Here is a 113,886-nt window from a genome sequence, read left to right as displayed (position 1 = left end):
GGTGTTGGCCACGGTGCCCGCGGTCAGCACGTCGTCGCCGGAGGGCTTCACGCCGTCGCGCTCCCACTTGATCATGGCGTCGAAGGCGGCCTCCTGCTCGGCGACCGTGAAGTCGCAGTGCGTGATGCCGCGGATCGCCCGCTGCACCAGCCAGTTGCCGTTGCCCTTGGCCACCACGCGCTGGCGGTAGATCTGCTCCATGCTGAAGGGCACGAACAGGTCGCCCAGCGTGTGCAGCGTGACCACCGGGATCTTGATGTCGCCGTTGTTGCGCGGGATCCAGCGCAGGCCGTCGCGGCGCAGGCGGTTGGCGTCGGTGTCGGCGGTGAGCTTCTGCACCGACGCATTCAGTGCCGCCGAGGCGGTCGCATCGCCGTCGATGGTGTAAGTGAAGCGGTTGGTGTCCGTCACGTTCTTGTTCAGGATGCCCGCGACCGTGCCATCGCTGCCGAACAGGCCCAGCGGTGCCTGGAAGGAGCCGCCCTGCGTCAAACCGATGCTGAACAGTGGCCGCTCGCCGCCCGTCAGGTTCTTGATGACCGAGGCGTACTGCAGGCCCAGCGGTGAGGTGGGCGTGAGCGTGGTCGCCGTGACGGTGGAGAACAGCTGGCCGAGCACCAGGTTCTGGATGTCGCTCCAGTTCGTCAGGGGGTACTTGGGCACGCCGGCCAGAGCCTGGGCCGTGAGCTGGGCGGCCGAGAAGTAGTCGAAGAGTTCGGTGTCGCCCAGCACGCCGCACATGGGCACCGCGCCGGCGTAGCTCACCTTGTGCACGGCGGTGGCCTGCGTCTCGGCCTCGATGGCCGACGCCGTGATGTGGCCGCCCATCGAATGGCCGGTGATGTAGACCCGCGAAGGCGTGGCCAGTGCGCGGCCGCGTGCCTTGGCGATGTCGGTGAAGGCCAGGGCCAGGGCGTTGGTGTCTTCCACGCCGGCGCGCACGTCGTAGTAGTTCTTGGTGTAGCTGGAGGCTGCCCACGCATAGCCGTTCTGGATCAGGTAGCGGCGGATGGACGGGTTGGTCACCGCGAGCGTGTTGCCGGTGCCGGCGTAGCCATGGGCATACATGACCAGCTTGCCGTTCCAGTTGGCGGGCACCTCGACGCGGTAGGCGGCGCCGCCCATCACGCCCGCCCAGCGGCTGGTGGTGCTGACATCGACCGCGTCGCCCGGGGCGGCGGCCAGTGCCGTGAAGGTGGTGGCCGTGGGCTCGGCGGGCACGAAGCTGTTGCGGCCGTCCTGCAGGCGGGTTTCTTCGGGGACGGGGGCCGGGGCCGGCGTGGGGGCCGGCGACGGCGCAGGGCTCGGTGCCGGGGCCGGCAGGGGCGCAAAGGCGACGTTCGAGCCGCCCCCGCCGCCGCAGGCGCTCAGGGCAAGGACGGCCGCAGCCGTGATCAGCCGCAGGGGCTGGCGCTGAAATGCATCCATGGGAAATGTCTCCAAGACTTGTGATTCGTTCCGCCCTCGAGCGGCGCGCCAGCCTAGCGCGGCGTCGCGCCGGGGGGCTCGGGATTTGCCCCCGCCGGTGTCATGTCGGGGACGGGTCCTACAGGCCGGCGCGATTTCGGAACGAGGCCGCTCAGTCGCGGCGCTTGGTGACCTTCACGACCACCTCCATGCCCGCATAAGCCTCGGGTTCGCCGAACCAGCTGCCGGCGATGGGCGGTGCCTGGGCCGGGTCGCGTGCCACGCCCACGCGGATCAGGCGGCCGCTGCCCATGATGTTGTTGGTGGGGTCGAAGGCCACCCAGCCCGCGCCGGGCAGGTAGGCCTGCAGCCAGGCATGCGTGCTGCCGGCACCGACGACGCGCTCGGCGGGGCCGTCCTGGTCCTCCTGCGCGTCGTTGCCGTCGTCGAGCATGGGGTCGTAGAGGTAGCCTGAGACGAAGCGGGTGGCGATGCCCAGCCGCCGCGCGGCTTCCATCATGAGCAGGGCGTAGTCGCGACAGCTGCCGCCACCGATGGCCAGCGTCTCCAGCGGTGTCTGGGTGCCTTCCTCCTCGCGGGCCTGGTAGCTCAGGCTCTGGCTGATGTGGGCGTTCATGCGCGTGAGCGTCTCGCGCGTGCTGTTGGGCGCATCGGTGTGCAGGAACTGATGCGCCCAGCGGATCAGCGTGCCGTCCGGGTCGTCGTGGTGGGGGCGCAGGTAGTGCTCCAGATCCAGCCGTTCCTGCAGCGAATAGGCGAAGGGCAGGAACTCCGCACTGGGCTCCAGCTGCAGCTCGTCCTCGGGCGCCGGCACATGCTCGATGGTGAAGGCGCAGGCGATGGTCAGCTCGGCCGCCGGCTCCTTGGGCTGGACCAGCGCGACCGAGTTGGAATGCGGGTCCTGGATCAACCGCACATGCGCCTCGGGGCTGACCTGCAGGTCGGTGGCCAGCACGCGCAGGTCGTGGCTGTCGCGCGGGCGGAACATCACCCGGTGCAGGCCGAAGTTCACCGCCTCGTTGTAGCGATAGGTGGTGGTGTGGAGGATGTCGTAGCGGGTGGCCATGGGGCGATGGTAGGCAGGCGCGATGAAACAAGGGCGATGGACAGGCCGGCGCAAGGGGCGCGCCGCAGCTGCCGTTCAGCGCCAGAGGCGACGTGTGTCGAGCGCCCGGGCCTGGGCCGCTGGCACGGGCAAGGGCTCGCCGTGCCAGCGCGCGGCCAGCAGCTCGGCGCACAGGGCGGCAAAGCTCAGTCCGCGCGAGCCCAGCGCGGTGCAGGCCCAGGGACCGGACGGTTCGGCGGGGTCGATCGGGCCGACCAGCGGCCGGCGGTCGGCCGAGGCGCAGCGCACGCCGGCCCAGTCGTGCAGGACGGTCTGCGGATCCTGCGCGAAAGGGGCCAGCACCGGATGCAGCCGGGCCAGACGCGCGAGGTTGTGCGCGCGGTCCGCCGGCCTGGTGGCGGTGTCGGTGTCGCCGGGGTCGTAGGTGGAGCCGGTCATCCACTGCAGCGGGTGGCCGGCGCCGGCTGGCACGCCGACGCCTGCGATCAGGTGCCCGTCCCCATTGACCGGGATGCGATGGCTCCGTGCGGCCATGGCCGGCGGCATCTCGCCCCAGACGATCTGGCCGCGCACCGGCTGCAGCGGCAGGCTCGGCGCCAGCCGGCGCGTGGCCGGGCCGGCGGCGACGACCACGCGGTCCGCGTTCGCCAGCACTTGGCCGCTGGCGTCCCGGAGCCGCCAGCCGCCGCCCGGCACGGCGTCGATGTCTTCCACATGCGCGCCGCTGCGGAAGGCGATGGCGGCGTGGTCCAGCCAGGCGGCCACCAGGCGGTGCGGCTTCACCCATCCGGCACGGGCGTGGAACAGGGCGGGCGTGTCGTCCGGCAGCCCCGCGTCGGCGAGCATCGCGGCCGTGGCGCGCGTGGTCTCGGTCCAGCCCTCCGTCTGCGCCCAGGACGGTGGCAGCCGCAGCGAGGTCGCCTCGCGCCGCTCGACCGCGCCCGTGGGCGCCCAGTCGATGCCTTCCACCAGCCCGAGGGCGGTCAGCTGCGCCCAGGTCGCGCGGATGCCTGCCCGGGTCAGGCGCGAGAGCAGCGCATCGTCCGGTGAGGCATGCGGTGCCATCAGGCCGAGGGGCAGGGCCGAGGCGCCGGCGGCGGGATGGTCCGCGGCATCCAGCACGGTCACCCGCCAGCCGCGCAGGGCCAGCGCATGGGCCACGGCGGCGCCGGCCAGGCCCGCACCGACCACGGCGCAGTGCCCGGGCGATGGCGCGCGCTCGGCGTCCTCGGCCTGGGGTCGGCGCCGCACCGGCCAGGCCGGCGCATAGCGTCCGCGCAGGCAGTCGCGCTTGGGTGGCAGGCCCGGCGCCTTCTCGACCACGAAGCCCAGGGGCACGAGCGCATCGCGCACGGCCCGCGCCACGGTCCAGGTGGCCACGGCGGTGCCGGGCCGGCAGAAGCGCGCCAGGGCCTTGAACACCTCGGGCGACCACATGTCGGCATTCACGGCGGGACTGAAGCCGTCGAGGAAGAGGCTGTCGGCCTCGAAGGGCTGGTGTGCCCGCAACATGGATCGGGCGTCGCCGATGCACAGCGTCAGCAGCACGCGGCCGCCGTCGAAGGCCAGGCGGTGGAAGCCCGGCAGCAGGCCATGCCACTGGTCGGCCAGTTGTGCGCCCAGCGCTTGCAACGCCGGATGAAGGGCAGCGGCGCGGCGGATGTCGGCCGCCGAGACCGGATAGGCCTCCACCGAGACGAAGTGCAGGATCTGCGGACGCTGCGCATCCTCGCGCCAGGCGTGCCAGGTCGCCAGGAAGTTCAGGCCCAGACCGAAGCCCGTCTCCAGCACGCGCCACTGCGGCGCATCCGCCCAGGCGCCGGGCAGGCCGCAGCCGCCCAGGAACACATGCTGTGCCTGGGCGAGCGCGCCGGTGATGGTGTGATAAACGTCCTGGAAGCGGGGGCTGAAGGGCTGGCCTTCATCGGTCCAGGTGAGGATGTCGCTCATGTCGAAGACCGTGCCGCGCACCATGGGCGCGGCCGGGAAGGGGCGGGCTGGGCGCGGTGCTCAGGCCGCCGGCGGGGGCACATAGCCCTGGGCCGCGTCGGCGCCGTCGCCGAAGAAATGCTTTTCCATCTGGCGCGCCAGGTACTGGCGGGCGCGGGCATCGGCCAGATTCAGGCGGTTCTCGTTGACCAGCATGGTCTGGTGCTTGAGCCAGGCGGCCCAGGCCTCCTTGCTGACGTTCTCCCAGATGCGCTTGCCGAGTTCGCCGGGATAGGGCGGGAAGTCGAGGCCCTCGGCTTCCTTGCCGAGCTTGATGCATTGAACCATGCGTGCCATGGGGGGCTTTCTTGTAGAGAGAACGGTGGGAAGGGTGCGGTGCGGGGGGTGACGACCGGCTTAGCTGATTTCGCTATTTAGAACTGAGAACTCCGTCGTTCCCCTTTCCTTATGCGATATCCAGAATTCAATTCATCGACCTTATGCACAACAAGGCATGAACATGAATTTCCGCCGTGACTTTATCAAGCTTTCCCTCGCGGCCGGTGCCGCGGCGGCCTTGTCCCTGCCCGCCTGGGCGCAGACCGTGACGCTGCTCAACGTCTCTTACGACCCGACGCGCGAGTTGTACGTGGACTACAACAAGGCCTTCGCCAAGTACTGGAAGGGCAAGACCGGCCAGGATGTGGTGGTCAAGCAGTCGCACGGTGGCTCGGGCAAGCAGGCCCGCTCGATCATCGACGGCATCGACGCCGACGTGGCCACGCTGGCGCTGGGCGGCGACATCGACGCGCTGGTCGAGCATGGCGGCCTGGTCAAGGCCGACTGGCAGAAGCGCCTGCCGCACAACTCGGCGCCCTACAACTCCACCATCGTCTTCCTCGTGAAGAAGGGCAATCCCAAGGGCCTCAAGGACTGGGACGACCTGGTCAAGCCTGGCGTTCAGGTGATCACGCCCAACCCCAAGACCTCGGGCGGCGCCCGCTGGAACTACCTCGCGGCCTGGGAGTACGCCAAGCGCAAGTACGGCAGCGACGCCAAGGCGAAGGAATACATCGGCAATCTCTTCAAGAACGTGCCGGTGCTCGACACGGGCGCGCGCGGCGCCACGATCACCTTCGTGCAGCGCGGCGTGGGCGACGTGCTGCTGGCCTGGGAGAACGAGGCCTTCCTGGCCGTGAAGGAGTTCGGCCCGGACAAGTTCGACATCGTGGTGCCGTCCATCTCGATCCTGGCCGAGCCCTCGGTGGCCGTGGTCGACAAGGTGGTCGACAAGAAGGGCACCCGTGCAGTGGCCGAGGAATACCTCAAGTACCTCTACTCGGATGAAGGCCAGGACATCGCCGGCCGCAACTACTACCGTCCCACGGGCGACAAGGCCAAGGCCAAGTACGCCGCACAGTTCCCCAAGCTGGCGCTGTTCACCATCGACGAGGCCTTTGGCGGCTGGGCCAAGGCCGACAAGGCGCACTTTGCCGACGGTGGCTCCTTCGATCAGATCTACACCAACAAGCAGAAGTGAGGCGTTGTGGGGCAGGGCGCGCCCCGCGCCCTGCCACGGACTGCGTCGCCGCTGTGCAGGGCGGGTGGATTCACCCACCGCGCGAGGGACAAGGCGGGCCCGCGGCCAGTCGCGCAGAATAGGCGCCCCGCCTTTCCGGGCGGGGCCCTGTGTCACTGCCGCGCCCACGCCTATGTCCGCCTTCCCCATCGATGAAATCGTCTCGTCCCTGCGCCAGGTGCGCAACGAATGGCGCAGCGCGCAGCAGCGCGTGGCCGGCGGCGAGCGGCAACTGCCCTCGCGTGCCGCCGTCGACGAGGTGGTCGAAAGCCTGATCGGCGCGCTCTTTCCCATGCGGCTGGGGCCGGCCCATCTGCGGGAGGAGGGCGAAGACTTCTATGTCGCCCACACCATCGACCAGGCGCTGCGCCAGCTGCAGGAGCAGGCGGTGCAGGAGCTGCGCCACGTGCGTCGGCTCGACGCCGTGACCCCGGCCGAACTGCGGGCCGACGCCGAGCAGCGGATCCGCGAATTCGCCCTGCAGCTGCCCGCCATCCGCGCGCTGCTCGACACCGACGTCATGGCCGCCTACCAGGGCGACCCCGCGGCGCAGAGCGTGGACGAGGTGCTGCTGTGCTATCCGGGCGTGACGGCCATGATCCACCACCGAATCGCGCATCCGCTCTACCGGCTGGGGCTGTCGCTGCTGGCGCGCATGGTGGCCGAGCGCGCCCATGCGCAGACGGGCATCGACATCCATCCGGGCGCGACCATCGGCGCCGGCTTCTTCATGGACCACGGCACCGGCATCGTGATCGGCGAGACGGCGGTGATCGGCCAGCATGTGCGCCTGTACCAGCAGGTCACGCTCGGCGCCAAGCGCTTTCCGACCGACGAGAACGGCCATCCGCAGAAGGGCCTGCCGCGCCACCCGGTGGTGGAGGACGACGTGGTGATCTACGCCGGGGCCACCATCCTGGGCCGCGTGACCATCGGCAAGGGCGCCACCATCGGCGGCAATGTGTGGGTGACAGACGACGTGCTGCCGGGCGCCTCGGTCACGCAGGCCAGTCTGCAGAAGAACCGCGGATCCCGTCCCGGCGATTGCTGAACGCTAGGCATCGCGCGCCCGGCGGGGTGTAACCGCCGGTGCGTGCGCCCGCGACTGACAGACGCGCGCACGAGCGGCCGCCAGCATCGAGGTTTTTCGTGTCCATCCCGCAAGAGGAGCGTCTTCAATGAGCCAATACCGCGTCGCCGTCCTGGTCGGCAGCATTCGCCAGGATTCCCTCAACCGCAAGCTGGCCCTGGCGCTGGCCGCGCTGGCACCGGAGGACTTCACCTTCGAGCACCTGCGCATCGACAACCTGCCGCTCTACAACCAGGACCTCGACGGCAAGCAGCCGGCCGAGGTGCAGCAGCTCAAGACCGAGATCGCCCGCGCCCAGGGCCTGCTGATCGTCACGCCCGAGTACAACCGCTCGATCCCCGGCGTGCTGAAGAATGCGCTGGACCACGGCTCGCGGCCCTACGGCCAGAACGCCTGGGGCGGCAAGCCGGCCGGGGTGATCGGCATTTCGCCGGGCGCCATCGGCACGGCGCTGGCGCAGCAGCATCTGCGCAACGTGCTGGCCTACCTGGACGTGCCGACGCTGGGCCAGCCCGAGGCCTTCATCCAGAACAAAGACGACCTGTTCGATGAGAAGGGGCACATCGGCATCGAGGCCACGCGCCAGTTCCTGCAGGGCTGGATGGACAAGTACGTGGCCTGGGTGAAGCGACACGCGAGCGCCTGAGGGCTCTCACAGCAGCTCGATACCCGGCAGCCGCTTGAAGCAGCTGTCGCGCGTGATCCGCACGAAGTCCGACAGCCAGGCCTGCGCCGACAGTCCCGGCCGGCAGGCCATGTGCAGTTCGCCGCGCAAGCCGTCGCGACCGATGGGCCGGGCGCTCACGTAGCCGCGCTCCAGGTAGCTCTGCACCGCCCACCAGGGCAGCGCGGCGATGCCGCGGCCGCTGGCCACCAGTTGCAGCATGGCGACGGTCAGTTCCGTCGTGCGTCGCTGCCGGGGCTGAAGGCCGGCGGGCTGCATGACCTGACGGAGCACGTCCAGCATCTCGTCCGGGACCGGGTAGGTGATCAGTGTCTGATCGGCGAAATCCAGGGCCGTGAGATACGGCTTTTCAGTCAGTGCATGTCCGTTGGCCATCAGCGCGACGATCTCGAAGCGGAACAGCGCATGATGGTCGACCGGCTCCGTGGCGTCCTGTTCCGAGACGATGGCGACCTCGGCCTTGTCCTGCAGCAGCAGCGCGACGGGGTCGGGATGGAAGCCGGAGACGATGTCCAGCTCGATCTCCGGCCAGGCCTGACGGAAGGCGTCCATGGCCGGCATCAGCCAGTCGAAGCAGGTGTGGCATTCGACGGCGATGCGCAGCTGTCCGCCGCCGCTGCTCACCAGCCGCGCGACGTCGCGGTCGGCCGCTTCCATCTGCGGCAGAACGCTGTCGGCCAATTGCAGAAGACGCAGGCCGCTGGCGGTGAACTGGGGTGGCAGCGATTTGCGTTCGAAGAGCGCGCAGCCGTAATGCGCCTCCAGCGCCTTGAGCTGGTGCGACAGGGCGGACTGCGTGAGATTGAGCAGTTGCGACGCCCGGACCAGGCTGCCGGTGTCGCGCAAGGCGGCCAGGGTGCGCAGGTGGCGGATTTCCAGGATGGGTTGTGTCATGAAATTGATTCAAGCAATACCGCAAAAAGTTTCGTTTGAATCATAGTTGGCGCGCCGGGATGATGCCGGCATGACTCGCACACACATCCTGGGATTCCCGCGCATCGGCGCCCACCGAGAACTGAAGTTCGCCCTCGAAGCCCACTGGCGCGGCGACATCGACGCGGCCGCGCTGGAGGCCGTCGGCGCCGAACTGCGCGCACGTCACTGGGCGCTCCAGCGCCAAGCCGGCCTGGACTTCGTCACCGTCGGCGACTTCGCCTTCTACGACCAGGTGCTCAACCACATCCAGTTGCTCGGCTGCGAGCCGCAGCGCTTCGGCCTGTCCGCCGACGAGCCGGAGCTGGCCCGGGCCTTCGCCATGGCCCGCGGCGTGCGCACCGGCGAAGCGGCCGGCACGCATGCGCTGGAGATGACCAAGTGGTTCGACACCAACTACCACTACCTCGTCCCCGAGTTCGGCCCGGCGACCGTGTTCGGCGGCATCGCCAGCGAACGCCTGTTCGACGAGGTGGCCCAGGCGCAGGCGCTGGGCCATCCGGTCAAGGTGGTGCTGCTGGGGCCGCTGAGCTTCCTGTGGCTGGGCAAGGAGAAGGCCCCGGGCTTCGACCGGCTGTCCCTGCTCGACGCGCTGCTGCCTGTCTACGAACAGGTGCTGGCGCGGCTGAAGGCGCAGGGTGTGGAGTGGGTGCAGATCGACGAGCCTATCCTGGGTCTGGACCTGCCCGAGTCCTGGCGGCAGAGCTTCGAGCGCAGCTACTGGCAGATCGCGCGCAACGCGCCGCGGCTGCTGCTGGCGACCTATTTCTCGCCGCTGCAGGAGAACCTGCGTCTGGCCTGCCAGCTGCCGGTGGCCGGGCTGCATGTGGACGCCGTGCGGGCGCCCGAGGAGCTCACCGGCGTGGCCGACTGGCTGCCCGCGCACAAGGTGCTGTCGGTCGGCATCGTGGACGGCCGCAACATCTGGCGCACCGACCTGGACGCGGCGCTCGGCCGGCTGAAGCCCGTGGCCGCCAAGCACCGGGGCGAGCTGTGGCTGGCGCCCTCGTGCTCGTTGCTGCATGTGCCCTTCGGGCTGCAGGTCGAGCAGGGACTGGATGCCGAACTGCGCAGCTGGCTGGCCTTCGCCTGCGAGAAGCTGGAAGAGCTGCAACTGCTGCGCCGGGCGCTGGCCGGCGATGCCGACATCGAGCCCGCCCTGGCCGAAGCGCGTGCCGCCATCGCCAGCCGTCGCCACAGCCCGCGGGTCCGGCGGGCCGACGTCGCCCTGCGCCTCGCGCGCCGGGTGGACGGCGACGACCGCCGCGCCGCGCCCTTCGCGCAGCGGCAGGCGACCCAGCGGCGCCGCTTCGCGCTGCCGCCGCTGCCTACCACCACCATCGGCTCCTTTCCGCAGACCGGCGTCATCCGGGCGCAGCGGGCGGCGCATCGGCGCGGCGCGCTGTCGGCCGAAGCCTATGCCCAGGCCATGCGCGATGAGATCGCCCGCGTGGTAAGGGCCCAGGAATCGTTGGACCTGGACGTGCTGGTGCACGGCGAGCCCGAGCGCAACGACATGGTCGAGTACTTCGGCGAGCAGCTGGACGGCTATGCCTTCACGGCCAACGGCTGGGTGCAGTCCTATGGCTCGCGCTGCGTCAAGCCGCCGCTGATCTATGGCGACGTGGCCCGGCCCGCGGCCATGACGGTCGAATGGACCGCCCATGCGCAGAGCCTCACGCGGCGGCCGATGAAGGGCATGCTCACCGGGCCGGTCACGATGCTGCAGTGGGCCTTCGTGCGCGACGACCAGCCGCGCAGCCTCACCTGCGAGCAGATCGCCTGGGCACTGCGCGACGAGGTGTGCGACCTGGAGCGCGCCGGCATCGGCATGATCCAGATCGACGAGCCGGCCTTCCGCGAAGGCCTGCCGCTGCGCCGCGCCGGCTGGAAGGCCTACCTGGACTGGGCCGGCCGCGCCTTCCGCCTGTGCGCCTCGGGCGTGCGCGACGACACGCAGATCCACACCCACATGTGCTACTCCGAGTTCAACGACATCCTGGCGGAGATTGCCGCACTGGACGCCGACGTCATCACCATCGAGACCAGCCGCTCCGACATGGAGCTGCTGCGTGGCTTCGGCGGGGAGGGGGCGATGCGCTATCCCAACGAGATTGGCCCGGGCGTGTACGACATCCACTCGCCGCGCGTGCCGCCGGTCGAGGAGATGCTGCGCCTGTTGCGCAAGGCCGCCGACGTGGTGCCGCCGGGCCATCTGTGGGTCAATCCCGACTGCGGCCTCAAGACCCGGGGCTGGCCGGAGACCGAGGCCGCCCTGGCCAACATGGTCGCCGCAGCGAAGCGGATGCGGGCGGAGCTGGGTCTGTGTACGCAGGTCGCGGCACCCGGCGGCACTGAACTGGCTGAAGCCTGAGGCGGGCTGGCGCTGTTCGCCCCATGAAAAGAGGGTCCCGCAGGACCCTCTTGTTGCTGGTTGGCGCCGCGCCATGCGCGCGGCGTCGGCCTCAGGCGGCGACCGCAGCCCCGGCCGCGGCCGGGATCGAGGCGCGGGCGGCCTCCAGTGCTGCGGCGCGTGCTGCTTCGCCCATGGCCAGGCCTTCGGCGCGCACGAAGCGCACGTCGGTGATGCCGAAGAAGCCGAACACCACCTTCAGGTAGCTTTCCTGGTGCTCGGCCGCCTGGCCGGCTTCGGAGGTGGAGTACTGGCCGCCGCGGGTGGAAACGACGATCGCCGTCTTGCCGGTGGCCAGGCCCTGCGGGCCCTTCTCGGTGTACTTGAATGTGCGGCCGGGCTGGGCCAGACGGTCGATCCAGGCCTTGAGCTGGCTGGGGATCGAGAAGTTGTACAGCGGTGCGCCCACGACGATCACGTCGGCAGCCAGGAACTGGCTGACCAGCGCTTCGGAGACCGCGTTCTCCTGCTTCTGCGCCTCGGTGGTCGGCTCGGCGCCGACCTTCACGCCCAGGGCGTCGGCACCGAAGTGGGCCGGGGCGTTGGCCGCCAAGTCCAGATAGTCCACCTCGGTACCGGGATGGGCGGCCACCCAGTCGCGGACCACTTCGGCCGTGAGAAGGCGGGAGACGGAATTGGCGCCGAGGACGCTGGAATCGATGTGCAGCAGTTTCATGTTGTTCACTCCTGAGAGAGACGGGCCCGACGGATTCGAGCGATGAAAGAAGTCTAAAACTGGGACAACGGGACGATAAGTCGCCAAAATCGGGACCATTCGTTCTTTGGATGGAACAATGAGCCCAGTACAGGACCTCAACGACCTGGTTTTCTTTGCCGAAGTGGTGGAGCGCGGCGGCTTCAGCGCCGCCAGCCGCGCGCTGGACGTGCCCAAATCGCGCCTGTCGCGCCGCATTGCACAGCTGGAGGCCTCGCTGGGCGTCCAGCTACTCCAGCGCAGCACGCGCCGGCTGTCGCTCACGCCCGCCGGCGAGGTCTACCTGCGCCACTGCATCGCCGTGCGCGAGGCCGCCGAGGCCGGCGCTGCCGAAGTAGCCCAGGTGCGTAAGGAGCCGCGAGGCCTGGTGCGACTGAGCTGCCCGGTCACGCTGGCGCAGAGCAACGTGGGCCCGGCGCTGCCGGAATTCTTTAGTCGCCATCCCGGCGTGCAGCTGGAGATGCGGGTGGTGAACCGGCCGGTGGATCCGGTGGAAGAGGGCGTGGACGTCGCACTGCGCGTGCGCAACGAGGTCGAGAACAGCGCCACGCTCGCATCCCGCGTGTTCGGCCGCAGCAAGTTGCTCCTGGTCGGCACGCCAGCCTTGCTGGCGCGGCACGGGCCGCTGACGCATCCCGAATCGCTGGAGCAGGTGGAATGCGTCGCGATGTCGGCCGCGGATGCCCGCGCCGGCACGCTGCTGCAGGGCCCGGGCGGTGCCACCCATCTGCTGATGCAGACGCCGCGCTACCTGGCGAACGACCTGCTGACGCTCCGCTTCGCGGTGGAGCAGGGCGTGGGCATCGGCTTCCTGCCCGACTACCTCTGCCGCGAAGCCATGCAAGCGGGCCGGCTGCAGTCGGTGTTGCCCGACTGGCAGCCGCCGCCCGGCCTCGTGCATGCCATGTTCACGCCGCGCCGAGCGCTGGTCCCCGCGGTCCGGGCGGTGCTGGACTTCCTCGGCGAGGTGCTGGCCGAGCCGCCCGAGCGCAGTCCGCTGGCCTGACGCCGGCTGCGCAGGGCCGGCCCGGGTCTTCCAGCGTCGGAGTGATGCTTATGGTCGGGATCGCATAACCAAACAAGGAGATATTCGTTTGTGATCGAAGCGCTTGTCTTCAGAATCCAGACTCCCTTGCTTCCACCTGACAAAGGATCACGCCATGGCCACGCTGCGACTCGGTGACACCGCCCCCGACTTCACCCAGGATTCCTCCGAGGGCGCGCTCCATTTCTACGACTGGGCGGGCGATGCCTGGGTGGTGCTGTTCTCGCACCCCGCCGACTTCACGCCGGTGTGCACCACCGAGCTGGGCAAGACCGCGGCGCTGGGCGGCGAATTCGCCAAGCGCGGCGTCAAGCCCATCGCCATCAGCGTCGATCCGGCGGACAAGCACAAGGAATGGATCGGCGACATCAACGAGACGCAGAACACCACCGTCAACTTCCCGATCCTGGCCGACGCCGACCGCAAGGTGGCCGAGCTGTACGACCTGATCCACCCGAACGCGTCGGCCACCGCCACGGTGCGCAGCGTGTTCATCATCGACCCGAAGAAGGTGGTGCGCGCCACCATCACCTACCCGGCGAGCACCGGCCGCAACTTCGACGAGATCCTGCGCGTGATCGACTCGCTGCAGCTCACCGACAGCCACAAGGTGGCGACACCCGCCAACTGGAAGGACGGCGACGACGTCGTGATCGTGCCCAGCATCCAGGACCCCGAAGAGCTGAAGGCCCGCTTCCCGAAGGGCTGGAACGCCGTGCGGCCCTATCTGCGCGTGACGCCGCAGCCCAACAAGTGAGCCGCCCGCGGCCATGACACAGCGCATCATCATCGTGCCGGGCTGGCGCGACTCTGGTCCTGGCCACTGGCAGAGCCTGTGGGCCGAGCGCCTGCAGGACGCCGAGCGCGTGGTGCAGGACGACTGGGTGTCGCCCCGGCGTGAGGCTTGGGTCGGCACGCTGGAGCAGCTGATCCTGGCGCGGCCGGAGAGGGTGGTGATCGCGGCGCACAGCCTGGGCTGCATCGCGACCAGCCACCTGGGCGCCGAGGCCGCGGCCCGCGTCGAGGGCGCGCTGCTGGTGGCGCCGGCCGATCCGGAGCGCCGCGCCGCGCTGGTCGACTTCGCCCCCGTTCCTTACGCGCGCCTGCCCTACCGCAGCATCGTCGTAGCCAGCACCACCGACCCCTTCTGCCCGGTGCGCCTGGCCGGTGCCTATGCCCGGGCCTGGGGCAGCGAATTCGTCCGCATCCAGAATGCGGGCCACATCAACGTGGATTCGGGCCACGGCGACTGGCCGCTCGGCCTGGCGCTGCTCGAATCCCTGACCGATGCCCCCAGCCGTCTGACGGCCGGGGACCGGTCTTCCGTGCAACACTCCGCGACCTTATGAATTCCAAGATCAAGACCTTCGCCGCGGCCCTGACGGTGGCCGCTTCGGCCTTCGCCGGCAATGCCTTCGCCCAGAACCAGCTGCTGAACGCGTCGTACGACGTGGCCCGCGAGTTCTACAAGGACTACAACGCTGCCTTCGTCGCGCACTACAAGAAGACCACGGGCAAGGACGTGAAGATCGACCAATCGCACGGCGGCTCCAGCGCCCAGGCCCGCTCGGTGGCCGACGGGCTCGACGCCGACGTGGTGACGATGAACACCAGCACGGACATCGACTTCCTGGCCGACAGGGGCGTCGTGGCCAAGGACTGGACCAAGAAGTTCCCCGACAACGCCTCGCCCACCACCTCGACCATGCTGTTCCTGGTGCGCAACGGCAACCCCAAGGGCATCAAGGATTGGGACGACCTGATCAAGCCCGGCGTGCAGGTCGTGGTCGTCAACCCCAAGACGGGCGGCAATGGCCGCTATGCCTATCTGGCCGCCTGGGGCTACGTGAAAAAGAAGGGCGGCACCGACGCCCTGGCCGCCGAATTCGTCGGCAAGCTGTTCAAGAACGTGCCGGTGCTGGCCCGCGGCGGCCGCGATGCCACCACGGCCTTCCTGCAACGCAGCATCGGCGACGTGCTGATCACCTTCGAGTCCGAGGTGGTCTCCATCGACCGCGACTTCGGCACCGGCAAGGTCGATGCCGTCTACCCGAGCATCAGCATCCTGGCCGAGAACCCGGTGGCGGTGGTCGAGCGCACGGTCGCCAAGAAGGGCACCGGCGAACTGGCCAAGGCCTACCTGAACTACCTGTACTCGGACGAGGCGCAGGAAATTGCCGCCAAGCATGCGCTGCGCCCGCGCTCGCCGGCCGTGCTGAAGAAGCATGCCGACACCTTCAAGCCGCTGCAGCTGTTCACGGTGCAGGAGCTCTTCGGCAGCCTGGGTGAAGCGCAGAAGGTGCACTTCAACGACGGCGGCCAGTTCGACAAGCTCTACACCCCCGGCGCGCGCTGACTCCATGGCTGGTGTGACCTCACCGGCGCTGCCGACCCCGGCAGCGCCGGTTTCACGTTCAAGGGCCGGCGGTGCCAAGCGGGTGCTGCCGGGCTTTCACCTGACGCTCGGGTACACGATCTTCTATCTGTGCCTGATCGTGCTGATTCCGCTCAGCACGCTGGTCTTCAAGACCTTCACCATGAGCTGGGATCAGTTCTGGGTGGCCGTCACGGCGCCGCGGGTGCTGGCTTCGTACCGGCTCACCTTCGGCGCCTCCTTCCTGGCCGCGCTGGTCAACCTCTTCGCCGGCCTGCTGGTGGCCTGGGTGCTCGTGCGCTACAAGTTTCCGGGCAAGAAGCTCGTCGACGCGCTGGTGGACCTGCCGTTCGCGCTGCCCACCGCCGTCGCCGGCATTTCGCTCACCGCGCTGCTGGCCGGCAACGGCTGGATCGGCCAGTACCTGGAGCCACTGGGCATCAAGCTCGCCTTCACGCCGGCCGGCGTGGTGATCGCGCTGATCTTCATCGGCCTGCCCTTCGTGGTGCGCACGGTTCAGCCGGTGCTGGAAGACACCGAGAAGGAGCTGGAAGAAGCCGCCACCTCGCTCGGCGCCACGCGCTGGCAGACCTTCCGGCTGGTGATCCTGCCCTCGATCACGCCGGCGCTGCTCACCGGCTTCGCCATGGCCTTCGCCCGCGCCATCGGCGAGTACGGCTCCGTCATCTTCATCGCCGGCAACATGCCCATGATTTCCGAGATCACGCCGCTCATCATCATCGGCAAGCTGGAGCAGTACGACTACCAGGGTGCCACCGCCGTGGCGCTGGTGATGCTGGTCTTCTCCTTCCTGATGCTGCTGGTCATCAACGCGCTGCAGGCCTGGCAGCGCAAGCGGGGGGTGTCGGCATGAGCACCCGCACGGCCGCCCCGAAGGGCGCTCGCGCCGTAGCGCGCAGCGCGGAGGCATTCAAATGAGTGGTGCGACCGGAATGCGCGCCGGCAGCGGCCGGGAGCGCGCGGGGACCACCGAGTCCCCCGCCGTGCGCTGGACGCTGATCGGCCTGGCGCTGGTCTTCATGTTCTTCTTCCTGGTGCTGCCGCTGGCTGCCGTCGCCACCGAGGCGCTGCGCAAGGGTTGGGGTGCCTATGTGGAAGCGCTGAAGGAGCCGGATGCCTGGTCCGCCATCGAGCTGACGCTGATCGTGGCGGCCGTCTCGGTGCCGCTGAACCTGGTGTTCGGCGTGGCGGCGGCCTGGGCCATCGCCAAGTACGAGTTCAAGGGCAAGGCCTTCCTCACGACGCTGGTGGACCTGCCCTTTGCCGTCTCGCCCGTCGTCGCCGGCCTGATCTACGTGCTGGTGTTCGGCGCGCAGGGCTGGCTGGGGCCGTGGCTGTCCGAGCACAACATCAAGATCATCTTCGCCGTGCCCGGCATCGTGCTGGCGACCGTGTTCGTGACCTTTCCGTTCATTGCGCGGGAGCTGATCCCGCTGATGCAGGCGCAGGGCACCGAGGAGGAGCAGGCCGCCATCGTGCTGGGCGCGAGCGGCTGGCAGACCTTCTGGCACGTGACGCTGCCCAACATCAAGTGGGGCCTGCTGTACGGCGTGATCCTGTGCAACGCGCGCGCCATGGGCGAGTTCGGTGCGGTGTCGGTGGTCTCGGGCCACATCCGCGGCCAGACCAACACCATGCCGCTGCACGTGGAGGTGCTCTACAACGAGTACCAGTCCGTCGCCGCCTTCGCCGTGGCCTCGCTGCTGGCGGTGCTGGCCCTGGTCACGCTGGTGATCAAGACGGTGGCCGAGTGGCGCCACGAGCGGGAGATGAAGGCCCTGGCCGAACTGCCACCCGAGCGGCCGGCGCCCACCGCCTGAGTCCGCCTTCCAGAGTGGCCCGCCGCCCGCGTGGCGGGCGCCCGAACAGAACAAGAGTTAGCCAAACCATGAGCATCGAAATCCGCAACGTCAGCAAGCGCTTCGGCGACTTCCATGCGCTGCGCGACGTCAGCCTGAACATCGATTCGGGCGAGCTGTTCGCGCTGCTGGGCCCCTCGGGCTGCGGCAAGACCACGCTGCTGCGCATCATCGCGGGCCTGGAAACCGCCGACACAGGCAGCATCCTGTTCAGCGGCGAGGACACCACCGACGTGCACGTGCGCGAGCGGCAGGTGGGCTTCGTTTTCCAGCACTACGCGCTGTTCCGCCACATGACGGTGTTCGACAACGTCGCCTTCGGCCTGCGCATCCGCCCCCGCCGGGATCGGCCCAGCGAGGCGCAGATCAAGGCCAAGGTGCTGGACCTGCTCAAGCTGGTGCAACTGGACTGGCTGGCCGACCGCTACCCGGCCCAGCTGTCGGGCGGCCAGCGCCAGCGCATCGCCCTGGCGCGTGCGCTGGCGGTGGAGCCCAAGGTGCTGCTGCTGGACGAGCCCTTCGGCGCGCTGGATGCCAAGGTGCGCAAGGAACTTCGCCGCTGGCTGCGCCGGCTGCACGACGAGCTGCATGTCACCTCCATCTTTGTGACGCACGACCAGGAAGAGGCGCTGGAGGTGGCCGACCGCGTGGTGCTGATGAACAGTGGCCACATCGAGCAGGTCGGCTCGCCGCAGGAGGTCTGGGACCATCCGGCCAGCCCCTTCGTCTACGGCTTCCTGGGCGACGTGAACCTGTTCCACGGCCGGGCCCACGAGGGCGAGGTCGAGCTGCAGCAGGGCATGCGCTTTGCTGCGACGGAGGCAGACCGTGTTCAGGACGCCAAGGCGCTGGCCTATGTGCGTCCGCACGACTTCGACATCGCGCCCTACGCGGGCGGCCAGTCGCAGGCGCACGGCATCGTCGCGCGCCTCACCCGTGCCATCGTGGTCGGTCCGATCGCGCGGATGGAACTCGAACCGGTGGAAACGAATCCGGATAATCCCGGAGGTGGAACCGTGATCGAGGTGCAGATTCCTGCCCAGCAGTTCCGCGAGTTGGGTCTGCGCGAGGGCGACACGGTGGTCGCGAGCCCGCGCCGGGCCCGCGTCTTCGTTGACCAAGGATCAGGGATTTGAACCAACTCTTCGACGCGCCCCGGCGCATTCACGGGCTCATCGCCGCGGCCTGCGTGGCCATGCTGGCATTTGGGATGTACCTGCAGCATGTGGTGGGGCTCGAGCCCTGTCCCATGTGCATCGTCCAGCGCTATGCGCTGATCCTGGTGGCGGTATTCAGCGCCCTGGCGGCCGCCACCGGCGGCAGTGGATTGCGCAAGTTCTGGGGCTTCGTGGCCCTGGCGTTCGCGGCAGGCGGCGCCTTCACGGCGGCGCGCCAGAGCTGGCTGCAATGGCATCCGCCGGAATTCGCGAGCTGCGGCCGCGACATCTACGGAATGATCGAGACCTTCCCGCTGCAGCGCGTCGTGCCCATGATCTTCCGCGGCAGCGGCGACTGCTCGCAGATCGACTGGACCTTCCTGGGCCTGTCGATCGCCAACTGGTCCTTCCTGTGCTTCGTCGCCTTCGGGCTGGTGTTTCTGGCGCTGCTCTTCCAGCGTCAGCGCCGCCGCTGACCGGCGCGCCCAGACATCGTCCTGTCTCTCGCCAAGGCCCCGCCGTGGTGCACGATGTGCCCGGCGGGGCTTTTGCATGCACGGAGGGTGTGCACGCCGTTGCTTGCCTGGGTTGGACCTGCGGTTTGTCCTCATCTCTTTAGAGGGGCCATGCCACTGAAACCTGGAGAAATGTCGCTAAAGTGACCAAGCCGGCAAGGAAGCCGGATCAACCCAAGGAAAGCACAGGAATGAGCAAGAAAGTCGCTTACGTCACCGGAGGCATGGGAGGCATCGGAACCGCAATCTGCCGCCGCCTGCATCAGGATGGATTCACGGTGATCGCCGGTTGCGGGCCGACCCGCGATTTCAGCAAGTGGCTTGCGGAGCAGAAGGAAGAAGGCTTCGAGTTCCACGCTTCCGTCGGCAACGTCGGCAACTGGGAGTCGACGGTGGAGGCGTTCTCCAAGGCCAAGGCCGAGCATGGCAGCATCGATGTGCTGGTCAACAACGCCGGCATCACCCGCGACCGCATGTTCGTGAAGATGACGCCCGACGACTGGAATGCCGTCATCGAGACCAACCTCAACAGCATGTTCAACGTCACCAAGCAGGTGGTGGGCGACATGGTCGAGAAGGGCTGGGGCCGCATCATCAACATCAGCTCGGTCAACGGCGCCAAGGGCCAGGCCGGGCAGACCAACTACTCGGCCGCCAAGGCCGGCATGCACGGCTTCACGATGGCGCTGGCGCAGGAACTTGCCACCAAGGGCGTGACGGTCAACACCGTGAGCCCGGGCTACATCGGCACCGACATGGTCAAGGCCATCCGTCAGGAAGTGCTGGACAAGATCGTCGGCACCATCCCGGTCAAGCGCCTGGGCGAGCCGAGCGAGATCGCCTCGATCATCTCCTGGCTGGCCTCCAGCGAAGGCGGCTATTCGACGGGCGCCGACTTCCCGGTCAACGGCGGCCTGCACATGCACTGAGCAGGGCCGTGTGCCCATCCGCCCCGGCGCCGCCGGGGCACGTCGAAGCCCGCCTTGCGCGGGCTTCGCGCTTCCGGGGCCAGGCAAAGCCCGGCGTCGCGGTGCGCCCGGCGGCGTCCTGCAAAATGGGTCGATGCACCATGGCGCCTCCCTCATCAGCACGATCGCAGCCGCCCTGGGGCTGGCACTCGCCCTCGGATTCATCGCCGCCCGTCTGAGGTTGCCGGCGCTGGTGGGTTACCTGCTCGCCGGCGTGATCATCGGGCCCTTCACCCCCGGCTTCGTGGCCGATGCCGACATCGCCTCGCAACTGGCCGAGATCGGCGTGATGCTGTTGATGTTCGGGGTGGGCCTGCATTTCTCGCTGGACGACCTGCTGCAGGTGCGGCGCATCGCGCTGCCGGGCGCGCTGGTGCAGATCGTGGCCGCCACCTGCATGGGTGGGCTTCTGGCGCTGTGGTGGGGCTGGAGCCTCGGGGCGGCACTGGTCTTCGGGCTGGCGCTGTCGGTGGCCAGCACGGTGGTGCTGCTGCGGGCGCTCGAAAGCCTGGGCATCCTGGACACCCACACCGGCCGCATCGCCGTCGGCTGGCTGGTGGTGGAGGACCTGGCGATGGTGCTGGTGCTGGTGCTGCTGCCACCGCTGGCGCAGGTGCTGGGTGGCCGTGCCGAGGAGGGCAGCGATGGCTCCATGGCGTCGCTGGCCCGCACGCTGGGCGTCACGCTGCTGCAGGTCGGTGGCTTCGTCGCACTGATGCTGATCGTGGGCCGCCGCGTCTTTCCCTGGCTGTTGTGGCAGGTCACGCGCACCGGCTCGCGCGAGCTGTTCACGTTGTGCGTGGTGGCGGCGGCGGTGAGCATCGCGTTTGCGTCGGCTTCCTTGTTCGGCGTCTCCTTTGCGCTGGGCGCTTTTTTTGCCGGCATGGTGATGCGCGAGTCCGAGTTCAGCCACCGGGCGGCGGAGGAGTCGCTGCCGCTGCGCGATGCCTTCGCCGTGCTGTTCTTCGTGTCGGTGGGCATGCTGTTCGATCCCGGCGTCCTGCTCAGCCGTCCGCTGCAGGTGCTGGCCGTCGTGCTGGTGATCGTGGTGGGCAAGTCGGTGGCGGCCTGCCTGCTCGTGCTCGCCTTCCGCTATCCGCTGGCGACCGCGCTGACGGTGAGTGCCAGCCTGGCGCAGATCGGTGAGTTCTCCTTCATCCTGCTGGCGCTGGGCCTGCGCATGGAACTGCTGCCGCCGGAGGCGCAGAGCTTGGTGCTGGCCGGAGCGCTGGTGTCCATCGCGACCAATCCGCTGTGGTTCAGCGCGATCCAGCCGATCCTGAACTGGTTGCGGCTGCATTCCTCGCTGGCCCGGCGGCTGGAGGCGCGCGACGACCCGCTGGCGGAACTGCCTGCGACCACGGCGGCGCGCTACCTTTCACGGCAGGTGGTGCTGGTGGGCTATGGCCGCGTTGGCCGGCGCATTGCGGCGCAGCTTCGCGCCCACGACATCCCCTTCGTGGTGGCGGACCAGAACCGCGAGCTGATCGAGCGGCTGCGCGAGGAAGGCGGTGCGGCGGTCTGGGGCGATGCGGCGGAGCCGTCCGTGCTCATCCAGGCCCACATCGCGCGGGCGCGGGTGTTGGTGGTGGCCATCGCCGATCCACTGAACGTGCGTCAGATGATCGACACGGCCCGCGCGCTCAATCCCGAAGTGGAGGTCGTCCTGCGCAGCCACAACGAGGACGAGGCGCAACTGCTGCGGCAGGAACTGGCGGCGACGGTCTATCTGGGAGAGCATGAACTCGCCCAGGCCATGGCGAGCGACGTACTCAGCCGGGCGCTGCCACCGGTGCCGGCGGCAGCGTCATAGGTCCTCGATGACCAACGCGCGGTAACGCTGTCCCATCACGAAGGGGTTCTCGCGCAGCAGGCTGCGGATCCGCTCGGCGTCCTCGTCGTCCTCGGTGCGCACCAGCAGGCCGGCATGGCCCTCGCGGGCCAGGCGCACGTAGGCGCGAACGGTCGCGCCTTCGGTGCCGGGGGAGGGCAGCGGATCGTCGGCGTCCGATGCCGTGGCGCCGATCGGTCCAGTGATGGCCTCGGCAGGAACGAATGCGATGTCGTCGCTGGTCACGCCGCCCTGGGCGAGGGCCTCTGCCGCAGCCCGTGCCGCCTCGGCATCCCGGAACATCAGCAGTGCGTGCCCGGTCGGATAGAAGGTCTTGCCGAGGGTCGACAGCATGTCCGGGGTCAGGGCGAAAGGCTTCATGGGGTCTCCAGAGGTCGTGCGCCGGCCCGGCACCGGAAGGTGTGGCAGGTCGGCTGGAGTTGTGAACGTAGGGAGCCCCATCCCGTCGTCCTGTAGGAATCGGCCCTTGCGGGACGCCCGGATTTGTTAATAACTGCAGTTTGGTTGCGAAACGTGTTTCTAATTGTGAAGTTTTCGCTACCTTTGAAGTGACTTCGGCGCCTAGGATTGGCGGCATGAAAAGCGGTGTAGCGTTTCGTTGGCTTCCTTGCGTCGGGATCGGCGGCCTTCTGGCCGGTGCGACGGCGGCGTTGTGGATCGCGCCGCCGCGAACCTCCGGGGAATGGGCGGCGTGGGTCCAGGCGGCGTCGGTACTGGTGGCGTTGTGTCTGGCGCTGCGCCTGCAGTATGTGGCGGGTCGGCAGGCCGCGCGCCAGGCGGAGCAGGTGGCGACGCTCTTTGCCGCCAACATGCATTGGGTGTTCCGTGAGCTCAGCGACGCCTGCATCAAGCGCGCCTGGGCCGACTTTGCCGTGCATCGGCGTGTTCTGCAGGAGGTGCTGGCACAGGGCCGCGAAGTGAGCCTGCAGCAGATCGACGGCTCGGGCCTGGCCATGGTGACCAGCCTGCGGGCCATGGCGGTGGAAGGGCTGGAGATGGTGGCCAGCCACACCCCGCAGGGCGACTGGCACCAGTTGCATCGCTACTTCGAGAAGCGCTTGCCCAGCATTGCCGGCTGGCTGGCGCTGTACGGCCATCCGCCGGAAAACAGTGGGCCTACCGACTACCAGGGGCTGCGCACCTCGTTCGGGCAGTTCGGCTGAGCGCTGCGGTCCCGAACGGTCAGTGCGGAATCTCGGCCGAGCCGCCCGCGGCCTTGGGTGGCCTGCGGATGAGCAGGAGCAACGGGATGGTCACCGCGGTCAGCACCATCATGATCCAGAAGTCGTCGAGGTAGGCCACCATGGTCGCCTGACGCGTGACCTCGGCGTTCAGGACGGCCAGGCCGGTCTGGGTGCCCAGGTCCATGGCCGGGGGCAGCGCCAGCAGCCCCTGGTTGCCCGGCGACACCAGCGCGGCCAGATTGGCATGCGCCCGGCCCGAGCCTTCTGTGAGCAGCGTCTGCACCACCGAAATGCCGACGCTGCTGCCGATGTTGCGCAGGAGGCTGAAGATCGGCGTGCCCTGGTTGCGCAGCCGCGCCGGCAGCGTGGCAAAGGTGGCCGTCGACAGCGGCACGAAGGTGAAGCCGATGCCAAGGCCCTGGATGAAGCCCGAGGTGACGATCAGCGTGCTGTCCATGTCCGGCGTGAAGCGCGTCATCTGCCACAGCGAGAAGGCCGTCAGGCCGAAGCCGGCGGCCATGATGGCGCGCACGTCGATCCGGTGGACCAACCGCCCGACCACGATCATGGCGATCATCGTTCCCACCCCGCGGGGCGCTGTGACCGCGCCGGTATAGACGACCGGATAGCCCATCAGCCCCTGCAGGAAGTTGGGCAGCAGCGAGGTGGTCGCGAACAGGATGATGCCGACGACGAACGCGAAGAACTGGCCGGTGACGAAGTTGCGGTCCTTCAGCAGGTCGCGGTTGAGAAAGCTCACGCCCTGCACGGTCCAGGTGTGGACGGCGAAGAAGGCGAGGGCGACCACGGCGCCGATCGCCTCCAGACGGATTTCCCACGAGTCGAACCAGTCCAGCTGTTCGCCGCGGTCCAGGAAGAGCTGCAGCAGGCCGATGCCCAGGCTGAGCGTCGCGAAGCCGAACACGTCGAGCTTCTCGGCCTTCGGACGGCTCTCGGGCAGGTAGCGTGCGATGCCCCAGAAGGCCACGATGCCCACCGGCAGGTTGATGAAGAACACCCAGCGCCAGTCCAGCTGATCCGTCAGCCATCCGCCCAGCAGCGGGCCCAGGATGGGGCCGATCATGATGCCCGCGCCCCAGATGGCCATGGCCTGGCCCACCTTCTCGCGCGGGTTGATGTCGAGCAGCACGGCCTGCGACAGCGGCACCAGGGCCGCCCCGAAGACGCCCTGAAGCAGTCGCGCGCCGACGATCTCGACCAGCGAGCCCGCGATGCCGCACAGCGCCGACGCCACCGTGAAGCCCACCACCGACACCAGAAAGACCCGCCGCCGGCCCCACCGGCCGCAGAACCAGCCGGTCAGAGGCAGGGTGATGGCTGCCGCGACGATGTACGAGGTCAGCACCCAGGTGATCTGGTCCTGCGAGGCCTGCAGGCTGCCCTGCATGTGGGGCAGGGCGACGTTGGCGATGGTGGTGTCCAGTGCCTGCATGATCGTCGCCAGCATGATCGAGACGGTGATCATGCCGCGGTGGGGCACGGGGTTCTGGGGGGTGGGGGTCATGGGGCGGTCTCCTCGGGGCCGCGGGTCGCGCCGCCGTCGTGCAGCGAAGCCGGCGCCGCCTCAGGTTGCCATGCGAGCAGGCCCTCGCGGGCTTTGGCCAGCAATGCCATGAGCTGGGCCTGCTCGTCGGCGCTGAGGGTGACGAGACCATGGGCCAGCACCTCGTCGCTGATGGCGAGGGCCTGGTCCATGGCATCGAGGGCGCGGGGCGTGGCGTGAATGAGTTTGACGCGGCGGTCATTGGGCGAGGGCTCGCGCCGGATCCAGCCACCGGCCTCCATGCGGTCACAGAGCGTGGCGACGGCCATGGCGCTGGTTTCCAGGCGTTGGGCCACGGCAGCCTGCGACAACGGCTCGGGCTGCTCGGGATGTGCCAGCGCCCAGAGCAGTCGGCATTGCGCCAGGGACAGGCCCATGCGCTCGCGGGCCAGCCGGTCGAAGTGGGCGCCGTGCAGCTTGGCCACCTGGTTGACCAGAAAGCTGAAGCGCTTGGAGGGGTCGATTTTCATAAACATCTATATCGTAAGTGTGTTTATTAAATGAGCCTGACTGGCTCGCGCCGCACTTGGGCGGCGGTTCTCGGCCGCCGCCAAGGCCGGCTTTGCCGCGCGTATCGCTGGGACCTGGGAAAATGCCGGCCTCTTCCCGCTCCATGTACTCCCTGCGTGGCGCGGCTTCCTGTTTTCTTTCCCGTGGAACGAGCGTCGACGTTGACGCCCTTCGCCGGCCCCTCTTTCGACCGGCGCCTCTGCCCACCTCATGAACGACAAGGACCTTTCCTCATCACTGCAGGCGTCGCTGCCCGTCGGCCGCCTCTCCGTGGCCCCGATGCTCGATTGGACGGACCGCCACTGTCGTTACTTCCACCGCCTGCTCAGCCGCCACGCCCTGCTGTACACCGAGATGGTGAACACCGGCGCCATCCTGCACGGCGATGCCGCGCGGCATCTGCGTTTCGACGGGACCGAGCACCCGGTCGCGCTGCAACTGGGCGGCAGCGAGCCCGCCGACCTGGCGGCCAGCGCGCGGCTGGGCGAGCAGTGGGGTTACGACGAGATCAACCTGAACTGCGGCTGCCCCAGCGAGCGGGTGCAGCGCGGTGCCTTCGGCGCCTGTCTGATGGCGGAGCCGGCGCTGGTGGCCGATGGCGTGAAGGCGATGCTGGACGTGGTGAGCGTGCCCGTGACCGTCAAGCACCGCATCGGCATCGACCGGGTGGAGAGCTACGACTTCGTACGCGACTTCGTCGGCACCGTGGCCGACGCCGGCTGCCGCCACTTCATCGTGCATGCGCGCAACGCGTGGCTCAAGGGCCTGAGTCCCAAGCAGAACCGGGAGATTCCGCCGCTGCGCTACGAGCTGGTGCACCGGCTCAAACACGACTTTCCTCAGCTGTTCATCGCCATCAACGGCGGTATCCAGACCGACGAACAGGTGCACGCGCAACTGCGCCTGCTCGACGGCGTGATGGTGGGCCGCGAGGCGTACCACAACCCGTGGTGGCTCTCGCAGTGGGACAGCGCCTTCTTCGGTGATGCGCCGCGTGAGGTGACGCGCGAGGAGGTGGAGGCGCAGATGTGCGACTACATGCGTCGCGAGAAACAGGCGCACGGCACGTCGTGGCAGTCGATCGCGCGGCACATGCTGGGGCTGCGCAACGGCCTGCCGGGCGCGCGCCGCTGGCGACAGGTGTGGAGCGATCACCGGCTGCGCGAGCTCGATCCGCACGAGGTGATGGCCCGGGCGCATGTGTCCGCCACGGCCGAAGTGTGACGCGGGGAGAGGCCGGTCCTCCGATCGTGCTGGCGGCGGGTGGCTGATGCCGCGCCCCGCCGCCTCCAAGCGTCAGGAAAAGCGGGGCGCGGCGCGCCTCAGGAGGCGGCTTCCAGCCCGTTCGCGAAATGCTCGCGCATGCGCGCCTCGGCCGCCTGCGCGTCCCGCGCTTCGATGGCAGCCACGAGGGCGCGGTGTTCCGCCAGCGATTCCTCGATGCGCCCCGCCTTCAGCAGCGAGTTGTGGCGATTGAGCTTCATCACCTTGCGCAGGTCGGCCACCATCTGGTCGCGCCAGCGGTTGTCGGCAATGGCCAGCAGCCGCATGTGGAAGCGCTCGTTGACGGCGAAGAAATGCTCCCGGTCGACGTGTCCGGGGCGGGCTGCGGCCTCCAGCTCCTCGTGCAGGGCGCGCAGCTCGGTGATCTGGGTCTCGGTTGCGCGGGTGGCGACCACGCCGGCTGCGTCGCTCTCCAGCAGGGCGAGCAGGTGGTACACGTCGGCCAGGTCGCGGTCGGACACCTCGGTCACATAGGCGCCGCGGCGCGGCTTCATCGTCACCAGGCCTTCGGCGGCCAGCACCTTCAGCGCCTCGCGCAATGGTGTGCGGCTGATGCCCAGTTCTTCCGCGATGCGCAGCTCGTCGATCCAGCTGCCGGGCTCCAGTTCGCGGCGGAAGATGCGCTGGCGCAGCAGCTCCGCCACCTCTTCATAGAGGGCGCGCGGGGTGAGGGTCAGGGCAGACATGGGCGCGACTGTATCGCAGATGCAGCCCCTAATTCATAATTGAATTAATAATTACAGCCGGCTAGACTTGCGGGATTCCCCGGGGTCGGCCAGCGTGGCCGCACTTCCGGCACCAGAGGTCAAGCGAGAGAGACGAAGCATGGCGGATTCCGAATTCAAGCCCTCCACCCTCGAAGACTGGGCGCGCGCCGCGGCCAAGTCGGCCCCCGGCGGCGACGTCTCGGCGCTCAACTGGACGACCCCCGACGGCATCACGGTCAAGCCGCTCTACACGGCGGCCGACCTGCAGGGCCTGCGCCACAGCGACACGCTGCCGGGCTTCGAGCCCTACATCCGCGGCCCTCAGGCCACCATGTATGCCGTGCGGCCCTGGACCATCCGCCAGTACGCGGGCTTTTCCACTGCAGAAGAGTCGAATGCCTTCTACCGCAAGGCGCTGGCAGCGGGCGGTCAGGGCGTGTCGGTCGCCTTCGACCTGGCCACCCACCGCGGCTACGACAGCGACCATCCGCGCGTGACCGGCGACGTCGGCAAGGCCGGTGTGGCGATCGATTCGGTGGAGGACATGAAGATCCTGTTCGACGGTATCCCGTTGGATAAGGTCAGTGTGTCCATGACCATGAACGGCGCCGTGCTGCCCGTGCTGGCCGGCTACGTGGTGGCGGCGGAAGAGCAGGGCGTGTCGCAGGACAAGCTCAGCGGGACCATCCAGAACGACATCCTCAAGGAGTTCATGGTCCGCAACACCTACATCTACCCGCCCGAGCCGAGCATGCGGATCATCGGCGACATCATCGAGTACACGGCCAAGAACATGCCGAAGTTCAACTCGATCTCGATCTCCGGCTATCACATGCAGGAAGCCGGCGCCAACCAGGCGCTGGAGCTGGCCTTCACGCTGGCCGATGGCAAGGAGTACGTGAAGACCGCCATCGCCAAGGGCATGGACGTGGACGATTTCGCCGGGCGGCTCAGCTTCTTCTGGGCCATCGGCATGAACTTCTACCTGGAAGTCGCCAAGATGCGGGCCGCGCGCCTGCTGTGGTGCCGGATCATGAAGGGCTTCAACGCCAAGAACCCCAAGAGCCTGATGCTGCGCACGCACTGCCAGACCTCGGGCTGGTCGCTCACCGAGCAGGACCCGTACAACAACGTCGTGCGCACCACCATCGAGGCCATGGCCGCGGTGTTTGGCGGCACGCAGTCGCTGCACACCAATGCGCTGGACGAGGCCATCGCGCTGCCCACCGAGTTCAGCGCGCGCATCGCCCGCAACACCCAGCTCATCATCCAGGAAGAGACGCACATCACCAACGTCATCGACCCCTGGGCCGGCAGCTACATGATGGAGAAGCTCACCCAGGACATGGCCGACGCCGCCTGGGCCATCATCGAGGAGGTTGAGGCCATGGGCGGCATGACCAAGGCGGTGGACAGCGGCTGGGCCAAGCTCAAGATCGAGGCCGCGGCGGCCGAGAAGCAGGCGCGCATCGACTCGGGCCGCGACGTCATCGTCGGCGTCAACAAGTACAAGCTCAAGAACGAGGACCCGGTCGAGATCCTCGCCATCGACAACATGAAGGTGCGCGACCAGCAGGTGGCGCGTCTGCAGCAGGTCCGCGCCGCGCGCGACGGCACCAAGGTGCAGGCGGCGCTCGATGCGCTCACGGCCGCGGCCGAGAAGAACGAGGGCAACCTGCTGGACCTGAGCATCCAGGCCATCCGCCTGCGCGCCACGGTCGGCGAGGTGTCGGACGCGCTGGAAAAGGCCTTCGGCCGTCACCGCGCCGACACGCAGAAGGTCACGGGCGTCTATGCCGCCGCCTACGACTCGGCCGAAGGCTGGGAGGCGCTCAAGAAGGAGATCGACGCCTTCGCCGAGGACCAGGGCCGCCGGCCGCGCGTGATGATCTCCAAGCTGGGCCAGGATGGCCACGACCGCGGCGCCAAGGTGGTGGCGACGGCCTTCGCCGACCTGGGCTTCGACGTGGACATGGGGCCGCTGTTCCAGACGCCCGAGGAATGCGCCCGCCAGGCCATCGAGAACGACGTGCATGCCGTGGGCGTGAGCACGCTTGCCGCCGGCCACAAGACGCTCGTCCCGGCCATCATCGAGGAGCTGAAGAAGCAGGGCGCGGACGACATCATCGTCTTCGTCGGTGGTGTCATTCCGCGGCAGGACTACGAGTTCCTGTACGAGGCGGGCGTGAAGGGCATCTATGGGCCCGGCACGCCGATCCCAGCCAGTGCGAAGGATGTGCTGGAGCAGATCCGGGCGGCTGTCGCAGCCTGATTGCTGTCCGCATGGGAGCGCCATTCAAGGTCTCGGTCGAGGCCATCATTGGCCTAGCTGGCCCTGCCCAGCGTCGCGCCATGGCCAAGGCCATCACGCTGCTCGAATCGACCCGCGCCGACCACCGCGCCCAGGCCGACGAGTTGCTCACGGCGCTGCTGCCCCACACCGGCCAGAGCTTCCGCCTCGGCATCTCGGGCGTCCCAGGTGTCGGCAAGTCCACCTTCATCGAGGCCCTGGGCCTGCACCTGATCGAGCACGGCCACCGCGTGGCGGTGCTCACCATCGACCCGTCGTCCACTGTGTCGGGTGGCTCGATCCTCGGCGACAAGACGCGCATGGAGCGTCTCTCGGTGCACGAGCAGGCGTACATCCGTCCCAGCCCCTCGTCGGGCACGCTCGGCGGCGTGGCCGAGAAGACGCGCGAGGCCATGCTGGTCTGCGAGGCCGCGGGCTATGACGTGGTGATCGTCGAGACCGTGGGCGTGGGCCAGAGCGAGACGGCCGTGGCCGGCATGACAGACATGTTCGTGCTGCTGCAACTGCCCAATGCCGGTGATGACCTGCAGGCCATCAAGAAGGGCGTGATGGAGATCGCCGACCTGGTCGTCATCAACAAGGCGGACATCGATGCCGATGCCGCCACCCGTGCGCAGGCGCAGATCACCTCGGCGCTGCGGCTCTTCGGCCATCACGGCAACCCGCAGCATGCGCAGGCGATGCACGACGCGCACACCGGCGCCGAAGTGCGGCATTGGCTGCCGCGCGTGATGCAGCTCAGCGCCCTGACGGGTGCCGGCGTGGACCGCTTCTGGGCCGCCGTGACCGAGTTCCGCCAGTTGCAGACCGCCAACGGTCGGATGGCCGCCCGTCGCGAGAAGCAGGCCCTGGCCTGGATGTGGGAGCGCATCGAGGCCGGCCTGCGCCAGGCCTTCCGCCAGCATCCGCAGGTGCGCGAAAGGCTGGCCGGCGTGTCCGCGGGGGTGGCCGCCGGCCATGTCGCCGCGTCGACCGCCGCGCGCCAGCTGCTCGCCCTGGCCGCGGAGCTCCCATCCCCCGAATCCCGGACGGCGACCGATGCGCCGCCCACCTCATCCCCAACCGACAGGACACCATGAAGGACATCCTCGAAGAACTCGAACGCCGCCGTGCGCAGGCGCACCAGGGCGGCGGCCAGAAGCGCATCGACGCGCAACATGCCAAGGGCAAGCTCACGGCGCGCGAGCGTATTGAACTGCTGCTGGACGACGGCACCTTCGAAGAATGGGACATGTTCGTCGAGCACCGCAGCACCGACTTCGGCATGGCAGACAACAAGATCCCCGGCGACGGCGTGGTCACCGGCTACGGCATGATCAACGGCCGGCTGGTGTTCGTCTTCAGCCAGGACTTCACCGTCTTCGGCGGCGCGCTCAGCGAGGCCCACGCCGAGAAGATCTGCAAGGTGATGGACCAGGCCATGAAGGTCGGCGCACCCGTCATCGGCCTCAACGACTCGGGTGGCGCGCGCATCCAGGAGGGCGTGGCCTCGCTCGGCGGCTATGCCGATGTGTTCCAGCGCAACGTCATGGCCTCGGGCGTGGTGCCGCAGATCAGCCTGATCATGGGCCCCTGCGCCGGCGGCGCGGTGTATTCGCCGGCCATGACCGACTTCATCTTCATGGTGAAGGACTCCAGCTACATGTTCGTCACCGGCCCCGAGGTCGTGAAGACGGTGACGCACGAGAGCGTCACGGCCGAGGAACTGGGCGGCGCCGTCACCCACACCACCAAGAGCGGCGTGGCCGACCTGGCCTTCGAGAACGACGTGGAGGCGCTGATGATGCTGCGCCGCCTGTACAACTACCTGCCGTTGTCCAACCGCGAGAAGCCGCCGGTGCGCCCCAGCGGCGATCCGGCCGACCGGGCCGACCTCTCGCTGGACACGCTGGTGCCCGACAACGCCAACAAGCCCTACGACATGAAGGAGCTGATCCTCAAGGTCGTGGACGACGGCGACTTCTTCGAGCTGCAGCCCGACTACGCCAAGAACATCGTGATCGGTTTCGCGCGCATGGAAGGCCAGAGCGTGGGTATCGTCGCCAACCAGCCGCTGGTGCTGGCCGGCTGCCTGGACATCAAGAGCTCGATCAAGGCGGCGCGCTTCGTGCGCTTCTGCGATGCCTTCAACATCCCGGTCGTCACCTTCGTGGACGTGCCCGGTTTCATGCCCGGGACCAGCCAGGAATACGGCGGCATCATCAAGCACGGGGCCAAGCTGCTCTATGCCTATGCCGAATGCACGGTGCCGAAGATCACGGTCATCACGCGCAAGGCCTATGGCGGTGCGTACGACGTGATGGCCTCCAAGCACCTGCGCGGCGACGTGAACCTGGCCTGGCCGCGCGCAGAGATCGCGGTGATGGGCGCCAAGGGCGCGGTGGAGATCATCTTCCGCGAGGAGAAGAAGGACCCCGAAAAGCTCGCCGCCCGCGAGGCCGAGTACAAGGCCCGCTTCGCTAACCCCTTCGTGGCCAGCGCACGCGGCTACATCGACGACGTGATCCTGCCGCACGAGACGCGCAAGCGCATCTGCCGCAGCCTGGTGATGCTGCGCGAGAAGAAGCTGGAGAACCCGTGGCGCAAGCACGGGAACATTCCTCTTTGATGAGCCCGGGAGCGCTACACATGTTCAAGAAGATCCTGATCGCCAACCGTGGCGAAATCGCCTGCCGCGTCATCAAGACGGCCCGCAAGATGGGCATCCAGACCGTGGCCGTGTACTCGGACGCGGACCGCGACGCCCGCCATGTCGAGCTGGCCGACGAGGCCGTGCACATCGGTGCCGCGCCGTCGCGCGAGTCCTACCTGATGGCCGACCGCATCATCGAGGCCTGCAAGAAGACCGGGTCCGAGGCGGTGCACCCGGGCTACGGCTTCCTGTCGGAGAACGAGTCCTTCGCCAAGCGCGTGGAAGAAGAGGGCATCGTCTTCATCGGCCCCAAGCACTATTCCATCGCAGCCATGGGCGACAAGATCGCCTCCAAGAAGCTGGCGAACGAGGCCAAGGTCAACACCATTCCCGGCTACAACGAGGCCATCGACACGCCCGAGCAGGCGGTGGAGATCGCCAAGGGCATCGGCTATCCGGTGATGATCAAGGCCAGTGCTGGCGGCGGTGGCAAGGGCCTGCGTGTCGCCTTCAACGACAAGGAGGCGCTGGAGGGCTTCACCTCCTGCCGCAACGAGGCCCGCAATTCCTTCGGAGACGACCGCATCTTCATCGAGAAGTTCGTGGAGCAGCCGCGGCACATCGAGATCCAGGTGCTGGGCGACAGCCAGGGCCACGTCATTTACCTCAATGAGCGCGAGTGCTCGATCCAGCGCCGCCACCAGAAGGTCATCGAGGAGGCGCCGTCGCCCTTCATCAGCGATGCGACGCGCAAGGCCATGGGCGAGCAGGCCGTGGCGCTGGCCAAGGCCGTGAACTACCAGTCCGCCGGCACGGTGGAGTTCGTGGTCGGCAAGAACCAGGACTTCTACTTCCTGGAGATGAACACGCGCCTGCAGGTGGAGCACCCGGTCACCGAGTGCATCACCGGGCTGGATCTGGTGGAGCTGATGATCCGCGTCGCGGCCGGCGAGCCGCTGCCATTGACCCAGGCCGACGTGAAGCGCGACGGCTGGGCCATCGAATGCCGGATCAACGCGGAAGACCCGTTCCGCAACTTCCTGCCCTCGACCGGCCGGCTGGTGAAGTTCCAGCCGCCGGCCGAATCGCTGTCGGCCTCCGAGCCAAATGCGCCCGACGCTTATGGCGTGCGCGTGGATACGGGCGTGTACGAGGGGGGCGAGATCCCCATGTACTACGACTCGATGATCGCCAAGCTCATCGTGCACGGCCGCGACCGCGCGCATGCCATCGCGCTGATGCGCGAGGCGCTCAACGGCTTCGCGATCCGCGGCATCCACAGCAACATCCCCTTCCAGGCGGCGCTGCTGGCGCATCCCAAGTTCGTCAGCGGTGACTTCAACACCGGCTTCATCGCCGAGCACTATGGCCATGGCTTCCGGGCCGAGGACGTGCCGCACGATGACCCGGACTTCCTCGTCGCCCTGGCTGCCTATGCGCACCGCCGCTACCGCGCGCGCGCCTCGGGCATCAGCGGCCAGCTGGCGGGCCATGGCGTGAAGGTGGGTGAGCAGTTCGTGGTCGTCACGCTGGCCGCAGACGGCGAGCATCGCCACACGCCGGTGAGCGTGACCGACTTCCAGGGCGCCACGGGCGCGAGCGCGGTGCAGGTCGGGAGCCGCAGCTACCAGCTCGAAAGCCGCTCGCCGCTCGGCGGCATCCGCGTCGAAGGGCGCGTGAACGGCCAGCCGTTCACGGCCCAGGTCGAGCGCGGAGCCGGCAAGAACCCGCTGGCCCTGCGCGTGCAGCACAACGGCACGCAGATCGAGGCCATGGTGCTGTCCCTGCTGGGTGCGCGCCTGCAGTCGCTGATGCCCTACAAGGCACCGCCGGACATGAGCAAGTTCCTGCTCTCGCCCATGCCCGGGCTGCTGGTGGACGTCGCCGTCAAGGAAGGCCAACAGGTGCAGGCCGGCGAAAAGCTCGCCGTCATCGAGGCCATGAAGATGGAGAACGTGCTTTTCGCGGCGCAGGACGGCGTGGTGGGCAAGATCACCGCCGGCAAGGGCGAATCGCTGGCGGTCGATCAGGTGATCCTGGAGTTCAACTGAATGGGCGTGCCTACGACCGAGCGCATGGCCACGACCCTTGAACGTCCCGTGGTGCTGCGCCGTGCGGCACCTGCGGCCTCGGGTACCACCGCCCCGCGGTGGCGCGTCGAGGAGGTGCAGGCCCTGCTGGACCTGCCCTTCAACGAGCTGCTGTTCCACGCGCAGACCGTGCACCGCGAACATTGGCCGGCCGGCGACATCGAGCTGGCGACGCTGCTCTCCGTGAAGACCGGGGGCTGCCCGGAGAATTGCGGCTACTGTCCGCAGTCCTCCGAGTTCGACACCGGCGTCAAGGCGCAGAAGCTGATGAGCGTTGAAGAGGTCACCGCCGCCGCCCAGGCTGCGAAGGAGGCCGGTGCGACGCGCTTCTGCATGGGCGCCGCCTGGCGTGCACCCAAGGACCGCGACATCGAGAAGGTGGCTGAACTGGTGCAGGCCGTGAAGGGCCTGGGCCTGCAGTCCTGTGCCACGCTGGGCATGCTGGAAGCCCATCAGGCCCGGACCCTGCGCGACGCCGGCCTGGACTACTACAACCACAACCTCGACACCGCGCCCGAGTACTACGGCGACATCGTCGACACCCGCACCTACCAGGACCGGCTCGACACCCTGGCCCACGTGCGCGCGGCCGGCATCAGCGTCTGCTGCGGCGGCATCGTGGGCATGGGCGAGGCGCCGGTGCACCGCGCCGGCCTGCTGGCGCAACTGGCCAACCTCGATCCCTATCCGGAGTCGGTGCCCATCAACAGCCTGGTGCGCGTGCCGGGTACGCCGCTCGCCGACAGCGATCCCATCGATCCGCTGGACTTCGTGCGCGTGATCGCTGTCGCGCGCATCCTGATGCCCAAGGCCCGCGTGCGGCTGTCGGCCGGCCGACAGCAGCTGGGCGACGCGGTGCAGGCGCTGTGCTTCCTGGCTGGCGCCAATTCGATCTTCTACGGCGACAAGCTGCTGGTCACCGGCAATCCCGATGTGGAGGCCGACCGGCAGTTGCTGGCCAGGCTGGGTCTGCGCGGCCATGACGTGGCTGCCAATGAAGGAGCATGCGAATGAGCACCCAACGTCCGTTCAAGGTCCTGGGCGTCCAGCAGATCGCCATCGGCGGTATCGACAAGCGGCGCCTGGCCACGCTGTGGGTCGACATGCTGGGGTTGGAGATGACCGGCACCTTCAAGAGCGACCGCGAGAACGTCGACGAGGACATCTGCGCCATCGGCAGCGGTGCCTTCAAGGTGGAAGTCGACCTGATGCAGCCGCTGGACCCCGAGAAGAAGCCAGCCGTGCACACCACGCCGCTGAACCACGTGGGCCTGTGGATCGACGACCTGCCGCGCGCCGTGGAATGGCTGACGGCGCAGGGCGTGCGTTTCGCGCCGGGCGGCATCCGCCGCGGCGCGGCCGGCTTCGACATCTGCTTCCTGCATCCCAAGGGCAACGAGGAATTCCCCATCTCCGGCGAGGGCGTGCTGATCGAGCTGGTGCAGGCACCGCCGGAGGTGGTGAAGGCCTTCGGCGCGCTGGCGGCGAGCGCTGGCTGAGGCCGCCCGCGCCGTCCTGGGCGGCAGACAAGCGCTGGTGCGCAGGTTGTTTGCCTACCGGTGGCGGTAGTCTCAGACGCCGGGGCGGCGCCAGAGGGCGAGCGCGCCTGCAAGCAGCCACATGCCTGCGCCGCAGCCCTTGTTGAGCCATTGCAGGCTGCGCTTCGACAACCAGCGCACGACCTGCGTCCCCGCGCCGGCGTAGGCGAGCATCACTGCCGTGTCGATGGCGATGAATACGCAACCCAGGACGAGGTACTGCGCTGCTTGAGGCGCATGCACGTCCACGAACTGCGGCAGGAAGGCTGCGAAGAAGAGCAGGGCCTTCGGATTCGTCAGGGCCACTGCCAGGCTGCGCAACAGGGCCTTGCTGCCCTGGGCCGGACCGTCGGGTGTGGCAGCGATGGCGGTGCGCAGGTCGGGCGCGGCGCTGCGCCACATCCTGAGGCCAAGCCACGCTAGGTAAAGCACCCCTGCCACACGCAGCGCATCGAAGACCCAGCGGGAGGCCGCCAGGACCGAGCCCAGGCCCAGCGCCACGACGCTGATGACCACCGTGCTTCCAAGGCTTGCACCGGCGATGCCCCACGCAGCCCGCCGCATGCCGCCTGCAATCCCGTTGGACAGGGCCAGCAGCATCGTCGGGCCCGGGGTGATCGCGAGGATGGCGGAGGTCAGCGCGTAGAGGGCGAGGGTGTCCGCAGCCATGCCTCTGGCGTGCTCAGTGGTGCGAGCTCGGCTGCCGCGCGGCGCGGGCGCGGGCCATTGCCGCCTCGACGGTACGGCGTTTGCGTTCCGCGGTCTCATCCGGCATCTGCTGCGACCCCTGCGTCGCGGGCGCATTGTCGGGCGGCGACTGACCAGCAACCGCGTTCCCCATTTCCAGCCGATGTGTGCGCGCAAGGTATCGCTGGCGGGCATGGTCCGCCTGCTTCTGTGACCATGCGGCCCAGCCGCTGAGGCCAGGCGTGACCACTTCCAGGCCGATGCAATCCACCGGGCACACCGGCACGCACAGTTCGCAGCCCGTGCAGTGGGCTTCGATCACGGTGTGCATGCGCTTGTGGAACCCCAGGATGGCGTCCGTGGGGCAGACCTCCAGGCAGCGGGTGCAGCCGATGCACCAGGCTTCATCGATCACGGCCAGGGTTCGGGCGCCCTCACTGCCGCATTCGGGGTCGAGTGGGCGTTCGTCCCGGCCGAGCAGTTGCGCCAGCCGCCGCACGCCCTCGGCGCCGCCCGGTGGGCAGCGGTCGATGTCGGCGCTGCCATCGGCCATTGCCGCCGCATAACCGGCACAGTCCGGGTAGCCGCATCGGGTGCACTGCGTCTGGGGCAGGGCGTCGAGCAGGCGGTCCCTATGCATGCGGGGCATGGGCTTCGCAGGTTCGTTGCTCAGGCGCGGGTGCGCCGGCGTGCGGGGGACTTGCGGGGGGCAGCGTCAGCTGCCACAGGCGGCGGCTCGGCCACCTTGCGGGCGGGCTGTGACGTCTTGCGGACGGCCGCCTTGCGGGGCGCCGGGGCCGCTGCAGAAGGGGCGGGCGCTGCTTGCTCGGCCGGCACAGCGGCGGGCGTGACCGCACGTGGGGGGCGGCGGCGAACATCTTCCGCGGCCAGCGGAGCGTCATCGCGCGTCTGGGGCTGGTCATGCGCGGCGATGAAGGCGCGCACCTTCGGATAGACCCTCTCGCGCCAGCGGCGGCCGCTGAAGATGCCGTAGTGGCCGGCGCCTGCGACTTCGTAGTGCTCGCGGTGCTCCGCGGGGATCTGCGTGCACAGGTCGTGTGCGGCACGGGTCTGGCCCGAGCCGGAGATGTCGTCCAGTTCGCCTTCCACGGTCAGCAGCGCCGACTGGCGGATGTCCTGTGGCCGCACGCGCTCGATCTGGCCTGCCTCGTTGCGCACGTCCCAGGTGCCATGCACCAGCTTGAATTCCTGGAAGACCGTGCTGATCGTCTCCAGGTAGTAGTCCGCATCCATGTCGAGAACGGCGTTGTACTCGTCATAGAACTTGCGGTGGGCCTCGGCGCTGGCATCGTCGCCCTTGACCAGATCCTTGAAATAGTCGTAGTGGCTGGTGGCGTGGCGGTCGGGGTTCATCGCCACGAAGCCGGTGTGCTGCAGGAAGCCGGGGTAGACCCGGCGCCCTTCGCCAGGAAAGCCCTGCGGCACGCGGTAGATGACGTTGTTCTCGAACCACTCGAAGCTCTTGTTCATCGCCAGGTTGTTGACGGCGGTGGGCGAGCGGCGGGCGTCGATGGGGCCGCCCATCATCGTCATCGTCAGGGGCGTGGCCTCGCCGCGGCTGGCCATCAAGGAGATGGCGGCCAGTACGGGCACTGTGGGCTGGCACACGCTCATCACATGACAGTTGCCATATTCGGCCTGGACGTGGCGGATGAACTCCTCCACGTAGTTGATGTAGTCGTCCAGATGGAACTCACCATCGGACAGGGGAACCGTGCGGGCGTTCTTCCAGTCGGTGATGTAGACCTTGTGGCCCTGCAGCATGGTGCGTACGGTGTCGCGCAGCAGCGTGGCATAGTGGCCCGACAGGGGCGCCACGATCAGGACGACGGGCTGGCTCTTGAGCGTGGCCAGCACCTCCGGGTCGTCCGTGTAGCGCTTGAAGCGGCGCAGTTGGCAGAAGGGTTTGTCCACCTCTACGATCTCGTGGATGACCACGTCGGCGCCGTCCACCTCGACGGACTGGATGCCGAACTCGGGCTTCTCGTAGTCCTTGCCCAGTCGGTAGAGCAGGTCGTAGCCGGCGGCCACCCGCTGGGCCATCGGCAACTGGCTGAACATGGAGCCGTTGCCGTAGAGCTTGGAGACGGCCCGTGCGAAGTCCGCAAAGGGCTCCATCAACGAGCGCTGGGCTTCATAGAGGTGGTACAGCATGGGGTCTGGAGGCGCAAGTTTCGCTGCGCCGCAATATAGCAGCGGGTCCTGACGTGAGGGCGCGCGGGCGGCTGCGGCAGTGGCGCCGCGCGGCACAAGTCGCGGATCAGGATGTGAAAGGGTCGCCCGCGTCCTTGAACGCCGCAGAAATCGGGCGTTCAGCTGCCGACGTAGCGGCCCGGCCGGTGGTTGATCCAGAGGAACCCGCCCATCACCACGGCGCCGAGGATCGACCAGCCGACCCGTGCCGGCTCCACCACGAACAGGGCGGCCAGCAGCACGGCGCAGTCGATGGCCAGTTGCACCTTGCCGGCCCGCCAGCCGCGGCGCTCCTGCAGATAGAGCGAGATGACCGTGGCTCCGCCCAGGCTGGCCCGGTGGCGGGCCAGGAACAGGCAACCTGTGCCCAGCATCAGGCCGCCGAACACGGCGGCGAAGGCCGGGTGCAGCGCCTGGATCGAGATGAAGCGGGGCGCCAACTCCGTCAGCACGGACAGCAGCAGCACCGCCGCAAAGGTCTTGACGGTGAACTCGCCGCCCATCTGCTTCCAGGCAAAGCCGTAAAAGGGCAGATTCAGCAGGAAAAACCCCTGTCCGAGCCCGATCCCGGTGGCGTAGTGCAGCAGGAAGGCCGCACCGGCGGTGCCGCCCGTGAGCAGACCCGCCTGGCCGAAGAGCACCAGCGCCATGGCCACGAACAGCGTGCCGGCGCACAGGGCCTGGATATCCTCGAAACGGGAATGACGCAGCGACGGCAAGGGAGGGCGACCGGAGATGTCCATGGGGGGATGCTACGCAAGAAGTGCGCCGAGTGCCTTCGCTTCCGAATGAAATTTACGGATTGCAATCCGGGAAATCCACGACTTGCGCCGCCGACGGCACGGCTTGCCAGAAATGACCTTCATGCCCGTGGGTGACCCTGCCTCAGGCAATGGTTTTGCCTGCTGACACGTCTTGGCGCGCAACGCCCGGCCTGTAGGCGCCGGCGAGGGGCAACAGTGTGGTCACCCCGCAAGAAAGTCCGCTGTGACCGCCTTGCCCAGAGCCGACCATTGAAGGAGTTCGACCGTGATGCTGCAAGTCTCTGCCCGCCTGTCCACGATGAGCACGCCGCCAGCCGACCCGGCCGAATTGCCGGTCCAGCCCGACCGCGGCACGCCACCGACGCCCGGGCAGTTGCCCCCGTCGCCGGTGGTGCCGGCCATGCGTGGCAAGGTGTCCCTGCGCATGCGGGTGCATCACTCCTTCATGCGTGCCGCCGCCTTCAGGTGGCGCACCCTCTGAGCGCCGGCGCCATCGTCGGGCCAGCTTTGTGCTGGCCTAACAGGTGGTGAATGCCGACGCAAGCCGGGTCACTAATGCCGACCGTGTGCCTGTCCGTGGGCAATGTGATGCGATGCGGGGATTAATATCCTTCCATACCGCCTTCAGGTGGTTTTCGTTGTCGGCGCGTCGCCGATGTCCTGAATACGAGGGAAGGTATTTCATGTCCGTCACCCAGAATCTCGAAGCCGCTGCCAACGCCGTGGTCGAAGACCTTGCCAGCGATGTCCGCGGCGTTCTGTCCAACAAGGACCTCGAAGGCGTTCCCCAGCTCAAGGCGCTGAAGCAGCGCGTCGACACCAAGCTCGCGATCGCCCGTGAGCTGGCCGCCGAGAAGAGCAAGGTAGCGGCCAAGAAGGCCAAGGAGGCTGCCCAGACCGCCAATGCCTATGCGCACGATGAGCCCTGGCAGATCGCCGGTGCGGCCCTGGCCGTCGGCGTGCTGGTGGGCCTGCTGATCGGCAGCCGCCGTTGATGGCGACCATCCTGAGTCGCCACCCGCGCCCCTGCGGAGGAGGTCGGGCATGAGCCGACTGCTCGACATGCTGGGCCTGGGTCCGCGGCTGCGGCGCTGGAAGGCGGCCGGTGCGGAGGCCGCGCTGGGTGTCCACGACCGTGCGCAACTGGCGGGCCTCGCCTGGCAGGATGCCCGTGCGCCGCTGGCGCAATCGGCGCTGCTGTCGGCGCTGCTGGCCCTGGTCAGTGTTGTGGTGGGTGTCGTTCTTTCGGCGGCCGTGGTCGTCCACTACTGGGATGGCCCGTTTCGTGTCCGCGCGGCCTGGTGGGTGGCTCTGGCGTGGACCGTCGTCTGGGTCGTGCTGCTGGCGTTGCTGCTGGCGCGGGTGAGGCAGACCTCGCAGGCTGTCCATCCCTTGGCGCAGGAACTGCGGCGCGACCTGTCCGGCGGTGCAGAGCCCGACGCCGCCCCGGCGCGGCCCGATCCCGTTCAAGTCGCGGCAATGCGTGAAGAAGTCCTGGCCCGGATCGCCGAGCAACGCGCGCGGCGGGCGTTGTTGCAGGAGCGCCGTGCGGCCGCCGAGGCCGAGGCCGCAGCCCGTGCTGCAGCGCAACCGCCAACGCAGCCTCTGTCGGCCACTGCCATGCGCATGGCGCGTGAGCATCCCATCGCGACCGGTGCCGCAGCCGCTGCCATGGTTGCGGTGCTGGGCCCGCGGCGGCTGGTCCGCTGGGCCGGCTGGGCATTGCCGATCCTCTGGAAACTGCGCTGAATGCCGCCGAGGCCGGCCCCAGCGCCGGTCTCGCGCTTTTTTCCGGCCGCCGTGTAGGTCAGCGGGCGCCGCGCAGCGCCTTGGCCACCTCGGTCACCAGGCCCGGACCGCGGTAGATCAGACCCGTGTAGATCTGCACCGCATCGGCGCCCGCGGCGATCTTGGCCTGCGCATCGGCACCGCTCAGGATGCCGCCGACGCCGATGATCGGGAAATCGGCGCCCAGCGCTTCCCGCAGTTGCCGGATCACGCGGTTGCTCGCTTCGCGCACCGGTGCCCCGGAAAGCCCGCCAGCTTCCTGCCCATGCGGCAGCCCTTGCACCGCATCGCGCGCGAGCGTGGTGTTGGTGGCGATCACGCCGTCCATCCCCTGGCGACGCAGAGCGCCGGCAATGACGGCCACCTGCGCGTCTTCCAGGTCAGGGGCGATCTTCAGGAAGATGGGCGTGCGCTTGCCGGTGCGCTCGTGCAACTGCGCCCGCCGGTCGGCCATCGCTCCCAGCAAGGCGTCGAGCGCCTCGTCGCTCTGCAGGCTGCGCAGGTTGGCCGTGTTGGGGCTCGAGATGTTGACGGTCACGTAGTCCGCGTGGGCATAGACGCCGTCCAGGCAGGCGAGGTAGTCGTCGGCAGCCCGCTCGATCGGCGTGCTCGCGTTCTTGCCGATGTTGAGTCCGAGCAGCATCGGCAGGCCGCCGCGGCGCTGGCGGAAACGCGCGCGCTTCACGTTGGTCACGAAGCTGTCCAGGCCTTCGTTGTTGAAGCCGAGCCGGTTGATCAGGGCCTCGGCCGTCGGCAACCGGAACATGCGGGGGCGCACATTGCCCGGCTGCGCCCGGGGGGTGACCGTGCCCACCTCCACGAAGCCGAAGCCCATCGCCGCAAAGGCGTCGATGCAGCGGGCATTCTTGTCCAGGCCCGCGGCCAGTCCCACGCGGTTGGGCAGGCGCAGGCCCGCCAGTTCGATGGGGTCTTCCACCCGCCTGGCCGTGTACAGCGCGGCCAGGGGCGTGTTCTGCGTCCTTGCCAGTTGCGCCAGCGTCAGCTCGTGGGCCGCTTCCGCATCCATGCGAAACAGGAAGGGGCGGGCAAGGCCGTAGAGGCCGGTGGCGGGAGCGGGCATCTGATAATTCGCGTTTTTTCGGACAACCCAGGATTCTCCCCGATGCCCAACGCCGCCATGACCCAGGATGAACTCAAGGCCCAGGTGGGCCGCGCCGCCCTCGACCACGTGGTCCGGGGCGAGATCGTGGGCGTTGGCACGGGCTCCACGGTCAACAAGTTCATCGAGGCGCTCGCCACGATCCGCGACCAGATCAAGGGCGCCGTGTCCAGTTCGGAAGCCTCGACGCAGCGCCTGAAGGCCCTGGGCATTCCTGTGTTCGACAGCAACGAGGTCGATGAACTGGCGGTCTACATCGACGGGGCGGACGAGATCGACGGCCGCGGCTACATGGTCAAGGGCGGGGGCGCGGCGCTGACCCGCGAGAAGATCGTCGCGGCCCAGTCGCGCCGCTTTGTCTGCATCGCGGACGCCTCCAAGCGCGTGGAGGTGCTGGGCCGCTTTCCGCTGCCGGTGGAGGTGATCCCGATGGCGGCGCGCCGGGTGGTGCGCCAGTTTGCGGCCCAGGGCGGCACGGCCACGCTGCGCACGAAGGACGGCCAGCCGCTGGTGACGGACAACGGCCAGCACATCCTGGACGTGAACGGCCTGTCGATCCGTGAGCCGCTCGCTTTCGAGTCGGAGGTCAACCAGTGGCCGGGCGTGGTCACCGTGGGCGTCTTTGCGCACCAGAAGGCCAGCCTGTGCCTGCTGGCCACGCCGGAAGGCGTGCAGACGCTGCGCTACTGACCGCCAGCCGGGGCACTCCCGCCTCGGTGCTTAAAAGCGGATGCCTGCCGGATTGGCAGGCGTCGGCCCGATTGGTGGCGGGATGATGGGCGCTGGCGCTTCGGGGGCCGCCGGCACAGCGGGTGTGGCTACGGGTGCAATGAGCGGACGGGCCTGGGGCGGGGTGTACCCCGGCGGCAGACTGTTGCGGCCCGGATAGCCGGCCGCATCGAGATACTGCGACCACTGGGCATCGGCATAGCCGCGCAGCTGCTGGCTGCCGATGGCCAGCAGCGGCAGGCCGGTCTGGCCGCTGAGGCGCTGCAGCGCCTCGATCTCCAGATTGGTATTGACCGTGCGCTCCTGGAAGGGGATGCCGCGGCTGCGGAGCATGGAGCGCCCTTCATCGCAGGGGGCGCAGTCCCGCTGGGTATAGAGCGTGACCGGGTAGCGTTGCACAAGCTGCCGCAGCTCGAAGGGCAGGGCTGCGGCGCCCGTGTCGATGTCGTTGCCGCTGGGCGCTTCGACCGGCCGGGCGGCCGTGGAGGGCGCACGGTCCGAGAAAGTGACCCGGCCCTGCGCGTCGATGGAGCGGTACAGGGGCTGGGCGCACGCCGCGCCCCACAGCCCGGCGGCGGCCAGGCCCACAGCGAGCAGCCACGCAGTCCGGCGGCGCAGGGCGGGGGCGGTAAGCGCGGCGCTCACGCCAACGCTTCTTCTGCGAGCGGCTCGCTCATGCCCTGGTGGCGCAGCAGGGCGTCGATGCTCGGCTCGCGGCCACGGAAGGCTTTGAACGATTCCATCGCGCTGCGGCTGCCGCCCGCTTCCAGGATCGCTTTGCGGTAGCGGCGGCCGGTCTCCACGCTGGGCAGGCCCTGGGCATCGACCGTCTCCTCGAAGGCCGCATAGGCGTCGGCCGACAGAACCTCGGCCCACTTGTAGCTGTAGTACCCGGCCGCATAGCCGCCCGAGAAGATGTGGGTGAACGTCATGGGCGTGCGGCTGAATTCGGGCGAGGGCAGCACGGCCACCTCGGCGCGCACTTCGTTCAACAGCGCCATCACGGCGCCGGGCTTGGCTTGGCTGGCGTCGAGCTGGGTGTGCAGCAGCATGTCGAACAGCGCGAACTCGATCTGGCGCAGCGTCTGCATGCCGCTCTGGAAGTTCTTGGCGGCGATCATCTTGTCGTAGAGCGCGCGCGGCAGCGGCGCACCGGTATCGACATGGGCCGTCATGTTCTGCAGCACGTCCCATTCCCAGCAGAAGTTCTCCATGAACTGGCTGGGCAACTCCACGGCGTCCCACTCCACGCCGCTGATGCCCGAGACGTCGTGCTCGTTCACCTGCGTCAGCATGTGGTGCAGGCCGTGGCCGAACTCGTGGAAGAGGGTGATCACGTCGTCGTGCGTGAGCAGCGGCGGCTTGCCGTCCACGCCCTCGGCGAAATTGCACACGAGGTGCGCAACGGGCGTCTGCAGCCGCTGGTCGTCGGGGCGCAGCCAGCGTGCGCGCACGTCATCCATCCAGGCGCCGCCACGCTTCGCCGCGCGGGCCGAGGGGTCCAGGTAGAACTGGCCCACCTTCTGCGCGCCCTGGGGCGTCTGACGCTCGATACGGTAGAAGACCACGCTCGGATGCCACACCGGTGCCTCGTCGCGGCGGATCTGCACCTCGAACAGGTTCTGCACGATCTTGAAGAGGCCGTCGAGCACCTTGGGCGCCGGGAAGTAGGGCTTGACCTCCTGCTCGCTGAAGGCGTAGCGGGCTTCCTTCAGCTTCTCGCCGATGTAGCTCCAGTCCCAGGGCTGCGGATCGGCGATACCCAGTTCGCGGCTGGCGAAGTCGCGCAGCTGCACCACGTCGCGCTGGCCGTAGGGTTTGGCCTTGGCCGCCAGGTCGCGCAGGAAGCCGATCACCTGCTCGGGCGATTCCGCCATCTTGGGCACCACCGACAGTTGGCCGAAGTTGCGGTAGCCCAGCAGTTGCGCCTCTTCCTGGCGCAGCTTCAGGATCTCGAGGATGAGCGGGGTGTTGTCGAAGGCCGGATCACCGAACTCGCTGGCGCGGGTGACATAGGCGCGGTAGAGGTGTTCGCGCAGCGCACTGCTGCGGGCGAACTGCATCACCGGCAGGTAGCAGGGCATCTTGAGCGTGAGCTTGTAGCCGGCCTTGCCGTCAGCCTCTGCCGCAGCGCGCGCGGCCGCCACCACGTCTGCTGGTACACCGTCCAGGTCAGACAGCTCGGCATAGAAGGCGAAAGCGTCGGTGGCGTCCAGCGCGTGCTCGCTGAACTTCTGGCTGAGCTCGGCCTGGCGTTCCTGGATCTCTGCATAGCGCTCGCGTGCCGCGCCCTGCAACTCGGCGCCGCCCAGCACGAAGTTGCGCATCGCGTTGGCGTGGGCCTTGCGCTGCTCGGCGTTGAGTGTGGCGACGTCGATGGCCTTGTACTTGGCGTAGAGGCGCTCGTCCGCGCCCAGGCGCGTCCAGAAGGCGGTGACGCGCGGCATGGCCTCGTTGTAGGCCGCCCGCAGCGCAGGCGTATCGGCCACGGCGTTGAGATGCCCTACGGCGCCCCAGGCCCGGCCCAGGCGCTCGGTGGCCACGTCCAGGACCCGGGCGATGGCGCCCCATTCGGCGGGGAAGGCGGGGGCCGTGACCTCCTCCAGTGCCGCTTCGGCCTGCTGCAGCAGCGCGTCGATGGCGGGGGCCACATGTTCGGGCTGGATGCGGTCGAACAGGGGCAGATCGGAGAAGTCGAGCAGCGGATTGGAGGTCATGCTGCCGATTTTGAGGCAAAGCCCGGCGCTTCAAGCGGCGGACATCGCCATGGCCGCGATGCAGGCCGGCTATTGCGGCCCCGGCATCCGCGGTGGCTCAGGCTGCGGCGACGCGCTCGGCGGATTCGAGCGTGTTGACCAGCAGCATGGTCACCGTCATGGGGCCGACACCGCCGGGAACCGGCGTGATCCAGCCGGCCACCTCCTTGACGGCCGCAAAGTCCACGTCGCCGCAGAGCTTGCCCTGCTCGTTGCGGTTCATCCCCACGTCGATGACGATGGCGCCAGGCTTGACCATGTCGGCCGTCACCGTGTTGCGGCGGCCCACGGCGGCCACCACGATGTCGGCCTGGCGCACATGGTGGGCCAGGTCGGCGGTGGCGCTATGGCAGATGGTGACGGTGGCGTTCTTGGCCAGCAGCATCAGCGCCATCGGCTTGCCCACGTTGTTGCTGCGGCCGATGACCACCGCATGCTTGCCTTTGATGGGCACGCCGGTGCTCTCCAGCAGCTTGATGCAGCCGTAGGGTGTGCAGGACCAGAAGCCCGGCAGGCCGGTCATCAGCGCGCCGGCGCTGGCCACGTGGAAGCCGTCCACGTCCTTCTCGGCCGCGATGGTCTCGATGACCTTGTCGGCATCGATGTGCTTCGGCAGCGGCAGTTGCACCAGGATGCCGTGGATCGCCGGATCGGCATTGAGGGCGCGCACCCGCTCCAGCAGGTCCGCCTCGGTCATCGTGGCCTCGTAGCGCTCCAGCACCGAGTGCATGCCGGCCTGCTGGCAGGCGTCGACCTTCTTGCCGACGTAGACCTGGCTGGCCGGGTCTTCGCCGACCAGGATCACCGCCAGGCCCGGCGTGATGCCGCGGGCCTTGAGGGCGGCAGTGCGCTCGGCCACTTCGGCGCGGATCGTGCGGGCCACGGCATTGCCGTCGATGAGTTGTGCGGTCATGGGATTTGCTGGAAAGTGGAATGAAAAACGCCCGCGGCCAAGGCCGAACGGGCGTGGTGAGGGAGCGGCGGGGCGTAGCGGCGGCGTCAGGCCTTGGCGGTCTGGCCCAGGGCGATCTTCAGCAGATCGGCCACCGTGTTGGCGTTGAGCTTTTCCATGATGTTGGCGCGGTGCGCCTCCACCGTCTTGATGCTGATGCCCAGGTCGTCGGCGATCTGCTTGTTGAGGCGGCCGGCGACGATGCGCTCGAGCACCTGCGATTCGCGGCCAGTGAGCTTGGACAGCAGGGCGTCGCGGCTGGCCGATTGCTGGTACTGCGCGAAGGCGGTGCGGGCGTGTTCGAGCATGCGCTCGACCAGCGACACCAGGGCTTCTTCGTTGAAGGGCTTCTGGATGAAGTCCATCGCCCCCTTCTTCATCGAATCGACCGCCATCGGCACGTCGCCGTGCCCGGTGATGACCACGATGGGCAGCGGCGATTTGCGCTCGATGAGCTTGTCCTGCAACTCAAGCCCCGACATGCCGGCCATGCGGATGTCGACGATCAGGCAGGCCACTTCGCGCGGGTCGTAGCGGGCCAGGAAGGACTCGGCGGATTCGAAGCAGCGGACCCGGTAGTCCTTGCCTTCGAGCAGCCACTGGAGCGAGTCGCGGACGGCCTCGTCGTCGTCCACCACATAGACCGTGCCCTTCTTGGGGATCAAACTCATGCGCTTACCTTTGCCTCTCAGGAAATCGAGGAGCCTGCGCCGGCCTTGCCTGCCGCGGCGGGCGGTTGGCCGGTGGCGGTCCAGTCGGGGGAACGGTCGTCGGTCGCTACGGAATCCGGAGCGCCGTCCACTGGAATCCAGAAGGAGAAACGGCAGCCGACGACCTCCGATCCATTGTAGAGGTTCTCCGCCTGCATCCTGCCCCTGTGCGACTCGACGATGCTGCGGCAGAGATTGAGGCCGATGCCCATGCCTTCGGCCTTGGTGGAGAAGAAGGCCTCGAACAGCCGCTCCATCACCTCGGGCGCCAGGCCCTTGCCGGTGTCCTGAACGGCGAACTCGATGGCCTGGTGGCCCTCGACCTTGCGCGGCACCACACGCAACTCCACCGTACGGCGCGCCGGCGGGCGCTGGGCCATGTCGATGGACTCGGCGGCGTTCTTCATCAGGTTGACCAGCACCTGCTCGATGAGGATGGGGTCGACATGCACCGTCGGCAACCGTGCCGCCACATAGTGGTTGAGCCGCACGTTGCGCCGCTTGAGTTCGATGCCGGCCAGTTCCACCGCCTCGCCCACCATGGTGGCGACCTCGGACGGCGTTCGGTTGGGCTCGCTGCGCTTCACGAAAGTGCGGATGCGCTGGATGATCTGCCCCGCCCGCTGGGCCTGCTTGGCCGTCTTCTCCAGCGCCCCGAGCAGGGCCTCGGTGTCGATCTGCTGGCCACGGATGCGCGACATCATGCCGTTGCAGTAGTTGCTGATGGCCGTGAGCGGCTGGTTGAGTTCGTGCGCCACGCTGGAGGCCATCTCGCCCATCGTGATGAGGCGGCTGGCGGATTGGGCGCGGTCGGCCTGCTGGGCGGCCTGCTCCTCGGCATCGCGGCGGGCCGTGATGTCGGTGGCGATCACCAGTTGCGCCAGGCGGCCGTCGACCCAGGTCAGGTAGCGCGAACGCACCTCCAGCCACTTGTTGAGGTGCGGCACGAAGATCTCGTTGTTGGCGGGCTGGGCCGCGGTGAGCGTGTCGGTGGGCAGACCGGCCAGCGGGTCGACATCGTCAAGATCGTTCTCGTTGCTGGGCGAGGGCGCGGCCCCGGCCTGCGCCACCATGCCCAGGTGGCCCACCGTGTCCGAGCCGAACCACGCCCGGTACATCTTGTTGGCGAAAAGCAGTTCCTCGCTGCCGAGCGGCGCCACCGACACCGAGGCGTCCAGCGCCTCCAGCACGGTGGTGAAACGCTCGTGGGAGGCCGACAGCTGCTCGCGGATACGGGTCGGCTCGGTGATGTCGGTCATCGACGTCATCCAGCCGGTCTGGTGGCCGTGGGCGTCGACCAGTGGGGACACGTACAGCCGGGCCGGGAAGATCGTGCCGTTCTTGCGCCGCACCCGCACCTGGAAGCCGCCCGGCAACGCCCGGCCGTGGATCTCCTCCTCCAGGCGCTCATTCATGAGTTCGGTGTCGGTCTCCAGCCAGTAGGGGAAGGGCGGCTTGCGACCGACGAGCTCTTCCTCGCTCCAGCCGGTCATGGTGCAGAAGGCGGCGTTGACGTAGCTGATGCTGCCGTCCAGGTCGAGTACGCGCATGCCGGTCAGCATGGAGTTTTCCATGGCGCGGCGGAAGTTGGTCTCGGCCTGTAGCGCCTGCTGAGCGGCCAGGCGCCGGCGGGTGTGGCGCCAGGTGCCGATCAAGAGGCCGCTGGTGAGCACCGACAGGGCCGCCACGAGCCAGAACAGCCCGTTGCCGATCAGGCCGAGCGAGGTTCGCCAGGCCTGCGCACGCAGCACGAGGCTGTTGCCGACCGGAGAGACGGGCACCTCGTATTCATTGGTGGGCTCCGCCCAGGGCAGCGGCCGCGATTCGGCCGGGCTGCGGCTGTTGGTCGTCGTGCCGGCCAGCAGCTTGCCGGTGCTGTCCAGCAGCGAGACGGCGTACTTGGCCGAGACCTCGGGCGGGATGCCATAGCGCAGCAGCCCGTCGACCGAGAACTCGCCCAGCACCGTGCCCGCGAACAGGCCCTGGTCGAACAGGGGAATGTGAAGCTGCAGCGGCGCAGTGCGGTCGCCTGTGGCGTTGGGCTGCGAGTAGACCGGCTGGGCCAGCTCGCGCGCGAGCGCGTAGTGGGTCTCGATGTCGCCTGGCCGCAGCAGGTCGCCGGCCATGTGCTGCTGCGCGGGCGGCACGCTGGGCGAGGCATAGGTTGCGCGCCAGACCCGCCGGTCGTCGATCCAGCTGACCGACTGCAGCTCCGGGAACTGGCTGACCAGCGACTCGGCGCGGCTGGTGAATTCGATGGCGTCGACTTCATGGTTGCTGGCGTCGCGCGCCAGGCGCATCAGCTGCTCCTGCCGCTCCAGGAGGCGCAGGCGCAGCCGCTGCTGCGCATATTCGACATCGCGGCGCACGGATTCGCGTTCGCGCTCCAGTTCCTCGGCACGCAGATACCAGAAGGCCGCCACGATGGCGGCCAGGAAGAGCAGCACCGCCGCCATCGGCACCAGCATCGCCACACTGTCCTGCAGCGGCGGGGTCTGGCGTTTCCACCAGCGTTGCCACCACGACACGAGTGGGAGAGGATGGCCGGCGGTGGGCTCGGGGGGGGAACGCATCACGCGAGTTTAGAAGAGCGCCTGCCCCGCAATTTCTGCTGCAAAGCAGCATGAATTTCGTATTAAGAAACGCCATGGCACCATTTGGAATCGCCTTTTTTTTATGAGACACTGCGCCGCCCGCGCGATGCGGCCTTTCTTCCTCTCTCAATTAACGTACGCCACGTACACACCGATTCAAGGAGACCCGGATGTCGGCCAACCCCGAGAAACCCACTGGCGCCGCAGCAAACGAAGCTGACGTGCAAGAGATGCAGGAATGGAAGGACGCGCTGTCGGCCGTCATCCAGAACGAAGGCGCCGATCGGGCGCATGCCCTGCTTGAAGAGCTGCTGGAGCATGCGCGCCAGAACACGGTGGACATGCCTTTCTCGGCCAATACCGGCTATGTGAACACCATCGAGCCCAGCGAGGAAGCCCGCAGCCCCGGCAACCTCGAGATCGAGCAGCGTCTGCGCGCCTACATGCGCTGGAACGCGATGGCCATGGTGGTCAAGGCCAACCGTCACCATCCCCCTGAAGGCGGCGACCTTGGCGGCCACATCGGCTCCTTCGCCTCGCTGGCCAGCATGTTCGGCGCCGGTTTCAATCACTTCTGGCACGCCGAAACCGAAGGGCACGGCGGCGACCTGCTCTACATCCAGGGCCACGTCTCGCCCGGCATCTATGCGCGCGCCTACCTCGAAGGCCGCCTCACCGAAGAGCAACTGCTGAATTTCCGCCAGGAAGTCGACGGCAAGGGCCTGTCGAGCTACCCGCACCCCAAGCTGATGCCGGAGTTCTGGCAGTTCCCGACGGTGTCCATGGGCCTGGGCCCGCTGATGGCCATCTACCAGGCGCGCTTCCTCAAGTACCTGCATGCCCGCGGCATCGCCGACACCGCCAACCGCAAGGTCTGGGTCTTCTGCGGCGACGGTGAAATGGACGAGGTCGAATCGCTGGGCGCCATCGGTCTGGCCGCGCGCGAGAACCTCGACAACCTGATCTTCGTCATCAACTGCAACCTGCAGCGCCTGGACGGCCCGGTGCGGGGCAACGGCAAGATCATCCAGGAGCTCGAAGGCGAATTCCGCGGCGCCAACTGGAACGTCATCAAGCTCATCTGGGGCAAGGGCTGGGACGCCCTGCTGGCCAAGGACCATGACGGCGCCCTGCGCAAGATCATGATGGAGTGCAACGACGGCGACTACCAGGCCATGAAGGCCAACGACGGCGCCTACGTCCGCAAGCACTTCTTCGGCCGCGATCCGCGCACGGCCAAGATGGTCGAGCACATGACCGACGACGAGATCTGGAACCTGCAGCGCGGCGGCCATGATTCGCAGAAGGTCTACGCCGCCTTCCACGCCGCGCAAAACCACACCGGCCAGCCCACCGTGCTGCTGGTCAAGACGGTCAAGGGCTTCGGCATGGGCAAGATTGGCGAGGGCAAGAACACGGTCCACCAGACCAAGAAGCTGGGCGACGAGGACATCAAGGCCTTCCGCGACCGCTTCAACATCCCGATCCCCGACAGCCAGATCGCGGACCTGCCCTTCTACAAGCCGGCCGACGACACGCCGGAAATGAAGTACCTGCACGAGCGCCGCAAGGCACTGGGCGGCTACCTGCCGCACCGCCGCACCAAGGCCGACGAGAGCTTCACCGTGCCTTCGCTCGACACCTTCAAGGCCGTGCTCGAGCCCACGGCCGAAGGCCGCGAGATCTCGACCACCCAGGCCTACGTGCGCTTCCTGACGCAGCTGCTGCGCGACAAGGCCCTGGGCCCGCGTGTGGTGCCCATCCTGGTCGACGAGGCCCGCACCTTCGGCATGGAAGGCCTGTTCCGCCAGGTCGGCATCTACAACCCGCATGGCCAGCAGTACACCCCGGTCGACAAGGACCAGGTCATGTACTACAAGGAAGACAAGGCCGGCCAGATCCTGCAGGAAGGCATCAACGAGGCCGGTGGCATGTCCAGCTGGATCGCCGCCGCCACCTCGTACAGCACGAACAACCGCATCATGGTGCCGTTCTACGTGTACTACTCGATGTTCGGCTTCCAGCGCATCGGCGATCTGGCCTGGGCGGCCGGCGACATGCAGGCCCGCGGCTTCCTGCTGGGCGGCACCTCGGGCCGCACCACGCTGAACGGCGAAGGCCTGCAGCACGAGGACGGCCACAGCCACATCCTGGCCAACACCATCCCCAACTGCGTCAGCTACGACCCGACCTTCGCGCATGAAGTGGCGGTGATCCTGCATCACGGTCTCAAGCGCATGGTGGAGAAGCAGGACAACGTCTACTACTACCTGACGCTGCTCAACGAGAACTACGCGATGCCCGGCCTGCAGCCCGGCACCGAAGAACAGATCATCAAGGGCATGTACATGGTCCGCCAGGCGCCGGCCCTGGACAGCAAGGCGCCGACGGCGCAGCTGCTGGGCAGCGGAACCATCCTGCGCGAATCCTTCTTCGCCCAGGAACTGCTGGAGAAGGACTGGGGCGTCGCCGCATCGGTCTGGAGCTGCCCGAGCTTCAACGAGCTGACCCGCGACGGCCAGGACGCCGACCGCTGGAACCTGCTGCACCCGACCGAGACGGCCCGCGTGCCCTTCGTCGCGGAGCAACTGGGCAAGACCACGGGCCCGGTGGTCGCGTCCACCGACTACATGAAGGCCTATGCCGAGCAGATCCGTCCCTTCATCCCGAAGGGCCGCAACTACAAGGTGCTGGGCACCGACGGCTTCGGCCGCTCGGACTTCCGCAGCAAGCTGCGCGAGCATTTCGAGGTGAACCGCCACTACATCGTGGTCGCCACGCTCAAGGCCCTGGCCGAGGACGGCGCCGTGCCGACGGCCAAGGTGGCCGAGGCCATCAAGAAGTACGGCATCAACGCCGACAAGATCAACCCGCTCTACGCGTAATCCACCCACGGAACTGAAACGCCTCGAAGGCGGGAGACACGAACATGGCAGCAGTGGAAGTGAAAGTGCCCGACATCGGCGACTTCGACGAAGTCGCGGTGATCGAAGTGCTGGTCAAGCCCGGTGACACGGTCAAGGCCGAGCAGTCGCTGATCACGGTCGAATCGGACAAGGCCTCGATGGAGATTCCGTCGTCGGCCGCCGGCGTGGTCAAGGAAGTCAAGGTCAAGGTCGGCGACAAGGTCAAGGAAGGCTCGATCGTCCTGATCCTGGAAGGCGAGGGCGCTGGCGCGCCGGCCGCACCGGCTGCAGCGCCGGCCGAGGCCGCCGCGCCCGCCCCGGCGCCGCAGGCCGCGCCCGCGCCGGCACCAGCCGCCGCGGCGCCGGCTGCGGCCTCGGGCCCGGTCGAGATCAAGGTGCCCGACATCGGCGACTTCAAGGACGTCGCGGTGATCGAGGTGCTGGTCAAGCCCGGCGACGTGGTCAAGGCCGAGCAGTCGCTGATCACGGTCGAGTCGGACAAGGCCTCGATGGAGATTCCGTCGCCGGCCGCCGGCACGATCAAGGAACTCAAGGTCAAGGTGGGCGACACGGTCAACATCGGTGACCTGATCGGCATGCTGGAAGGCGCCGCCGGCGCCGCGCCCGCTGCCGGCCCGGCTGCACCTGCACCGGCACCGGCCCCGGCGGCGAGCCCGGCCCCCGCGCCTGCCCAGGCGGCCGCGGCGCCCGCACCGGCGGCTGCCAGCGTGCCTGCGCACGACCCGACCAAGACGCCGGCCACCGGCCTGCCGCATGCCTCGCCCTCGGTGCGCAAGTTCGCCCGCGAGCTGGGCGTGCCGCTGGAAGAGGTCAAGGGCAGCGGGCCCAAGGGCCGCATCACCCAGGAGGACGTGCAGGGCTTCACCAAGGCTGTGATGAGCGGCGCCACGCAGACGAAGGCGCAGGTGGCCAAGGCCCCGGCCGGCGGTGGCGGCAGCGCCGATGGCGCAGCCCTGGGCCTGCTGCCCTGGCCCAAGGTCGACTTCGCGAAGTTCGGCGCCGTCGAGCGCAAGGACCTGTCGCGCATCAAGAAGATCAGCGGCGCCAACCTGCACCGCAACTGGGTCATGATCCCGCACGTCACCAACAACGACGAAGCGGACATCACCGAGCTGGAAGCCTTCCGCGTCTCCACCAACAAGGAGAACGAGAAGTCGGGCGTGAAGGTCACCATGCTGGCCTTCGTCATCAAGGCCGTGGTCGCGGCCCTGAAGAAGTTCCCCGAGTTCAACACCAGCCTGGATGGCGACACCCTGGTCTACAAGCAGTACTTCAACATCGGCTTCGCGGCGGACACGCCCAACGGCCTGGTGGTGCCGGTGCTCAAGGACGCCGACAAGAAGGGCATCCTGCAGATCAGCCAGGAGATGGGCGAGCTGGCCAAGAAGGCCCGCGACGGCAAGCTGGGTGCGGCCGACATGCAGGGCGGCTGCTTCTCGATCAGCTCGCTGGGCGGCATCGGCGGCACGCATTTCACGCCGATCATCAATGCACCTGAGGTGGCCATCCTGGGCCTGTCCAAGGGTCAGATGAAGCCGGTGTGGGACGGCAAGCAGTTCGTGCCGCGCCTGACGCTGCCGCTGTCGCTGTCGTACGACCACCGCGTCATCGACGGCGCCCTGGCTGCGCGCTTCAATGCCTACCTGGGCCAGCTGCTGGCGGACTACCGCCGCATCGTGCTGTAAGGAGACCACGGCATGAGCGAACAACAGGTCAAGGTTCCGGACATCGGCGACTTCAGCGAAGTCGCCGTGATCGAGGTGCTGGTCAAGCCGGGCGACACGATCAAGGTCGAGCAGTCGCTGATCACCGTCGAGTCCGACAAGGCGTCGATGGAGATTCCCTCCAGCCACGCGGGCGTGGTCAAGTCGGTGGCGGTGAAGGTGGGCGACAAGGTGAGTGAAGGCTCGGTGGTGCTGACCATCGACGCGGCCGAGGCGGCTGCTTCGGCGCCCGCACCGGCTGCCTCGCCGGCGCCTGCTGCGGCTGCGCCCAAGGCGGCGCCCGCGCCCGCACCGGCAGCGCCGGCCGTGGCACCGGCGCCCGCTGGCAGCTACAGCGGCCATGTCGACATCGAGTGCGACACCCTCGTGCTCGGCGCTGGCCCCGGTGGCTATTCCGCTGCCTTCCGCAGTGCCGACCTCGGCATGAAGACGGTGCTGGTCGAGCGTTACGCCACCCTGGGCGGCGTCTGTCTCAACGTGGGCTGCATCCCCTCCAAGGCGCTGCTTCATGTGGCGGCCGTGATGGACGAGGTCAAGCATTTCGCCGACCTCGGCGTGGAGTTCGGCGCGCCCAAGGTGGACCGCGCCAAGCTGCTCGCCCACAAGAACAAGGTGGTGGGCAAGCTCACCGGCGGCCTCACGGCCATGGCCAAGATGCGCAAGGTGACTACCGTGCGCGGCGTCGGCAGCTTCCTGGATGCCTACCACCTCGAAGTGGACGAGAGCACCGGCGAGGGTCGGGCCACCACCGGCAAGAAGCAGGTGATCCGCTTCCGCCACTGCATCATCGCGGCCGGCTCGCAGGCGGTGCACCTGCCTTTCATGCCCAAGGACGACCCGCGCGTCGTGGACTCCACCGGCGCACTGTCCCTGGCGACCGAGCCCAAGCGCATGCTGATCCTGGGCGGCGGCATCATCGGCCTGGAAATGGGCACGGTGTACTCGTCGCTCGGCGCGCGCCTGGACGTGGTCGAGATGATGGACGGCCTGATGCAGGGCGCCGACCGCGACCTGGTCAAGGTGTGGCAGAAGATGAACGCGCCGCGCTTCGACAACATCATGCTCAAGACCAAGACCGTGGGCGCCGAGGCGACCAAGGACGGCATCAAGGTCATGTTCGAAGGCGAGGGCGCACCCAAGGAGCCGCAGGTCTACGACCTGGTGCTGCAGGCCGTCGGCCGCACGCCCAACGGCAAGAAGATCGGCGCTGAGAAGGCCGGCGTGTCGGTGACCGACCGTGGCTTCATTCCGGTCGACATCCAGATGCGCACCAATGTGCCGAACATCTTCGCCATCGGCGACATCGTCGGCCAGCCCATGCTGGCCCACAAGGCGGTGCACGAGGCGCATGTGGCGGCCGAGGTGATCGCTGGCGAGCAGAAGGGCGACAAGGAACTGGCGAGCGCCGCCTTCAATGCACGGGTGATCCCGAGCGTGGCCTACACCGACCCCGAGGTGGCGTGGGTGGGCTTGACCGAGGACCAGGCCAAGGCGCAGGGCGTCAAGGTCAAGAAGGGCCTGTTCCCGTGGACAGCATCCGGCCGTGCCATCGCCAACGGCCGCGACGAAGGCTTCACCAAGCTGCTGTTCGACGCCGAGACGCACCGCATCGTGGGCGGCGGCATCGTCGGCACCCATGCCGGCGACATGATCGGCGAGGTGGCCCTGGCCATCGAGATGGGCGCCGACGAGATCGACATCGGCAAGACCATCCATCCGCACCCTACGCTGGGCGAGAGCATCGGCATGGCGGCGGAAGTGGCGCACGGCACCTGCACGGACCTGCCACCGCAGAAGCGCTGATCGGCAGCACCTAGGCGCAGCCTTGAGGCTGCGTTCAGCGGCCCGGCCGGGCGACCTTCGGGTCGTCCTGCCGGGCCGCTTTGCCATGGGCGCGCTGCCCGCTGTCGTGGCGTGGGGCCTGAGACAATGCCGGCCCCGACGATTCCTGCCTCACGAGAGCGCACAGAGCGACCCATGCCCACCTACCGTTCCAAGACCTCCACCGCCGGCCGCAACATGGCGGGCGCCCGTTCCCTGTGGCGCGCCACCGGCATGAAGGATGACGATTTCTCCAAGCCGATCATCGCCATCGCCAACAGCTTCACCCAGTTCGTTCCCGGTCATGTGCACCTGAAGGACCTGGGCCAGCTCGTTGCCCGCGAGGTCGAGGCCGCCGGCGGCGTCGCCAAGGAATTCAACACCATTGCCGTCGACGACGGCATCGCCATGGGCCACGACGGGATGCTGTATTCGCTGCCCAGCCGCGACGTCATCGCCGACTCGGTGGAGTACATGGTCAACGCCCACTGTGCCGATGCACTGGTGTGCATCTCCAACTGCGACAAGATCACGCCCGGCATGCTCATGGCGGCCATGCGGCTGAACATTCCGGTGGTCTTCGTCTCCGGCGGCCCGATGGAGGCCGGCAAGGTTCGCCTGGCAGTACCGGGCACGGCCAAGATCGAGATCCGCAAGATGGACCTGATCGACGCCATGGTGATGGCGGCCGACAGCAAGGTGAGCGATGCCGACCTGGCCGAGGTCGAGCGCTCGGCCTGCCCGACCTGCGGCAGCTGCTCGGGCATGTTCACCGCCAACTCGATGAACTGCCTGACCGAGGCCCTGGGCCTGTCGCTGCCGGGCAATGGCACGGTGGTGGCCACCCATGCAGACCGCGAGGGCCTGTTCAAGAAGGCCGGCCACCTGATCGTGGAACTGGCCAAGCGCCACTACGAGCAGGACGATGCCAGCGTGCTGCCGCGTGCCATCGGCAAGAAGGCCTTCGAGAACGCGATGACGTTGGACATCGCCATGGGCGGCTCGACCAACACCATCCTGCACATCCTGGCTGCGGCCCAGGAGGCCGGCATCGACTTCGACATGGCCGACATCGACCGGCTGTCGCGCGAGGTGCCGCAGCTGTGCAAGGTCGCGCCCAACACCAACAAGTACCACATCGAGGACGTGCACCGCGCCGGCGGCATCATGGCCATCCTGGGCGAACTGGCACGCGCCGGCCGCCTGCACCTGGACGTGCCGACGATCCATGCGCCCACGCTGGGCGACGCGCTGGAACAGTGGGACATCCTGCGCACCAGCGACGATGCGGTGAAGCGCTTCTACATGGCCGGCCCGGCCGGCATTCCGACCCAGGTCGCCTTCAGCCAGGACACACGCTGGCCCAGCCTGGACATGGACCGGGCCGAAGGCTGCATCCGCAGCATCGACCATGCCTTCTCCAAGGAAGGTGGCCTGGCGGTGCTGACCGGCAACATCGCCAAGGACGGCTGCGTGGTGAAGACGGCCGGCGTCGACGACAGCCTGCTGGTCTTCGAAGGCCCGGCGCACGTCGTCGAGAGCCAGGACGAGGCCGTCGAGCACATCCTGAACGACCAGGTGAAGGCCGGCGATGTGGTGGTGGTGCGTTACGAAGGCCCCAAGGGTGGGCCCGGCATGCAGGAGATGCTCTATCCCACGAGCTACATCAAGTCCAAGGGCCTGGGCAAGGCCTGTGCGTTGCTGACGGACGGCCGCTTCTCGGGCGGTACCTCGGGCTTGTCCATCGGCCATTGCTCGCCGGAGGCCGCAGCCGGTGGCGCCATCGGCCTGGTCCGCACGGGCGACCGCATCCGCATCGACATTCCCAACCGTACGATCGACGTGCTGTTGAGCGACGAGGAGTTGGCGAAGCGCCGCGCCGAGCAGGATGCCAAGGGCTGGAAGCCTGCACAGCCCCGCCCGCGCAAGGTGTCCGCGGCGCTGAAGGCCTACGCGCTGCTGGCCACATCGGCAGACAAGGGCGCCGTGCGCGACCTGTCGAAGCTGGAAGACTGAGAAGGTGTGAGCGAACCCGACATGCCGCTCGTTCTGCGAAAACACGCCCACTCCGCGTTGCAAATGCTCGCCATGGCCCGAGCTATGGCTGCGCCTTGCGCCTTGATTGGCCGCGTTTTGGCAGCCCGCTTGGCCACGCCGGATTCATTCACACCTTTTGAGGCTGGCGATCCGGCGCGGCGGCAACGCCGCGCCACGATCCGCCGGCGCCATAAATGAAAAAGCCCGCTGCGAGAGCGGGCTTTGTGTTGGAAAGGAAAGCGCCGTGCGGCTTATTCGCCAGCCGATTCGGACAGCACCCGGCGGGCGCCGTTGAAGCGGCTCGTCCAGTAGCTCTGGTTCATGTCTTCCACACGCACTTCCGAGCCGGAGCGGGGGGAGTGGATGAATTTGCCATCGCCCACGTAGATGCCTACATGACTGAAGGCGCGGCGCATGGTGTTGAAGAAGACCAGATCGCCGGGCTTGAGCTCGCTGCGGTCGATCTTTTCGGTGGCGGCCGCCTGCTCTTCGGCGCGGCGGGGGAGGACCATGCCGATGGTCTGGTTGTACATCGCGCGGACAAAACCGCTGCAATCGAAACCGGTCTCGGCGTTGTTGCCGCCGCGACGGTAGGGCACGCCCAGGAAGCTCATCGCGCTGACCACCAGGTCGGAGGTCTTGTCGGCCACGGCCTGACGTGCGTGCTCGACGCGGCCGAGAAGACCTTTGTCGGCAAGGAGCTTGTCCATTTCCGTCGTCCGGTCGGTTGCTGGGGCAGCGTGTGCTGCGGTGGCAAGGAGCAGGGCCAGAGCGGGCAGGACGAAAATTCGCATGGGCCCGTAGGATATGGACGACACCTGGGCGTGTCAACCAATTTCGCGAATTGGAAGTCAGGCTTAAGTCATTGATTTGGAAGCGCTTTCAGCGATTGCTGAAAAATTCGGTTGTAACAGCGGCGCTCTTCATTGCCCCAGGTAGATTGAACCTCCCGCCCGCTCCTCCTGTCAGCGTGAAATAGTTGTCGGAAAACACGATCTGGTGAAGGAGTTGCGATGAACTTGTCTGCCCGTTTGTTGGCCGCTGCGATGGCGGCCCTGAGCGCTGGAGCGAGCAGCGCTCAGGAACTGCCGCCGCGCCCGCAGACCATCGTCTCGGGCCTCGAGCACCCCTGGGCGCTGGCCTTCCTGCCGGATGGGCGTTTTCTTGTCACGGAGCGCCCGGGCCGCCTTCGGGTGGTCGGGTCCGACGGCCACATGGCCTCACCCGTCGAGGGCCTGCCGCCCGTTGCCGCCGAAGGGCAGGGCGGCCTCCTGGACGTGGCACTGGATGCCGGATTCGCCGCCAACCGCACGCTGTACTTCTGCTTCGCGGAGCCCGGCCCCGGGGGAACCAACAGCACGGCGCTTGCACGTGCCGTGCTGTCGGCCGACGCGCGGCGGCTTGAGCAGGTCCGCGTGCTCTTCAGCCAACGGCCCAAAGTGGCGAGCCGGGCGCACTTTGGCTGCCGCATCGCCCAGGCGGCGGATGGCAAGCTTTTCCTGACGACGGGCGATCGCTTTTCGCGCAGCGCGGACGCCCAGCGGCTGGACAACCACCTCGGCAAGGTCATCCGCGTCGATGCCGAGGGCCGCGCACCCGCCGACAACCCGTTTGTCGGCCGCCCCGGTGCTCTGCCCGAGATCTGGAGCTACGGACACCGCAACATGCAGGGCGCCACCATCGGGCCCGATGGGCGCCTCTGGACCCACGAGCACGGCGCGCAGGGCGGCGACGAGATCAACATCGCGCACCCTGGCCGCAACTACGGTTGGCCGGTCATCACGCACGGCGTCAACTACGGCGGCGCACCCATCGGCGAGGGCATCAAGGCCAAGGAAGGGATGGAGCAGCCCCTGCACCAATGGACGCCATCCATCGCGCCTTCTGGCATGGCCTTCCTGACCAGTGACCGCTACGGGCCGGCGTGGAAGGGCAGCCTCCTGGTCGGTTCGCTCAAGTTCGGCCACCTGGACCGCATCGACATCCGGGACGGCAAGGTGGTCGGCGAGCAGAAGCTGCTGGCGTCCGCGCGCGAACGCATCCGCGACGTGCGGCAGGGGCCGGACGGGCTCATCTACGTGTTGACGGACGATGACGACGGCAAGCTGATCAGGCTGCAGCCGTGAGCACCAAACGACGCCGGGCCATCGTCGTGGCCCCGCCGGGAGATGGCGGGCGAGTGCGGCCTTCTCAGGGGCCCGTCGCGCTGCAGCGCGGCAACGGAGCCTGGGCCAGCAGCCGCTGCCAGAGCGGGCGCCAGGCTGGCCAGTCGTGCCCGCCCGGCGCTGTCAGCACGCGCTGCGGCGGCAAGGCTGGGGCCAGCACCTGGTGCGTGGGCGCCAGGCGGTCGTCGACGCCGAAGGCCAGGTAGAGCGGCATGCGGACCGCGCCGGGCCCGACATAACGCTGCAGGCAGGTCCAGGCCCGCACGCCGATGGCATCGGCCGTCTCGGCCGGTGGACGCCAGCGTCCCGGGCCGCCCTGGGCAGCCACCGCGGCGGCGGTCTGCGGCTCGCCCAGGTAGGGGGCGATGAGTAGAAGCCCGTCGACCTCCGCAGGATGCTCGTCGGCATAGAGCAACGCGCCCAGGCCGCCCAGCGAGATGCCGGCCAGCCAGATGTGGCGGTAGCCCTGCGCCCGCGCTGGCGCGATCACGTCGGCATGCAGCCGGTCGACCACGCTGCGGTCCTTGTAGTAGCCCATGTGGGCGTCCGCCCGGACGAGATCGGCCCGAAGGCCGGCCGTGTGGAAGGTCTCGATGAAGCCTTCGCTCGACAGCTCGTCCAGCGCCATGCCGCGGCCGGGCAGCAGCACGATCAACGTATCGGCGGGACTGCAGGCACCGGCGTCGCGCACCGTGGGCATCGGCACGACGGGCGTCCGTGGCAACCAACTGCAGCCGGGCAGCCCCGTCGCGGCGAGGGCTGCGGTCGCCCAGGCGAGGGCGCTTCGGCGCCGGACCGGCGCCTTCATGGCGCCGCCCCCTCCGTCGCGGATTTCGCCGCCCTGGCGTGCCGCAGAGGCGGGCGGGGCGCAACAGATGGAGCAGGGGGAGGGACAATCGCCAGCATGCGGCCCATTGTGGCCATCTCGTGTTTTTCCGTCCTGCTTCTTCTCTTTCGCGCCCCATGCTCCTCGACGCCGACCAATCCCAACTCCTGCTCATCGACTACCAGCCCCGGCTGATGCCCGCCATCCATGAGGGTGAGGCGATCCTGGCGAATGCGCAGCGGCTCGCGCAGATGGCCGGCCTGGCCGATGTGCCGGTGTTCGGCACCGAGCAGAACCCCTCCCGCCTGGGTCAGATGCCGGCCGAGTTGCGCGACCATTGCCGCCGGGTGATGGCCAAGATGCAGTTCAGTGCCGTGGCCGAGGGCCTGGGTGAATGGCTGCGTCCGCCGGCCCGGCCTGTGCAAGGCAATGCGCGCAGCCTGCCGCGCCACCTGCAGAAGCCGCAGGCCGCGGCACCCGAGCGCGCCAGCATCGTCATCGCCGGCTGCGAAGCCCATGTCTGCGTGCTGCAGACGGCGCTGGAACTGCTGGAGGACGAGTTCGAGGTCTGGGTGGTGACCGATGCCTGCGGCTCGCGCACCGAACGCAACCGCGATGCGGCCTTCGACCGTCTCGCTGGCGCCGGCGCGGAGCTGGTGACGACGGAAATGGTCGGCTTCGAGTGGCTGCGCAGCGCCGAGCATCCGGCCTTCAAGGAACTGCAGACCCTGATCCGCTGATCCGGCGCGGTGGCGGGAGCGCACGAGGGTGCACCCTGTCAGCCTGTCGCAAGGCCGTCTCCAATAATCGCGAATGCGGTGCTGCCCTTTCGGGTTGGTGCCGTCCACAAGGCGCACCTTCGACGCCCACGACAAGGAGACAAGCAGGCCATGAGCAGCTATCAGGAGTTCTACCGTCGTTCCATCGACGCGCCCGAGGCCTTCTGGGCCGAGCAGGCCCGGCTGATCGACTGGCGCCAGCCGCCCACCACCATCCTCGATCGCAGCCGGCTGCCGTTCACCAACTGGTTCGGTGGCGGCACCACCAACCTCTGCCACAACGCCATCGACCGCCACCTGCCGCAGCGGCAAAATGCGCCGGCGGTGATCGCCGTCTCCACCGAGACCGGCACCGAGCGCACCTACACCTACGGCGAACTGCACCGCGAGGTGCAGCAGATGGCCTCGATGCTGCGCAGCCTCGGGGTGGGGCGCGGCGACCGGGTGCTGATCTACATGCCCATGGTCGCTCCCGCCGTGTTCGCCATGCTGGCCTGCGCCCGGCTGGGTGCCATCCACAGCGTGGTCTTTGGCGGCTTCGCCAGCGCTTCGCTCGCGTCGCGCATCGACGATGCGCAGCCGAAGGTGATCATCAGTGCCGACGCCGGCTCGCGCGGCGGCAAGGTGGTGGCATACAAGCCGCTGCTGGACGAGGCGATCCGGCTCGCCACGCACAAGCCGTCGTCCGTGCTGTTGGCCGACCGTGCCCTGGCGCCCATGGACCTGGTCCCGGGCCGCGACCACCGGATGGATGAACTGGCGCCGGCCCATGCTCAGGCCGAGGTGCCCTGCGAATGGATGGACGCGGCGGACGTGAGCTACACGCTCTACACCAGCGGCACCACGGGCCGGCCCAAGGGCGTGCAGCGCGACGTGGGCGGCTACGCCGTGGCGCTGGCCGCCAGCATGCGACACATCTTCCAGGCCAGCCCGGGCGAGACCTATTTCTGTACCAGCGACATTGGCTGGGTGGTTGGCCACTGCTACATCGTGTACGGGCCGCTGATTGCGGGCATGGCGACCATCGTGTACGAGGGGCTGCCCACGCAGGGGCTGGACGGTCGGCCCGACGGGGCCATCTGGTGGCGACTGGTCGAGAAGTACAAGGTCAACGTGATGTTCTCCGCGCCGACGGCCGTGCGGGTGCTCAAGAAGCAGGATCCTGCGTTGCTGCGCAAGCACGACGTTTCCAGTCTGCGGGCGCTGTTCCTGGCGGGCGAGCCGCTGGACGAGCCGACCGCCCGCTGGATCAGCGACGGCCTGGGCGTGCCGATCATCGACAACTACTGGCAGACCGAGTCGGGCTGGCCCATCCTGACGGTGGCGCACGGCGTGGAGAAGCAGCCCACCAAGTTCGGCAGTCCGGGCGTGCCCATGTATGGCTTCAAGGTCAAGCTGGTCCACGAAACCACCGGCGAGGACCTCACGACGCCGGGCGAGAAGGGCGTGGTCGTGATCGAGTCGCCCACGCCGCCCGGCTTCATGCAGACCGTGTGGCGCGACGACGAGCGATTCATCAACACCTACTGGCGAAGCATCCCGGGTATCGAGGTCTATTCGACCTTCGACTGGGGCATCCGCGATGCCGATGGCTACTTCTACATCCTGGGCCGCACGGACGATGTGATCAACGTGGCCGGCCATCGGCTGGGCACGCGCGAGATCGAAGAGGCCATTTCCGCCCATCCGGCCGTCGCCGAGGTGGCGGTGGTCGGCGTGGCCGATGCGCTCAAAGGCCAGGTCGCGGTGGCGTTCGTGGTGCCGCGCGCGGGCGTCGGCGACGAGGCCGCCGCCCTGAGGCTGGAGGGCGAGGTCATGAAGACCGTCGCCGACAACCTGGGTGCGCTGGCGCGGCCGGCGCGGGTGCACTCGGTGGCGGCGTTGCCCAAGACGCGCAGCGGCAAGCTGCTGCGCCGCGCCCTGCAGGCCGTGTGCGAGCGGCGCGATCCCGGCGATCTGACCACCATCGACGACCCGACCAGCCTTCAGGCCATCCAGCGCCTGATCGGCTGAACTTCGTGGTGTGTTCTGTTGTCAGATTCGCGGCGCACAATGGTGCGTTCCGAATCACCGCGGCAGTGCGCGCGTGCGGCGTGGCACAATCCCGGGTGTACTCAGGCCCTTCCCCAGCCACAGTCGCATCCGCCATCCGGTTCAGCCGTGTCGCGGAAGGTTTTCTTAACCAGCTAATGCTTCCCCAAGGGAAGCGGAGGTCAGCGGAACATGAGCGATTCCCCCGCGTCCATCTACAACGCCTACCAAGGCAACAGTTACCTCTTCGGCGGCAATGCGCCCTATGTCGAAGAGATGTACGAGAACTATCTCGCCAATCCGGGAAGCGTGCCCGACAACTGGCGCTCGTACTTTGATGCACTCCAGCACGTGCCGGCGTCGGACGGAAGCGATTCCCGCGATGTTCCGCATCAACCTGTCATCAATGCCTTCGCCGAGCGCGCCAAGCAGGGCGGCACCCGCGTGGTCGAGGCCAGCGGCGCCGACTCCGAGCTGGGTCGCAAGCGCACCGCCGTCCAGCAGCTGATCGCCGCCTACCGCAACGTCGGCGCCCGCTGGGCCAACCTGGATCCGCTGCAGCGCGCCGAGCGTCCGGCCATCCCCGAGCTTGAGCCCTCGTTCTACGGCTTCGCCGATGCCGACCTCGAGACGGTCTTCAACACCAGCAACACCTTCTTCGGCCGCGACACCATGTCGCTGCGCGACCTGCTGAACGCCCTGCGCGAGACGTACTGCGGCACCATCGGCGTCGAGTACATGTACATGACCGACCAGGCGCAGAAGCGCTGGTGGCAGCAGAAGCTCGAAGCCGCACGCACCAACCCCAAGCTGAGCGCCGAGAAGAAGAAGCACGTGCTCGAGCGCCTGACGGCCGCCGAGGGCCTGGAGCGCTTCCTGCACACGAAGTACGTCGGCCAGAAGCGCTTCTCGCTCGAAGGCGGCGAAAGCTTCATCGTCGCCATGGACGAGCTGGTCAACGGTTCCGGCGCCAAGGGCGTGCAGGAAATCGTGATCGGCATGGCCCACCGCGGCCGCCTGAACGTGCTGGTCAACACCCTGGGCAAGGCGCCCAAGGACCTGTTCGCCGAGTTCGACCACACCGCCCCCGAAGACCTGCCCAGCGGCGACGTCAAGTACCACCAGGGCTTCAGCTCGGACGTGACCACGCCCAGCGGCCCGATGCACCTGAGCCTGGCCTTCAACCCCTCGCACCTGGAGATCGTGAACCCGGTGGTCGAGGGCTCGGTGCGTGCCCGCATGGACCGTCGCGGCGACAAGCGCGGCGCCTCGGTGCTGCCCGTGCTGGTGCACGGTGACGCGGCCTTTGCCGGCCAGGGCGTCATCATGGAGACGCTGGCCCTGGCCGAAACCCGCGGCTACTACACCGGCGGCACGATCCACATCGTCATCAACAACCAGATCGGCTTCACCACCTCCGATCCGCGCGACAGCCGCTCCACGCTGTATTGCACCGACGTCGTCAAGATGATCGAGGCGCCCGTGCTGCACGTGAACGGCGACGACCCGGAAGCCGTGGTGCTGTGCATGCAACTGGCCCTGGAATACCGCCAGGAGTTCAACAAGGACGTGGTCGTCGACATCATCTGCTTCCGCAAGCTGGGCCACAACGAGCAGGACACCCCCTCGCTCACCCAGCCGCTGATGTACAAGAAGATCGCCGCCCACCCTGGCACGCGCAAGCTGTACGCCGACAAGCTGGCGGCCCAGGGCCTGGGCGAGACGCTGGGTGACGACATGGTCAAGGCCCAGCGCGCCGCCTTCGACGCCGGCAAGAACACCGTCGACCCGGTGCTCACCGACTTCAAGCGCAAGTACGCTGTCGACTGGAGCGCCTTCGCCAATAAGAAGTGGACCGACGCTGCCGAGACCGCGCTGCCGCTGGCCGAGTGGAAGCGACTGGCCGAGAAGATCACCACGGTGCCGGAAGGCTTCACGGTGCATCCGCTGGTCAAGAAGGTGCTGGACGACCGCGCCGCCATGGGCCGCGGCGACGTCAACGTCGACTGGGGCATGGGCGAGCACATGGCCTTCGCCTCGCTGGTGGCCAGCGGTTACCCGGTGCGCCTGTCGGGCGAGGACTGCGGCCGCGGCACCTTCACCCACCGCCATTCGGTGCTGCACGACCAGAACCGTGAGAAGTGGGACACCGGCACCTACGTGCCGCTGCAGAACGTGGCCGAGAACCAGGCCCCGTTCGTCGTCATCGACTCCATCCTGTCCGAAGAGGCGGTGCTGGGCTTCGAATACGGCTATGCGTCCAACGACCCGAACACCCTGGTGATCTGGGAAGCCCAGTTCGGCGACTTCGCCAACGGCGCCCAGGTGGTGATCGACCAGTTCATCGCCTCGGGTGAAGTGAAGTGGGGCCGCCTGAACGGCCTGACCCTGATGCTGCCGCACGGCTATGAAGGCCAGGGCCCCGAGCACAGCTCGGCCCGCCTGGAGCGCTTCATGCAGTTGTCGGCCGACACCAACATCCAGGTGGTGCAGCCCACGACGGCCAGTCAGATCTTCCACCTGCTGCGTCGCCAGATGGTGCGCAACCTGCGCAAGCCGCTGGTCATCATGACCCCGAAGTCGCTGCTGCGTAACAAGGACGCGACCTCGCCGGTGTCGGAGTTCATCAAGGGCGGCTTCCAGACGGTCATCCCGGACGTCAAGGAACTGAAGGCCGACAAGGTCAAGCGCATCGTCGCCTGTTCGGGCAAGGTCTACTACGACCTGGCCAAGAAGCGCGAGGAGAAGGGCGCCGACGACGTGGCCATCATCCGCGTCGAGCAGCTCTACCCCTTCCCGCACAAGGCTTTCGCGGCCGAGGTCAAGAAGTACCCCAATGCGGCAGACATCGTGTGGTGCCAGGACGAGCCCCAGAACCAGGGTGCCTGGTTCTTCGTGCAGCACTACATCCACGAGAACATGCTCGACGGCCAGAAGCTGGGCTACTCCGGGCGTGCCGCCTCCGCGTCGCCGGCCGTGGGTTACGCCCACCTGCACCAGGAGCAGCAGAAGGCGCTGGTCGACGGCGCGTTCGGCAAGCTCAAGGGCTTCGTCCTGACCAAGTAAGTCCCCGCCACGGAGGCCGGCGCGTTGCGCCGGCCTGCTGTTCTTGCGCGCCCCATTTTTTTGTCGTTCGCGGGCGTGTTTCCCTCGAATAAGCAGAGTCCATAAAAATGTCCATCGTTGAAGTCAAGGTTCCCCAGTTGTCCGAGTCCGTGGCAGAAGCCACGATGCTGCAGTGGAAGAAGAAGGCCGGCGAAGCCGTCACGGCCGATGAAATCCTGATCGAGATCGAGACCGACAAGGTCGTGCTCGAAGTGCCGGCCCCGGCGTCCGGCGTGCTGGCCGAGATCGTCCAGGCCGACGGCGCCACCGTCGTCGCCGACCAGCTGATCGCCAAGATCGACACCGAAGGCAAGGCCGGCGCAGCCGCGCCCGCACCGGCTGCCGCCGCGGCTGCGCCCGCCGCATCGGCCCCGGCTGCCGCAGCGCCCGCCGCGACCGGTGGCGCCAAGTCCGACGTGGCCATGCCCGCCGCCGCCAAGCTGCTGGCCGACAACGGCCTGAAGACCAGCGACGTCGCCGGCTCCGGCAAGGACGGCCGCGTGACCAAGGGCGACGTGCTGTCGGCCGTGGCCGGTGGCGCCACCGCCGCCAAGGCACCTGCCGTTCAGATCCCGACCGGTGCCCCCAAGACCTCGCTGCCGCAGGTCGCCGCCCCCACCGCTGCCAACCTGGGCGACCGCCCCGAAGAGCGCGTGCCGATGAGCCGCCTGCGCGCCCGCATCGCCGAGCGCCTGCTGCAGTCGCAGTCCACCAACGCCATCCTGACCACCTTCAACGAGGTGAACATGGCCCCCGTGATGGACCTGCGCAAGAAGTTCCAGGACGCCTTCACCAAGGAGCACGGCACCAAGCTCGGCTTCATGAGCTTCTTCGTCAAGGCGGCCGTGCACGCCCTCAAGAAGTACCCGGTGCTCAACGCCTCGGTCGACGGCAACGACATCATCTATCACGGCTACTTCGACATCGGCATCGCCGTCGGTTCGCCGCGCGGCCTGGTGGTGCCGATCCTGCGCAATGCCGACCAGATGAGCTTCGCCGACATCGAGAAGAAGATCGCCGAGTTCGGCAAGAAGGCCCAGGAAGGCAAGCTGTCCATCGACGAGATGACCGGCGGCACCTTCTCCATCTCCAACGGCGGCACCTTCGGCTCCATGCTTTCGACGCCCATCATCAACCCGCCCCAGTCGGCCATCCTGGGCGTGCACGCCACCAAGGACCGTGCCGTGGTCGAGAACGGCCAGATCGTGGTGCGCCCGATGAACTATCTGGCGATGAGCTACGACCACCGCATCATCGACGGCCGCGAAGCCGTGCTGGGCTTGGTCGCGATGAAGGAAGCGCTGGAAGATCCCTCGCGCCTGCTCTTCGACATCTGATCGCCCCGGCTGCGTGAGCGATGGCGCTGCGCTGCACCCAGTACTTTCTCGCCACGCGCGAGCGCGACGACCGCAAGTCGATCGAGCTCGCGTGGATTGAGCGGGTGGTGCAGGCGCCGCAGCATCGCCATCTCCAGGAAGACGGCCGCAGGCGCCTGTGGGCGCCGGTGCCAGAGGCGGAAGGCCGATGGCTGCGCGTCGTGCTCCTGGAGGACGGCGAGACCGTCCACAATGCGTTTTTCGATCGGAGCTTCAGGCCATGAAGGTCACGTACTTCCAGGACACGGACACCCTCTACATCGAGTTCCGCAGCGGCCAGGTGGCCGAGACGCGCGACCTCGACGAGAGCACGCTGCTGGAGTTCGACGACCGGGGCCGCATGTGCGCCATGACGATCGAACACGCCAGCGAACGCGCAGACATTCCCGCCTTTTCATTCGAGCAGGTTGCCGCACGCCCCGTCGGCGCGCAACCGCACCAAGGACACCCATGAGCACCAAGCAATTCGACGTCATCGTCATCGGCGGTGGCCCCGGCGGCTACATCGCTGCCATCCGCGCGGCCCAACTGGGCTTCAACACCGCCTGCATCGACGAATGGAAGAACGGCAAGGGCGGCCCGGCACCGGGCGGCACCTGCACCAACGTGGGCTGCATCCCATCCAAGGCCCTGCTGCAGTCGTCCGAGCATTTCGAGCACGCCAACAAGCACTTCGCCGAGCACGGCATCACGGCCTCCGACGTCAAGATGGACGTGGCCAAGATGCTGGCCCGCAAGGACGGCGTGGTGAAGCAGAACAACGACGGCATCCTGTACCTGTTCAAGAAGAACAAGGTCAGCTTCTTCCACGGCCGCGGCTCCTTCGCGAAGGCAGCCGAAGGCGGTTACGAGATCAAGGTCGCCGGCGCTGCCGAAGAGACGCTGGTCGGCAAGCACATCATCGTGGCCACGGGCTCCAACGCCCGCCAGCTGCCCGGCGTGCCCTTCGACGAGGAGACCGTGCTGTCCAACGACGGCGCGCTGCGCGTCGGTGCCGTGCCCAAGAAGCTGGCGCTGATCGGCTCCGGCGTGATCGGCCTGGAGATGGGCTCCGTGTGGCGCCGCCTGGGTGCGGACGTCACCATCCTCGAAGGTCTGCCGACCTTCCTGGGCGCCGTGGACGAGCAGATCGCCAAGGAAGCCAAGAAGGCCTTCGACAAGCAGGGCCTGAAGGTCGAGCTGGGTGTGAAGGTGGGCGAGGTCGCCAAGACCCAGGCCGGCGTCACCATCGACTACACCGATGCCAAGGGCGAAGCCAAGAAGCTGGAAGCCGACAAGCTGATCGTCTCGATCGGCCGCGTGCCCAACACCATCGGCCTGAATGCCGAGGCCGTGGGCCTGAAGCTGGACGACCGCGGCGCCATCATCGTGGACGACGAGTGCAAGACCAGCCTGCCCAACGTGTGGGCCGTGGGCGACGTGGTGCGCGGCCCGATGCTGGCGCACAAGGCGGAAGAAGAGGGCGTGGCCGTGGCCGAGCGCATTGCCGGCCAGCATGGGCACGTCAACTTCAACACCATCCCCTGGGTGATTTACACCAGCCCCGAGATCGCGTGGGTAGGCCGCACCGAGCAGCAGCTCAAGGCCGATGGCGTGAAATACAAGGCCGGCACCTTCCCCTTCCTGGCGAACGGCCGCGCGCGCGCGCTGGGCGACACCACGGGCATGGTGAAGTTCCTGGCCGATGCAACGACCGACGAGATTCTGGGCGTGCACATCGTGGGCCCCATGGCCAGCGAGCTGATCTCGGAAGCCGTCGTCGCGATGGAGTTCAAGGCCTCGGCCGAGGACATCGCCCGCATCTGCCACGCGCACCCGTCGCTCTCCGAGGCGACCAAGGAAGCCGCGTTGGCCGTCGACAAGCGCACGCTGAACTTCTGAGTTGGCGCTCCCGTCCGTCAAGGAGGCCTACGAGGCCGAACTCAAGGGCCGCGGCTACACCGCCGATCCCGCGCAACTGCGCGCGGTCGACGCGCTGGACCGCTGCGCCCGCGAGTGGGCCGAGTACAAGGCCCAGCGCTCCAACGCCTTCAAGAAGCTGATCCATCGCCCGGCCGTGCCGCGCGGTGTCTACATGTATGGCGGCGTCGGGCGCGGCAAGAGCTTCCTGATGGACTGCTTCTTCAACGCGGTGCCCATCAACCGCAAGACACGCCTGCACTTCCACGAGTTCATGCGTGAGGTGCACCGTGAGCTGGCAGACCTGCAGGGCATCCAGAACCCGCTCGATGAGCTGGGCAAGCGCATCGCCAAGCGCTTCAAGCTGATCTGCTTCGACGAGTTCCACGTCGCCGACATCACCGACGCGATGATCCTGCATCGCCTGCTGGTGGCCTTGTTCGAGAACGGCGTGGGCTTCGTCACCACCTCCAATTTCAAGCCCGACGACCTGTACCCCGGCGGGCTGCACCGCGACCGCATCCTGCCGGCCATCGACCTGCTCAACGCGAAGCTCGAGGTCATCAACGTGGACAACGGCACCGACTACCGGCGCCGCACGCTGGAGCAGGTGCGCCTGTACATCACGCCCAACGACAGTGGCTCCGAGAAGGAGCTGCGCAAGATCTTTGACAAGCTGGCGGAGAAGGGCGACGACAACCCGGTGCTGAACATCGAGAAGCGCGAGATCCGCGCCCGGCGTCGTGCTGGCGGCGTGGTGTGGTTCGACTTCCGCACGCTGTGCGGCGGCCCGCGCTCGATGAACGACTACCTTGAGATTGCCAGCCAGTTCCACACCGTGCTGCTGTCCGACGTGCCCGAGATGCCGGTGCGCATGGCCTCGGAAGCGCGGCGTTTCACCTGGCTGGTGGACGTGTTCTACGATCGGCGGGTGAAGCTCGTGCTCTCGGCCGCGGTGCCGCCGGAGCAGCTCTACACCGAAGGGCCGCTGGCGCACGAGTTTCCGCGCACCGTCTCGCGACTGAACGAAATGCAGTCGGCCGAGTTCCTGGCGCTGGAGCGCCGTACCGTGGACACCCGCCTCACATGAGCTTTTCCCTTCGCCTTGTCGCGTTGATGCTGGTCGCCGTGCCGGCGGGCACCGTGCTTGCCCAATCCGCCGTGTCGGCGGCTGCGCCCGGTTCGGCACAGGCGGCGGACGAACGCGAGCGCATCGGCGTCGAGCGCAAGGCCGAAGAGGTGCGCTACTCGGCCCGCCGGGCTCAGTGCTACCAGCGCTTCGCCGTCGATGACTGCCTCAATGCCGAGAGCCGTCTGCACCGCGAGACGCTGGATGGGCTCAAGCGGCGTGAAGCCGTGCTCAATGATGCGGAGCGCCGCCAACGAGGCGAAGACGCCCTGCGCCGCATCCAGGACAAACAGGCCAACCCGCCTGCGCGCGACCTGCCCCAGGAACGCGACCGGAACCGGCAGGCCCAGCAGGACCGAGAGCAGCGCAACGCCGACCATGCGGCCAGCCGGGCCGCCACTGCCGCGCAGGCGTCGCAGCGCCGGCAGCAGTTCGAGGACCGGCAGAAGGCACAGGCCGAGAAGGCGGCCGAGCGGGCCCAGCGGCGCACCCAGGATGCCGCGGAGCGCGAACGCTACGAGCGTCGACAGGTCGACGCCCAGCAGCGTCGCGCAGACGCCCAGCGCCGCAATGCCGAGCGCACCAAGCCGCCGGCGGCGCCGCTGCCGGATCCGGCAGCCAAGCCCTGAGTCCGCACTCGCCAAGACGTGCCGCCGCGGTGCCCGCTTATGGGGCGGGCCCTCCATGTTGCAGGGCGGGCGCCGGCTTGGCGGCGAGCGGCTGAAGCCGCCGTATCGGCGGCCGTGCTCAGCGCCGCGGGCTGCTGTCCATGAACGCGTCGAGCGCGGCGGAGGAGGGCGTGGCCGGCTTGCCGGGCAGTTCCTCCACCTTCACCAGGATCAGCGACAGGTTGTCGCCCGCCCCGCCGGCGCGGCGACGCGCCTCGTTCACCAGCATCTCGGCCGCTGCGCGGGCCGGGTATCGCGCGATGACCGCTCCGAACTCCTCGGGCGTGAAGTAGTGCCAGAGCCCGTCAGAGCAGGCCATCAACGCGTCGCCGGGCTGGACGCCATCGATGGCCTCGAGGTCCATCGGCGGCAGGGTGGACTGCATGCCGAGGCAGCCCACGAGGATGTTGGCCTTCGGATGGCGCAAGGCCTCGTCCTCGTCCAGCTCGCCGCGCTGCACCAGCACCTCGACATAGGAATGGTCGCGCGTGCGGCGCACCAGGCGGCCGCGGCGGAACAGGTAGATGCGCGAATCGCCGGCGTGGATCCAGGCGCCCCGGCCATCGGGGTCGAGCAGGAAGGCCGCCACGGTGCTGTGCGGCTCCTGCTCGCTCGACAGCGCGGTCAGCCGGATCACGGTGTGGGCTTCGTCGACCAGTTGGCGCAGCAGCCGGTCGGGATCGTCCGTGCCCGGTGCATAGCGGGCGAACAGCTGCTGCGCGGTCATGATGACCTGCTCCGATGCCTTGCGGCCGCCGCTGCGGCCGCCCATGCCGTCGGCGACCACCGCGAGGAGGCAGCCCGGGCGCTGGGGATGCCCGATCAGGGCGACCTGATCCTGTTGGTAAGGCCGGTCTCCCTGGTGGAGACCCGTGGCAGCGGACAATCGGAAACCGGTGTGAGGCATTGGCGCGGTCGGCGCCGCGGCGCGCCAACGAGAAGGCTATGTGGCTGTCTGACACCCATTATCGAGCGATCCAGTGACACCGTTAAACACAATTCACAGTTTCTCCTTTGTCGAAAGCTTGTGTCTGCCAGGAGCGACGCCCAGGTGCCCTTCGACCGGGAGGAAAGGCTAGATGGCGCTCGCTGACGAGGTGATGGATGTCTTCGCCGACGGCGGGGCCTTGTCGCAGGCGGCGGACCAGTTCCGCGTGCGCGAGGGCCAGACGCAGATGGCGCTGGCCATCGCCCACACCGTGGCCGAAGGGGGGCAACTGGTGGTGGAGGCGGGCACGGGCGTGGGCAAGACCTTTTCGTACCTCGTGCCGGCCTTGCTGAGTGGCGAGCGGGTGCTGCTGTCGACCGCCACCAAGGCCTTGCAGGACCAGCTCTTCGGGCGCGACCTGCCACGTCTGCTGGAGGCGCTCAACCTGCCGCTGCGCACTGCCTTGCTCAAGGGACGGGGCAGCTACCTCTGCCTGCACCGCATGGCCCAGGCCCGGCATGACGCCGGGGGGGAGCGGGGCGTGGCCCATGCGCTGGCCAAGGTCGAGCGCTGGGCGCTCACCACGCGCACCGGCGACCTGGCCGAGCTGCCGGGCCTGGACGAGCGCTCGCCGGTCATTCCGCTGGTCACCTCCACCCGCGACAACTGCCTGGGCCAGCAGTGCCCGCAGTTCAAGGCCTGCCACGTCAACCTGGCCCGGCGCGAGGCGCTGGCGGCGGACGTGGTGGTCATCAACCACCACCTGTTCTTCGCCGACCTCGCGGTGCGCGAGTCGGGCATGGCCGAGCTGCTGCCCAGCGTGCGCGTGGTGATCTTCGACGAGGCACACCAGCTCAACGAGACGGGCGTGCAGTTCCTCGGCCTGCAACTGGGTACCGGGCAGGTGCTGGACTTTGCGCGCGACCTGCTCGCCGCCGGGCTGCAGCAGGCACGCGGCCTGGCCGACTGGCAGGACGTGGCCGGCAAGCTCGAGCACGCGGCCCGCGAACTGCGCATGGTGGCCGGCAAGGGCTGGCCCGGCGCCAAGCTGCGCTGGAACGGCGCCGCCCCCGAAGGCATCGGCGCCACCCATTGGCAGGGCGGCCTGGACACCCTGCGCCGCGCCGCGGAAGACGCCGCTGTCGCGCTGGACACGGTCAGCGAGCTTTCCCCCGACTTCGTCCGCCTGGCCGAGCGCGCCGGCCTGCTGGTCGAGCGGGCAGGCCTGCTGACCGAACCGTGCCCGCCCGATGCGGTGCGCTGGGTCGACATCGGCACCCAGCTGCGACTCGTGCAGTCACCGCTGGACATCGCCGATGCGGTGCGCAAGCGCGTGCTCAAGGCCGACCGCCCGGCGCCGTCCCCGCAGGAGCAGGGCGGGGAGTCGCGCAGCCGTGCCTGGATCTTCACCTCGGCCACGCTGGGCGACGACCCGCAACTGCGCTGGTTCACCGAGCCGTGCGGCCTGGACGAAGCGCAGGTGCTGCGCGTGGCCAGCCCCTTCGACTATGCGCAGCAGGCCGCGCTCTATGTGCCGCGGCAGTTTCCCCGGCCCGCCGATGCCGGCCATCCGGACGCCGTGGCGGCGCTGGCGGCCAAGGGCGCGCTGCGGCTGGGTGGCCGCACGCTGGTGCTGACGACCACGCTGCGCGCGCTGCGCACCATCGGCGACGGCCTGCGCGAGCGCCTGCGTGCCGCCGGCAGCGACGTCGATGTGCTGGTGCAGGGCGAGTGGCCCAAGCGCGTACTGATGGAGCGCTTCCGCGCGGGCGCCGACGCGGGCGCGACCGGTTGCGTGCTGGTGGCCTCCGCCTCGTTCTGGGAGGGCTTCGACGCGCCGGGCGATGTGCTGCAACTCGTGGTGATCGACAAGCTGCCCTTCCCGCCGCCGGGCGATCCGCTGGTGGAGGCGCGCACGCGCCGGCTGGAGTCGCAGGGCCGCAGCGGCTTCGGCGACTACTCCATCCCCGAGGCGGCCGTGGCGCTCAAGCAGGGCGCGGGCCGGCTCATCCGGCGCGAAAGCGACCGTGGCGTGCTGGTCGTGTGCGACACGCGCCTGGTGTCCATGGGCTACGGCCGCCGCCTGCTCGCCGCGCTGCCGCCCATGCGCCGGCTGGCGGCCGAGGCCGACTTCGAGCAGGCACTCGACGATCTGACGCAGCCCCCCGGCTGAACGGACGAAAGGCCGCGCGCCCATGTTCCAGAGGCCGCCTTCGGGCGGCTTTTTCATGGGTATTTCGGTCGCCGTCGATGACCCGGCGAAGCCCGGGAAAACGGGCGTCTACGTGTATTTGCGTAGCCGCTTCTTCGTGTTAACCCGGAGGAAAAGTCACCGATGCGACGCCTGCGCGCCGCAGGGGCCCTCCGGTACGTAATTCCCCTCTGCAGTCGGTCAGATTCCGATCAGTGTGGCAGCCGGAGCATCCCCTCCGCCCCAGCAGCTGCGGCTGCAAAGGAGACATTGGCACCCCGCCGGATCCCCCGGCGCGAGAGGGACCAACCGATCCACAACATCAACATGACGACGCTTCGCCTCCCCTTATGAACGATCGCAACCTCAACCGAGGCTTGTTCCTCATCGCGCTTGCACTGCTGTTCGGCGTGCCGGCCTTCAACTACCAGATCGGCAGCTTCGCGCACGCCGGCCCGGGCCTGTTCCCGGCCATGGTCAGCGGCATGCTGCTGGCCATCGGGATCATCACCGTGATCCGCTCGCGCTTCGTCAAGCCGATCCCGATGTCGGTCAACTTCAAGAACATCGCGATCATCCTGGCCAGCCTGTGCACCTTCGCGCTCGTGTCCACCTACGTGAACATGACCGTGGGCATCGTCGTCATGGTGTTCATCGCCTCGCTGGCGGCCAGCGGCAAGTATTCCTGGGTACGCAACGTTAAGGTGGCGGTGGTGCTCGTGGGTTTCGCCTTCGGCTTCCAGAAGCTGCTGGGCCTGAACCTTCCCCTGTACTGATCGGAGCCTGCACACCATGGAAGCTCTCCATAACCTGGCGTTCGGCTTCGAGCACGCGCTGACCATCCACAACCTGATGTACTGCGCCATCGGCTGCGTGGTCGGCACCCTGGTGGGCCTGCTGCCCGGCCTGGGCCCGCTGGCCACCATCAGCCTGCTGCTGCCGCTGACGTACTCCATCGACACCACCGGCGCGCTGATCATGCTGGCCGGCATCTACTACGGGGCGCAGTACGGCGACAGCGTGTCGGCGATCACGATGAAGATCCCGCACGCGAGTTCGATCGTGGCCTGTATCGACGGCTACGCGATGACGCTCAAGGGCAAGACGGGCCTGGCGCTGTTCACGGCCGGCTTCTCCAGCTTCATCGGCGGCACCGTGGCCATCATCGTGCTGACCTTCCTGGCGCCCAAGCTGGGCGAGGTGGCTTTCCTGTTCGGCCCCGCGGACTACTGCGCGCTGATGATGGTGGGCTTCGTCTGCGTGAGCTTCGTGACCACCGGCAGCCTGCTCAACGGCCTGGCCATGTGCCTGATCGGCGTGCTGCTCGGCCAGATCGGCACCGACGTCAACAGCGGCGTGCAGCGCTACACCATGGACCTGCCCTTCCTCGCCGACGGCGTGGGCCTGGTCAGCATCGCGCTGGGCTGCTTCGGCATCGCCGAGATCACCAAGAACCTCGACAGCGGTGAAGAGCGCTCGCCCTTCAACGGCAAGATCCACCTGATGCCCACCTGGGAAGAGTTCAAGCGGATCATCCCCAGCGCCCTGCGCGGCAGCGTGATCGGCTCCTTCCTGGGCATCCTGCCCGGCGGCGGCCCGGCCATCGCCCAGTTCGCGGCCTACGCCATCGACAAGAAGGTCAGCAAGTACAAGCACGAGATCGGCACCGGCTGTATCGAAGGCGTGGCCGGCCAGGCCGCAGCCGACGAAGCCGCAGCCCGCACCAGCTTCATTCCGCTGATGTCCATCGGCATCCCCGAGAACGCCGTGATGGCGCTGATGATGGCCGCCTTCATCATCAAGGGCATCCAGCCCGGCCCGAACATGATCGCCGGTCACCCGGAACTGTTCTGGGGCCTGGTCGCCTCGATGTGGGTCGGCAACTGCTTCCTGATCATCCTGAACGTGCCGCTGGTGCGCTACTGGCTGTCGGTCTTCAAGATCCCGTACGCCGTGCTCTTCCCGGGCATCCTGTTCTTCTGTTGCATCGGCACGTACAGCGTCAACAACAACCTCGAAGACCTGTACATCACCGCCGCCTTCGGCCTGCTGGGCTTCCTGTTCATGAAGTTCGACCTGGATGCCGCGCCGCTGATGCTGGGCTTCATTCTGGGCCCGATGCTGGAAGAGAACTTCCGCCGCACGCTGCTGCTGAGCCGCGGCAGCTTCGGCATCTTCTTCGACCGGCCCATCAGCGGCACGCTGCTGTCGCTGATCGGTGTGTTCATCGCATGGCAGACCATCGGCTTCTTCATCAAGACGAAGAAGCAGAAGAACGGAGCCGCCGCATTGCCGGCGGCGCACGAGACCGCCTGAGCGCGCGTGCAATCCACTGCAGAAGGGGCCTTCGGGCCCCTTCTGCTTTTTGGGCGCGGCCGCACAGTGCCCATGGGCGGGTTGAGGCCCGCATCCTCGCGCGGGCCGATCCCCGCGATGCCACCGGCGCCGGTCTGATGGCCCCGCGACAGCAGCGCTTGCTGGCGGCACCCACAATGAGCGCCCCGTCGCCCGCTGCCATCCGCTGCGGCGCTTTCATCCCTCTTCCGGAGACGTCCATGCCCGAGATCCTCCCCGCCACCGCCCTGCAACTGCGCTCGCTCGTCCAGGCCGACGGCACGCTGCGGATCAGCCTGGAAGGGGTGCCCGTACCGCAACCTGGCGCCGACGAGGTGCTGATCCGCGTGCAGGCGACGCCCATCAATCCCTCCGACATCGGCCTGCTGCTCGGCCCTGCGGACCTTTCGACCGTGCAGGTCTCGGGCAGCGCGGAGCGCCCCGTGGTGATTGCGCGCATCCCGGAGCGCGCCATGCCCGCCGTGGCCGCCCGCGTGGGCCAGAGCCTGCCGGTGGGCAACGAAGGCGCCGGCCTGGTGGTGGCCGCAGGTTCCTCGCCGGCCGCGCAGGCGCTGCTGGGCCGCACCGTGGCCCTGATCGGCGGCGCCATGTATGCGCAGTACCGCACCATGCCTGCGGCCCAGTGCCTGCTGCTGCCCGAGGATGCAACGGCGGCGGATGGCGCCTCCTGCTTCGTCAACCCGCTCACCTCGCTGGGCATGGTCGAGACCATGAAGCGCGAGGGCCACACGGCACTGGTGCACACGGCGGCCGCCAGCAACCTGGGCCAGATGCTCAACCGCATCTGCCTGAAGGACGGCATCGGCCTGGTGAACATCGTGCGCAAGCCCGAGCAGGCGGCGCTGCTTCACGGGCAGGGGGCCGTGCATGTGTGCGACAGCAGCGCGCCGGACTTCATGGCCCAGCTCACCGAGGCGCTGGTAGCCACCGGCGCGACCATCGGCTTCGACGCCACCGGCGGCGGCACGCTGGCCGGCCAGATCCTGCAGTGCATGGAGGCGTCCATTGCGCGCCGAACGCCCAGCGAATACAGCCGCTACGGCTCGTCGGTGCACAAGCAGGTCTATCTGTACGGTGGCCTGGACACGCGGCCCACCGAGATCCACCGCAGCTTCGGCATGGCCTGGGGCGTGGGCGGCTGGCTGCTCTTTCCCTTCCTGCAGAAGATTGGCGAGCCGGCGGCGCAGGCGCTGCGTGCGCGCGTCGCGGCCGAGCTCAAGACGACCTTTGCGAGCCACTACGCGCGGACCGTGTCGCTGGCGGGCGCACTGAGTGCCGATGCCATCGCCTTCTACGGCGCGCGCAACACGGGCGCGAAGGTGCTGATCGATCCGTCGCGCTGAACTGAAAAGCACCCCCATGCCGCTTCGCGGCTCCGCCTCTCTCGCGCCTTCGGCTTGGAGGGGGCGCACCCCGCGGCCTGGCGAAGCCAGTTCCGCGGGTGCCCTGGCATGGCCTGCTCCGCGGCCGCATGATTCGAATCGGTGCGCCTGTGGAGCCCCTTGGCTGCTGTCAGAGCGGCTCCAGTCCGACCTTCTTCATCATGGCCTGCGTCGAGCGCATCTCGCGCTTGAAGCCATCGACATAGGCGCTGCCTTCCTGGATGTCCACCTGGCCGCCTTGCTCCTGCAGCTGGGCGATCACGCGCGGCTGCTTGAGCGCCTGCACGAAGGCGGCCTGGATGCGCTCGACCACCGCATCGGGCGTGCCGGCCGGCACCGAGATGCCACCCCACGAGATCAGCTCGACGCCGGGCACGCCGGCCTCTGCCAGCGTCGGCACCTGCGGCAGCACGGCGTTGCGGCGCGGACCGGTCACCGCCAGCGCACGCAGTCGACCCGCCTGGATCTGGGGATAGGCCACGGCCAGGATGGGCGCGCCGAACACCACCTGGTTGCCGAGCACCGCGGTGCACAACTCCGACGCGCCCTTGTAGGGCACGTGCAGCGCGCTGCCCTTGATCGCGTCCAGGAACATCTCCACGCCCAGGTGCGAAGGCGTGCCCACGCCGCCCGAGGCGTATTCCACCTTGCCGGGCCGGGCGCGGATCTGCCGGACGAGGTCGTCCACGCTGCGGATGTCCGAGTCGGCGTTCACGATCAGCACCACGTCGGCGCTGGTCAGCCGCATGATGTGGCGGAAGTCCTTGAGCGCGTCGAAGCCCGGGCTCTTGTACATGAACATGTTGGCCGCCATGGGCGCGGCCGAGTAGATCCAGGTGTAGCCATCGGCCGGCGCGCGGGCCACCAGCTTGGCCCCGATGTTGCCGCCCGCGCCGCCGCGGTTCTCGATGACCACGCTCTGGCCCAGCATCGGGCCGACTGCCTCGGCCAGGATGCGTGCGGTGTTGTCCGGGCCCGTGCCGGCCAGGTAGGGCAGCACCCATTTGATGGGCCGGCTGGGGTAGGGCTCGGCGGCACGGGCGAGGGGTGCAGCCAGGGGCGCGAGGGCGGCGGCGAGGCCAGCCCCCACCAGGCGGCGGCGGTTGATGTCGGTCATCTTGCTTGTCTCCTTTTTGATTCTTGAGAGGGCGGGCGTCCACGGCGCCGGCCAGTGCCGGGCGTCAGCCGGCGTTGTCGGGCGCGAGCAGCTCCTTGGCGATGGTGTTCTTCTGAATCTCGCTGGTGCCGGTGAGCACGCGATACATGCGCAGCATGCGGAACAGGAACTCCACGCGCCGACCCTGCACGATGCCTTCGCCGCCATGCACCTGCACCGCTTTGTCGGCCACACGGAAGGCGGTCTCCGAGCAGAAGAGCTTGGCCATGGAGGCCTCGGCCCGCGCGTCGCCGCCGGCATCGAGCTGGCGGGCGGTGGCGATCATCAGCGCGCGCGCCGCCGCCAGCTCGGTGGCGGCCTCGGCCAGCATGTGCTGGATGGCCTGGAATTGCGCGATGGCGCGACCGAACTGCTTGCGCTGCATCGCGTAGTCGCGCGCATCGCGCAGCGCCACCTGGGCCAGGCCCACCATCGCCGGGCAATGCAGCAGTCGGTTGACCGTGATGCGACCCAGCGCCAGCGCCAAGCCGCGGCCGGGCTCGCCGATGCGCTGGCCGGCCGGTATGCGGCAGCCCTCGAGCACGATGTCGCCGGTGCTGCTCTGGCCGGCCATGGTCTTGTAGTTGCACTCGACGCGCACGCCCGGCGCACGCAGGTCGACGAAGAAGGCCGTCACTTCGCGCTGCTCGCTGCCCTCGGGCGCGGTCGAGGCCATCAGCACGGCCGCATCGGCGAAGGGCGAGCCCGAGATGAAGCGCTTGCGGCCGGTGAGGACGTAGTCGTCGCCATCCCGAACCGCACGCGTCTGCACCGCGCCGGCGTCGGAGCCGGCTTCGGCCTCGGTGAGGGCGAAGCAGATTGCCAGCTCGGCCTGTGCCACGGGCAGGATGAACTGGGCCATCTGCTGCGGCGTGGCATGGCGCACCAGTGCGCCCACGCGCGGCGGGCCGCTCAGCTCGCCCAGCACGTGCGGCGCGAAGGGCGAGCCGGTGGCGTAGATGGCCTCCTTGACCAGCACGTGGTCCAGCACCGACAGGCCCAGGCCGCCCAGCTGCTCCGGCAGCGTGAGGCCGTAGAAGCCCAGCGTGTGCGAGCGGCGCCAGACCTGGCGCAGCAGGGCGCGGTCGGGGCTGTGCTCGTGGTCGAGCTGGTGTTCGCGCGCCAGGTCGGCCAACTCACCATTCATGAAGTGCTGAATGCGTGAGATCAGTTCGGCGGCGCGCTCGCTGCCTTCGAAGGGGCCGCGGAAGAGAGGGGCGGAGGTCGTTGCGTTCGTCATGGCATCGCCCTCGTTCAATTGACCATCCGCGACTGGCCCTGCCAGTACGGCGCCTGCACCGCGCGGCGCATCACCTTGCCGTTGGGGTTGCGCGGCAGCGCCGCCACGAACTCGATGTGCCGCGGCCGCTTGAAGCCGGCCAGCTGCGCGCTGCAGAAGGCGTCGATCAGCCCCGCATCCGCCGTGCGGCCGGGCTTGAGCACCACATGCGCCGCCACCGCCTCACCCCATTTGTCGTCGGGGATGGCAAAGACGCAGGCGTCCTGCACCGCCTCGTGCTGGTACAGCACGGCCTCGACCTCGGAGGGATAGACGTTGAAGCCGCCGCTGATGACCATGTCCTTCTTGCGGTCGACGATGTAGACGAAGCCGTCCTCGTCCATGCGGGCCAGGTCGCCGGTGTGGTAGCGGCCGTCCTTGAGCACCTCGGCCGTCAGCTCGGGCGCGCGCCAGTAGCCGGCGAACACGTCGTCGCCACCGACCACGATCTCGCCGATCTCGCCCATGGCCACGGGTTCGCCCGCGTCGTCCAGGATCTGCACGTCGCACTCCAGGAAGGGCCGGCCGCAGGAGGCCAGGCGCTCGGGGCGGGCGGCGCGGGCATGCAGGTGGTCCTCGGTGCTGAGGGCGCACACGCCGGAGGTGGTCTCGCCCGCGCCGTAGCCCTGCGACAGCACGGGGCCGAACACGTCCATCGCGCGCAGGATGCGTGCCGGCGCCATCGGCGCGGCACCATAGCCCAGCCGCTGCAGGTCGGGCAGCGGGCGGTACTGGCCGTCCAGCTCGGCCAGCAGCATGTTGATCATGGTCGGCACCATGAACGTGTGGGTGATGCGCTCGGCCTTCATGTCGGCCAGGAAGCAACCGGGCTCGAAGCCGTTGAAGATGCGGATGGTCACACCGCTGCACAGCGCGGGCACGATCTGCATGCCCGAGGCATGGGTGATCGGGCCGACCAGCCCGAGCGAATGGCCGCTGCGCATGCCTTCGCTGCGCATGAGGAACTTGCGCAGCTGCGCCAGCCGGTTGCCGAAGGTCTGCATGGCGGCCTTGAGCACGCCCGAGCTGCCGGAGGTGTAGTGCAGCACGGCCAGTTCGTCGGCGTGCACCGGCACCGCGTCGAAGCGGTCGCTGGCGCGGGCCAGCAGGCCTTCGTAGCCTTCGTCGCCGGGCGCGTCCAGCAGCACCAGCCGCGGCGTGCCGCGCAGGTGGGGGCGGATGGCCTCGGCCCGTTCGCTGGTGGTGACGATCAGCGTGGCCTCGCTGTTGGCCGCGACCTCGCCAACCTCGGCCGGCGACAGGCGTGCGTTGAAGGGCGCCTTGACCAGAGCGGCCTTGTAGCAGGCCAGCTCCAGCTCGACGATCTCGGGGCAGTTGGGCAGGTAGATGCCGACGCGGTCGCCGCGCACCAGGCCCAGGCCCAGGCCGAGCAAGGCGTTGGCGAGGCGGCATGCGCGCTGCTCCAGCTCGGCATAGGTCAGGCTGCGATCGGCGCTGCGGACCGCGACCTGCCGCGCATGGGCGCGGGCGCTGCGGGCGACGAGGGTGGCCACGTTCGTCACCGGACGGACGGCGGGCGCGGAAGGGCTGGCGTTGTTGATGGCTGTCTCCTGGAATCTCGACCGGCTGCCGCGCGGACTGCGTGCGCGTCCTGCGGCGGTGTCGGTCACTGTTCCAGAAGGCCGGTCATCGCGGAAATACCGTTTGCTGATGCCGGGGCATCAATGCAAGTGATGGCCCCTGGCGGGGCGCACGGCCGGGCTGATGCGGGCAGGCAGCCCGCGTGCTGCCGCTCAGGGCTTTGCGCGGTGCAGCCATTCGGCTTCCCACGCACCGTCCTCGATCAGGCGCTGCGCCTGCAGCAGAAGGGCGTCCACCACCGCCTGCGTGGCGGCGTCCAGCACGCGTCCAGCCGGCAGGGCCAGGCTGTAGGTGCGCACCAGCTCGGGCCGCACGACGCGGGCGACGACCCAGTCCGAGCGGGCGGGCGGCGCATCGTGCAGCGCGCAGGCCGGCGTGAAGGTGAAGCCTGCGCCATGCAGGTAGAGCGAGCGGATCACGCGTGCGGAGTCGTGCTCGTGGACGATGTGCAGCGCGGTGCCCCGCGCGGCCGCGGCTTCTTCCACGCTGCGGCGGATCGAGAAGCGGCGCGACTGCAGCACCAGCGGAAGGCGGGCGGCATGGTCGAAGTCCAGCGTGGGGCGGCCGGGCGGCGTGGCCGCCTCGCGCCGGCCCTTGGGTGTGGACGGCTGCAGCAGAGCCCGAACGCCGCCATCGGCGTCCTGTCCGCAGACGAACATGGCCTCGCGTGCCAGCGGCCGGCACTCCAGTCCGTCGACGGCCTGCGTGTCGACCAGCACGCCCAGGTCGGCGCGCCGGTCCAGCATGGCCTTCTTCACCATCAGGCTCAGGTCGTCCAGCACGAAGACGCGCACCCGCGGCGCCGTCTCTCGCAGGGCCATCAGCACCGGGCCCATCAGCAGCGAGGCGAGCAGGAAAGGCAGGGCGATGGTCACCGAGCCTTCCGGCCCCTGCGGCAGCTGGCGGATGCGGTCGCGCATGGCGTCGGCGTCCGACAGCAGGCGGCGGGCGTCTTCGTAGAGCTGCAGGCCGGCGGAGGTGGGCGTGACCCCGGCATGCGAGCGCTCCAGCAACTGCGTGTCGAGCTCGGCCTCCAGCTTCTTGATCTGCGCCGTCAGCGCCGGCTGCGCGATGTACAGCGAGGCCGCCGCGCGGGAGAGGCTGCCCGCTTCGAGCACGGCGATGAAGTAGCGGAGGCTGCGCAGGTCCATGGGTGGCGCGCAGCATAGCCGCGCGTACGGCGGGGTGTCAGTCCCAGGCGGGCGCGAGGCTCTCCGGGTTGGCGAGGCGCTCGTTGCGGTCCAGCGCGGCGATGGCGGCCATGTCCTCCGAGGTGAGCTTCAGGTCCTTCGCCTTCAGGTTGGACGCCAGGTTCTCGGGTTTCGTGGACGACGGAATGACCGAGAAGCCCTGCGTCAACGCCCAGGCCAGCGCCACCTGGGCAGGCGTTGCGCCGTGCCGCTGGGCGATCTCGGCCAGCGCCGGCTCCTTCAGGACCTTGCCATAGGCGAGCGTCATGTACGAGGTGAGGTGCACGCCCTGCATGCGCGCGTAGTTCACCAGCTTGTGGTTCTGCAGGTAGGGGCTGATCTCCACCTGGTTGGTGGCGATGGCGCCCTTGCCGGCCAGTTCGATGGCCTGCTGCACAAGCGCGATGGTGAAGTTGGAGACGCCGAACTGCGCCGTCAGGCCCTGTCGCTGCGCCTCGGCCAGCGCCTCCAGCGTCTCGCGCAGCGGCACGGCGCGGCTGGGCGAGGGCCAGTGGATCAGCGTCAGGTCGACCTGCTCGGTCCGCAGCTTCTGCAGGCTGTCCTTGAGGCTGGGGATCAGCACGTCGGCGCCCAGCTTGTCGACCCACACCTTGGTGGTCAGGAAGAGCTGCGAACGCGGCACGCCCGATTCGGCGATGGCCTGGCCGATCTCGGCCTCGTTGCCGTAGATCTGCGCCGTGTCGATGGCACGGTAGCCCACGTCGAGCGCATTGCGGACGGAATCGATGACGGTCTGGCCCTTGAGGCGGAAGGTGCCCAGACCAAAGGCGGGAATGGGGGCGGGGATGCTCATGATGGAATGTCCTCGTGACAGGCGTGAAGGGTTGGATGAAGCCTAGCCGCCGCGGCAACGCGCGGCTGGCGGCCGATGACCGCGCCGTGCGTCAGCAGGCGACGCAGTCGTCGCCGTTCTTGCGGGCGTTTGAGCAGCCTTGCGCATCGCGGCGGTCCAGCCGGCCGGCCCAGGTGGTGAGCGCCCAGGCGCCCAGCACCACCAGCGCGCCGATCCAGCCGGTGTGCACCAGGCCCATCCGCTCGACGATCAGGCCGCCCAACCCCGCGCCACCGGCGATGCCCAGGTTGAAGGCCGCGATATTCAGGCCCGAGGCCACGTCCGCGCCCTTGGGGCTGAAGCGCTGCGCCTGCTGCACCACGTAGACCTGCAGGCCCGGCACGTTGCCGAAGGCCACCGCACCCCAGGCCAGCACCGTGGCGACCATCAGCAGCGGATGCGGTGCGGTCAGGCTCAGCACGCCCAGCACCGCGGCCAGGCCCAGGAAGATGCGCTGCAGCGCCGGCACCGGACCCAGGCGGTCGGCCAGCCGGCCGCCCCAGAGGTTGCCCACGGCCACCGAGAGGCCGTAGGCCAGCATCACGCCGCTCACGGCGTTGGCCGAGAAGCCCGTCACCTGCTGCAGCAGTGGCGCCAGGAAGGTGAAGGCGATGAAGGAGCCGCCGTAGCCCACCGCCGTCATCGCATAGACCAGCAGCAGCCGCGGCTGGGCCAGCACGGCCAGTTGCTCGCGCAGGGCGGCCGGCGGGCTGTGCGGCACGTTGCGCGGCACGAACACGGCGCTGCCCAGTACCGCCACCACGCCCAGCCCGGCGACGGCCAGGAAGGTGGCGCGCCAGCCCAGGTGCTGGCCGATCAGCGTGCCCAGCGGCACGCCCGTCACCAGCGCCACGGTGAGGCCGGTGAACATGATGGCGATGGCGCTGGCCGCCTTTTCCTTCGGCACCACGCTGGCCGCGATGATCGAGCCGATGGAGAAGAAGACGCCGTGCGCCAGGCCGGTGAGCACCCGCGCCACGATCAGCGACTCGTAGCCCGGCGCACGCCAGGCCACCAGGTTGCCGAGCGTGAACAGCACCATCAGTCCCAGCAGCAGCGCCTTGCGCGGAAGCCGGCCGGTCAGCGCGGTGAGCAGCGGCGCGCCGACGGCGACGCCCAGGGCATAGAGGCTCACCAGCAGGCCGGCCGAGGGCAGCGACACCCCCAGGTCGGCGGCAATGGTGGGGATGAGGCCGACGATCACGAACTCGGTCGTGCCGATGGCGAAGGCGCTGAGCGTCAGCGCGAACAGGGCAATGGGCATGGAAGGCACCTCGCGGCCGGGGCCGCACAAGCAGTCGAACAGGTCGAACACGTTGGAAGGCCGCCAGTCTCCTGCGATCCGCTCTTGCGAAAAACCCGTCTATAAACCAAACACTTTTGATCTGGAATCAAGAATGAAGACGACGCTGGACGAGATGCAGACCCTGGCCGCCGTGGTCGACACCGGCGCCCTGTCGCGGGCGGCCGATCAGCTGGGCATGACCGTCTCGGCCGTCAGCCGCACGCTGGCGCGGCTGGAGCAGAAGCTCGGCACCACGCTGATGCGCCGCACCACCCGCCGGCTGGAACTGACGGAGGAAGGCGCCGCCTTCCTGGCGCGTGCGCGGGCCATCCTGGCCAGCGTCGATGCCGCCGAAGAGGACATGGCCGCACGCCGCGAGCGCCCCGCCGGCCGGCTGCGGGTGGACGCCGCCTCGCCCTTCATGCTGCATGTGGTGGTGCCGCTGGTCGCGGGCTACCGGGCGCGCTACCCGGAGGTCACGCTGGAATTGCACAGCCACGACGGTTTGATCGACCTGCTCGAACACCGCGTGGACGTGGCCATCCGCATCGGCCGCCTGCGCGACTCCACGCTGCATGCGCGGCCGCTGGGCAGCAGCGCGCTGCGGCTGCTGGCGTCGCCGGACTATCTGGCCGCGGCCGGCACGCCGCGCCGCGTGGCCGAGCTCGCGCGACACACGCTGCTGGGCTTCACGACGCCCAGCAGCCTCAACGAATGGCCGGTGGCCGATGCCGAAGGCCATCCGCTGCGCATCGAGCCCGCCCTCGCGGCCTCCAGCGGTGAGACGCTGCGGCAATTGGCGCTGGAGGGGGCGGGCATCGCCTGCCTGGCCGACTTCCTGACCGCGCGCGACATCGCCGAAGGCCGGCTGGTGCCAGTGCTTCCGCGGCTCACGCGCGACGTGCGGCAGGCCGTGCAGGCGGTGTACTACCGCAACACGCCGCTCACGGCGCGGATCGCGTCCTTCATCGACCACTTGGCTGCCCACTGGCCGGATGCGCCGGTGGCTGCGGGAAGGGCATCGAGGCAACGCTGAAGGCAACGGCGCTTGTGCATGCCGGCCCGGGGGCACGCGGGCATACCCCAAGGTGCGGCTCCTCGGCGCACAAATACATTACGCTCGAAATGCAAAATGTGAATGCAGGCCAGCCGCAGTGGCCGCCCTCCGCGGCGTTTGTGCGACTGTCCCATCCGAAGGCGCTCCCATGACCGCATCCTCACGCCCCGGCCGCCGCTCCCATGCCGAGCGCAGCGCGCAGACGCGCCAGCACCTCATCAGCACAGCCATCGACCTGATCGGGCAGCAGGGCTTCGGGCAGATGTCCATCCACGCGCTGGCCCGCAGCGCGGGGCTCACCTCTGGCGCCGTGCAGCACCACTTCGAGTCCAAGGCCGTGCTGATGATGCAGGTGCTCGACGAGCTGCTGCGCAGCCACATCGACGCCGGCGAGTTCTGGCCGCCTGTCGCGCTGGGCGCGCAGGAGCGCGCCGCGCGCTTCCTGCAGACGCTCCATACCTTGGTCTATGCCCAGCCGCGCTTCCTGGTGGCCTGGAACATCTACCTGGGCTCGCGCGGCCAGCCCGAGGTGCTGGACCACATTGCCCGGCAGCGCGATGCGCTCGATGCGCAGCTGTCGCAGGGCTTCTTCGCCACCTTTCCGGAGTTGGCGGCGCAGCCTGACCGCGAGGCGCTGCTGGGCCTCGTGTTCTCGACGCTGCGCGGGCTGGGCCTGCTGCAGCTCTTCGAGGGCCACGGCCGCACGCAGCCTTCTGCCTCCGCCTCGGCCCAGCTCGCGTTGCTGGCGGAACTGATCGCGGCGCGGTGCGCGGCACCGGCCGCCGAGCCACCTTCGCGCAGGGCCAAGCCCGCCCGCCGTCGCGCGCCCCCCGGTTGATCCCTCGACGCCGTACGCCCGCTGCTTTCCCCGATCCCTCACAAGACCTCAGGAGACACCATGACGATTTCCCTTCGCCGGCGGCTTGCCGCCCTGGCGGGCCTCGGCTCGCTCTTCGTTGCCGCAGCGGCCAGCGCGCAGGCGCCCGCCTATCCCACCAAGCCCATCCAGCTGATCGCCCAGCAGCCGCCGGGCAGCGGGTCCGATGCGATGACGCGGGTCTGGGCCGACTGCGCGGCGCAGGCGCTGGGCCAGCCCGTCGTGGTGCAGAACCGGCCGGGCGCCAACGGCATCCTGGCTGTCAGCGCGCTCAAGGGCCAGGCGGCCGACGGGTACACGTTGATGAGCATCGGCATGTCGCAGATGAGCATCACGCCCTACACCTATCGCCAGCATCCCTACGACCCGTCGACCGACTTCGACGGCGTGGCCGTGCTGGGCACCTCGCCCCTGGTGCTGACGGTGCCCGCTGGCGAGGGCGTGGCTCGGCTGGCGGACCTGCAGAAGCTGGCGGCGGCCACGCCCGGTGGGCTGAACTTCGGCTCGCCGGGCAAGGGCAGCCCCGCGCACCTGCTGACCACGGCCCTGCTCGACAGGCTGGGCGTGGCCGGCACCCATGTGCCCTTCGTGGGCGAGGGCGCAGGCATGGCAGCGCTGATGGGCCATCAGATCCAGGCCATGACGCTGGTCGGCGGCACCGCGGCTCCCCAGGTCAAGGCCGGCAAGCTGGTGGCGCTGGCGGTCTTCGACAACCAGCGCTCCGCGCTGATGCCGGACGTCCCCACCATCGCCGAGCTGCTGCCCGCCGCTGCCGACCTGGCTCGGCCCTCGTGGATCGCCATCGTGGCCAAGGCCGGCACGCCGCCGCAACTGCTGGCGCGGCTCAATGCGGTCAGCGAGGGCTGCCGCAGCAATGCCCAGTACCTCCAGCGACTGGAGACGATGAGCGTGACGCTCACGGCCTCCAAGCCGGCCGATGTGCGCGCCTGGGCTGCGCGCGACGCCGCGGTGTGGCGGCCGCTCATCGACAAGCTGGGCTTGGCCACCGAATGAGCGAAGGACCGCGTCGCAAGACTGGCACGAGGCCCGAGCGCCCTGCGCAATGGCGAGCGTGACTGACGCGCGCGGCGCGCCCGAAGTGCAGCTCTCGCACGGCGGTCGTCTTCGGGGCTGGCGGGAGGCCGGGCTTCGCGTCTTCAAGGGCATCCGCTACGCGCTGCCGCCCTTCGGCACGCGTCGCTTCGCGCCACCCGTTGCCGCTGCGCCGTGGCAGGGCGTGCGCGAGGCGCTCGACTTCGGCCCCGCCTTTCCCCACTGGCCGCGCCATGCCGCGCCCGACGCCGATCCGGTGGGCGGCGAGGATGCACTGTCGCTCAACGTCTGGGCGCCCGACGCGCCGGCCGACGCGCGCCTGCCCGTCATGGTCTGGGTGCACGGTGGCGGCTTCGTGCGCGGCAGCGCGTCCGAGCCGCTGTACGACGGCGCGGCCTTTGCGCGGCAGGGCGTGGTGTTCGTCTCCATCCAGTACCGACTGGGCGTCGACGGCTTCGCGCACCTGCCGGATGCGCCGCCCAACCGCGGCTTGCTCGACCAGCTGATGGCCCTGCGCTGGGTGCAGGACCACATCGGCGCCTGGGGCGGCGATGCAGCGCGGGTCACCGCCTTCGGCCAATCGGCGGGGGCGGGGGCCATTGCCTGCCTGATGGGCCTGCCCGAGGCCCGCGGGCTGTTCCAGCGCGTCATCCTGCAAAGTCCCAGCGTGGCTTGCCAGACGGTGGAAGAGGCCCAGGCCGCCCTTGCGGCCATCGGCGAGCTGGCCGGCGTGGTGCCCGATCGGGCGGCCCTGGCCCAGGCGCCGCTGGCCCCGCTGCTGCGCGCAGTGCAGCGGCTGACGCAGGATGCCGGTCTGCGCCGCACGATGGGGCTGGCGAGCCGCCATCTCTTTCCGCTGCGGCCGGTGCTCGACGGCCGGATGCTGGTGGCGCCACCCCTGCAGGCCTTGCAGACGGCGTGGCAGCAACCCTCGTCCTTGCAACTGCTGGTGGGCCACAACGCCGACGAGATGCGGCTGTACCACGTGCCCGGCGGCGGGCTGGCGCGCATCACCGAGGCCGATGTGGAGGACTTCGCCCGCAGCGCCGGCGTGGCGCTTCCCGTGGCGCAGGCAAGCACCTCCGGCGAGCGCCTGTGCGCCCTGCAGTCCGACTACCACTACGCCGCGCCCGCGGCGGCGCTCGCACACCTGGCGGCCACGCGCGCAGCCTCGGCCCATCGCTACCGCTTCGTCTGGCCGTCGCCCGGCTTCGACGGGCACCTGGGCGCGGCGCACGGCGTCGAGTTGCCCTTCGTGTTCGGCAACGTCGACAACGCGGCGGCGCGCGAGCTGGCGGGCACCTCGCCCCCGCGTGCGTTGTCGCAGCAGATGCAGCAGGCCTGGGTGCGCTTTGCGAAGACCGGCGATCCGGGCTGGGCCGCGCACAGGCCGGAGCTGCCTTGCGTGAAGCTCTTCGGCGCGCGCGAGGCCGTGGCGGCGCCCTGAGCGACGGCGTTCGAGCGACGGCGTCGGCAAGCTTCCGGCACTTTCGTCGAGGCCAGCCGTCAGCCAGGGCGCCGCACAATGCGCCGCCGCGTCTTGCGGGCGTGGCGCTTCGCGATCCCCGGAGACAACGCCATGCAGGACTACTACGCCGCCCGCGCCGCGGAATACGACCGCATCTACGCCAAGCCCGAACGGCAGGCCGACCTTCGGGAGATGGAAGCCTGGCTGCCCGGCGTGCTCGCCGGCCGCCACGTTCTGGAGGTGGCCTGCGGCACGGGCTACTGGACGCAGTTCTACGCAGCGGCGACGGCCGGGGTGGTGGCGCTCGATGGCGCGGTGGAGACGCTGCGCATCGCCGAGCGCCGGTTGCCCGATGCCCCTGTGCGCTGGTTGCAGGGCGACGCCTATGCGCTGCCGGTGGCGGCGCACGCCTTCGATGCTGCCTTCGCCGGCTTCTGGTGGTCGCACATTCCGCTGGACCGCATCGACGCCTTCCTGCAGGGGCTGCACCGCGTGCTGAAGCCCGGCGCGCAGGTGGTGTTCATCGACAACCTTTTCGTTCCCGGCAGCAGCACGCCCATCGCCGAGCAGGACTGTGGCGGCAACACCTGGCAGCTGCGGCGACTGGCCGATGGCTCCGTGCATCGCGTGCTCAAGAACTTTCCCAGCCGCGACGCGTTGCTGTCGGCCGTAGCGCCCTACGCACGCATCAGTGAATACCGCGTGTGGCAGCACTTCTGGGCGCTGTCCTATTCGCTGCGCGCGTGACGCCCGGGCGGCCTGCCTGACCTTTGGTCAGCTTGCTGTCAGACACGAGTGAAAAGGCGATGAATTCACGAAAAAGGCGTCGAAATTAAGGGTTAATACCATGTAATTTGGGAGACTTTTTGGCGTTGCAGACTCGCGTTCAGCCCAGGCCTTCTGGGCGCTTCCAACCGCTTCCGTCAAGAGAAGCAAAACGCTTCATCTGGAGTTCAACGCATGAAAAAGAGTCTCGCGGCACTGGCCGCCATGGTGGTGTGTGGCGCCGCGTCCGCGCAGTCGACGGTCACCCTGTTCGGTGTGCTCGACGCCGCCGTCAGCCATACCAGCAACAAGGGCGAGCTGGTCCTGACCAACCCCACGCTGGCCACGCTGGTCAACCCTTCGCTCGCCCTGCTGCCGCAGTCGGTCGAGGCCAGCCGCACCGAGCTGCGCAATTCGGGCCTGAGCTCCAGCCGCCTGGGCTTCCGGGGCGTCGAGGACCTGGGCAACGGCCTGAGCGCCAGCTTCTGGCTCGAAGGTGCCCTCAACAACGACGACGGCACCGGCGCTGCCAGTGGCGCGCTGAACTTCCAGCGCCGCTCCACCGTGAGCCTGGCCGGCAGCTTCGGTGAAGTGCGCCTGGGTCGCGACAACTCGCCGGCCAAGGTCAACGACGACACCTTCGATCCCTTCGGCGCCACCGGCGTCGGCGGCTCGCTGATCGCCTCGGCCTACAGCCACGGCCGCGTCAGCAATGCGTTGCAGTACTACCTGCCTGCCGGCCTGGCTGGCGTGTATGGCAACGTGATGTATGGCATGTCCGAGCGCGCCAGCATCTCTCCCCTGGGCCTGAACCAGCGCGACTCCGACGAAGGCCGCTACGCCGGCGCCCGCGTCGGCTACGCCAACGGCCCGCTGGACGTGGCCCTGGCCTATGGCCAGCTCGACAACGTGGACGGCGCCAACAAGGGCAAGGACACGATCAGCGCGCTGACCGACCGCCGCTTCAAGGACAAGATCTTCAGCCTCGGCGCCACCTGGGACTTCGGCGTCGCCAAGCTCTTTGGCGAGTATTCGCGCCGCGAGCTGGACCGCGAACTGCTGGCCCGCGACTACGTGGCCGGCGTGCTGACCGTGCGCCCCACGGTGAAGACGCAGGGCTACCTTCTGGGCGTGAGCGTGCCCGTGGGCGCCGGCATCATCCGCGCGTCGTATGCCAACGTGCGCTACGACAACGACAGCGTGGCGCTGTTCCAGCCCGAGAAGCGCGAAGCCAACAAGTTCGCCCTGGGCTACCAGCACAACCTGTCCAAGCGCACCGCCCTGTACGCCACCGTCTCGCGCGTGACGAACAAGAACGGCGCCAACGTCACGGTCGGCGGCCCCGCCTTCGTGGCGCCCACCATCCCGGCCGGCCTGACCGGCGTGGGCTACCAGGCCAAGAGCTCGACCGGCTACGAGTTCGGCGTGCGTCACTCCTTCTGAGCCTGACGCAAGCCGCCCCGGGTGCCGCGGTCTGCTGGCGCATTCGACCGCGACGCCCGGGGGGCGGGCCGCAGGGCCTGCCACCATCCTTCACGGCGGCCTGCCTGCCGATGAGGGGTGTCTCCCGCCGGGCATGGGCTGTTGTCCACGCCCGCGCCGCAAGACTCCAAGGACCTCCTGCAGGTTCACTTCAGCCCGCCTGCGTGCGGGCCTTTTTCATCGTCGGGGCGCCACGGTGAAGCCTACGGTGATCTCGCCATCGGCCCACTGCGCGAACACCTGCCCGCCATGCATGGCCGCCACCGCGCGCACGATGGACAGGCCCAGCCCGTGGTTCTCGCCGCTGTTGGGCCGGGAGCTGTCGCCGCGGTAGAAGCGATCGAACAGCCGTGCGAGCGCCTCGGGCGCCAGGGGCGCGCTGGGGTTGCTCACGCTGACGCGCGCGCCACCGGCCAGCGGCTCGATGCGTACGCCGATCACGTCGCCGCCCGAAGAGTGCTGGATGGCGTTGTGCAGCAGGTTGCTCAGCGCGCGGCGGAAGAGGGCGGTCTCGATGGGTGCGATGGCGTCGCCCTGCACGTCCACGCGCAGGCCGGCCTCGTCCAGCAGCACGTCGAAGAACTCCACCGTTTTGGCCACTTCCAGCGCCAGCGGCGCGTCGACCAGGCGCCGGGCGCGCTCGCCCTGTTCGGCGCGGGCCAGGAAGAGCATGTCGGCCACGATGGAGCGCAGCCGCTCCAGCTCCTCCAGGTTGGACTGCAGCACCTCGCGCAGCGCGGCGGCGTCGCGCTCGCGTGCCAGCGTCACCTGGGTCTGGCCGATCAGGTTGGCCAGCGGCGTGCGCAACTCGTGGGCCACGTCGGCGTTGAAGGTCTCCAGCTGGCGGTAGGCGCCGTCCAGCCGGTCCAGCGCGGCGTTGAAGGACTGGCCCATGTCCGTCAGCTCGATGGGCAGGGCGGGCAACTGCAGCCGCTGGCCGCGGTTGTCCGGGCCGATGCCCTGGGCCTCGGCCGACAGGCGCTGCAGCGGGCGCAGGCCGACACGAGCGACCCAATAGCCCATCAGTGCAGCCACGCCCGCGCCGGTCAGCGCCAGCAGGGCCATGGCGGCCTCGAAGGTGTGCAGGGTCTGGCGCGGCGCGGCACCGCTCACGCCGGCGATGAGCTGAACCTCGGGCCGCACGTCGTTGGCCGGCAGCCGTGCCGACATCAGCGCCATGGGCCGGCCGTTGGGGCCGAGGGGCAGCTCGACCACCCCGTCCTCCTCGTGCAGCGCATCCGCCATGGCCTGGGCGCCGTCGGCCCAGCGGAAGCCGGGCGCCTCGCTCCACATCCAGTAGCGCACCTCGCCGTTGCGGCTTTCGAGCGCGGAGATCTTCTCGCGGACACGCAGGCCCAGTTGCGACGAGCGGCCATGCTCCAGCATGTAGCGCACATCCTCCAGGCGGCTCTGCACCTCTTCGCGCTCGTGGCGCCGCAGCTCGTGCCGCAACACCTGCAACAGCGCCACACCCAGCAACGCGAAGATGAACACCGCCACGGCGGTGAACATCAGCGCCAGACGCAGGGCGATGGAGCCGCGGCGCATGCCCTCAGTCGTCGTCGCCGCCGGCAGTGCCCGGCGCGCGCTCTTCCAGCACATAGCCCATGCCGCGCACCGTGTGCAGCAGCGCTTGGGCGAAGGGCAGGTCGATCTTGCCGCGCAGGCGCTTGATGGCCACCTCGACCACATTGGTGTTGCTGTCGAAGTTCATGTCCCACACCTGCTCGGCGATGGCGGTCTTGGACAGGATGTCGCCCTGGCGGCGGGCCAGCAGGGTGAGCAGTGCGAATTCCTTGGCCGTGAGGTCGATGCGCTGACCGGCGCGCAGGGCGCGGCGGCTGATCAGGTCGATCTGCAGATCGCCCACGCGCAGCAGCGTGGGCTCCTGCGCGCGGCCGCGGCGCGTGAGCGCCTGCAGCCGGGCCTGCAGCTCGATGAACGAGAAGGGCTTGACGAGGTAGTCGTCCGCGCCGCCCTGCAGGCCCCGCACCCGGTCTTCCACGCCGTCGCGGGCGGTGAGCATGATGACCGGCGTGCCCTTGACGGCGCGCAGCGAGCGCAACACCTCGAAGCCGTCCAGGCCCGGGAGCATGGCGTCGAGCACGATGACGTCGAAGTCGTGGTGCAGCGCCAGGTGCTGGCCGTCGATGCCGTCGTAGGCGACGTCCACCGTGCAGCCCTGCTCGGTCAGGCCCTGGCTGAGGTAGTCGGCCGTCTTGCGCTCGTCCTCGACGATCAGCACCCGCATCATGGCTGGGCGGCCTCCAGCCGCGGCGTGGCGGCGCGTGCGGCACCCGCGGCCTTGCGGCGCATGTACCAGTGGTGGGCGCGGTCGAGGTAGAGGTAGACCACCGGCGTGGTGAAGAGCGTGAGCACCTGCGACAGCAGCAGCCCGCCCACCATGGCATAGCCCAGCGGCCGGCGCAGCTCGGAGCCGGCGCCGTGGCCCAGCATCAGCGGCAGGCCCGAGAGCAGGGCGCACATGGTGGTCATCATGATGGGGCGGAAGCGCAGCACGCAGGCCTCGAAGATGGCGTCGCGCGGGCTCATGCCGCGGTCGCGCTCGGCATGCAGGGCGAAGTCCACCATCATGATGCCGTTCTTCTTGACGATGCCGATGAGCAGGATGATGCCGATGAGTGCGATCACGCTCAGATCGTAGCCGCCCGCCATCAGGATCAGCAGCGCCCCCACGCCGGCCGAGGGCAGGGTGGAGAGGATGGTGAGCGGGTGGATGTAGCTCTCGTACAGCAGGCCCAGCACGATGTACACCGCGATCAGCGCCGCCAGGATCAGGTAGGGCTGCGTGCGCAGCGATGCGCTGAAGGCCTGCGCCGTGCCCTGGAAGCTGCCGGTGAGCGTGGGCGGCACGCCCATCTCGGCCTGCGCCTGCTGGATCTGCTCGACCGCCTGGCCGAGCGCGAAGCCGGGCTTGAGGTTGAAGGAGATGGTCGCCGCCGGGAACTGGCCCTGGTGGTTCACGGCCAGGTAGCTGGTGCGGGTGGTGTCCAGCTTCACGAAGGTGGACAGCGGGATCTGCTGGCCGTTGATGGGCGAGGTGATGAACAGCCGGTCGAACAGGCTCGGGTCCTGCTGCAGTGCAGGCGTCACTTCCAGCACCACGTTGTAGCTGTTGAGCTGGGTGAAGTACTGCGCCACCTGGCGCTGGCCGATGGCGTCGTACAGGGTGGCGTCGATCAGTGCCGGCGTGATGCCATAGCTGGAGGCGCGCTGGCGGTCGATGGTCAGGCTGGCCATGGGCGCGGCGTTCTGCTGGTCGGAGCTCACGTCGGTCAGGGCGGGCAGCTGCTGCAGCCGCTGGGTGATGCGCTGCGTCCAGGTGTCGAGCTCGCCCAGGTCGGTGTCGGTGAGCGTGTACTGGTACTGCGTGCGCGCCAGCCGGCCGCCGACGTTGATGTCCTGCCCGGCCTGCATGTAGAGCGTGATGCCGGGCACGCGCGCCAGCTTGGGCCGAAGGCGGCCGATGATCTCATCGGCGGTCTCGGTGCGGCCGTCTTCCTTGGGCTTGAGGCCGATGAAGAAGTTGCCCGAGTTGAAGGTGCTGGCACCGGCCTGCAGGCCGAAGGCGGTGACGTCCGGGTCCTGCCGCACGATGTCGGCCAGGGCCAGCATGCGCCCGTGCATGGCCTCGGACGAGGAGTCCTGCCCTGCCACCGCGGTGCCGAAGATGTAGCCCGTGTCCTGCTGCGGGAAGAAGCCCTTGGGGATCACGATGAACAGCGCCACCGTGGCCGCCACCGTCGCGATGAAGCTCATCAGCGTGATGAAGGGATGGCGCAGCACCACTTCCAGCGCACGGCGGTAGCCGCCGATCATGGCCTCGAAGCCGCGCTCGAACAGGTCGAAGAGCTTGCCGTGCTTCGGTGCGGCATGCGTGCCGTCGCCATGCGGGTTCTTCAGGAACTTGGCGCACAGCATGGGCGTGAGCGTGAGCGATACCACCACCGACACGGCGATGGTCAGCGTCACTGTCACCGCAAACTCGCGGAACAGCCTGCCCACGATGCCACCCATCAGCAGCAGCGGAATGAACACCGCCACCAGCGACACCGAGATCGACACGATGGTGAAGCCGATCTCCTGCGCGCCCTGCAGCGCCGCCTGCATCGGCGGCATGCCGTCCTCGATGTGGCGGTAGATGTTCTCCAGCATCACGATGGCGTCGTCCACCACGAAGCCCACCGCGATGGTCAGCGCCATGAGCGACAGGTTGTCCAGCGAATAGCCCAGCACGTACATGACGGCCGCCGTGCCCAGCAGGGCCAGCGGCACGGTCACGCTGGGGATCAGCGTGACGGTCAGGCTGCGCAGGAAGACGAAGATCACCGCCACCACCAGCGCCACCGACAGCACGAGCGTGAACTCCACGTCCTTGACCGAGGCGCGGATGGTCTGCGTGCGGTCGATGATGGTGCTGACCGTCACGCTGGGCGGGATCGAGGCCTTGAGCTTGGGCAGGGCCGCGAAGATGCGGTCCACCGTGTCGATCACGTTGGCGCCCGGCATCTTGGTGATGGCCAGCGAGATGGCCTGGCCCGGCTCGATGTGGCTGCCCTCGGGCTCGGCCTTGCCGGGGAAGGCCCAGGCGGCGATCTTGGCGTTTTCCGGGCCATCCACGGCCACGCCCACGTCGCGCACGCGGATGGGCGCGCCATTGCGATACGCCAGCACCATGTCGTTCCACGGCGCGGCCTTGAGCAGTTGGTCGTTGGTGTAGACGTTCATGGCCTGCGAGGCGCCGTCCAGCGTGCCGGTGGGCGCACTCACCGTGGTGTTGGCGATCACGCCGCGGATGTCCTCCAGGCTCAGGCCCAGGCCCTTGATCCTGGCCGGGTCGACCTGGATGCGCACCGCCGGCTTCTGCTGGCCGAACACGTTGACGAGGCCCACGCCCTCGATGCGCGAGATCTGCTGCGCGAGGATGTTCTCGGCATAGTCGTCCACCTGCGTCATCGGCAGCACCTGCGACTGCACCGCCAGGATCAGCACCGGCGCGTCGGCCGGGTTGATCTTGCGGAAGCTCGGCGGGCTGGGCAGGTTCTTGGGCAGTTGGCCGGTGGCCGAGTTGATGGCGGTCTGCACGTCCAGCGCCGCACCGTCGATGTTGCGGTCCAGGTCGAACTGCAGCGTGATCTGCGTCAGGCCCAGCGAGCTGGTCGAGGTCATCTGCGACAGGCCGGGGATCAACGAGAACTGCCGCTCCAGCGGCTGCGCCACGTTCGAAGCCATGGTCTCCGGACTGGCGCCCGGCAGGCGGCCGGTGACCTGCAGCGTGGGAAAGTCCACCTGCGGCAGCGGCGCCACCGGCAGCATCGGCCACGCGACCAGGCCGATCAGCAGCAGCGCCACCGCCAGCAGCGAGGTGCCGATGGGCCGGCGGATGAAGGCGGCGGAAATGCTCACGAGGCGGCTCCCTGTGGGCCGTTGGCGGCCTTGGCGCCGGCAGGCTTGTCGGCGCCCGGGGCGGCGCCCTTGCCCTCGCCGCCTTCTCTGGCCTCGCGCACAGCGGTGCCGGGCGCCAGGCGGAACTGGCCGTCGGTCACCACGCGGTCGCCCGCTTTGAGGCCCTTCGTCACCACGGCGGTGTTGCCCTCGCTGCTGCCCACCTCGATGGGTTGCACGCGCGCCTTGTTGTCGGCATCGACCACGTAGCTGAACAGCCCGTTGGGGCCGCGCTGCACGGCGGAGACGGGCACGGTCAGCGCATCGCGCCGCTGGCCCAGGACGAGCCGGGCATCCACCGACTGCCCCGGCCACAGCTTGTGGTCGGGGTTGGCGAAGCGGCCCTTCATGGCGATGGTGCCGGTGGTGACGTCGATCTGGTTGTTCAGCAGCGTGAGCTCGCCGGTGGCCAGCACCTCATGGGTAGCGCGGTCGATGGCCTGCACCTGCAGCGGCGCCGGTCCGTGCAGGGCCGTGTTGATGGCCTGGAAGGCGCTTTCGGGCAGGGTGAACTGCACGGCGATGGGATCGATCTGGTTGATGACCAGCAGACCGGCCGCGTCGGTGGCGTGGACGATGTTGCCGGGGTCCACCAGCCGGGCGCCGATGCGGCCCGACAGCGGCGCGGCGAGCGTGGCGTAGCTCAGCTGCACCTGCGCGGCCGAGACGGCGGCGGTGTCGCTCTGCACGGTAGCGGTGAGCTGGCGCACCAGGGCGGCCTGGGTGTCCAGCTGCTGGCGGGTGGCGGCGTCCTGCTGCTGCAGCTCCGTATAGCGCTGCAGGTCGGCGCGGGCATTGGTCAGCTGCGCGTTGTCGCGCGCCAGCGTGCCCTGGGCCTGGGCCAGGGCCGCCTGCAGGGCGCGGGCATCGAGCCGCGCCAGCACCTGGCCGGCCTTCACGTCCTGGCCTTCCTTGAAGTTGACGGCCTCCAACTGGCCGTCCACCCGGGTGCGGACGGTGACCGAGGCCATGGGCAGCACGCTGCCCATGCCGGTCATGGCCAGGGGCACGTCCCTGCGCTGGACCGTGGCCAGGCGCACCGGCACGGCGGGTGGGGCCTTGGCGGGCTCGGCGGCGTGCGCGTCACGGTGCAGGCCGGGATGCCAGGCGGCGATCAGCAGGGCGACGGTGGCGACCGCCGCGCCGGCCGTGCGGCCGCGGCGGGAGACGAGGGGGGTGCGATGGGGCAGGGACATGGCGTTCGACGGAGAGACGGATCAGCGCGTGGCGGGCCTGGCGGAGGCAGCGATTTCGGCGGAGGGGGCGGACGCCGCCGTGGGCGTCGCCACAGGCGCGGTGGCGGGCGTGGCGTCGGCCGCGTCGCTGGCGTGGGGAATGGCGGGCAACTGGCCCGTGCCCCAACCGCCGCCCAGCGCCTTGACCAGCGCCACGCTGGCGGCGTACTGCCGGCCTTCGAGCTGCAGCGCGCTGCGCTCGGCCGTCAGCGCCAGCGCCTGGGTGGTGACGACGGTGGTGTAGTTGGCGGTGCCGGCGCGGTACTGGCTCAGCACCACACGCAGGGAGTCGCGGGCGGCCGTCACGGCGCGGTTCTGGGCCTCGCGCTCGCGGGCCAGCTCGCGCAGGGCGGCCAGGTTGTCCTCCACGTCCTGGAAGGCGGCCAGCACCGTCTGCCGGTAGCCGGCGGCGGCACCGTCGAAGGCGGCGCGCGCCTGGGCCACCTTGGCGCTGCGGGCGCCGCCGTCGTAGATCGACGCCGCCAGGGCGAAGCCCAGCGCCCACACCTTGTCGGGCGTGCGGGCCCAGGCCGTGAGGCCGGCGCCCGAGAAGCCCCCGCTGGCGCTGAGCGTGAAGTCGGGGTAGTAGGCAGCCGTCGCCACGCCGATCTGCGCATTGGCGGCCGCCACGCGGCGCTCGGCGCCCGCGATGTCGGGGCGGCGCTCCAGCAGCTGCGAGGGCAGGCCGGGCGGCGTCACCGGCAGGGCGAGGGGCGAGGACGCCTCCTCGGTCAGCGGCGGCAGCGAGAACTCGCCGGGTGTCCTGCCCAGCAGCACCGCCAGGGCGTGCTCCAGCTGGCGGCGGGTCAGGTCGATGTCGATGGCCTGGGCCTCGGCCGAGGCCAGGTTGCTTTCGGCCAGCGCCACGTCCGAGCGCAATGCGGTGCCGGCGCGGTACTGCGCCTGCGCCAGCCGCAGCGAATCGCGGTAGCCCGCCACGGTGCGCACGTAGAGCGCCTTCTGGCGGTCGTCCAGGCGCAGTTGGATGTAGTCGTTGACCACGGCCGCCTGCAGCGCGAGCCGGGCCGCGGCCAAGTCGGCGGCGCTGGCCTGGGCGCTGTCGGCCGCCGCTTCGGCGCCGCGGCTCACCTTGCCGAAGAAGTCCGGCTCCCAGGCCGCCTGCAGCGACCAGGCATGGGTGTCGCCCAGCACCGAGGTGCCGCTGCTCTTGCTGCGCCCGCGCCCGCCCGAGGCGCTCGCGCCCACGGTCGGGAAGAAGCCGGCCGAGGCGCCGTCGACCAGCGCCTGCGCCTGGCGGTAGGTGGCCGAGGCCTGGGCCAGCGTGGGGCTGGCCGTCATGGCCTGGGCGACCAGCGCGTCCAGTTGCGGATCGCCGAACTGGCTCCACCACGGGGACTCGGCATCGGCCGCTTTCGGCGCCGCGGGGCGCCAGGGTCCGTCTTCCTTGAAGGCGGCCTGGCTGGCGCCACTGGGCACGGGCGGCGGCTGGTAGTCGGGACCAACGGCGCAGCCCGCCATCAGCAGGGCGGCGCACAGGGCGGTAAGCGGGAGCTTGGGCGAGCGCCGCCGTGCAAGGGCAGGGCGCTCGCGGCGCGGGAAGCGGTCGTGGTCGGAGGAAGGCATGGGCAGCAGGGCAGACACGGCCGCCACTGTGGGCGCCGGGGGCCGACGCCTCGCTGACGGCAAGATGACAAAGCTGTCAGGTGGCGCGGCTGGAGCCCACGCACCCCCGGTGTAGACTGCGCGGTTTTTCGACCCGGCAACCCCCATGGCGCTCACCACCGTGCGCACGGGCCTGACCGGTGCGGCGCTTGTGCGACTGCTGGCCGGCCTTGCCGGTCCGCGGGCGCAGGTCCGGGATTCCAGAGACGCCTTCGCCGACCGCCTGAGCCACTGGCTCGGCTGGACGGATGCCATCTCGCTGTCAGCGGCCCTGGAACGGCCGCTGCCGGCCCCGAGCGCTGCCGGCGCCCCTTCCACCACCGACGATCCCTGGCCGCAGGAGCAGGCCGAGGTCGAGCGCGTGCGCGCCGTGCTGGCTCACGGCCATGCCAAGGAGGCCGCCGCCGCCGGCCGCTCCACCTTCGAGCAGGGCATCGGCTTCTCGCCCTATCGGCAGCGCTACCTGGCGCGCCAGCAGGCGATGGAGATGGCCATTGGCCTGCTGCGCGAGCGGCTGCGTGCCGTGGTGGCGGCCCGCTCGCCCGAACTGGCGCGGCTGGCCGCCGTCGATGCCGTGATGGCCCAGACCCTGGGCCCGCATGAGGACCGGCTCATGGCCGGCGTGGCGCCGATGCTCGAGAAGCACTTCCGCCGCCTCGCCGAGGCGCATGGGCCCGAGGACGAAAGCTGGCAGGAACCCTTCCGCCAGGACCTGCACACCGTGCTGCTGGCCGAGCTGGAGCTGCGGATGCAGCCCGCGCTGGCCCTGCTCGAAGCCCTCCGGCCACCGGGCGCCGCCGCGCCGACGGTGGCCACACCAGGAAACAAGGACGAATGACGAGACTGATTGCCAAGGCCCTGCAAGGGGCGGTGTTCGCGGCCGGACTGGCCGCCGTGCTGTGGGTGGGCGCCGGCTACCTGGGCCGCCAGCCGCTCGCGCTGGCGGTGATGGTGCTGATCGGTGTGTTCTATCTGGTGGGTGGCGTGGAGCTGCTGCGCTTCGACCGCGCGACCCGCGCACTGGCCCGCGCGCTCGACAGCCTCGGCAGCGCCCCGGCCGATGCCCGCCATGCCTGGCTGGTCCCGGTCGAGCCGGCGCTGCAGGGCGCTGTGCGCCAGCGCATCGAAGGCGGCCGCGTCGCCTTGCCCGGCCCTGCGCTCGCGCCCTACATCACCGGCCTGCTGGTGCTGCTGGGCATGCTGGGCACCTTCATGGGCATGGTCGTCACCCTGGACGGCACCGGCGCCGCACTGACTGGGGCGACCGAGCTGCAGGGCATCCGCGACGCGCTGTCGGCCCCGGTGCGTGGCCTGGGCCTGGCCTTCGGCACCTCGGTGGCCGGCGTGGCCGCCTCGGCGGCGCTGGGCCTGATGTCGGCCCTGGCCCGCCGCGAGCGGGTGCAGGTGGGCCAGCAGCTGGACGCCGCCATCGCCGGCCCGCTGCGCGCTTTCTCGGCCACGCACCACCGCGAAGCCTCGTTCAAGCTGATGGAACAGCAGGCCGGCCTGCTGCCCACGCTGGTCGAGCGGCTGCAGGCCAGCATGGAGGCGCTGGAGCGCCAGCAGCAGGCCCTGAACGAGCGGCTCACCGCCGATCAGGCCCGCTTCCACACCCAGGCCGAATCGGCCTATGTCGCGCTGGCCGCCTCGGTCGAGCGCAGCCTCAAGGAAAGCGTGGCCGAGGGCGCGCGCCTGAGCGGCGCCGCCATCCAGCCCGCCATCGAGGCCACGCTGGCCGGCCTGGCCCAGGAAAGCGGCCGCCTGCAGGCCGCCATGGCCGAGCAGGTGCGCCGCCAGCTCGACGGCGTGGCCGAGCGCTTCGGCCAGGCCACCACCGAGGTCGCCGGCCTGTGGCGCAATGCCCTGGCCGAGCAGCAGGCGGCGCAGACCGCCGGCAGCCGCGCCTTCGACGAGGCGCTGGCCCGTTTCTCCGGTCATGCCGAGCAGCGCGATGCGGCCCTGGACGAGGCGCTGGCCCGCTTCACCCAGCACACGCAGCAGCACAGTCTGGCGCTGGCCGATGACCTGGCGGCCCACCTGGACCGCCAGTCCGAAACCCTCGGCCAGCGATGGGCCGAGACCTTGTCGCAGCAGGCCGCCGGTGCCGAGCAGATGGCCGTGCGCCACGAGGCCGCCCTGCAGCGCGCCGCCGAAGGCTTCGTCGGCCAGGCCGCCGCCCTGCGCGAAGGCGTCGCAGCCGCCCACACCGAGCTGCAGACCCGCCTTGCCGCCCACGACGACACCCGCCTGGCCGCCTGGACCGGTGCGCTGCGCAGCCTGGCCGAGGAACTGCGCCAGCAGTGGCAGCAGGCCGGGGCCCAGGCCACCGGCGAATGGCAGTCCGTCGGCGAGACCCTGTCGCGCAGCGTGCGCGACATCACCGCCGGTGCCGAAGCCCAGGCCCAGCGCCTGCTGGCCGATCTGGACCGCCGCGCCGCCGCCGACGAAAGCCGTCTGGCCGACTGGCGCGCCGCGCTCGAGACCACCGCCACCGCCCTGCGCGAGGAATGGCGTGCTGCCGGCGCCGAATCCGCCGGCCAGTGGCAGCAGTTGGGCGACGCCCTGCGCCACACCGCCGCCGAGGTGGGGGGCCATGCCGAGGCGCAGGCCCGCCGCACCCTGGCCGAGATGGAACGCCGCGCCGCGCTGGACGACGGCCGCCTCCAGCAATGGACGGCCGCCCTGGAGACCATGGCGGCCAACCTGCGCGAGCAGTGGCAGCAGACCGGCAGTGCCGCCGCCGACCAGTGGCTGCAGGCCGGCCGCGCCGCCTCCGCCGAACTGGAGCGTGCCAGCGGCCAGATCGCCGGTCAGCTCGAACGCGCCAGCACCGGCGCCGCCGAGGCCCTGGCCCTGGCCAGCAGCCAGGCCGCCGGCCAGTTGCAGCAGGCCACCGGACAGGTGGCCGAAGGCCTGCAGCGCGCCACCGGCGAGGCCGTGGGCCAATGGCAGCAGGTGGGCGAGCAGCTGCGCCAGGCCGCCATCGACATCGGCAGCACCGCCCAGGCCCAGGCCGAGCGCACCCTGGCGCAGATCGAGCAGCGCGCCGCGCAGGAGGCCGAGCGTCAGGCGGCCTGGACCGGCGCCCTCGAAACCACCGTCGCCACCCTGCGCACGCAGTGGGAGGCGGCCGGCGAGCACGCCACCGGCCAGTTGCGCGAAGCCGGCGCCGCCCTGGCCCGCACCGCCACCGACATGAGCACACAGATGGAGGCGCAGGCCCGGCGCACCCTGGCCGAGATCGGCCAACTGGTGCAGGCCGCCGCCGAAGCACCCCGCGCCGCGGCCGAGGTCATGGGCGAGCTGCGCGAGCGCATCAGCGACAGCATGGCCCGCGACCAGGCCACGCTGGAGGAACGCGAGCGCCTGATGCAGACCCTGGGCACGCTGCTGGAGGCGCTCAACCGCCAGGCCACCGAGCAGCGCGGCGCCATCGATGCGCTGGTGGACACCACCGCCGGCCTGATGGAGCGCGCCAGCGGCCAGTTCGGCGAGACCCTGCAGGCGCAGGTCGAGCGCTTCGGCCAGGCGCTGGACGCCCAGGCCGCGCGCCTGGACGAGGCCGGCACGCAGCTGGGCGCCAGCGCGGTCGAAGTGGCCAGCCTGGGCGAGGCCTTCGGCGGCGCCGTGCAGCTCTTCGGCCAGGCCAACGGCGAGCTGCTGACGCAGCTCAAGGGCATCGAGACGGCGCTGACCAAGTCCCTGGCCCGCAGCGACGAGCAGCTGGACTACTACGTGGCCCAGGCCCGCGAGGTGATCGAGCTGAGCATCGGCGCGCAGAAGCAGATCATCGACGATCTGCAGCACCTGGCCGCCCAGCGCGGGGTGGAGGCCGCCGCGTGACCGGCGCCGCGCGAGAGTCGCGTTGGAACTCCTTCCCCCTCTGGGGGAAGGCAGGGATGGGGGCCAGCATGACGCAGGCGCTGATCGAGGCGCCGCAGGCCCCCACCCCAGCCCTCCCCCAGGGGGGGAGGGAGCAAGGCGCATCCGGCGCCCCAGCCCTCCCCAAGGGGGGGAAGGAGCAAGGCGCATCCGGCGGAGCCGCACCATGGAAGCCCTGAACGACGACCTCGTCGACGGCGGCGCCGAGCCGGCGGTGCCGGTCTGGGCCGTCTTCGGCGACCTGATGGCCGGCGTGCTGGGCGCCTTCGCGCTCATCCTCGTCGCGGCGCTGGGCATGCAGATGGAGCTGGCCGATCGCCTCAAGGCCGAGGTGCAGCAGCGCGAGCAGGCCGCCCGCAGGCTGCAGACGCTGGAGCAGGCCCTCGCCGGCCCGCTGGCCGCCGGCCGCGTGACGCTGGCGGATGGGCGCATCGGGATCAGCGGCAGCGTGCTCTTCGCCTTCGCTTCCGATGAGCTGCAGCCCGAGGGCCGCCAGCTGCTCAAGACCCTGGCCGGGCCGCTGGGCCGCTACCTGCGCGAGCGCGGCGAGATTCTGATGGTCAGCGGCTTCACCGATGACCGGCAGGTGCGCGGCGACAGTCGCCGCTTCGCCGACAACTGGGAGCTGTCCGCCCAGCGGGCGCTGACCGTGACCCGCGCGCTGATCGATGAGGGCATTCCGGCCGATGCCGTGTTCGCCGCGGCCTTCGGTTCGCAGCAGGCCGTCGCCTCCAATGCCGACGCCGACGGCCGCGCCCGCAACCGCCGCGTGGAGATGGCGCCCATGCCGCGGCCCGCCCGCACCGAGGCCGGCAAGGCCGCGGCCAAGCCCTGATGAGTGCGATGACCGCACTGCAGGCGCGCCTCGCCGCCTGGCGCGATGCCGGGGCGGACCGGGCCGATCCCGCCGCATTCCTCGCGATGGAAGCGCTGGCGCGGCGCACCGTCGGGCAGCCGCAGCGGATCCAGCACCTGCTCATGCCCCGGTTGGAGGCAGCCCTCGATCGCTATGCCGCCGGCCTGGCTGCGCGGCCGGGTCAGGCCAGCGAAGCGCCGGCGACGGCGACGCGCGGCGCCCTCGGCCAGCTGGCCGATGCCCTGGCGCAGCGTGGCCGCAGCGCCCCCGAGGATGGGCCACCGCTGCTGGCGACGGCCGAGGGGCAATCCCGGCCGCCGGAGCTCAAGGCGCTGCGGCGCTTCCGCGGGACGTGGTCGCGCCTGTCGGCGCAGCAGCGGCTGCGGGAGGCCACCGCGCAGGTGCCGGCGCAGGCGGGGCCGCTCAACTCGCACCACCTGGTCCACCGGGCGCTGGCGCTGATGCAGCAGCTGTCGCCGGGCTACCTGGAGCATTTCGTCGGCCACGTGGATGCGTTGCTGTCCATCGAGCAGCTGCAGTCGCCGCCCCCGCCGCCGCCCGTCAAGGGCGAGTTGCGCGCCGCGACGCCGCGCCGCAAGTCGGCGCGGGGCCGTTGAATGTGCTGCGGCCCGGCCGGCGGCCCTGCGGCCTGCCGGCAGCACAGGGGCATTCGGCAAGGCTGCATTCACAGTTCGCGACAATGCTTCGGGCCATCGCGGCGATGGCCGTCCCCCGCGCCGGTCGCCCGGCCTGACTGAAGCACAGCGCAGATGAATTCCCCCCTTCCTGTCGACGGCGGCGCCATGGGCGCGGCGGTGCGGGCCCATGACTGGGCCGCGACGCCGCTCGGGCCCGCGGAGCAATGGCCGGGCGCGCTGCGCAATGCGCTCGGGCTCATGCTCAATTCGCCCGAGAGCATGTACCTGGTCTGGGGCGACGCGCTGACCTTCTTCTTCAACGACGCCTACCGGCCGATCCTGGGGCCGCGGCTGGATGGCGCGCTGGGCCAGTCGCTGCCCGTGCTGTGGTCCGACGCCTGGGAGGCCGTGCGTGGCCCGCTGGAGCAGGCGCTGGCCGGCCAGGCCAGCCGCTTCGTCGATGTGCCGATCACCATGGCGCGCTATGGCCGCGAGGAGCAGACCTGGTGGTCGTACTCGTACTCGCCCATCTACGACGGCGACTTGGTGCGCGGCGTGTTCTGCTTCACCACCGAGACCACGGCCCGTGTGCTGGCCCAGCAGCAACTGGCGGCCGAGGCCGAGCAGCAGCGACGCATCCTCGACGAGCTGCCCGGCTTCGTCTGGACGGCCGACCGGGCCGGGCTGGTGCGCTACGTCAGCCCGCGCTGGACGGCCTTCAGCGGCCAGCCGCGCGAGCGCTTCCTGGACGAAGGCTGGGGCGACTTCGTGCATCCGGACGACCTGCCGGCGCTGGCCGGCGCCTGGCAGCGCGCGGTGAAGGCCCGCATGCCCTACGAGGCGGAGTTCCGCATGCGCAGCCCCCGCGAGGGCTACCGCTGGTGGCTGTCACGCGCGCACCCCGTGGCGGGAGAGGCCGACAGCGCCATGGCCTGGGTGGGCATCTGCACCGAGATGGACGCCATCATCGACGCGCGCGAGATGCTGAGCCGCTCCCGCGACGCCCTGCAGGACGCCGTGAGCGAACGCACCCGCGAGCTGGAGGCCGCCGAGGAGGCGCTGCACCAGGCCCGCAAGATGGAAGCCATCGGCCAGCTCACCGGCGGCCTGGCGCACGACTTCAACAACATGCTGGCGGCCGTCTCCGGCGCGCTGGAGCTGATGGACATTCGGCTGCGGCAGAACCAGCCCGAGCACCTGGCCCGCTACATCCGCACGGCGCAGGACGCCACGCGCCGCGCAGCCGCGCTCACGCACCGGCTGCTGGCCTTCTCGCGCCGGCAGACGCTGGCGCCGCGGCCCACGCAGGTGGACGAGCTGGCGGCCGGCATGGTCGAGCTCATCCAGCGCACTGTGGGCCCGCAGGTGCACATCGTCACGCATGCCGAGCCGGCCCCCTGGCCGGCGCTGGTCGATCCGTCTCAACTGGAGAACGCGCTGCTCAACCTGTGCATCAATGCCCGCGACGCCATGCCCGATGGCGGGCAGGTGCTGATCGAGACGCTCAATGTCCACATGGCCGGCGCCGCCGCCCGCGCCCACGACCTGCCCGAGGGCGACTACCTGCTGTTGCGCGTGACCGACAACGGCGTGGGCATGCCGGCGAACGTGCTGGGCAAGGCCTTCGATCCCTTCTTCACCACCAAGCCGCTGGGACAGGGCACGGGGCTGGGGCTGTCGATGATCTACGGCTTCGCGCGCCAGTCTGGCGGGCAGGTGCGCATCGCATCCGAGGTGGGGCAGGGCACGGTGGTGTCGATCCACCTGCCCCGCGCGCTCGAGGGCGCGGTACCCGCGGCATCGAACGGCATGCAGGCCGAGCCCGACATGGCGGCGCAGGCCGACTGGCCCGTGCTGGTGGTGGAGGACGAGGAGGCCGTGCGCCAGATCGTCGCCGAGACGCTGCGCGACCTGGGCTGCCGGGTGCTGGAGGCCGCCGACTCGTTGGCCGGCATGGCGATGCTGCGCGATTCGCCCGAGGTGCGCCTGCTGATCACCGACGTGGGCCTGCCGGGTGGCATGAACGGGCGGCAACTGGCCGACGCGGCGCGCAGCCTGCGACCGGCGTTGCCGGTGCTCTTCATCACTGGCTATGCGGAAAACGCGCTGCTCAGGGACGGCCAGCTGGAGCCGGGCATGGCGGTGCTGACCAAGCCCTTTTCGGTGCACCAGCTCACCAGCGAGCTGCGGCGCCTGCAGCAGGCCTGGCCCATCACACCGGCAGCGGACCCCGCGGCATGAGGAAGTCGCGCGAGAGCTGACCCGGCCGCGTCACGCCGAGCATGGCGAGGTTGCGGTCCACTTCGGCCGACAGCAGCTGAATGGCATGGGCCACGCCCGCCTCGCCCGCCACCGCCGCCGCGAAGTTGAAGGGTCGGCCCACCCACACGAAGCGCGCGCCCAGCGCGAGGGCCTTGAGCACGTCGCTGCCGCGGCGGATGCCGCCGTCCATCATCACCGCCATATCGCCGGCCACGTCCATCACGGCCGGCAGGGTGCGCAGGGCCGAGACGGCCCCGTCGAGCTGCCGCCCGCCGTGGTTGGAGAGCACGATGCCGTCGGCGCCATGCTGGCGGGCCAGCGCGGCGTCCTGGGGCGACACCAGCCCCTTGACCACCAGCGGTCCGCGCCAGCGGCGGCGGATGCGTGCGATGTGCGCCCAGTCGAAATGGTCGCGCTTGGAGAAGTCGCGCTCCACGTTGCGGGAGATGACCGGCGCGCCGCGCTCGGCAAAGGAATTCTCGAAGTGCGGCATGCCGTCGGCCAGCGTGCGCAGCAGCGTGCCCAGCGTCCAGCATGGGTGGGTGAACCCGTCCCAGGCCAGGCGCAGGCCGGGGCGTAGCGGGGTGGAGAAGCCGGCGCGGATGTTGTTCTCGCGGTTGCCGGCCACGGGCACGTCGGCGGTGATCACCAGCGTCTCGAAGCCGGCGCGCTCCACGCGGTCGAGCAGGGCGTCGATGCGCTCGGGCTGGCCCGGCAGGTAGGCCTGGAACCAGCTGCCGGGGCCGGCTGCGATGACCTTTTCCATGGGCGTGAGCGAGCTGCCGCTCAGTACGTAGGGGATGCCGGCGCGTGCGGCGGCGCTCGCCATGAGCTCGTCGCCGCGGTAGGCCGAGAGCGCGGCGATGCCCATCGGCGCGATGCCGAAGGGCGCGGCGTAGCGGCGGCCGAAGAGCTCCGTGCCCAGGTCGCGCTGCGACACGTTGGCCAGCACGCGCGGCACGAAGCCCCATTCGGCGAAGGCGCGGCGGTTGTCGTCCAGGCTGCTGTTGGTCTCCGCGGCACCGGCCACGTAGCCGTAGATGGCGCGCGGCAGGCGGCGCGCGGCCAGGCGCTGGAAGTCGTCGAGGGCCAGCACCTCTGCCAGCGGGCCGCGCGCGGCGCCGCCGCTGAAGGCGCGCCAGGGGTCATGGGCGGGGGCGGGCGGTGGGGCGGGGCCGGCGTCGGCGGCGGGTGTCGAGGGCTGGGTCATGGGCAGAGGGTGAAGCTGTCGGCCTGCGCCGGATCGGCGGGCGGGCGATGAGGTGGGACTTTAGGCAGTCCTGCGAGTGAGTGAAAGCGAATAATCCGGCGCAGTCCATTCCACTGAAATCGAACAAGTGACGCTCAAGCAACTGGAAGCCTTCTACTGGGCCGCGACCTGCGCCAGCTTTGCGCTGGCGGCCGAGCGGCTGCACCTGAGCGTGTCGTCGCTCTCCAAGCGGCTGGCCGAACTGGACTCGGCCCTGGGCGCGCCGCTGTTCGACCGCGCGGGCCATCGCGCCCGGCTCACCGAGGCCGGCCAGCGCCTGCTGCCGCTGGCGGCCGACCTGCTGCAGCGTGCCGAGCAGGCCCGGATGGCCGTGGGGCCCGGCGCGGCGCTGGGCGGTACCGCGCACCTGGGCACGGGCGAACTCGCGTCCATGACCTGGCTGGCGCGCGCCGTGGCCTGGCTGCGCGCGCGTCATCCGGCGCTGGAGCTGCGCATCGAGGTGGACATCGGCGCGCACTTGGCGCGGCGTGTCGCGCAGGCCGAGCTGGACGCCGCAGTGATCTCGGGCGCCGCCTCGCGGCCGACCTTGAGCGCCGTGCCTCTCGGGCAGGCGGCCTTCGTCTGGTGCGCCTCGGCCGCGCTGGCGGCCGGCGTCGAACGGCTGGATGCCGAGTCCTTGTCGCGCCACACGCTGGTCGCGCTGCCGCGCGGCTCGGGCGTCACGCAGTTGCAGGACGGCTGGATGGCCCGCGCCGGTGCCCGGCCGCGCGCGGTGCTGAGCTGCAGCCAGTGGGGCGCGGTGGCCAGCCTGCTGGCGGCGGGGCAGGGCATCGGCATGCTGCCGCGCGGGCTGGCCGACGGACTGGTGCAGCGCGGCGTGCTCTGCCGCCTGGCCGCCACGGAGCCGCTGGCGACGCTGGACTACGGCTTCCACTTCCGCCACGACGATCCGCGGCCCCTGGTGGCGGCGCTGCGGGAGGCCTGCCTGGAGACGGCGGACTTCGACGTGCCCGGGCCCTTCTTCTGAGAATCTCAGGGGCAGAACAGCTCGGCCAGCAGGTCGATCATGCGGCCGGCCCTGGGATCGTCGATGCGGTAGTACACCGTCTGGCCCTCGCGCCGGCTGGCGACCAGGCCGTCCTCGCGCAGGCGGGCCAGGTGCTGCGACAGCGCCGACTGGCCGAGGCCCACCTCCGCCTGCAGCGCGCCCACCGACAGCTCGCCGTGCTTGCCCAGCAGGCACAGCACCAGCAGACGGGATTCGTTGCCCAGCGCACGCAGGAAGGCGGCGGCCTGCTGGGCGCCTTCCTGGAGCAGGGCGTGCTCGGGGTTGATGTGGGTCATGGATGGTGCAAACGCGCTGGCCGGCGTTGGTTGAATATTAGGTCTTCCTAATATGATGGCCTTGTGCTGGGTCGAGTGTCGCGGCTTCGTGGCCGGCCCTGCCGAGCAGGAATCCGCCATGACCGACTACCGACAGATCACCCACGACATCTCCGCGCAACTCGTGCCCTTGCGGCAGACCGTGCCCGGCGTGATGAAGGGCTTCGCCGACATGGGCAAGGCCGCCATGGCCGAGGGCGCGCTCAGTGCCAAGACCAAGGAGCTGATCGCGCTGGCCGCGGGCGTCGCGGCCCACTGCGAGGGCTGCATCGGCTTCCACACCAAGGCGCTGGCCCGGCTGGGCGCGACCGAGGCCGAGGTGCACGAGGCGCTGGGCGTGGCCATCTACATGGGCGGCGGGCCGTCCGCGATGTACGCCGCCAGTGCCGTGGAAGCCTTCCGCCAGTTCTCTGCGGCGTCCGCCTGAGTGGCGGCGCCCTTGTCCATCTCACTCATCGAGGAGCACTCATGACCCCCAATGTCGGAACCCTGGACCGCGTGCTGCGGATCGTGGCAGGCCTCGTGCTCATCGGCCTGGCACTGGCCGGTGTGATCGGTGCCTGGGGCTGGATCGGCCTGGTGCCGCTGGCCACGGGGCTGCTGCGCTTCTGCCCGGCCTACACGCTGCTCGGCCTGCGCACCTGTCCGGCCAATTCGTCGCGCTGAGGGCGGCCGGCGCGCGCTCGGCGCGCTGACGCCGGCGCGTCCGGCCCGGCCGGGGTCGCTTCCTAGAATGGTTCGTTGCCCTCATCCAGGAGACGTTCCATGACAGAAGACAGCATCGAGTTCAACTCGCGCGACGGCATCCGCATCCAGGCCTGGCGCTGGTCGCCCGAGGGCGCGCCGCGCGGCATCGTCCAGGTCCAGCATGGGCTGGGCGAGCACGGCGGGCGCTACCGCCGCTTCGGCGAGGCGCTGGCCACCGCGGGCTACCTGGTCTATGCGCCCGATGGCCGCGGATCGGGCCGCACGGCGCAGGGCCGATATGGCCATTGGGGCCGCGACGGCTGGCCGGGCTGGGTGGACGACCTGCTGCAACTCAACCACCGCATCCGCCAGGACCATCCCGGCCTGCCGCTGGCGCTCATCGGCCACAGCATGGGCTCCTTCGCCACGCAGCAGTTCCTGCTCGACCATTCGCGGGACGTGGAGGCGGCGGTCCTGCTGGGCTCGACCGAGGTCTCGGGCATCGTGGCCATGATGACCGCGCCGGGGCCCGTGGACCTGAGTTCGCTGAACCAGGGCTTCGAGCACCGCACCGGCTTCGAATGGCTGAGCCGCGATGCGGCCGAGGTGGACCGCTACTGCGCCGACCCGGCCTGTGGCTTCGTTCCGGAGCCCTTCACCGGCATCGAGACGCTGGCCCGCGCCGCGGACCCGGCGGTGCTGGCCGGTATCCGGTCCGATCTGCCGATCCTGATCCTCTCGGGCGATGCCGATCCCATCGCGGGCGGCGGGGCGGCCCTTGAAGTGGTGGCGCAGCGCTACCGCGATGCGGGTGTCAAGGATGTGGAACTGACGCTGTATCCGCAGGCCCGGCACGAATTGCTGAACGAGACGAACCGCGATGAGGTGACGGCGCGGATCGTGGGCTTCCTGGATCGGACGATCGGGGGGTAGGGTGGGTTGAAGGCCCTGGAGCCCAGGTTTCTTCAGGTCTTGGGCCTTTTTGGCGTTTGGGGCCTTGCTTGTCGCTGGGGTGCGCGCCGTCGCCGGGCCCAGGGCGCGCGGGCTCATACGGGGTCGGTCGGCCCTGTGGGCCGACTCCGCTGCGGTGCTCGGATGAACGGGCCGCGGCAGAACTCGCTACGCGCTTCGCGCTGCGCTCAAACAACTGCCGCGAGTCAGTTCACGAAGCAGGCCTGTCCTCCGGCAGGCCTGCAGCCCGTCCACCCTGCGCTCCTCGCCGACCCCGAAATCGTCCGCGCGCCCTGGGCCCGGCGCCGACGCGTGGAGGCGGACGTTGGGCATCCAAGGGGCCGGAGTTGTGCGGAATGCAACCACGGTGGCGCACTGCCCCCATCCCTGCCTTCCCCCAGCGGGGGAAGGAGTCCAGCCAGGAAGGCAAGTGAGCCTGCTTCGGCGCAGGGTGAAGGCACAGGCACAGGCACAGGCACAGGCACAGGCACAGGGTGCAGGTCCAGGTCGAAGTGCGGGG

95 protein-coding genes (1 of these 95 only partly in view) are annotated in these 113,886 nt (G+C 69.2%); 59 read left to right on the top strand and 36 right to left on the bottom strand.

From position 1 onward, the window contains the following. From KBC94_RS19800 to KBC94_RS19785, 4 genes are all read right to left on the bottom strand, one after another. Positions 1-1,428, bottom strand: the 5' portion of a protein-coding gene (locus KBC94_RS19800) for an alpha/beta hydrolase (RefSeq protein ID WP_294373999.1). Its footprint begins 105 nt before the window's first position; only the first 1,428 of its 1,533 coding nucleotides appear in the window; it begins with the start codon at positions 1,426-1,428; the stop codon falls past the left edge of the window. 151 nt (positions 1,429-1,579) lie between these two features. After that, entirely contained in the window at positions 1,580-2,494 is a 915-nt protein-coding gene (locus tag KBC94_RS19795; protein ID WP_294373996.1) for a transglutaminase family protein, read from the bottom strand. Positions 2,495-2,569: 75 nt separating this feature from the next. After that, positions 2,570-4,444: an FAD-dependent 5-carboxymethylaminomethyl-2-thiouridine(34) oxidoreductase MnmC gene (gene mnmC / locus KBC94_RS19790; RefSeq protein ID WP_294373993.1), complete on the bottom strand. Its 1,875-nt coding sequence runs from the start codon at positions 4,442-4,444 to the stop codon at positions 2,570-2,572. Between the two features lie 60 nt (positions 4,445-4,504). Further along, on the bottom strand, positions 4,505-4,780 hold the full coding sequence (locus KBC94_RS19785; RefSeq protein WP_058643489.1) for an oxidative damage protection protein: 276 nt from the start codon (positions 4,778-4,780) through the stop codon (positions 4,505-4,507). A 163-nt stretch (positions 4,781-4,943) separates the two neighbouring features. Between KBC94_RS19785 and KBC94_RS19780 the strand changes: the two genes are divergently transcribed. The 3 genes from KBC94_RS19780 to KBC94_RS19770 all read left to right on the top strand — a co-directional run bounded on the left by KBC94_RS19780 (position 4,944) and on the right by KBC94_RS19770 (position 7,738). Further along, a complete protein-coding gene (locus KBC94_RS19780; RefSeq protein ID WP_294374160.1) occupies positions 4,944-5,963 on the top strand; it encodes a sulfate ABC transporter substrate-binding protein in 1,020 nt (339 codons plus the stop codon). Between the two features lie 172 nt (positions 5,964-6,135). Further along, positions 6,136-7,053 carry a serine O-acetyltransferase EpsC gene (epsC, locus tag KBC94_RS19775; RefSeq protein ID WP_017758690.1) on the top strand — a complete coding sequence of 306 codons (918 nt, stop codon included), beginning with the start codon at positions 6,136-6,138 and terminating at the stop codon, positions 7,051-7,053. A 127-nt stretch (positions 7,054-7,180) separates the two neighbouring features. Continuing rightward, positions 7,181-7,738 carry an NAD(P)H-dependent oxidoreductase gene (locus KBC94_RS19770; protein WP_294373979.1) on the top strand — a complete coding sequence of 186 codons (558 nt, stop codon included), beginning with the start codon at positions 7,181-7,183 and terminating at the stop codon, positions 7,736-7,738. A gap of 6 nt (positions 7,739-7,744) precedes the next feature. On the opposite strand, the gene KBC94_RS19765 is transcribed toward KBC94_RS19770, so the two are convergent. Further along, on the bottom strand, positions 7,745-8,671 hold the full coding sequence (locus KBC94_RS19765; RefSeq protein WP_294373975.1) for a LysR family transcriptional regulator: 927 nt from the start codon (positions 8,669-8,671) through the stop codon (positions 7,745-7,747). 70 nt (positions 8,672-8,741) lie between these two features. Here KBC94_RS19765 and metE point away from each other — a divergent pair, with 70 nt between their 5' ends. Further along, positions 8,742-11,084 carry a 5-methyltetrahydropteroyltriglutamate--homocysteine S-methyltransferase gene (metE, locus tag KBC94_RS19760; protein ID WP_294373972.1) on the top strand — a complete coding sequence of 781 codons (2,343 nt, stop codon included), beginning with the start codon at positions 8,742-8,744 and terminating at the stop codon, positions 11,082-11,084. Between the two features lie 91 nt (positions 11,085-11,175). Here the strand turns inward: metE and KBC94_RS19755 are convergent, their stop codons facing one another. Continuing rightward, entirely contained in the window at positions 11,176-11,799 is a 624-nt protein-coding gene (locus tag KBC94_RS19755; RefSeq protein WP_294373970.1) for an NAD(P)H-dependent oxidoreductase, read from the bottom strand. Between the two features lie 118 nt (positions 11,800-11,917). On the opposite strand from KBC94_RS19755, the gene KBC94_RS19750 reads away from it, so the two are divergent. The 10 genes from KBC94_RS19750 (at position 11,918) to ybaL (ending at position 21,590) form a co-directional block, all read left to right on the top strand. Then, positions 11,918-12,844 carry a LysR substrate-binding domain-containing protein gene (locus KBC94_RS19750; protein WP_294373967.1) on the top strand — a complete coding sequence of 309 codons (927 nt, stop codon included), beginning with the start codon at positions 11,918-11,920 and terminating at the stop codon, positions 12,842-12,844. 154 nt (positions 12,845-12,998) lie between these two features. Further along, on the top strand, positions 12,999-13,640 hold the full coding sequence (locus tag KBC94_RS19745; RefSeq protein WP_294373963.1) for a peroxiredoxin: 642 nt from the start codon (positions 12,999-13,001) through the stop codon (positions 13,638-13,640). A gap of 13 nt (positions 13,641-13,653) precedes the next feature. Beyond that, positions 13,654-14,232, top strand: coding sequence for an alpha/beta hydrolase (locus tag KBC94_RS19740; RefSeq protein WP_294373961.1), 579 nt, complete (start codon positions 13,654-13,656; stop codon positions 14,230-14,232). After that, positions 14,229-15,239 carry a sulfate ABC transporter substrate-binding protein gene (locus KBC94_RS19735; protein WP_294373957.1) on the top strand — a complete coding sequence of 337 codons (1,011 nt, stop codon included), beginning with the start codon at positions 14,229-14,231 and terminating at the stop codon, positions 15,237-15,239. Before KBC94_RS19740 ends, KBC94_RS19735 begins: the two co-directional genes overlap by 4 nt. A gap of 4 nt (positions 15,240-15,243) precedes the next feature. Continuing rightward, positions 15,244-16,131, top strand: a complete 888-nt coding sequence (gene cysT / locus KBC94_RS19730; protein WP_076509989.1) for a sulfate ABC transporter permease subunit CysT — start codon at positions 15,244-15,246, stop codon at positions 16,129-16,131. A 61-nt stretch (positions 16,132-16,192) separates the two neighbouring features. Beyond that, positions 16,193-17,098: a sulfate ABC transporter permease subunit CysW gene (cysW, locus tag KBC94_RS19725; RefSeq protein WP_294373947.1), complete on the top strand. Its 906-nt coding sequence runs from the start codon at positions 16,193-16,195 to the stop codon at positions 17,096-17,098. 68 nt (positions 17,099-17,166) lie between these two features. After that, the gene (locus tag KBC94_RS19720; RefSeq protein ID WP_294373945.1) at positions 17,167-18,273 is read left to right on the top strand and encodes a sulfate ABC transporter ATP-binding protein; all 1,107 of its coding nucleotides are present in this window, start codon (positions 17,167-17,169) and stop codon (positions 18,271-18,273) included. Beyond that, the gene (locus KBC94_RS19715) at positions 18,270-18,770 is read left to right on the top strand and encodes a disulfide bond formation protein B (protein WP_294373941.1); all 501 of its coding nucleotides are present in this window, start codon (positions 18,270-18,272) and stop codon (positions 18,768-18,770) included. The genes KBC94_RS19720 and KBC94_RS19715 overlap by 4 nt, the downstream gene beginning before the upstream one ends. 230 nt (positions 18,771-19,000) lie before the next feature. Then, complete coding sequence (phbB, locus tag KBC94_RS19710; RefSeq protein WP_017758534.1) at positions 19,001-19,738, top strand: acetoacetyl-CoA reductase; 738 nt, start codon at positions 19,001-19,003, stop codon at positions 19,736-19,738. A gap of 133 nt (positions 19,739-19,871) precedes the next feature. Further along, entirely contained in the window at positions 19,872-21,590 is a 1,719-nt protein-coding gene (gene ybaL / locus KBC94_RS19705) for a YbaL family putative K(+) efflux transporter (RefSeq protein ID WP_294373938.1), read from the top strand. Here ybaL and KBC94_RS19700 read toward each other — a convergent pair. Beyond that, positions 21,585-21,989: a hypothetical protein gene (locus KBC94_RS19700; RefSeq protein WP_294373935.1), complete on the bottom strand. Its 405-nt coding sequence runs from the start codon at positions 21,987-21,989 to the stop codon at positions 21,585-21,587. The genes ybaL and KBC94_RS19700 overlap by 6 nt on opposite strands. Before the next feature lie 188 nt (positions 21,990-22,177). Between KBC94_RS19700 and KBC94_RS19695 the strand changes: the two genes are divergently transcribed. Continuing rightward, positions 22,178-22,792 carry a hypothetical protein gene (locus KBC94_RS19695; protein WP_147284414.1) on the top strand — a complete coding sequence of 205 codons (615 nt, stop codon included), beginning with the start codon at positions 22,178-22,180 and terminating at the stop codon, positions 22,790-22,792. Between the two features lie 19 nt (positions 22,793-22,811). On the opposite strand, the gene KBC94_RS19690 is transcribed toward KBC94_RS19695, so the two are convergent. Together KBC94_RS19690 and KBC94_RS19685 are read right to left on the bottom strand one after the other, a co-directional pair. Next, positions 22,812-24,338, bottom strand: coding sequence for an MDR family MFS transporter (locus KBC94_RS19690; protein WP_294373925.1), 1,527 nt, complete (start codon positions 24,336-24,338; stop codon positions 22,812-22,814). Beyond that, positions 24,335-24,847: a MarR family transcriptional regulator gene (locus KBC94_RS19685; protein ID WP_294373922.1), complete on the bottom strand. Its 513-nt coding sequence runs from the start codon at positions 24,845-24,847 to the stop codon at positions 24,335-24,337. Before KBC94_RS19685 ends, KBC94_RS19690 begins: the two co-directional genes overlap by 4 nt. 250 nt (positions 24,848-25,097) lie before the next feature. Between KBC94_RS19685 and dusA the strand changes: the two genes are divergently transcribed. Further along, complete coding sequence (dusA, locus tag KBC94_RS19680; RefSeq protein WP_294373919.1) at positions 25,098-26,111, top strand: tRNA dihydrouridine(20/20a) synthase DusA; 1,014 nt, start codon at positions 25,098-25,100, stop codon at positions 26,109-26,111. 98 nt (positions 26,112-26,209) lie between these two features. Here dusA and KBC94_RS19675 read toward each other — a convergent pair whose 3' ends face one another. After that, a complete protein-coding gene (locus tag KBC94_RS19675) occupies positions 26,210-26,857 on the bottom strand; it encodes a GntR family transcriptional regulator (RefSeq protein WP_294373916.1) in 648 nt (215 codons plus the stop codon). A 139-nt stretch (positions 26,858-26,996) separates the two neighbouring features. On the opposite strand from KBC94_RS19675, the gene scpA reads away from it, so the two are divergent. The 6 genes from scpA to KBC94_RS19645 are packed head-to-tail and all read left to right on the top strand — an operon-like array spanning position 26,997 to position 35,410. Next, complete coding sequence (gene scpA, locus KBC94_RS19670; RefSeq protein WP_294373915.1) at positions 26,997-29,150, top strand: methylmalonyl-CoA mutase; 2,154 nt, start codon at positions 26,997-26,999, stop codon at positions 29,148-29,150. Between the two features lie 11 nt (positions 29,151-29,161). After that, complete coding sequence (meaB, locus tag KBC94_RS19665; RefSeq protein WP_294373910.1) at positions 29,162-30,268, top strand: methylmalonyl Co-A mutase-associated GTPase MeaB; 1,107 nt, start codon at positions 29,162-29,164, stop codon at positions 30,266-30,268. After that, the gene (locus tag KBC94_RS19660; protein WP_294373905.1) at positions 30,265-31,797 is read left to right on the top strand and encodes an acyl-CoA carboxylase subunit beta; all 1,533 of its coding nucleotides are present in this window, start codon (positions 30,265-30,267) and stop codon (positions 31,795-31,797) included. Before meaB ends, KBC94_RS19660 begins: the two co-directional genes overlap by 4 nt. A gap of 20 nt (positions 31,798-31,817) precedes the next feature. Further along, on the top strand, positions 31,818-33,872 hold the full coding sequence (locus tag KBC94_RS19655; RefSeq protein WP_294373902.1) for an acetyl/propionyl/methylcrotonyl-CoA carboxylase subunit alpha: 2,055 nt from the start codon (positions 31,818-31,820) through the stop codon (positions 33,870-33,872). Between the two features lie 24 nt (positions 33,873-33,896). Then, a complete protein-coding gene (gene bioB / locus KBC94_RS19650) occupies positions 33,897-34,925 on the top strand; it encodes a biotin synthase BioB (protein WP_294373899.1) in 1,029 nt (342 codons plus the stop codon). Beyond that, positions 34,922-35,410, top strand: a complete 489-nt coding sequence (locus KBC94_RS19645; protein ID WP_294373897.1) for a VOC family protein — start codon at positions 34,922-34,924, stop codon at positions 35,408-35,410. Before bioB ends, KBC94_RS19645 begins: the two co-directional genes overlap by 4 nt. A gap of 72 nt (positions 35,411-35,482) precedes the next feature. On the opposite strand, the gene KBC94_RS19640 is transcribed toward KBC94_RS19645, so the two are convergent. The 4 genes from KBC94_RS19640 to KBC94_RS19625 all read right to left on the bottom strand — a co-directional run bounded on the left by KBC94_RS19640 (position 35,483) and on the right by KBC94_RS19625 (position 39,093). Next, positions 35,483-36,118, bottom strand: a complete 636-nt coding sequence (locus KBC94_RS19640; RefSeq protein ID WP_294373894.1) for a LysE family transporter — start codon at positions 36,116-36,118, stop codon at positions 35,483-35,485. Positions 36,119-36,131: 13 nt separating this feature from the next. After that, the gene (locus KBC94_RS19635; protein ID WP_294373891.1) at positions 36,132-36,785 is read right to left on the bottom strand and encodes an RnfABCDGE type electron transport complex subunit B; all 654 of its coding nucleotides are present in this window, start codon (positions 36,783-36,785) and stop codon (positions 36,132-36,134) included. 20 nt (positions 36,786-36,805) lie between these two features. Further along, a complete protein-coding gene (phaZ, locus tag KBC94_RS19630; protein WP_294373888.1) occupies positions 36,806-38,311 on the bottom strand; it encodes a polyhydroxyalkanoate depolymerase in 1,506 nt (501 codons plus the stop codon). 158 nt (positions 38,312-38,469) lie between these two features. Then, positions 38,470-39,093 (bottom strand): YitT family protein, encoded by a 624-nt coding sequence (locus KBC94_RS19625; RefSeq protein ID WP_234192105.1) that lies wholly within the window; start codon positions 39,091-39,093, stop codon positions 38,470-38,472. A gap of 286 nt (positions 39,094-39,379) precedes the next feature. Between KBC94_RS19625 and KBC94_RS19620 the strand changes: the two genes are divergently transcribed. The 3 genes from KBC94_RS19620 to KBC94_RS19610 all read left to right on the top strand — a co-directional run bounded on the left by KBC94_RS19620 (position 39,380) and on the right by KBC94_RS19610 (position 40,863). Then, the gene (locus tag KBC94_RS19620; protein WP_294373881.1) at positions 39,380-39,595 is read left to right on the top strand and encodes a hypothetical protein; all 216 of its coding nucleotides are present in this window, start codon (positions 39,380-39,382) and stop codon (positions 39,593-39,595) included. 202 nt (positions 39,596-39,797) lie between these two features. Next, entirely contained in the window at positions 39,798-40,109 is a 312-nt protein-coding gene (locus KBC94_RS19615) for a DUF883 family protein (RefSeq protein WP_017760725.1), read from the top strand. A gap of 49 nt (positions 40,110-40,158) precedes the next feature. Next, positions 40,159-40,863 (top strand): phage holin family protein, encoded by a 705-nt coding sequence (locus tag KBC94_RS19610; RefSeq protein WP_294373876.1) that lies wholly within the window; start codon positions 40,159-40,161, stop codon positions 40,861-40,863. A 58-nt stretch (positions 40,864-40,921) separates the two neighbouring features. Here the strand turns inward: KBC94_RS19610 and KBC94_RS19605 are convergent, their stop codons facing one another. Beyond that, positions 40,922-41,983, bottom strand: a complete 1,062-nt coding sequence (locus tag KBC94_RS19605) for a quinone-dependent dihydroorotate dehydrogenase (protein WP_294373875.1) — start codon at positions 41,981-41,983, stop codon at positions 40,922-40,924. Between the two features lie 42 nt (positions 41,984-42,025). On the opposite strand from KBC94_RS19605, the gene rpiA reads away from it, so the two are divergent. After that, positions 42,026-42,712, top strand: a complete 687-nt coding sequence (gene rpiA, locus KBC94_RS19600) for a ribose-5-phosphate isomerase RpiA (RefSeq protein WP_294373873.1) — start codon at positions 42,026-42,028, stop codon at positions 42,710-42,712. 30 nt (positions 42,713-42,742) lie between these two features. On the opposite strand, the gene KBC94_RS19595 is transcribed toward rpiA, so the two are convergent. The 5 genes from KBC94_RS19595 to KBC94_RS19575 form a co-directional block, all read right to left on the bottom strand. Further along, positions 42,743-43,396 (bottom strand): glutaredoxin family protein, encoded by a 654-nt coding sequence (locus KBC94_RS19595; RefSeq protein ID WP_294373871.1) that lies wholly within the window; start codon positions 43,394-43,396, stop codon positions 42,743-42,745. After that, positions 43,393-45,468, bottom strand: a complete 2,076-nt coding sequence (locus KBC94_RS19590; RefSeq protein ID WP_294373868.1) for a M3 family metallopeptidase — start codon at positions 45,466-45,468, stop codon at positions 43,393-43,395. Before KBC94_RS19590 ends, KBC94_RS19595 begins: the two co-directional genes overlap by 4 nt. Before the next feature lie 97 nt (positions 45,469-45,565). Next, positions 45,566-46,420, bottom strand: a complete 855-nt coding sequence (gene folD / locus KBC94_RS19585) for a bifunctional methylenetetrahydrofolate dehydrogenase/methenyltetrahydrofolate cyclohydrolase FolD (RefSeq protein ID WP_294373866.1) — start codon at positions 46,418-46,420, stop codon at positions 45,566-45,568. Positions 46,421-46,506: 86 nt separating this feature from the next. Continuing rightward, positions 46,507-47,130 (bottom strand): response regulator transcription factor, encoded by a 624-nt coding sequence (locus tag KBC94_RS19580; protein WP_043115575.1) that lies wholly within the window; start codon positions 47,128-47,130, stop codon positions 46,507-46,509. Between the two features lie 17 nt (positions 47,131-47,147). After that, entirely contained in the window at positions 47,148-49,742 is a 2,595-nt protein-coding gene (locus KBC94_RS19575) for a PAS domain-containing sensor histidine kinase (protein WP_294373852.1), read from the bottom strand. A 191-nt stretch (positions 49,743-49,933) separates the two neighbouring features. Here KBC94_RS19575 and aceE point away from each other — a divergent pair, with 191 nt between their 5' ends. The 4 genes from aceE to ilvD all read left to right on the top strand — a co-directional run bounded on the left by aceE (position 49,934) and on the right by ilvD (position 58,251). Further along, on the top strand, positions 49,934-52,648 hold the full coding sequence (gene aceE, locus KBC94_RS19570) for a pyruvate dehydrogenase (acetyl-transferring), homodimeric type (RefSeq protein WP_294373848.1): 2,715 nt from the start codon (positions 49,934-49,936) through the stop codon (positions 52,646-52,648). A 44-nt stretch (positions 52,649-52,692) separates the two neighbouring features. Then, a complete protein-coding gene (aceF, locus tag KBC94_RS19565) occupies positions 52,693-54,375 on the top strand; it encodes a dihydrolipoyllysine-residue acetyltransferase (RefSeq protein WP_294373844.1) in 1,683 nt (560 codons plus the stop codon). Positions 54,376-54,387: 12 nt separating this feature from the next. Continuing rightward, a complete protein-coding gene (lpdA, locus tag KBC94_RS19560; RefSeq protein ID WP_294373841.1) occupies positions 54,388-56,217 on the top strand; it encodes a dihydrolipoyl dehydrogenase in 1,830 nt (609 codons plus the stop codon). Between the two features lie 174 nt (positions 56,218-56,391). Next, positions 56,392-58,251, top strand: a complete 1,860-nt coding sequence (gene ilvD, locus KBC94_RS19555) for a dihydroxy-acid dehydratase (protein ID WP_294373839.1) — start codon at positions 56,392-56,394, stop codon at positions 58,249-58,251. A 272-nt stretch (positions 58,252-58,523) separates the two neighbouring features. Here ilvD and KBC94_RS19550 read toward each other — a convergent pair whose 3' ends face one another. Then, on the bottom strand, positions 58,524-59,066 hold the full coding sequence (locus KBC94_RS19550) for a C40 family peptidase (RefSeq protein WP_234192093.1): 543 nt from the start codon (positions 59,064-59,066) through the stop codon (positions 58,524-58,526). A 252-nt stretch (positions 59,067-59,318) separates the two neighbouring features. Here KBC94_RS19550 and KBC94_RS19545 point away from each other — a divergent pair, with 252 nt between their 5' ends. Then, positions 59,319-60,398, top strand: coding sequence for a PQQ-dependent sugar dehydrogenase (locus KBC94_RS19545; RefSeq protein WP_294373831.1), 1,080 nt, complete (start codon positions 59,319-59,321; stop codon positions 60,396-60,398). 64 nt (positions 60,399-60,462) lie between these two features. Here KBC94_RS19545 and KBC94_RS19540 read toward each other — a convergent pair whose 3' ends face one another. Then, entirely contained in the window at positions 60,463-61,137 is a 675-nt protein-coding gene (locus KBC94_RS19540) for an alpha/beta hydrolase (protein ID WP_294374158.1), read from the bottom strand. Positions 61,138-61,400: 263 nt separating this feature from the next. On the opposite strand from KBC94_RS19540, the gene KBC94_RS19535 reads away from it, so the two are divergent. From KBC94_RS19535 to KBC94_RS19495, 9 genes are all read left to right on the top strand, one after another. Further along, positions 61,401-62,003, top strand: a complete 603-nt coding sequence (locus tag KBC94_RS19535) for an isochorismatase family protein (RefSeq protein WP_294373829.1) — start codon at positions 61,401-61,403, stop codon at positions 62,001-62,003. 150 nt (positions 62,004-62,153) lie between these two features. Then, positions 62,154-64,055, top strand: coding sequence for a propionate--CoA ligase (locus tag KBC94_RS19530; RefSeq protein ID WP_294373825.1), 1,902 nt, complete (start codon positions 62,154-62,156; stop codon positions 64,053-64,055). Between the two features lie 210 nt (positions 64,056-64,265). Next, a complete protein-coding gene (locus tag KBC94_RS19525; RefSeq protein ID WP_294373823.1) occupies positions 64,266-67,139 on the top strand; it encodes a 2-oxoglutarate dehydrogenase E1 component in 2,874 nt (957 codons plus the stop codon). Positions 67,140-67,246: 107 nt separating this feature from the next. After that, positions 67,247-68,515 carry a 2-oxoglutarate dehydrogenase complex dihydrolipoyllysine-residue succinyltransferase gene (gene odhB, locus KBC94_RS19520; RefSeq protein ID WP_294373818.1) on the top strand — a complete coding sequence of 423 codons (1,269 nt, stop codon included), beginning with the start codon at positions 67,247-67,249 and terminating at the stop codon, positions 68,513-68,515. Positions 68,516-68,535: 20 nt separating this feature from the next. Further along, on the top strand, positions 68,536-68,778 hold the full coding sequence (locus KBC94_RS19515) for a hypothetical protein (RefSeq protein WP_294373816.1): 243 nt from the start codon (positions 68,536-68,538) through the stop codon (positions 68,776-68,778). Continuing rightward, positions 68,775-69,008 (top strand): DUF2283 domain-containing protein, encoded by a 234-nt coding sequence (locus tag KBC94_RS19510; RefSeq protein WP_294373814.1) that lies wholly within the window; start codon positions 68,775-68,777, stop codon positions 69,006-69,008. Before KBC94_RS19515 ends, KBC94_RS19510 begins: the two co-directional genes overlap by 4 nt. Beyond that, the gene (gene lpdA, locus KBC94_RS19505) at positions 69,005-70,435 is read left to right on the top strand and encodes a dihydrolipoyl dehydrogenase (protein WP_294373812.1); all 1,431 of its coding nucleotides are present in this window, start codon (positions 69,005-69,007) and stop codon (positions 70,433-70,435) included. Before KBC94_RS19510 ends, lpdA (KBC94_RS19505) begins: the two co-directional genes overlap by 4 nt. 1 nt (position 70,436) lies before the next feature. Next, the gene (gene zapE, locus KBC94_RS19500; RefSeq protein ID WP_294373811.1) at positions 70,437-71,543 is read left to right on the top strand and encodes a cell division protein ZapE; all 1,107 of its coding nucleotides are present in this window, start codon (positions 70,437-70,439) and stop codon (positions 71,541-71,543) included. Then, the gene (locus tag KBC94_RS19495; protein ID WP_294373809.1) at positions 71,540-72,211 is read left to right on the top strand and encodes a hypothetical protein; all 672 of its coding nucleotides are present in this window, start codon (positions 71,540-71,542) and stop codon (positions 72,209-72,211) included. The genes zapE and KBC94_RS19495 overlap by 4 nt, the downstream gene beginning before the upstream one ends. A 118-nt stretch (positions 72,212-72,329) precedes the next feature. On the opposite strand, the gene KBC94_RS19490 is transcribed toward KBC94_RS19495, so the two are convergent. After that, on the bottom strand, positions 72,330-73,157 hold the full coding sequence (locus KBC94_RS19490; RefSeq protein ID WP_294373806.1) for a protein phosphatase 2C domain-containing protein: 828 nt from the start codon (positions 73,155-73,157) through the stop codon (positions 72,330-72,332). A gap of 172 nt (positions 73,158-73,329) precedes the next feature. Here KBC94_RS19490 and KBC94_RS19485 point away from each other — a divergent pair, with 172 nt between their 5' ends. The 4 genes from KBC94_RS19485 to KBC94_RS19470 all read left to right on the top strand — a co-directional run bounded on the left by KBC94_RS19485 (position 73,330) and on the right by KBC94_RS19470 (position 79,067). Continuing rightward, positions 73,330-75,351: an ATP-dependent DNA helicase gene (locus KBC94_RS19485; protein WP_294373804.1), complete on the top strand. Its 2,022-nt coding sequence runs from the start codon at positions 73,330-73,332 to the stop codon at positions 75,349-75,351. Positions 75,352-75,719: 368 nt separating this feature from the next. After that, the gene (locus KBC94_RS19480) at positions 75,720-76,145 is read left to right on the top strand and encodes a tripartite tricarboxylate transporter TctB family protein (RefSeq protein WP_114804351.1); all 426 of its coding nucleotides are present in this window, start codon (positions 75,720-75,722) and stop codon (positions 76,143-76,145) included. 16 nt (positions 76,146-76,161) lie between these two features. Continuing rightward, positions 76,162-77,685, top strand: a complete 1,524-nt coding sequence (locus tag KBC94_RS19475; protein ID WP_294373801.1) for a tripartite tricarboxylate transporter permease — start codon at positions 76,162-76,164, stop codon at positions 77,683-77,685. A 239-nt stretch (positions 77,686-77,924) separates the two neighbouring features. After that, complete coding sequence (locus KBC94_RS19470; protein WP_294373798.1) at positions 77,925-79,067, top strand: zinc-binding dehydrogenase; 1,143 nt, start codon at positions 77,925-77,927, stop codon at positions 79,065-79,067. 169 nt (positions 79,068-79,236) lie between these two features. Here KBC94_RS19470 and KBC94_RS19465 read toward each other — a convergent pair whose 3' ends face one another. The 6 genes from KBC94_RS19465 to KBC94_RS19440 form a co-directional block, all read right to left on the bottom strand. Continuing rightward, entirely contained in the window at positions 79,237-80,223 is a 987-nt protein-coding gene (locus tag KBC94_RS19465) for a tripartite tricarboxylate transporter substrate binding protein (RefSeq protein WP_294373796.1), read from the bottom strand. Positions 80,224-80,287: 64 nt separating this feature from the next. Next, the gene (locus KBC94_RS19460) at positions 80,288-81,502 is read right to left on the bottom strand and encodes an acyl-CoA dehydrogenase (RefSeq protein ID WP_294373794.1); all 1,215 of its coding nucleotides are present in this window, start codon (positions 81,500-81,502) and stop codon (positions 80,288-80,290) included. A 14-nt stretch (positions 81,503-81,516) separates the two neighbouring features. Further along, positions 81,517-83,064, bottom strand: coding sequence for an AMP-binding protein (locus KBC94_RS19455; protein ID WP_294373792.1), 1,548 nt, complete (start codon positions 83,062-83,064; stop codon positions 81,517-81,519). A 231-nt stretch (positions 83,065-83,295) separates the two neighbouring features. After that, positions 83,296-84,294, bottom strand: coding sequence for a LysR substrate-binding domain-containing protein (locus tag KBC94_RS19450; RefSeq protein ID WP_294373790.1), 999 nt, complete (start codon positions 84,292-84,294; stop codon positions 83,296-83,298). A 37-nt stretch (positions 84,295-84,331) separates the two neighbouring features. Next, on the bottom strand, positions 84,332-85,147 hold the full coding sequence (dkgB, locus tag KBC94_RS19445; RefSeq protein WP_294373788.1) for a 2,5-didehydrogluconate reductase DkgB: 816 nt from the start codon (positions 85,145-85,147) through the stop codon (positions 84,332-84,334). A 91-nt stretch (positions 85,148-85,238) separates the two neighbouring features. Next, a complete protein-coding gene (locus KBC94_RS19440; protein WP_294373786.1) occupies positions 85,239-86,450 on the bottom strand; it encodes an MFS transporter in 1,212 nt (403 codons plus the stop codon). Positions 86,451-86,583: 133 nt separating this feature from the next. Between KBC94_RS19440 and KBC94_RS19435 the strand changes: the two genes are divergently transcribed. From KBC94_RS19435 to KBC94_RS19410, 6 genes are all read left to right on the top strand, one after another. After that, entirely contained in the window at positions 86,584-87,507 is a 924-nt protein-coding gene (locus KBC94_RS19435) for a LysR family transcriptional regulator (protein ID WP_294373785.1), read from the top strand. Positions 87,508-87,676: 169 nt separating this feature from the next. Further along, complete coding sequence (locus KBC94_RS19430) at positions 87,677-88,366, top strand: TetR/AcrR family transcriptional regulator (RefSeq protein WP_294373784.1); 690 nt, start codon at positions 87,677-87,679, stop codon at positions 88,364-88,366. 60 nt (positions 88,367-88,426) lie between these two features. Further along, the gene (locus tag KBC94_RS19425; RefSeq protein WP_294373783.1) at positions 88,427-89,419 is read left to right on the top strand and encodes a tripartite tricarboxylate transporter substrate binding protein; all 993 of its coding nucleotides are present in this window, start codon (positions 88,427-88,429) and stop codon (positions 89,417-89,419) included. Positions 89,420-89,477: 58 nt separating this feature from the next. Beyond that, entirely contained in the window at positions 89,478-90,905 is a 1,428-nt protein-coding gene (locus tag KBC94_RS19420; RefSeq protein WP_294373781.1) for a carboxylesterase family protein, read from the top strand. A gap of 132 nt (positions 90,906-91,037) precedes the next feature. Beyond that, positions 91,038-91,673, top strand: a complete 636-nt coding sequence (locus tag KBC94_RS19415; protein WP_294373779.1) for a class I SAM-dependent methyltransferase — start codon at positions 91,038-91,040, stop codon at positions 91,671-91,673. Between the two features lie 213 nt (positions 91,674-91,886). Further along, complete coding sequence (locus KBC94_RS19410; protein ID WP_294373776.1) at positions 91,887-93,134, top strand: porin; 1,248 nt, start codon at positions 91,887-91,889, stop codon at positions 93,132-93,134. Between the two features lie 216 nt (positions 93,135-93,350). Here KBC94_RS19410 and KBC94_RS19405 read toward each other — a convergent pair whose 3' ends face one another. From KBC94_RS19405 to KBC94_RS19385, 5 genes are read right to left on the bottom strand one after another with little or no spacing between them, the layout of a single operon-like run. Continuing rightward, positions 93,351-94,721, bottom strand: a complete 1,371-nt coding sequence (locus KBC94_RS19405; RefSeq protein WP_114804361.1) for a heavy metal sensor histidine kinase — start codon at positions 94,719-94,721, stop codon at positions 93,351-93,353. 4 nt (positions 94,722-94,725) lie between these two features. Then, positions 94,726-95,424, bottom strand: a complete 699-nt coding sequence (locus tag KBC94_RS19400) for a heavy metal response regulator transcription factor (RefSeq protein WP_114804383.1) — start codon at positions 95,422-95,424, stop codon at positions 94,726-94,728. Further along, positions 95,424-98,600 (bottom strand): efflux RND transporter permease subunit, encoded by a 3,177-nt coding sequence (locus KBC94_RS19395; RefSeq protein WP_294373773.1) that lies wholly within the window; start codon positions 98,598-98,600, stop codon positions 95,424-95,426. The genes KBC94_RS19400 and KBC94_RS19395 overlap by 1 nt, the downstream gene beginning before the upstream one ends. After that, a complete protein-coding gene (locus tag KBC94_RS19390; RefSeq protein WP_294373771.1) occupies positions 98,597-99,835 on the bottom strand; it encodes an efflux RND transporter periplasmic adaptor subunit in 1,239 nt (412 codons plus the stop codon). Before KBC94_RS19390 ends, KBC94_RS19395 begins: the two co-directional genes overlap by 4 nt. Positions 99,836-99,856: 21 nt before the next feature. Next, positions 99,857-101,458, bottom strand: a complete 1,602-nt coding sequence (locus KBC94_RS19385; RefSeq protein ID WP_294373768.1) for an efflux transporter outer membrane subunit — start codon at positions 101,456-101,458, stop codon at positions 99,857-99,859. Between the two features lie 145 nt (positions 101,459-101,603). Here KBC94_RS19385 and KBC94_RS19380 point away from each other — a divergent pair, with 145 nt between their 5' ends. The 5 genes from KBC94_RS19380 to KBC94_RS19360 all read left to right on the top strand — a co-directional run bounded on the left by KBC94_RS19380 (position 101,604) and on the right by KBC94_RS19360 (position 109,114). Then, positions 101,604-102,335, top strand: coding sequence for a DUF3348 family protein (locus KBC94_RS19380; RefSeq protein WP_294373765.1), 732 nt, complete (start codon positions 101,604-101,606; stop codon positions 102,333-102,335). Next, positions 102,332-105,340 (top strand): DUF802 domain-containing protein, encoded by a 3,009-nt coding sequence (locus KBC94_RS19375; protein ID WP_294373762.1) that lies wholly within the window; start codon positions 102,332-102,334, stop codon positions 105,338-105,340. The genes KBC94_RS19380 and KBC94_RS19375 overlap by 4 nt, the downstream gene beginning before the upstream one ends. Before the next feature lie 214 nt (positions 105,341-105,554). Beyond that, complete coding sequence (locus KBC94_RS19370) at positions 105,555-106,214, top strand: OmpA family protein (RefSeq protein WP_294374154.1); 660 nt, start codon at positions 105,555-105,557, stop codon at positions 106,212-106,214. Between the two features lie 8 nt (positions 106,215-106,222). After that, a complete protein-coding gene (locus tag KBC94_RS19365) occupies positions 106,223-106,852 on the top strand; it encodes a DUF2894 domain-containing protein (protein ID WP_294373759.1) in 630 nt (209 codons plus the stop codon). Between the two features lie 153 nt (positions 106,853-107,005). After that, a complete protein-coding gene (locus KBC94_RS19360) occupies positions 107,006-109,114 on the top strand; it encodes a hybrid sensor histidine kinase/response regulator (RefSeq protein WP_294373755.1) in 2,109 nt (702 codons plus the stop codon). On the opposite strand, the gene KBC94_RS19355 is transcribed toward KBC94_RS19360, so the two are convergent. Continuing rightward, on the bottom strand, positions 109,086-110,345 hold the full coding sequence (locus KBC94_RS19355) for an alpha-hydroxy acid oxidase (protein WP_294373753.1): 1,260 nt from the start codon (positions 110,343-110,345) through the stop codon (positions 109,086-109,088). The genes KBC94_RS19360 and KBC94_RS19355 overlap by 29 nt on opposite strands. A gap of 127 nt (positions 110,346-110,472) precedes the next feature. Between KBC94_RS19355 and KBC94_RS19350 the strand changes: the two genes are divergently transcribed. After that, positions 110,473-111,372: a LysR family transcriptional regulator gene (locus tag KBC94_RS19350; RefSeq protein ID WP_294373750.1), complete on the top strand. Its 900-nt coding sequence runs from the start codon at positions 110,473-110,475 to the stop codon at positions 111,370-111,372. Positions 111,373-111,377: 5 nt separating this feature from the next. On the opposite strand, the gene KBC94_RS19345 is transcribed toward KBC94_RS19350, so the two are convergent. After that, positions 111,378-111,689 carry a metalloregulator ArsR/SmtB family transcription factor gene (locus tag KBC94_RS19345; protein WP_294373749.1) on the bottom strand — a complete coding sequence of 104 codons (312 nt, stop codon included), beginning with the start codon at positions 111,687-111,689 and terminating at the stop codon, positions 111,378-111,380. A 118-nt stretch (positions 111,690-111,807) separates the two neighbouring features. Here KBC94_RS19345 and KBC94_RS19340 point away from each other — a divergent pair, with 118 nt between their 5' ends. The 3 genes from KBC94_RS19340 (at position 111,808) to KBC94_RS19330 (ending at position 113,348) form a co-directional block, all read left to right on the top strand. Beyond that, the gene (locus tag KBC94_RS19340) at positions 111,808-112,155 is read left to right on the top strand and encodes a carboxymuconolactone decarboxylase family protein (protein ID WP_294373746.1); all 348 of its coding nucleotides are present in this window, start codon (positions 111,808-111,810) and stop codon (positions 112,153-112,155) included. 41 nt (positions 112,156-112,196) lie between these two features. After that, positions 112,197-112,394 (top strand): DUF2892 domain-containing protein, encoded by a 198-nt coding sequence (locus tag KBC94_RS19335; protein ID WP_017760462.1) that lies wholly within the window; start codon positions 112,197-112,199, stop codon positions 112,392-112,394. Between the two features lie 99 nt (positions 112,395-112,493). Continuing rightward, entirely contained in the window at positions 112,494-113,348 is an 855-nt protein-coding gene (locus tag KBC94_RS19330) for an alpha/beta hydrolase (RefSeq protein WP_294373736.1), read from the top strand. Positions 113,349-113,886 lie beyond the last annotated feature (538 nt).

The organism is Pseudacidovorax sp. (genome assembly GCF_017991995.1).
Taxonomy (GTDB): domain Bacteria; phylum Pseudomonadota; class Gammaproteobacteria; order Burkholderiales; family Burkholderiaceae_C; genus Xenophilus.
This window is presented reverse-complemented; position numbering and strand designations above follow the sequence as displayed.

What these genes read in the sequence shown, in the direction of transcription:
- KBC94_RS19510 (WP_294373814.1), top strand. Translation starts at nt 68,775, where the DNA reads ATGAAGGTCACGTACTTCCAGGACACGGACACCCTCTACATCGAGTTC.
- KBC94_RS19340 (WP_294373746.1), top strand. Translation starts at nt 111,808, where the DNA reads ATGACCGACTACCGACAGATCACCCACGACATCTCCGCGCAACTCGTG.
- KBC94_RS19490 (WP_294373806.1), bottom strand. Translation starts at nt 73,157, where the DNA reads ATGCCTCACACCGGTTTCCGATTGTCCGCTGCCACGGGTCTCCACCAG.
- KBC94_RS19530 (WP_294373825.1), top strand. Translation starts at nt 62,154, where the DNA reads ATGAGCAGCTATCAGGAGTTCTACCGTCGTTCCATCGACGCGCCCGAG.
- dusA (WP_294373919.1), top strand. Translation starts at nt 25,098, where the DNA reads ATGAACGACAAGGACCTTTCCTCATCACTGCAGGCGTCGCTGCCCGTC.
- KBC94_RS19685 (WP_294373922.1), bottom strand. Translation starts at nt 24,847, where the DNA reads ATGAAAATCGACCCCTCCAAGCGCTTCAGCTTTCTGGTCAACCAGGTG.
- KBC94_RS19410 (WP_294373776.1), top strand. Translation starts at nt 91,887, where the DNA reads ATGAAAAAGAGTCTCGCGGCACTGGCCGCCATGGTGGTGTGTGGCGCC.
- KBC94_RS19780 (WP_294374160.1), top strand. Translation starts at nt 4,944, where the DNA reads ATGAATTTCCGCCGTGACTTTATCAAGCTTTCCCTCGCGGCCGGTGCC.
- KBC94_RS19390 (WP_294373771.1), bottom strand. Translation starts at nt 99,835, where the DNA reads ATGTCCCTGCCCCATCGCACCCCCCTCGTCTCCCGCCGCGGCCGCACG.
- epsC (WP_017758690.1), top strand. Translation starts at nt 6,136, where the DNA reads ATGTCCGCCTTCCCCATCGATGAAATCGTCTCGTCCCTGCGCCAGGTG.
- bioB (WP_294373899.1), top strand. Translation starts at nt 33,897, where the DNA reads ATGGCCACGACCCTTGAACGTCCCGTGGTGCTGCGCCGTGCGGCACCT.
- KBC94_RS19405 (WP_114804361.1), bottom strand. Translation starts at nt 94,721, where the DNA reads ATGCGCCGCGGCTCCATCGCCCTGCGTCTGGCGCTGATGTTCACCGCC.
- cysT (WP_076509989.1), top strand. Translation starts at nt 15,244, where the DNA reads ATGGCTGGTGTGACCTCACCGGCGCTGCCGACCCCGGCAGCGCCGGTT.
- KBC94_RS19495 (WP_294373809.1), top strand. Translation starts at nt 71,540, where the DNA reads ATGAGCTTTTCCCTTCGCCTTGTCGCGTTGATGCTGGTCGCCGTGCCG.
- ilvD (WP_294373839.1), top strand. Translation starts at nt 56,392, where the DNA reads ATGCCCACCTACCGTTCCAAGACCTCCACCGCCGGCCGCAACATGGCG.
- KBC94_RS19690 (WP_294373925.1), bottom strand. Translation starts at nt 24,338, where the DNA reads ATGACCCCCACCCCCCAGAACCCCGTGCCCCACCGCGGCATGATCACC.
- KBC94_RS19580 (WP_043115575.1), bottom strand. Translation starts at nt 47,130, where the DNA reads ATGAGTTTGATCCCCAAGAAGGGCACGGTCTATGTGGTGGACGACGAC.
- lpdA (WP_294373812.1), top strand. Translation starts at nt 69,005, where the DNA reads ATGAGCACCAAGCAATTCGACGTCATCGTCATCGGCGGTGGCCCCGGC.
- KBC94_RS19615 (WP_017760725.1), top strand. Translation starts at nt 39,798, where the DNA reads ATGTCCGTCACCCAGAATCTCGAAGCCGCTGCCAACGCCGTGGTCGAA.
- dkgB (WP_294373788.1), bottom strand. Translation starts at nt 85,147, where the DNA reads ATGAGCATCCCCGCCCCCATTCCCGCCTTTGGTCTGGGCACCTTCCGC.
- KBC94_RS19660 (WP_294373905.1), top strand. Translation starts at nt 30,265, where the DNA reads ATGAAGGACATCCTCGAAGAACTCGAACGCCGCCGTGCGCAGGCGCAC.
- KBC94_RS19535 (WP_294373829.1), top strand. Translation starts at nt 61,401, where the DNA reads ATGCTCCTCGACGCCGACCAATCCCAACTCCTGCTCATCGACTACCAG.
- KBC94_RS19450 (WP_294373790.1), bottom strand. Translation starts at nt 84,294, where the DNA reads ATGGACCTGCGCAGCCTCCGCTACTTCATCGCCGTGCTCGAAGCGGGC.
- KBC94_RS19515 (WP_294373816.1), top strand. Translation starts at nt 68,536, where the DNA reads ATGGCGCTGCGCTGCACCCAGTACTTTCTCGCCACGCGCGAGCGCGAC.
- metE (WP_294373972.1), top strand. Translation starts at nt 8,742, where the DNA reads ATGACTCGCACACACATCCTGGGATTCCCGCGCATCGGCGCCCACCGA.
- KBC94_RS19380 (WP_294373765.1), top strand. Translation starts at nt 101,604, where the DNA reads ATGGCGCTCACCACCGTGCGCACGGGCCTGACCGGTGCGGCGCTTGTG.
- KBC94_RS19645 (WP_294373897.1), top strand. Translation starts at nt 34,922, where the DNA reads ATGAGCACCCAACGTCCGTTCAAGGTCCTGGGCGTCCAGCAGATCGCC.
- KBC94_RS19795 (WP_294373996.1), bottom strand. Translation starts at nt 2,494, where the DNA reads ATGGCCACCCGCTACGACATCCTCCACACCACCACCTATCGCTACAAC.
- KBC94_RS19720 (WP_294373945.1), top strand. Translation starts at nt 17,167, where the DNA reads ATGAGCATCGAAATCCGCAACGTCAGCAAGCGCTTCGGCGACTTCCAT.
- KBC94_RS19625 (WP_234192105.1), bottom strand. Translation starts at nt 39,093, where the DNA reads ATGGACATCTCCGGTCGCCCTCCCTTGCCGTCGCTGCGTCATTCCCGT.
- KBC94_RS19545 (WP_294373831.1), top strand. Translation starts at nt 59,319, where the DNA reads ATGGCGGCCCTGAGCGCTGGAGCGAGCAGCGCTCAGGAACTGCCGCCG.
- KBC94_RS19635 (WP_294373891.1), bottom strand. Translation starts at nt 36,785, where the DNA reads ATGCCCCGCATGCATAGGGACCGCCTGCTCGACGCCCTGCCCCAGACG.
- KBC94_RS19750 (WP_294373967.1), top strand. Translation starts at nt 11,918, where the DNA reads ATGAGCCCAGTACAGGACCTCAACGACCTGGTTTTCTTTGCCGAAGTG.
- KBC94_RS19435 (WP_294373785.1), top strand. Translation starts at nt 86,584, where the DNA reads ATGAAGACGACGCTGGACGAGATGCAGACCCTGGCCGCCGTGGTCGAC.
- phaZ (WP_294373888.1), bottom strand. Translation starts at nt 38,311, where the DNA reads ATGCTGTACCACCTCTATGAAGCCCAGCGCTCGTTGATGGAGCCCTTT.
- KBC94_RS19550 (WP_234192093.1), bottom strand. Translation starts at nt 59,066, where the DNA reads ATGCGAATTTTCGTCCTGCCCGCTCTGGCCCTGCTCCTTGCCACCGCA.
- KBC94_RS19430 (WP_294373784.1), top strand. Translation starts at nt 87,677, where the DNA reads ATGACCGCATCCTCACGCCCCGGCCGCCGCTCCCATGCCGAGCGCAGC.
- aceE (WP_294373848.1), top strand. Translation starts at nt 49,934, where the DNA reads ATGTCGGCCAACCCCGAGAAACCCACTGGCGCCGCAGCAAACGAAGCT.
- meaB (WP_294373910.1), top strand. Translation starts at nt 29,162, where the DNA reads ATGGGAGCGCCATTCAAGGTCTCGGTCGAGGCCATCATTGGCCTAGCT.
- KBC94_RS19540 (WP_294374158.1), bottom strand. Translation starts at nt 61,137, where the DNA reads ATGCCCACGGTGCGCGACGCCGGTGCCTGCAGTCCCGCCGATACGTTG.
- scpA (WP_294373915.1), top strand. Translation starts at nt 26,997, where the DNA reads ATGGCGGATTCCGAATTCAAGCCCTCCACCCTCGAAGACTGGGCGCGC.
- KBC94_RS19365 (WP_294373759.1), top strand. Translation starts at nt 106,223, where the DNA reads ATGACCGCACTGCAGGCGCGCCTCGCCGCCTGGCGCGATGCCGGGGCG.
- KBC94_RS19470 (WP_294373798.1), top strand. Translation starts at nt 77,925, where the DNA reads ATGCCCGAGATCCTCCCCGCCACCGCCCTGCAACTGCGCTCGCTCGTC.
- KBC94_RS19655 (WP_294373902.1), top strand. Translation starts at nt 31,818, where the DNA reads ATGTTCAAGAAGATCCTGATCGCCAACCGTGGCGAAATCGCCTGCCGC.
- KBC94_RS19700 (WP_294373935.1), bottom strand. Translation starts at nt 21,989, where the DNA reads ATGAAGCCTTTCGCCCTGACCCCGGACATGCTGTCGACCCTCGGCAAG.
- KBC94_RS19440 (WP_294373786.1), bottom strand. Translation starts at nt 86,450, where the DNA reads ATGCCCATTGCCCTGTTCGCGCTGACGCTCAGCGCCTTCGCCATCGGC.
- KBC94_RS19735 (WP_294373957.1), top strand. Translation starts at nt 14,229, where the DNA reads ATGAATTCCAAGATCAAGACCTTCGCCGCGGCCCTGACGGTGGCCGCT.
- folD (WP_294373866.1), bottom strand. Translation starts at nt 46,420, where the DNA reads ATGACCGCACAACTCATCGACGGCAATGCCGTGGCCCGCACGATCCGC.
- rpiA (WP_294373873.1), top strand. Translation starts at nt 42,026, where the DNA reads ATGCCCAACGCCGCCATGACCCAGGATGAACTCAAGGCCCAGGTGGGC.
- KBC94_RS19590 (WP_294373868.1), bottom strand. Translation starts at nt 45,468, where the DNA reads ATGACCTCCAATCCGCTGCTCGACTTCTCCGATCTGCCCCTGTTCGAC.
- KBC94_RS19335 (WP_017760462.1), top strand. Translation starts at nt 112,197, where the DNA reads ATGACCCCCAATGTCGGAACCCTGGACCGCGTGCTGCGGATCGTGGCA.
- odhB (WP_294373818.1), top strand. Translation starts at nt 67,247, where the DNA reads ATGTCCATCGTTGAAGTCAAGGTTCCCCAGTTGTCCGAGTCCGTGGCA.
- phbB (WP_017758534.1), top strand. Translation starts at nt 19,001, where the DNA reads ATGAGCAAGAAAGTCGCTTACGTCACCGGAGGCATGGGAGGCATCGGA.
- aceF (WP_294373844.1), top strand. Translation starts at nt 52,693, where the DNA reads ATGGCAGCAGTGGAAGTGAAAGTGCCCGACATCGGCGACTTCGACGAA.
- KBC94_RS19465 (WP_294373796.1), bottom strand. Translation starts at nt 80,223, where the DNA reads ATGACCGACATCAACCGCCGCCGCCTGGTGGGGGCTGGCCTCGCCGCC.
- KBC94_RS19330 (WP_294373736.1), top strand. Translation starts at nt 112,494, where the DNA reads ATGACAGAAGACAGCATCGAGTTCAACTCGCGCGACGGCATCCGCATC.
- KBC94_RS19740 (WP_294373961.1), top strand. Translation starts at nt 13,654, where the DNA reads ATGACACAGCGCATCATCATCGTGCCGGGCTGGCGCGACTCTGGTCCT.
- KBC94_RS19765 (WP_294373975.1), bottom strand. Translation starts at nt 8,671, where the DNA reads ATGACACAACCCATCCTGGAAATCCGCCACCTGCGCACCCTGGCCGCC.
- KBC94_RS19400 (WP_114804383.1), bottom strand. Translation starts at nt 95,424, where the DNA reads ATGCGGGTGCTGATCGTCGAGGACGAGCGCAAGACGGCCGACTACCTC.
- KBC94_RS19575 (WP_294373852.1), bottom strand. Translation starts at nt 49,742, where the DNA reads ATGCGTTCCCCCCCCGAGCCCACCGCCGGCCATCCTCTCCCACTCGTG.
- lpdA (WP_294373841.1), top strand. Translation starts at nt 54,388, where the DNA reads ATGAGCGAACAACAGGTCAAGGTTCCGGACATCGGCGACTTCAGCGAA.
- KBC94_RS19385 (WP_294373768.1), bottom strand. Translation starts at nt 101,458, where the DNA reads ATGCCTTCCTCCGACCACGACCGCTTCCCGCGCCGCGAGCGCCCTGCC.
- KBC94_RS19770 (WP_294373979.1), top strand. Translation starts at nt 7,181, where the DNA reads ATGAGCCAATACCGCGTCGCCGTCCTGGTCGGCAGCATTCGCCAGGAT.
- KBC94_RS19480 (WP_114804351.1), top strand. Translation starts at nt 75,720, where the DNA reads ATGAACGATCGCAACCTCAACCGAGGCTTGTTCCTCATCGCGCTTGCA.
- KBC94_RS19745 (WP_294373963.1), top strand. Translation starts at nt 12,999, where the DNA reads ATGGCCACGCTGCGACTCGGTGACACCGCCCCCGACTTCACCCAGGAT.
- ybaL (WP_294373938.1), top strand. Translation starts at nt 19,872, where the DNA reads ATGCACCATGGCGCCTCCCTCATCAGCACGATCGCAGCCGCCCTGGGG.
- KBC94_RS19605 (WP_294373875.1), bottom strand. Translation starts at nt 41,983, where the DNA reads ATGCCCGCTCCCGCCACCGGCCTCTACGGCCTTGCCCGCCCCTTCCTG.
- KBC94_RS19610 (WP_294373876.1), top strand. Translation starts at nt 40,159, where the DNA reads ATGAGCCGACTGCTCGACATGCTGGGCCTGGGTCCGCGGCTGCGGCGC.
- KBC94_RS19425 (WP_294373783.1), top strand. Translation starts at nt 88,427, where the DNA reads ATGACGATTTCCCTTCGCCGGCGGCTTGCCGCCCTGGCGGGCCTCGGC.
- KBC94_RS19415 (WP_294373779.1), top strand. Translation starts at nt 91,038, where the DNA reads ATGCAGGACTACTACGCCGCCCGCGCCGCGGAATACGACCGCATCTAC.
- KBC94_RS19355 (WP_294373753.1), bottom strand. Translation starts at nt 110,345, where the DNA reads ATGACCCAGCCCTCGACACCCGCCGCCGACGCCGGCCCCGCCCCACCG.
- mnmC (WP_294373993.1), bottom strand. Translation starts at nt 4,444, where the DNA reads ATGAGCGACATCCTCACCTGGACCGATGAAGGCCAGCCCTTCAGCCCC.
- KBC94_RS19675 (WP_294373916.1), bottom strand. Translation starts at nt 26,857, where the DNA reads ATGTCTGCCCTGACCCTCACCCCGCGCGCCCTCTATGAAGAGGTGGCG.
- KBC94_RS19525 (WP_294373823.1), top strand. Translation starts at nt 64,266, where the DNA reads ATGAGCGATTCCCCCGCGTCCATCTACAACGCCTACCAAGGCAACAGT.
- KBC94_RS19460 (WP_294373794.1), bottom strand. Translation starts at nt 81,502, where the DNA reads ATGACGAACGCAACGACCTCCGCCCCTCTCTTCCGCGGCCCCTTCGAA.
- KBC94_RS19640 (WP_294373894.1), bottom strand. Translation starts at nt 36,118, where the DNA reads ATGGCTGCGGACACCCTCGCCCTCTACGCGCTGACCTCCGCCATCCTC.
- KBC94_RS19785 (WP_058643489.1), bottom strand. Translation starts at nt 4,780, where the DNA reads ATGGCACGCATGGTTCAATGCATCAAGCTCGGCAAGGAAGCCGAGGGC.
- KBC94_RS19485 (WP_294373804.1), top strand. Translation starts at nt 73,330, where the DNA reads ATGGCGCTCGCTGACGAGGTGATGGATGTCTTCGCCGACGGCGGGGCC.
- KBC94_RS19345 (WP_294373749.1), bottom strand. Translation starts at nt 111,689, where the DNA reads ATGACCCACATCAACCCCGAGCACGCCCTGCTCCAGGAAGGCGCCCAG.
- cysW (WP_294373947.1), top strand. Translation starts at nt 16,193, where the DNA reads ATGAGTGGTGCGACCGGAATGCGCGCCGGCAGCGGCCGGGAGCGCGCG.
- KBC94_RS19360 (WP_294373755.1), top strand. Translation starts at nt 107,006, where the DNA reads ATGAATTCCCCCCTTCCTGTCGACGGCGGCGCCATGGGCGCGGCGGTG.
- KBC94_RS19755 (WP_294373970.1), bottom strand. Translation starts at nt 11,799, where the DNA reads ATGAAACTGCTGCACATCGATTCCAGCGTCCTCGGCGCCAATTCCGTC.
- KBC94_RS19375 (WP_294373762.1), top strand. Translation starts at nt 102,332, where the DNA reads ATGACGAGACTGATTGCCAAGGCCCTGCAAGGGGCGGTGTTCGCGGCC.
- KBC94_RS19475 (WP_294373801.1), top strand. Translation starts at nt 76,162, where the DNA reads ATGGAAGCTCTCCATAACCTGGCGTTCGGCTTCGAGCACGCGCTGACC.